Here is a 115343-nt window from a genome sequence, read left to right as displayed (position 1 = left end):
CGGTAATTCTGCCCCAGGAACTGTAATGGCGAAAACAAGCCTTAAGTCATTCCCTGTTCTGGTAAACGATACTTCTCTTTCTGAGGCAGGCTTGGTTCCCGACAAGGTGATTTTGTCTAAGTTAGTTCCGACAAAAGACCAATTCCCGTTAGTATCAAAAAGATCATTACTGTTGATCGTACTATAATTTTTATTGCTTCCGCTTGCAGCAAAAGTGATTTCAAAATCCTGATAAATATTTGTTTCAGAACGGCCGTCTCGGACTACCGAACCCCCTCCGGCTATAACCCAAGCCTGTGATGAACCACCTGTCAGGTCCTCAATGGCAAGTTCCTCAGGAGTTTTGGACGGAGTAGGATCATCTTTTTTGTCTTTGCAGGAAAAGAGGCTAACAGCTAAAAAACCTGTGATAATCAAGCTTAAAACAATCTTTTGCATAATCGTATAATTATAATTTCTGTAAAATTAATCATAACGCGCAATAATCAAAGTTTTTGTTTTGGCTTGAAGTCTTCAATTTTGATTTCGTTTGGGCAAAATCCATATTCTCTGGGGTCATTGGAACACACAAAAAGTGTTTTATCCTTCGAAAATTCTTTTACCAAATGCAAATACCAAGCTATACCCTTTTCATCCAGGTTGGAAGTAGGCTCATCCAAAAGAATTAAATTTATTTTTGAAAAAAAACATAATCCAAGCTTCAACCGCTGCTTCATGCCAGAAGAAAATTGGAAAATCGGTTTGTCCCGGTGTTCCTTCAGGTACATGATGTCCATCATTTCTTCCAAAGAGACGGACGCTATTGGAAGTTTGAATTTAAAATGGAACGCCAACAATTCGGATAAAGAAAACTCTTCTGGCAATTCCATGTAAGGGGCGCTCATGACCAAATACCTAAAAATATCCGAATCCGAAATATCTTTTTCTTCTAGCGAATAAGTAATCTGTCCTGAAGTTAGTGGTTGTAAGCCTGAGATACATTTTATCAGGGTGGATTTTCCGGAACCGTTGCTTCCGGTTATGGCCCAATGGGAATAAGGTGTGATGTCAAGGGTCAAATCTTTGAAAATCCAATCAAATTGGAACCTTTTTGAAATCTGATTCAGCTTAATTCTCATTTAGCTGATGTATCCTTTCATGACTCCTCTTTCAGAGGACCGGATGAAATTAATGATTTCATCCCGCTCTTTAGTCGCAGGAAGGTTTACCTCTATTTCTTCCAAAGCCCTGCTATTATTGAGGCTGTTTAAGAAAAGGTATCGATAGACTTCCTGAATATGGCTGATCGCTTCGCTGGAATATCCCCTCCTTCTGAGACCAAGGCTATTGACTCCTGCATAACTTAACGGTTCTCTTGCTGCCTTGGTAAAAGGAGGAACATCCTTTCTTACCAATGAACCCCCGGAAATCATGGAATGCATGCCCACTTTGACAAATTGGTGTATCGCACTGCTGCCACCTACTATGGCCCAATCATCTATGATGACATGACCTGCCACCTGAACCGAATTGGCAATAATAACATTGTTTCCGACCAAACAATCATGGGCGATATGAACATAAGCCATTAATAAACAATTGCTTCCGACCTTTGTGGTTCGTTTGTCTATTGTACCTCTGCTGATAGTGACACACTCTCTGATGGTAGTATTATCGCCGATTTCAACGGTAGAATCTTCGCCTTGGAATTTAAGATCTTGCGGAATAGCTGAAATGACAGCTCCGGGGAAAATTTTGCAGTTTTTACCTATTTTGGCACCAGGAAAAATTGTAACATTGGATCCAATCCAAGTACCATCACCGATTTCAACGTTTTCGTGAATCATGGTAAAAGGGTCAACATGGACCTCCTTTCCCAAGATGGTGTTTTTGTGTATATGTGCTAATTGACTGATCATGATTCTTTTCTGACAATGCTGGCGGTCATAATTGCTTCACAAACCAAGGTATTCCCAACAAAGGCCTCACCTTTCATTTTTGCTATCCCTCTTCTTATAGGTGCAAGCAGCTCACATTTGAAGACCAATGTGTCCCCAGGAAGAACCATTTTACGGAATTTGCAACTTTCAATTCCCAAGAAATAAGTCCAATATTTTTCAGGATCATCCACTGTGCTCAATACCAATATCCCGCCAGTCTGTGCCATTGCTTCTACCTGAAGCACACCTGGCATAACTGGATTTCCTGGGAAGTGGCCCATAAAAAAGGGTTCATTGATGGTGACATTCTTGACACCCGCCACTACAGAATCATCAAGGTAAATGATTTTATCCAATAATTGAAATGGATATCGATGCGGCAAAATATTACTGATCTGATTGATATCCATAACGGGTGGCAGCTTGGGGTCATAATGAGGAATATGAACAGGCCCAGTCTTCTCCATTGCTCTTTTGATTTTTTTTGCAAAAGCAACGTTTGCTGCATGCCCGGGTCTTGCCGCCAAAATTTGAGCTTTTAGAGGTCTGCCAACCAGTGCAAGGTCTCCGACGACATCCAGAAGTTTATGTCTTGCAGGTTCATTTTTATATCTTAACTCCACATTGTTAAGAATGCCTTCTTTTCTGACTTCGACTTTGTCCTTGTTAAACATTCTGGCAAGATGCTCCAATTCTTTGTCTTCAACTACCCTATCTACCACCACAATGGCATTGTTGAGGTCTCCTCCTCTAATGAGGTTTTGGTTGTAGAGCATTTCCAATTCATGTAGGAAACAAAAAGTTCTACAAGAAGCAATCTCAGATTTGAACTGGCTGATATTTGTAATAGAAGCATGTTGGCTTCCCAATACAGGAGAATTGTAATCGACCATTACAGTGACCCTGTAATCATCCAGAGGCAATGCTGCCATTTCGACTTCCCGGGAAGGTTCTCTGTAAGTGATGCTTTCAGGGACTTCAAAAAATCTCCTGAGGGCATTTTGCTCTTCAAGTCCAGCTTCCTCTAGAATCTGAATATATTGAATGGAGGACCCGTCCATGATTGGAGGTTCAGGACCATCTATTTGAATCAGGACATTGTCTATTTCCAGACCAACTAATGCAGCGAGTACATGTTCCACCGTAAATATTCTTGCACCACCTTGTTCCAGGGTCGTGCCCCTAGATACATCTACGACGTTGTCTACATCAGCATCAACAGTTGGATGTCCTTCCATATCAACCCGTTGAAATTTGTAGCCATGATTTGGTGGAGCAGGTAAAAATGTCATATTTGAAATAACACCGGTATGTAAGCCTACACCGGAAATTGTTACTTGCTTTTGAATAGTATGTTGTTTGACTCTCATTCGTTCAAATAATGCCCTTTAGAATTTCAGAGCGTAAATTTAGCCTTTTTTTTCTAGTTCTTTGATTCGGTCCTGTAGTTCGGGAAGTTTTTTGAAAAGTGAATAGGATTTGAGGAAGTTCTTTATATCCATTCCCAAGAATCCGAATATAGTTTGTCCGCTACTGGTAATGTTTTTTGGGACTCCTGTTTTGGCGCCAATTGTTGTTTTGTCTGCGATTTTAATATGCCCTACAATTCCTACCTGTCCGGCAATTACACAATTTTTCCCTATTTCTGTTGAACCAGAAATACCTGTTTGTGAGGCAATTACTGTATTTTCACCGATGATGACATTGTGAGCGATCTGAACCAGATTGTCAATTTTTACTCCTTTTTTGATGAGGGTGGATCCCATCGTGGCACAATCGATGGTCGTATTTGCTCCGATACTGACATGATCTTCAATGATTACATTACCAAGTTGTGGTATTGACTTGTAAGTACCATCTTCTTGTGGAGCGAATCCAAAACCATCAGAGCCAATTACTGCTCCGGACTTGATCTCGCAGTGATTACCGATTTGTGTATTTTTATAAATTTTAGAGCCTGCGTAGATGATGCAATTGTCCCCAATCTTAACATTGTCCCCTAAGTATGCATGCGGGTGAATCTGTACATTGTTGCCGATTGTGCAATTTCTACCTACATAGGAAAAAGCACCTCTATAATGGTTTTCACCAATACTACTGCTTTCATCAAAATAAGAGGGCTGTTCTACACCGGTTTTATACGATTTTAAAATCAGCGCATAAGCTTCCAATAATTGGGTAAATCCTGTATAGGCATTTTTCACCCGTATCAAATTTGTTTTGACAGATTTTTGGGCCACAAAATCTTGTGATACAATTACTGCTGTGGCACCAGTTTCATATATATAGGGCTCATATTTTTCATTGGCCAAAAAACTTATCCCTCCTTCTTTTCCTTCTTGGATTTTGTCTATTCTGTTTACCGTGATAGACCCATCGCCTTCAATTCTGCCATTCAGCATTTCGGCTATTTGATTGAGGGTAAATTCCATTTAGAGCAATTTAAGGATTACAAAGTTAAATTTTTGGCCTGACAGATATAATGTTTTTTAACTATTTTACTCATTGCTTTTATATTCGGAAGATCTGCTGCTTGGGCTACATCAATAATCTGTCCTTTTTTTGTCAAAATGAGTATCTGCTCTTTATTAAGATATGCATGATTGCTTATAGTTCCATGATTGAAGAAATAATGATGATCAATTTCGGGAATCTGAAGTTTTTTGAGACTTTTATTTTTTTCAATATTCAATTCTTTCTCTGTAAAAGCCTCATTTCTCAAATTTATCTTGAAAAGATTTCTGGTCAGAAACATGTTGGAAATATTTCTGATCACATAATCTTTTTCATTCTTCCACATTTTGATAGCTCCCCAGATATCAAGGTCATCTAAGGTCATGAATTTTTCCAATAAATCATGATCTTTTCTCAAATCCTCAAGACTGAATCTATTACCAAGGAATAAAAGCAGCTCTTCCGTACCATACAAAGTATGACCACTTCCCATCAGTTCAATCCCTCGGTTTATCAAATTTATCATCATTTTCTCAGCACTTACTGTAGTCTTGTGCAGATAAACCTGCCAATACATCAACCTTCTAGCGCTAAGAAAATTCTCTATACTATATAGCCCCTTTTCTTCGACTACCAGTTGGTCATCCTTGATGTCCATCATTTTGATGATTCTGTCCGCACCAATGGTGCCCTCAGAGACACCTGTAAAGAAACAATCCCGCTGAAGGTAATCCAAGCGGTCAATATCAAGCTGACTTGAAACGAGCTGATTAAAAAAATTCCTTTCATAAGCTCCTTTGAAGATTTTTATAGCTAAATTCAATCGACCTTGTAATTGCTCATTGAGTTTTTCAAGGACTAAGAGAGATAAATCTTCATGGGGTGTATTTTTCAACAAGCTGAATTCTAGGGCATGGGAGAAAGGACCATGTCCGATATCATGGAGCAAAATAGCAACCATTGCTGCCTCATATTCATCATTGCTGATTTCAATTCCTTTATGGCGAAGGTTGTCTAAAGTGATGCGCATCAGGTGCATAGCTCCAATAGCATGATGGAAGCGGGTATGGAGTGCCCCTGGATAAACAAAATCTGTCAAACCCAACTGTTTGATACGACGTAACCTCTGAAAGTAAGGATGGTCAATAATGGTAAAAATCAACTCACCTGGAATGGTGATAAACCCATAAACAGGGTCATTTAATATTTTGTGACTTTTCAATGTCCCTGACATTTGATAGGTTCCAAAAGTAATTATAATTTTAAAAGAAATAAACCAAATATTATGCAAAGGTTCAAAATTCTATGGGCAGATGACGAGATAGATCTTCTGAAACCACATATATTGTTTTTAGAACAGAGAGGTTATGAGATTGCTACTGTCAACAGTGGCGTGGATGCCATTGAGTCCGTAGAAAAAAATAATTTTGATGTGATTTTTTTGGATGAGATGATGCCGGGAATGACAGGCCTGGAAACTTTACAGCAGATCAAGATGATAAAACCTCAGGTACCTGTGGTGATGATCACCAAAAGTGAAGAGGAGCATATCATGGATGATGCCATTGGGGGTAAGATTGCCGATTATCTGATCAAACCGATCAACCCCAATCAGATACTGCTGTCTGTAAAAAAAATACTGCAAAACAAACAGCTGATTACTGAAAAGACCAACCTTTCCTACAGACAGGATTTTATGAACATCAGTATGGCCTGTAATGATGCTTCCACCCATCAGGAATGGACTGATATTTATAAGCGGTTGACCTACTGGGAATTGGAAATTGACAAGACAGAAAACAAGAGTATGCAGGATGTCCTTGAAACACAGAAAACAGAAGCAAATGCAAGCTTTGCCAAGTTCATCAAAAATAATTATTTGGATTGGATCAATGATCCAAAATCCTATAAGCCGATTATGTCGCATAAATTGATGAATGAAAAGGTTTTTCCCTTTATAAAGCCCGGTAAACCGCTGTTTTTTTTGGTTATTGACAACCTACGGCTTGACCAGTGGGAGGTGATCAAACCATTGATCACGGATTACTTCAATCTAGTGGAAGAATCCACTTACTTTAGTATCCTGCCCACCACCACTGCCTTTGCAAGAAATGCGCTCTTTAGTGGATTGATGCCTTCTGATATGGCAAGGTTCCATCCCGAACTATGGGAAGGTGAGGATACCGATGAGGGCAAAAATAATAATGAGGAACACTTTCTTTCTGAAAACCTTCACAGAAATCGCTTGAACATTAAATTCAGTTACCATAAAATCCTTCAGGCTTATCAAGGCAAAGCAGTATTGGAACACTTTCATCAAATGCTCAATAATGACCTGAATGTTTTGGTGTATAATTTTGTGGATATGATGTCCCATGCCAGGACAGATATGAAAATGATCAGAGAACTGGCACCCAACGAATCTGCCTATAGATCCATCACTAAGAGTTGGTTTGAGCACTCGTCACTTTTTGAACTGTTTAAAAAAATACAAGCTGCCAAGGCTGATGTTATCGTGACCACTGACCATGGGACCAAGAGGGTAAACAGACCATATAAAATTATCGGTGATAAAAATGTGACAACCAATCTGAGATATAAGCAAGGGAAGAACCTGAACTTTGAAAGTGGAAAGGTTTTTGAAATCTCTAAGCCTGAGGACGCAAAACTTCCGAGACTTAATATCTCAACGAGCTATGTTTTTACTGTAGAAGATTATTTCTTTGCTTATCCAAACAATTACAATTATTATGTAAATTACTACAAAGATACCTTTCAACATGGTGGGGTTTCCTTGGAAGAAATGATTATCCCTTTCATACAACTTGAACCAAAGAATATTTAATTAAATTTGGAAAATATTTATAGTTACAGTCTTGAAGAAATCCAAGATATCGCCAAAAAGATTGTGGGGTTTTGTCAGGAGGAAAAAATCTGGGTGTTCAAGGGTGATCTTGGAGCCGGCAAAACTACCTTGATCAAATCCATAGCAAAAGAAGTCGGTATTGAAGACAGGGTTTCAAGTCCGACTTTTTCTTTGGTCAATGAATATTGGAATGATAATGAAGAAGTCTTTTATCATTTTGATTTCTATAGAGTGGAAGACCCGTCGGAGGTGTTGGAAATAGGAGTTGAAGAATATTTCTACAGCAGCAATTATTGCTGGATTGAATGGGCCGAAAAAATACCAGGTTTTTTACCGCTTGATTTTATATTGATAGAGATTGAAATTCTGGAAAATGGCAATCGTAAAATAACCTTAAAGCAGATTTTAAATGGGAAGTCAAATGGTTGAGATTACTGAGGGGATAAGTCTTTATCCCAAAGAATCCGCTAAAAAAGTAAAAAACTCAAAGAACTCCTTGGTCATTGGATTGCCCGCGGAATCTGCCGTTCACGAGAAAAGGGTTGTGCTGACACCTGATGCCGTAGGCTTATTGGTCAATAATGGTCAGGAAGTTTTGGTAGAAACCAATGCAGGTAAAGAATCCAAATTCACTGATCAAGAATATGCTGATGCGGGGGCTAAGGTGGTTTATTCTTCCAAGGAGGCGTTTGATGCTGATGTAGTAATGAAAGTCGAACCACCTACCGAACAGGAGATTGATTATATGCGATCAGGATCTTGTCTGATATCAGCTATCCAACTAGGAAAACAAAACGCAGATTACATCCATGCATTAAATCGAAAAAGGATCACTGCTGTTTCCTATGAACATTTAGAAGATAAAGTAGGAGGGATGCCTGTGGTCAGGGCTATGAGTGAGATTGCCGGCAGTACAGTGATGCTTATAGCCGCTGAATATCTAAGTAGTGTCAACAATGGAAAAGGATTGATTATGGGTGGGGTTACCGGAGTCCCGCCAACACAAGTAGTCATCATCGGGGCAGGTACTGTAGCAGAATATGCTGCCCGAACAGCATTAGGTTTGGGAGCAAGCATCAAGGTTTTTGACAACCATATTTACAAACTCCGAAGGATTAAGCATCTGTTAGGCCAACAGATATTTACCTCAACCATTGACAATTATACCTTAAGCAATGCCTTAAAAGAGGCAGATGTAGTTATTGGCGCATTGAGAGCGGAGAAGGGCAAAAACAAAATTGTTGTCAGTGAGGAAATGGTCGCCGCAATGATGCAAGGGAGTGTCCTAATAGATGTTGGAATTGACCAAGGTGGCTGTATAGAAACTTCCGAGATGACGACTCATGAACGACCAACTTTTGTAAAGCACGGAGTAATTCACTATTGTGTGCCAAATGTTGCTTCCCGTGTGTCAAGAACTGCTTCTTTTGCTTTGAGCAATATTTTCACTCCATTACTCTTGCAGATGGCGGATCTTGGAGGCGCAGAAGAAATGGTTTTCAACTACAAATGGTTCATGAAAGGAGTGTATACCTATAGAGGTAGCCTGACCAATGCCTATTTGGCCAGGAAATTTTCAATGACCCACAAAGAATTACTTTTGCTACTTGCTGCCAGGTATTAAGAAAGGAGATTTTGTCTTAATACAAACTCTAGCTGACTATTGATGTCATGAAGGTCTGTAGTAAGTTGTCTATTCTCTAATCTGAGTTGGTATACCTCATATGCATTTTGGATGACATTGCGCATATACTCTTCTTCCCAAGGTTTGGTAAGGTAATGATATATTTGACCTTTATTGATGGCATCAATGACAGCTTGTATATCAGTGTAACCTGTTAGCAAAATTCTGATTGGGTCAGGATTGATTGGTATGATTGAAGAAAGGAAATCTACGCCGGTTTCTTCAGGCATCCTTTGGTCAGTAATAATGATATGTACGTCTTCAGACTTCAAAATTCTCCTGCCTTCATCAGCGGACATTGCCAAAAAGATCTGATAATCTCTTCTGAAAGTTGCTTTAAAGGCCTGAAGGTTGTTTTCTTCATCATCTACATACAATATTTTTATTTTTTCTTCGGGTGAATTTATCATGGGGCTTACTCGGATGAATTTTGTTCGAAATGCAAATTATTATCGGGCAATTGGATTAATCTGCCTACAAAGTATCAAAAATATTTATTCAAAAAAAAATTGAAACAAAAAATATTAAAATAATAATCCTGAGTAAGATTTTTTTTAAAAAAATTATGATAAAAAATTGGTAAAGAAAATTATCTTTACTCCTGATAATCACCCTAATTATCCTCAAATGAATACTATCTTGTATCCTGATTACATCAATCAATCGGGAATAATTTTACTGGACCCTCAAATAAAATCTGATGCTCAACTTTTGATGAGGCTGAATGATCTTCCTATGTTGGTCAGGTTGGATGAGATAGAAAGTCAGGTTTCGGAGCTGATCAAATTGAGAAATCCTTCCAAATTTTTCACAAAAGAAGAATTGTCAAATCGGGTGCAAGATTTTTTTGAAATCCATGGGAGGCATGATTATGGAAATTGGGTTTTTTATCCTTGGAAAAATACCCTAGTCCATATCCTTCCCGAAGAAGAATTTATTCAGGTAAGGACCATCCGCAACCAATATAAAATCACGCAAGCAGAACAGAAAAAACTTGCTCAAAAAATAATTGGTATTGTCGGGCTTTCTGTAGGACAGAGTATTGCTTTGGCTTTGGCACTTGAAAGAGGTTGTGGAGAACTCAGATTAGCGGATTTTGATACCCTTGAGCTGAGTAATATGAATAGGATGAGGGCAAGTATTGCAGATATAGGTCTCAAAAAATCCACCATTGCCGCTAGAGAAATTTTAGAAATAGATCCTTACCTCAAAGTAACAGTTTTTGATGAAGGTATAAATGAAGAAAATATTGAGTCATTTTTTTCTTCAGGAGGAGAATTGGATCTTGTGGTTGATGAATGTGATAGTTTGGATATCAAAATTTTGTTGAGGGAAGTTGCTAGGAAAAAACGAATACCCGTCATCATGGATACGTCAGATAGGGGGATGCTTGATATTGAAAGATTTGACTTAGAACCTGAAAGAGAGATTTTCCATGGATATATGGGGGATGTAAATTATAGAGATCTCAAAAACCTTTCCATGAAGGAAAAAGTCACTTTTGGTCTTAAAATCACTGGTATCGACACACTTTCTACAAGGATGAAGGCCTCATTGATGGAAATCAACCAAAGTATTTCTTCCTGGCCACAGCTTGCTTCTGCTGTATTTTTAGGTGGAGCTTTGGGTTCACACACTGCCAGAAATATTCTTTTGGATCAAATGACTGATTCGGGACGCTTTTTTGTAGACCTGGACGAACTGATACAAGTTGAATTGGGGAAAATTTCCACAAGTCCCACTACCAATCCGTCAAACCTTGATGAGTCGGTGGAAAGAGAGTATGGTTTGTCAAGAGAACTAATTTCGCGATATAAACTATCAGAAGAAGAACTTTTAAGTATCGTTGAAGTCGCTAACAGTGCACCTTCGGGTGGAAACATGCAGCCTTGGCAATGGGTTTTCACCAAAGGTGGAGTGCTTCATCTTTTTCATGATAAAAAAAGAAGTGAATCCTTGTTGGACTTTAAAGGAACAGGTTCCTTGATTTCTTTTGGAGCAGCGCTGGAAAATATCAGATTGACATGTCTCAAAATGGGATTAGCAGCGACGATCAAAACCCATATAACAGAATTTGAGGAGGAAAAAATTGCCAGTATCCAATTTGATGGAAAATCAGAGTCTTCCATTTCTGACAGCTATGACTATTTAATCCCCTTTATAGATAGTAGGCTGACCAACAGGCTCAATGAACCTAGAAGTCCTATTCAGGATTCAACTTTTGAGGAATTGTCAGAGATTGCTGCTGAAGCTGGATTCAAGCTCAGGATTTTTGACCAAGAAGAACAGATCAAAGGATTTGCAAAGATAAATGGACTGATGGATTGGGTCAGGATGATCAATGTAGAGGGATATAATGATTTTGTCAAAGAGATCAGATGGGATCATTCTGAAGCCGAAAAAACCAAGGATGGGATTGATCTGGAAACTTTTGATCTTGATGTTGCTGATATGGCAGCTTTAAAAATGGTCAATAATGCCAAGGCGATGAAATTTATAAGAGACCATAAACTTGGCAAAGGATTTACCCGGATATCGGATAATACCTTTAAATCAGCTTCTGCAATTTGCCTCCTGACTGCCAATGAATTTTCACCGAATACCTTTTTGAATGCAGGTAAAGCTATACAGAGAATGTGGGTTCATGCCAATATGAAGCAAATTGGTTTTCAGCCAGTCACTGCGTCACTATTTATGTACCATCATTTGTTGAAAGGAGACTGCAACACATTTACCCCTTTTGAATCAGAATTGATTACCAAAAGCTATTCAGAATTCCAAAATCTTGTCTGTAAAGATAAGGACGAAGAAGAAATTTTTCTTTTCAGGTTGAATGTCACCAAAGGAGAAGTGGTGAGGTCCTACCGAAGAGATGTATTAGTCACCCTAAAAATCAATTAATATTATGTTTATTTTCAAAGCCTTTAGGGCAATTGATGATCCTACATCTTGCCTCAGATTTATTGAAGGTCATGCCAATGTTTTAAAAGAATATGGTGTCACAAAAGTGGGCTCTTCAAACCATTTTTGGATGTATAATCCTTATGTATATGTCGTAACTGTAGAGGATATCCAAACAGGAATGATGGTCAGTGGCGTGAGGATACATATTGCCAATAGGGATTACCCGCTTCCAATTGAAGAGGCAATAGGGAAAATTGATCGGAAGATTCATGACGTGGTGGATATTTACCGTGAAAATGGAACAGGTGAAGTGGCAGGTTTATGGAATTCAAGATCCATAGCAGGGTATGGTATAGGCTCTATGTTTCTCTCAAGAACAGCTATAGCTATAGCGGCCCAACTAAAATTAGAGTCACTATTGGCTCTGTGTTCCGAATTTACAATCCAACCCACTTTAGATAAAGGATTTCAGGTGGAGGAAAGTATTGGAAAAAAAGGAAGGTTTAGATATCCTAACGTGGACTTCATATCTACTTGTGCAGTACTTCGAGATGTTGAAAAAATCCCATTGGCATTGCCTTCCGAAAAAAGGTATATATTTGATTTAAGGAAAAATTTCGATAGCATCAGGGTTGAAAACTCACTCAAGGGAGATATCGAAATCAGATATGACCTTTTGATAGAAAATCCCGATTGGCGCTTAAAATTATGTATGTAATATTATTAAGTCTCATTTTAAGCATCCATAGCTTTGAAAATGTAATTCAAGAAACCCTGCCAAGCATAGATTTGGCTTATGAATTTCTAATTGAAAATAGCAGTAGACATTTCACTGTTGAAGAAATTATTCTTTCTGAGGGTTTTATCAAAGTTGAATCTGCAACAAAAAACTTCGGGATCAATGATAGGATCGTATGGTTAAAATATGGGATTGTCAATGATTCGGATGAGGAAAAAAAGTTTTTTTCAATTAATAATGCTTCTTTAGATAAACTTGAGATTTTTTTGGTAGCCAACGGTGAGATCGTTGATCGACAAATCGGTGGGAGAGTAGTTGGGATTGATGACAGAATGATCCCATCCAAAAATATTGTTTTCGAATTGAATTTAGAAAAAAATCAACCTTACACCCTTTATATGAGGATTGAAAGCGTCAACAAAAAGGTCATTCTTGCTTCAATTTCTGATCTACAGTTTGTCAATAAACAAATCTGGAAAGAAAATTTATTTTTTGGAATTTTCACGGGAATTCTGTTTGGATTGCTGTTTTACAATCTTTTCTTGTACTTTTCAATCAAAGATAAAGTATATCTGATCTATGTGATTCACACATTTTTGGTATGGTTAACCCAATCTGCTATTTTGGGCTATACGCAGGAATTGATCTGGCCAAATGATATCTGGATCAACCTTAGAAGTGGAGTGATGTTTTCTTCCTTAGTAAGTATAGCCGGAATCTGGTTTCTAAGGGTTTTTCTACACACCAAAGTTTTTCTACCAAAACTGGATAAAGGCTTCTATTTTATTTATGCTGTTTACATTTTTATTTTCATCAATGCACTTTTCATTTCCTTGACATTAAGTTATCAGGTTCTTTTGGTGACGCAGACCATTGTCGTTGTGTATGTTTTGTTGGTGGCGATTTATGTATGGCTCAAAGGTTATAGTCCCGCAAGATATTATTTATTGGCTTGGTCAATTTTTATGATGGGCATTTTGTGGTTTGTGATGAGTGAAATGGGAATTTTACCATACACGGCTTTTTCAGCTTTTATCATGCCATTAGGATCAGCATTAGAGGTGATTTTACTTTCTTTTGCACTTGCAGATAAAATTAATATTCTGATCAAGGATAAGAATAAAGAACAGCTCGATAAACTTCAGATTATGAAGGAAAATGAACGGCTAATCATCAAGCAAAATGAAAATCTGGAGGAAAAAGTAAAGAAGAGAACTGAGGAACTTGAACTAACGCTACATAATTTACAAAACACCCAAACGCAACTGGTCAATCAGGAGAAAATGGCCTCTCTGGGTCAACTTACAGCGGGTATCGCACACGAAATCAATAATCCGATCAATTTTGTCAGCTCCAATATTGCCCCATTAAAAAGAGATATTAAAGACTTGTTAGAGGTGGTAGAGGTTTACAGGGAAAAAGGGTTTGTAGAATTTTCGGAGTCTTCCAAAATGGCGATTCAGGCCAAAGAACAAGAAATCGAATTTGATTACCTGCTCAATGAGATTGACCAATTATTGAGAGGTATGGAGGATGGTGCCAAAAGAACAGTAGAGATTGTCAAAGGTCTTCGGCTTTTTTCTCGAGTGGATGAACAGGATGTTAAAAAGGTGGATATTCATGATGGGTTGAATAGTACTTTGATTTTGCTCAGTAGTTCGATGAACGGAAAAATAAAAGTTAATAGGCAATATGGTTCTTTGCCCATGGTGGAATGTTTGGCCGGAAAAATCAATCAGGTTTTTATGAATATAATCACCAATGGTATCCATGCACTATTGGATAATCTTGATAAAAACTCCGAACCGGAACTTACTTTACGTACAAGTAGAATAGAAAATAGCATTATAGTAGAGATTGAAGATAACGGACCTGGTATGCCTGACAAGGTTAGACAAAGGATTTTTGAACCTTTTTTTACTACAAAAGCTGTAGGGAAAGGTACTGGCTTAGGCCTTTCAATTGTATATACCATCATAGAAAATCACAGGGGCACTCTCGAAGTACGATCGAGAGAAGGTAAGGGTACTAACTTCATTATAACACTTCCTATTTATCAATTGACTCAGCAAAATGACTGACAAGATCATAGTTTTATATATAGATGATGAGGACAATAACCTTAACTCTTTCAAGGCCAGTCTGAGAAGAGAATTTAGCGTCGTTACAGCATTAACCGCGGAGGAGGGCTTGACAATAGCGGCATCAGAAGAAATACACGTGGTGATTGCTGACCAAAGGATGCCAGGAATGTCAGGGGTGGAATTTTTTGAAAAATTAATGAAAATCAATCCAGACCCTATCAGGATACTATTGACGGGATATTCTGACATCGCAAGCGTAATTGACGCCATCAATAAAGGAGAAGTATACAGGTTTATTGATAAGCCATGGAATATCGATCAAGTGAAGATAGCCATTAAAAATGCTGCCGAAATCTATTTTACCAGAAAAGAACTAAAAGACAAAAATGAAAGATTGCAGAAAATAATTTCCGAAATGAACCAGTTTGTGTACTCTCTGTCACATGAACTCAGGGGCCCATTGATGAGCATCTCAAGTGTATCAAATCTTGCCAAAATGGAATCCAAAGAACCATCGGTGAGAGAGTATTTTGAGATGATTGATTCAGCGACTGATAAACTCGATGATTATATTTACAAAATAATGGACTTTTACAGAGCTACTAAAATTGAAAATAAAATTACAGAAATCAGATTTAATGAAATTATTGCAGAACAGTTAGATTTTTATAGGAAAAAGTGGGATTTGAGTGCCATAGAAGTAATTGTCGATGTAAATCAACTGGGCCCTTTCTTTACAGATGATTCCAAATTAAGGGTGATCCTGAATCACTTGTTCAGCAATGCCTGTAATTACCAAATTGAAAACAATCCAAATAAAACGATTTGGATTTCAATAACATGTGATAGTAATTCAGTGAGTCTTGTATTTAAGGATAATGGAATAGGGATTGAAAAGGAATTTCTAGGGCAGGTTTTTAATCTTTTTCAAAGGGCTACCAAAAAAAGTGTGGGTTCAGGACTTGGATTGTATATGGTCAAGGAATCCGTTACCCAATTGGGAGGTGAAATAAGTATTGATTCCGTTGTAAATGAAGGAACTACCGTGAATATTTTTTTACCATCACTTATACTGGCAGAAAGTGAAAAGGAAGCTGCTCAATAAAATTATCCATAAAAGTACTAAAGCCCTTTTTTAATTTAGTTAAATTTTCCTTCCCACAGGCGTAAAAGCCAGACGCAACACACAATTATGAATCAATTGGTACTATAGCCAAGTACTTTTTTTATTAATTCAACTTCGTATACAAGTTACCAACGAAGCTCCCAAAGGATTGAAATTGTAGTTATTTGGTTGGAAGGAGAATTGCTTTACTCGATGATTTACAATTTACAGCACTTTGTTTCCAAGGCATTTTGCCTTTAATTTGCATGGAATTAATATATCTTCATTAAAAAGTTTTTATTTATGATCAATCCATGGCATGATGTGAATATTGGTAAAGAAGCTCCTGATTTTGTAATGGGAGTTATTGAGATCCCCAAAGGAAGTAAAGGGAAATACGAGTTGGATAAAAAAACCGGTATGTTGCTTTTAGACAGGGTATTGTTTTCGGCGGTACATTATCCAGCTAATTATGGTTTTATCCCTCAGACTTTCTGCGAGGATAAAGATCCACTTGATATTTTGATCATTTCCCAGATTGATATTCCTTCCATGACTTTGGTAAAAGCAAAAGTGATTGGTGTCATGCGCATGGTAGATGGGGGTGAGGCTGACGATAAAATCATTGCTGTGGCTGCTGAGGACCAATCTGTGAATTATATCAATGATATTGATGAATTGCCTCCTCACCTGATGAAAGAAGTCCACAGATTTTTTGAGGATTATAAGAAATTGGAAAATAAAGAAGTCAAGGTAGAAGACTTTTTAGGTAAAGCGGAGGCTTTTAAGATCATTCAGGAAAGTATTGAGTTGTATGATAGTAACTTCAGAACACAGAGATAAATAAAAGCCCGGAGATTTTCGGGCTTATTGCTTCCCTACTGTTATGAAAAAACTTTCCGTTTTTCTTTTTCTTTTTTGTCACCAACTGCTGGCCCAAGAATTTATTTCCTCCAAAATCCAATTTTCCGGGTATATAGAAGCCTATTATAATTATGACTTTAACCTACCAGAGAATCATTTAAGACCTGATTTTTTGTACAATTTCACAAGGCATAATGAGGTCAGTATTAACTTGGCAGTATTGAAAGCAAGTTACGAGGATGATAACATTCGGGGGAATTTAGCCATCATGGGAGGTACTTACGCCCAATTCAATTTGGCCGAGGAACCTGCATGGGCACAGATGCTCAATGAGGTTTCAGTAGGTGTGAAATTGAACGAAAAGCTATGGTTGGATGTGGGCATCATGCCTTCTCATATTGGTTTTGAGAGTTGGTATGGGATGGATTGTTGGCACCTGAGTAGAAGCTTAATGGCAGAAAATTCTCCTTATTTTCTTACCGGGGCAAGATTTTCTTATGCGGTAAGCGAAAAAATGGATATACAGCTTTGGTTGGCAAATGGTTGGCAGAATGTACAAAAAGACTCCAGGAACCAATCCTTGGCAGTTGGTATTGGCGTCAATCATAGACCCATTGAAGGTTTGGTAGTCAACTATTCCAATTTCTTTGGCAATGAAAGTCCGCAGCCAATAAGGATGAACAGATTCTTCAATAATTTTTATGCGCAATATGAGAAAAATAAATGGGGAGTAACCATAGGAGCAGATTATGGAATTGAAGCATCATTTGTAGGGAATCCTCACCAATGGTATGGTATTACAGCGTCTTTGCGTCGCCAATTTTTAGATAAGTTTTTTGTGGCAGGTAGAGCGGAGTATTATTCTGACCCAGTGGGCATCATTCTCAATGAAGGGTTGAAAGTATCAGGCTTGTCTGCCAATTTGGATTATCACATCAATAAATCAGCCTTGATCAGACTCGAAGCACGTCAATTTATGAGCCCTGAAGCCATCTTCTCCTTGCCGGAAGCAAAATTCAGTAAAGGAAATACGGCAGTGACCGGATCTTTGGCAGTCAGGTTTTAACCTTTCTTTTTTGTGGGAACCTTCTTTTTGGGTAAAGATTTTTGAATGTATTTGACAAATTCCTCGTAATTGATATGTTCGTGATTACTGATGGAAAAAGAATTTTTGTCATCAAAAACCAGGGTCAATTGTTTGAATTCCCTTTTGTTTGTAATGATTTGCTCTTCATCCCAAACAAGAACCTGATTCAAAAGATATTTCTTGGTTTGATTTCTAAGTGGTAGTTGGGTGATGATGATTCCTTTACCCCCAGAAATAAATTTGTATGCAGCCATCATTTTGACCAAAAGCAATAAGATTACTAAAGTCAGTAATACGGTGGAAAAAAGATAGACGACTATACTTAGGGTCCTTTGAGTTGCAAAATGATTCAGCGTATAAATCAAACCACCTACCAATGTTATTACTATTAGTCCAAGGGCAAAGTAGGTGCTTGATTTTGGTTTGCAATGAATCATTGTGACTTCAATTCGGCTAGGGTTTTTTTGGAAAAGCTGACCACATCTTCAAAAAAATCACCAAAATGAACCTTCAGATATTCATGATGTTGGTCAAGAAATAAGTGAGCAGTTTCCATTTTTGAATCAAATTTGGTTCTTTTGGACATTCCGGTCAATGCCCTTCTTATGCCATCCAAGTCCCCATATCCAGTAAGCCAGTTGTAATATTTCATATAACCGAAGGTCATCAGGAATTTCTCGGGCAATATTTCTTTATGTTCTTCAATGATGGCATAAACATTATCAGCAAACTCCTCAATGGGTTTAGGGAAATAGTTTTTCCAATACCTGCCCAGAAAATAATCAAAATACATATCGGTGATGACCGTAGAATATCTACCGTATTCTGGTCGTAAAATGGATTGGGCTTCTTTTACCACAGGATGATTGTCCGTGTACTTGTCGATTTCCCAATGGAGTTTGATACCTACGACAATATCCTTTTCAAAAGCAGTATCAATGTCTCCTCTGACAAAGTCCCCTATAAAATTTCCAATCAAAACTTTGGGTTCCCCAAAGGATAAATATGCATGTGCTAGATAATTCACTTACGAGATAGTTTTACTGTCTGGGTTATGTATGTAATTTGCCTCAAATTTAACAATAGATGTCAAGAATACAGGAAGAATTAAGTTTTTCTCTCAAACTTCTGAAACAGGAATGGGAAGAGGATTTGAACCACTACAAAAAGAAATTTTTATATACCTCAATATCAGACAAAAAGGAAGAGGGTGTTTGCTGGTATCCGGTCCAACTAAAAAAAACCAAAACAGGATTTGGTGAACGGCTGATCGTTGAGTTGGAAAGATTCGATTCCAAGCAATCCCATGTTTTCCAATCCGGTAAATCAGTCTCCATCTTTTCCAATCATGATAAGCACCAATCCCAGGAAAATAGGATCAATGGTGTGATCAATCAGGTCAAAAAAGACATCATGGTGGTCACTTTACAGGTAGATGAAATCCCCGATTGGATGAATTCCGGGAAGATGGGGATTGACCTGCTTTTTGATGAGGCAAGTTACCGTGAAATGGAGTCTACTTTAAAAGCTGTTATCAAATCAGAAAAAGGAAGGTTGGGTGAACTGAAAAATATTTTACTCGGTGAAAAAGAGCCTGAATTCAAACAAACTGATATTGTTCAAAATAACCAACTGAACAGCAGCCAAAACACGGCATTAAATCTGGTCAGGAATGCCAAGGATGTAGCCATCATTCATGGGCCTCCCGGAACAGGTAAGACGACCACTTTGGTAGCGGCCATCTTACAGTCTTTGGAATCTACCAAGCAGGTATTGGTCTGTGCGCCAAGTAATGCTGCTGTAGATCTGTTGGTCGAAAAACTGATAGCTCAAAATATCAGCACACTTCGGATTGGACATCCTGCCAGGGTGGAGGATCATATTTTATCGCAGACTTTGGATGCCAAAATAGCCAATCATGACAGCTACAAAGATCTGAAGCGGCTCAAAAAATCTGCTGAGGAATATCGAAAGATGGGGCAAAAGTATAAGCGAAGTTTTGGTCCTGAGGAGCGGATGCAGCGAAAGAGAATATTTGATGAAGTCAGTAGGCTGAAATCAGATGCAGAAAGCCTGCAGGATTACATTACCTATGACATTTTCCAACAGACTCAGGTATTTGCATCCACCTTGGTGGGGGCTTCTAATTCAGCTTTGAAAGGAATGAGTTTCCCGGTTGTTTTCATTGATGAAGCCGCGCAGGGATTGGAAGCTGCCACTTGGATTCCCATCCAAAAAGCCCAAAAGGTAGTGATGGCAGGCGATCATTGTCAATTGCCACCGACCATCAAATCCTATGAAGCTTCCAAAAACGGATTAAGTGAAACCTTATTCGAAAAGGTGATCAAAAGGAAGCCTGCGGCATCACAGATGTTGAGTTTGCAATACAGAATGCCTGAGCTGATCATGGGCTTTTCCGGGAAATATTTTTACAAGGATGGATTGATAGCTGCCGACAATACCCTTGAACATAAACTTTCTGATGATGAGTCTGTCCTGGAATATATTGATACTGCAGGCAGTGGATTTGCGGAGCAACAGGAGGAAGAATCCCTGAGCACGTTTAACTTGGAGGAAGCAAGGTTTGCCTTGAGATATCTGGAAAATCTGATCAAAAGGATTGGCATTGCCAAAATTAAAACGAATGAATGGAACATCGGCCTGATAGCTCCTTATCGGGCCCAGGTCAGGAGGTTCAATGAATTGGTGTTTGATTCATATGAATTTCCGAATCTGCGTTCATTTTCGGATTTGTTGACCATTGATTCCATAGATGGATTTCAGGGGCAGGAGCGGGATATCATCGTCATCAGTTTGGTTAGGTCCAATAGTTCGGGCGAAATCGGATTCTTGGCAGATACCAGAAGGATGAACGTTGCCCTGACCCGGGCCAAAAGAAAACTGATTGTCATTGGAGATAGCGCCACCCTAAGTAACCATCCTTTCTATGCGGCATTTTTGGATTATGTGGATGGGAATGAATGTTATAAAAGTGTTTATGAGTATTTGGATGAGGACTTTTAACAAATACACCAAACTCCGCTAAATTAGACTACATGCCCAAAAAGATAAGTATATTTGTGTCAACATCTTAATAATGAAAACCAAAGAATCCATTTTAAATAACCTTAAGTCATTGGAAAGTGAACTTTCTACTTTTGGCATTAGATCCATAGGTTTATTTGGATCCTATGCAAAAAATGAATATTCCATAAACAGCGACATTGATATTTTGATTGACTTTGAACCTGAGATGGAAAACTTCGACAATTATATGGCCGTTTGCGATATCATAGAAAATTCTTTTAAGAATTGTAGAGTAGATATTGTCACTAAAAACGGACTTAGCCCTTATATAGGGCCAAAAATTTTATCTGAAGTAGAATATGTCTAAGCTTCCAAAGGAATATCTTAAGCATAGTGTTGATGAGTGTATTTACATATCTAATGTGATTACTCCATACAAAACCAAAGAAGAATTTTTTGCAGATGAAACATTGAAACGTTGTAGAACAGCGTTGGGTGGTGACTAGATGTGGTTTTCAACTGGGTGTAACATATTCACAGGAATTACAAATTCCAAGGATAGAAAAGGTGTAGATACAATCTACACCTAGCGCCTGTGCCAATTTACACCCAAATGGGGGAAGAATCCCTGAGCACGTTTAACTTGGAGGAAGCAAGGTTTGCCTTGAGATATCTGGAAAATCTGATCAAAAGGATTGGTATTGCCAAAATCAAAACGAATGAATGGAACATCGGCCTAATAGCTCCTTATCGGGCCCAGGTCAGGAGGTTCAATGAATTGGTATTTGATTCTTATGAGTTTCCTAATCTGCGTTCTTTTTCGGATTTATTGACGATAGATTCCATAGATGGATTTCAGGGGCAGGAGCGGGATATCATTGTCATCAGTTTGGTCAGGTCCAATAGTTCCGGTGAGATCGGATTCTTGGCAGATACCAGAAGGATGAACGTGGCCCTTACCCGGGCCAAAAGAAAACTGATTGTCATAGGAGACAGTGCCACCTTAAGCAACCATCCTTTCTATGCGGCATTTTTGGATTATGTGGATGGGAATGATTGTTATAAAAGTGTTTATGAGTATTTGGATGAGGGTTAATTATCCTTTGCCTTTCTCCCCAACCCCTCAAAATAAGCCCAATTAAGATAACTCAGTACATCACCAAATATTTCAGTTGCAGCTACCATATCTTTAGGGATTTCCCTTCCATGTAATTTGGCCAAAAGCAACCCGTAGATCGCATTGATGCAGATTTGGATTTCGTTGCCGGGAGAATTTTCGCCAGCTTCAAGCACCATTTGGATGATATGCGGTTTGGCTTTTTGGTAGATATTGAAATAGCTGTTGTCGGTTTTCAACAGTTGCCAATGTAATTTGGCCAGAAGGTCAACCATATGATGAACGGATTTTAAATGGCCGCTTTCCTTAATATCCTCATTTGCCATGGAATCTGCCAGTCCAGCAAACCATTGGTAAGTTCCCTCTTTTTCTTCCTCAGAAATCGGGTAATGTGAAATGACATATTGTTTTACCTTTTGCATGTTGAACTGGTAAGCTCTTAAGAGGTCTTCCATTTGGTACATATAGATGATAAACTCTCCGATGTTTTTGGCTTTTTTCTTTTCAGCAATGGCCTTCATTTCACTGATTTTTGATGATGGTGCAAAGAAAATAAGAAAGGTTTGTTTTTAACAATAAAATTGAAAAATGCGTACATTTAAGAAACTCAAATCCAATGAAAATCGAAGAAGTAGAAATTGAAAATATTTCAGGAAGCCAGTTTATTAAGATACCTGAAAATTTTAAAATAGATGATAATAAGGTTTACCTTAAAAAAATGGGTAACTCAATTTTCATTATTCCCTTTCATAATCCTTGGGAATCCTTAATTGAGGGTGTAAAACTTTTCACTGATGATTTTATGGAAGAAAGGAACCAGCCAAGCTTCGATAATTAGATCAAATAATTCTTTTAGTTATTCTGTATAATTGATTTTTTTATTAAAACAATTTAGACCTTCCTTCTCTTCATATACTGATATAACCCGCAAATTTTTCTATTTTTGCGCCCAGAATGAATATGCAAAGAATTAGGAATTTCTGTATTATCGCCCATATCGATCATGGGAAAAGTACACTCGCAGACCGTCTCCTTGAATTTACCCATACGGTAAGTGGCAGGGAGATGCAAAATCAATTATTGGACAACATGGATTTGGAACGTGAGCGTGGCATCACCATCAAGTCCCATGCAATCCAGATGAAATACATGTATAAAGGTGAGGAATATACTCTCAACCTGATAGATACTCCCGGACATGTGGATTTTTCTTATGAGGTTTCCAGGTCCATTGCTGCCTGCGAAGGGGCTTTGTTGATTGTGGATGCTTCCCAGGGCGTGGAAGCCCAGACCATATCCAACTTGTATTTGGCCATCGGCCATGATCTTGAAATCATCCCTGTTTTAAATAAAATAGACCTTCCCGGTGCTGAACCTGAAGTAGTGGCTGATGAGGTCATTGACCTTATTGGTTGTGACAGGGAGGATATTGTGTTGGCTTCCGGCAAAGAGGGTATTGGTATTGAAGATATCCTGAATGCAGTTGTGGAACGTGTTCCCGCACCAAAAGGGGATCCCAATGAACCGCTACAGGCCATGATTTTTGACTCGGTTTACAATCCATTTAGAGGAGTTGAAGTTATATTCCGGATTTTCAATGGGAGTATGAACAAGGGTGACAAGATCAAATTTGTCAATACCAATAAAGAATACTTCGCAGATGAAATTGGGATATTGGGAATGAATCAGATTCCCCAACAGACCATGTCTGCAGGAAATGTAGGATACCTCATTTCCGGGATCAAAGTGGCCAAAGAGGTCAAAGTTGGTGATACCATCACGCATGTCAAAAATCCTTGTACCATAATGGTCAAAGGTTTTGAGAATGTAAAGCCCATGGTTTTCGCTGGGATCTATCCTGTTGAAACCACGGAATTTGAAGAATTAAGGGCTTCTATGGAAAAGCTCCAACTCAATGACGCTTCTTTGGTATGGGAACCAGAGACTTCAGCTGCTTTAGGATTTGGATTCCGCTGCGGATTCTTAGGAATGCTTCATATGGAGATCATACAAGAGCGCTTGGAACGTGAATTTGACATGACGGTCATCACTACCGTACCATCAGTTCAGTTTAAGGCCCTGATGAACAACAATGAGTACAAGTTGGTCAATGCCCCTTCTGATATGCCTGACCCGACACTTTTCAAGCATATTGAGGAACCATTTGTTAAAGCCACCATCATCACTGCAGCTGAGTTTGTAGGTCCTGTAATCCAACTTTGTATGGACAAAAGAGGATTGATCAAAAATCAGGTTTACCTGACATCTGACCGTGTTGAATTGTCCTTCGATATGCCTTTGGCCGAAATAGTTTTTGATTTTTTTGACCGACTCAAAACCATTTCAAGGGGGTACGCTTCATTAGATTATGAAATGATCGGTTTCAAACAATCCCATATGGTGCGCTTGGATGTCATGCTCAATGGTGAAATAGTGGATGCATTATCTGCTATTGTACACAGGGACAAAGCATACGAATGGGGAAAAAGACTTTGCGAAAAACTGAAGGAATTGGTACCGAGACAAATGTTTGAAATTGCCATTCAAGCAGCAATTGGAGCCAAAATCATAGCGAGGGAAACCGTAAAAGCCATGCGTAAAAATGTTTTGGCCAAATGCTATGGCGGGGATATTTCGCGTAAACGCAAACTCCTCGAAAAGCAGAAAAAAGGAAAGAAACGCATGAGGCAAGTAGGCAACGTAGAGATTCCTCAGGAGGCATTTATGGCGGTGTTGAAGTTGGATTAGTAAGAGAAACGAGAGGCGAGAACCGAGAGTCTTGATCATAGAAACCAGAACCAAGATACAAGAACCAAGACTTTCTTTCAGAAATCAGTAATTTCGTGACGTGTTAAGCGGATTTATAATTCGATTTCCGATACTTAATTCTGAACAAACAATAATTAACTAAATAGCCAAACCCTATTAAATTCACGCTCATCATGCCAACACTAATAGACGGAAAAAAAACCTCAGAAGAAATCAAAATTGAAATCGCACATCGTGTGGCTGAGATCAAGGTGGAAGGAGGAAAAACGCCCCACTTGGCTGCAATCCTTGTTGGAAGTGACGGGGCAAGTCAGACCTATGTGGGGGCAAAGGTAAAGTCCTGTGAACAGGTTGGGTTTGAGTCTACCTTGGTCAGGTTGGAGGAATCGGTGTCTGAAGAGGAACTTTTGAAGGTGGTGGAAGATATCAATCAAAATCCAGAGATTGATGGGTTGATTGTCCAATTGCCACTTCCCAAGCATATTTCTGTAGAAAAAGTAACCAATAAAATCAAGCCTGAAAAGGATGTGGATGGCTTTACACCTGTCAATGTGGGAAGGATGACCTTAGGTTGGCCGGCTTATGTTGCAGCTACTCCTTATGGAATAGTCGAGTTGTTGAAAAGATATAAAATAGAAACTTCGGGCAAACACTGTGTGGTCATTGGTAGAAGCCATATCGTAGGTTCTCCCATGAGTATTTTGATGGCGAGGAATGAATATCCAGGAAACTGTACTGTAACCCTAACCCATAGCAGAACGAAGAATCTACCTGAAATAGCCAAGACTGCCGATATCTTGATTGTTGCTTTGGGTAGGCCTGAGTTTGTAACTTCGGATATGGTTAAAGAAGGGGCAGTGGTGATAGATGTTGGAATTCATAGAATTGAAGATTCAAGCAAGAAATCAGGATTCAGGTTGATCGGAGATGTGAAATTTGATGAAGTTTCTAAAAAGGCTTCAGCTATCACACCTGTTCCAGGAGGTGTGGGTCCGATGACTATTGCCTCTTTGTTATACAATACTTTGTTGGCCGCTGAAAAGAAGGTCTTTGGTTAATTTAAGCCATGACTCAAAGTCATGGCATGAGTAAACTAAATTGAGTAATTAAAATACCCTTTACCCCTTGCAGGGAAAGGTTTTCATTTCTACTTTTGCTGACCCTAAAAGCGCACGTGGTGAAACTGGTAGACACGCCACTTTGAGGGGGTGGTGCCCTTACGGGTGTGGAAGTTCGAATCTTCTCGTGCGCACAACAGGCCTCGGTTATCCGGGGCTTTTTCTTTTTTATACTTTTGAATAAAAGCAGTTTGATTCGAAAGTCGATTTGACTACTTTTCAAACTTTCCAATTAAAAAAAAATGCAAAAGAAACTGCTTCTCCTTTTCTGTTTGGTCAGCTTATTAAAAACCTTGACTATTGCACAGACAGCCCAATTTCCGATAGTTCAAGGTTTTGGAGGGATTTATGAAATTCCCGAAGCAACAGAAAGACCCGATCCAAATGGTAACTATAAAATCATCATAGATTTGGTTTCAGCAAGTGATGATCCAAAGCAGATCAACAGAATGGTGGATAACATTGCAAGGATGATCAATTTGCATGGCATTGGAGGTGTTCCAAGAGAGAATATAAAAGTGAAAGTAGCTGTTCACGGAGGGGCGATTTTCACGATCCTGAACGACAGTTACTATGAAAAACTATATGGTACAAAAAATCCTAATTTGCAGGTATATGAGGCATTGAAAGATGCCGGTGTTGAGTTCTATATCTGCGGGCAGTCTTTGATCGCAAGGGAAATGAAAACAACGGATGTTTGGGATGGTGCTGAGATTGCCTTGTCCATGTTGACCACATTGACAACTTATGTGCCCCAAGGATATATGCTAATGCGATTTTAAAGACCTAATTCCAGCTGAATGGGCAAATGTCTGAAGGACTTTCGGTGAATTGGTGTTAATCCTAATTTGATGATTCCTGCTCTATGGGTTTTGGTAGGATAGCCTACGTTTTTCTCCCAGCCATATCCGGGATAGGTTTTCGCAAATTCAGACATCAAATTGTCCCTATAAACTTTTGCCAAAATAGAGGCAGCTGCGATGCTTGCAAATTTACCATCTCCCTTGATGATGCAATCAAAAGGGATATTCAGATCCGTTTTAAATCTATTTCCATCTATAAGAAGGTGTTGGGGGATCACTTCCAGATTCTTCACTGCCCGGGACATGGCCAAAAATGAAGCATTCAGAATATTAATTTCGTCAATCTCTTCAACACTAGCTTCTGCAATGGACCAGGCCAATGCAGAAGCTTTGATCTCCTCTACTAAGTTTTCCCGATTGGATTTACTGAGTTTTTTGGAGTCATTGATAAACTCATTGGCATAACCTTCCGGTAAAATAACCGCAGCAGCTACAACCGGACCGCAAAGACAGCCTCGTCCTACTTCATCGCAGCCGGCTTCTAACTTATCGTATTCTAAATTCGGCCTCAGCATCTTCCGCTGTTCTTCTTTCTGATTTATAATATTTATGGATCATTTCGGCAACCAGACCAGTCCATCCTGTCTGATGGGAAGCACCGAGACCAGTCCCATTGTCTCCATGGAAATATTCATAAAACAAAATATGGTCTTTGAAATGGGGGTCTTCCTGCATTTTAAGATTGTTTCCATACATGGGTCTGTGGCCATTTTCGTCTTTTAGGAATATTTTGATGCACCTTAGTGATAATTCTCGGGCGATAATATCCATGGTGACGTAATTACCGGAACCAGTTGGGTATTCAATTGAAAATTCTCCACCATAATAGTAATCAAATTTCCTTAGGGATTCAATGATCAGGTGATTGATCGGAAACCAGATTGGCCCACGCCAGTTGGAGTTTCCGCCAAACATCATGGAATCGGATTCTCCCGGTGTATATTTCACACTCAAGACGTCGCCATTGATTCTCAGGGTGTAGGGTTTCTTTTTATGGAATTTGGAGAGTGACCTGATTCCGAAATCACTTAAAAACTCCTCTGAATCCAACATTTTATTGAGAATACTCTTCATCCGGTGTCCTCGCAATAAAGCAAAAAGCCTCCGTTTTTCAAACCCCGGTTGTATCCAACTAGACACCAATGCAGCTAATTTCGGTTTTTCTTTAAGGAAGAATTCCAGTCTCTCTTTGAATTCCGGAAGGCTATCAAACAATTCCACGCGAATTGATTCTACAGCAAACAATGGAATGATTCCAACGATCGATTTGAGCTTCATGACCTTAGGGTCTTTTCCGGGAAGGTGAAAGACATCAAAGAAAAAGTTTTCTTCATCATTCCAAAGGCTGATGTTTTCTCCCGAAATGTTGCTCATCGCCCCTGCTATGTATAGGAAATGCTCTAAAAATTTAGTGGCTGTAAATTGATAGGTTTTATTGAACTCACATAAATCTAGGGCAATCCGCATCATATTCAGCGAAAACATTGCCATCCAAGAGGTAGCGTCGGCCTGTTCTAATTTCCCTTTGTACCTATGGGCATGAGACCTGTCGATGACGGAGATATTGTCCAAACCTAAAAATCCTCCTTCAAAAATATTCTTTCCCTCGCTATCCTTTTGGTTGACCCACCAGGTAAAGTTGATCATGAGTTTGTGAAATGCCCTTTCGAGGAATTCCTGATCTCCTTTGCCATCATTCATTTTTTTGTCAATCTGATAGACCCGCTGCACGGCATAGGCATGGACAGGAGGGTTGACATCATTGAAATTCCATTCATAGGCAGGAATCTGCCCATTTGGATGCATATAAGATTCGTTTAAGAACAAAACAAGTTGTCCTTTGGCAAAATCAGGGTCGAGCCTGGAAATTGGAATACAATGGAAAGCGGAATCCCATACCGCATACCATGGGTACTCCCATTTGTCGGGCATGGAGATGATATCCTGATTGTAGAGATGTCTCCAATCACTATTCCTTCCTTTTTTACGTTCTTTTGGAGGTGAATATCTTCCTGGATCTCCTTCCAACCAACGATCTACATTATAGTAATAAAATTGCTTGCCCCACATCATCCCTGCATATGCTTGCCTTTGGATATCTCTCATGTCCCCATCTTTGACACGTTCCTGCAATTCACCATAAAATTCATCCGCCTCTCTCTTCCTATCAGCCATTATCTGTTCGCAGGGTTCAATTGCTGCTTCGGTTTTTTGATGTGTCATCCGAGTCTTGACCACATGCGAACCACCGGCGGGGATGGTTAATTTGTAAATTGCAGAGGCCTTTGTTCCAAAATCATTTGGATTCAGATGCCTGGAATAGCGGTTCACCACATAATCATTGATGGCATCTTTCAGATACATTTTTTCATTTGGGATACTGTAGAGTTTTTCCCTGTTTGTCTCGTTGTCACAAAACTTAAATTCAGGATCTCCATCAAAATTAAAAAAGTAATTCCCTCTCTGGGGGGAAAAAGCTTTTATAGTATTTTCGCCATTTAGGGTTAGTTTAGGCATAAATGGTTCGTGTCCTGTAAACCATGTTTTTCTAAACCAGATGGTAGGTATTACCCAGATTTCCGCATCTTCAGGCCCTCTATTGTAAATAGTCGCAAAAGCAGTGATGTCCTCAGCGTCATTTTTTGCATACTCTAGAAAAATATCAAAATATTCATCTTTGTCAAAGATGCCAGTATCAATGAGTTCAAACTCGGGGTCTGTTTTGGTTCGTTTCCTGTTTTCTTCCAGAATTTGACTGTAAGGAAATTCATTTTGAGGATACTTGTAAAGCATCTTCATATAACTGTGAGTAGGTGTAGAGTCAAGATAATAATAGAGTTCCTTTACATCTTCACCATGATTGCCCTGATGTCCAGTCAAACCAAATAATCTCTCTTTAATCAGTGAGTCTTTACCATTCCAAAATGCCCATGCAAAACATAAATTTTGTTTGTAATCAGATATCCCGCCGATTCCTTCCTCTCCCCATCTATATGCCTTACTTCGGGCCTCGTCGTGGGTAACATTGTCCCATGCAGCACCATTAGGACTATAGTCTTCCCTTACGGTTCCCCATTGCCGTTCTGTCAGATAAGGCCCCCATTTTTTCCAATGTTTTTTCCTTTCTCTATCTTCTTGAAGCCTTAATTTTTCTATATTCATTTAAACCTGATCCAAATAATCTATCCCGAATTTACCCATTTTTATAATAGTTGATCCTTTTTGGATATGACTTCTCTGAAATTTTTAAATATGTTTTTTCCGCAATCGATTTAAATGTTAGTATTTGATGTTTTTGAATTAACCGATTGATTATTTCAAAATTAAAAAATACCTAACGAAGGATAAACCTTGTAACTGGTAGAATGTTGTAAAAAACGCTGATTTGTTTAAAAAATAAGGAATTATATTTGGGTATAAAGGGAATGAAATTATAAACCAAAAGTTCCAAAACGTAAATATTAAAAAATTAATCTGTGATATGGGCTGGTGATTCCATAGTTGTTTTTCTGGTTATTTGAATTAACTGGCGAAAACTTTTTTTAAAAGAATCGGTCTGTTGACCTTTTTTAAATTTTTCGGACTTGACAAACTATTTAAAATACTGAAAAACTTTTCTTCAAAACTATCAACCCATTCTTTTGATGAAACTGGAATGAAATTTCCGGAATTGAGATAGGTTTCTACTTTATTAAAATCAAAGTTGTCGGACATGATTCCGGCACCAGCTATTTTGGCATCAATGGCATTGCAGGCTTGTTCAAATTGCCCCTTTACCGGAACCATCATGACGGGTTTTCCTAAATACATTGCCTCACAAACGGATTCAAATCCTGCTGTAGTCACCAAACCTTTACATTGTGACATTTTTTCTAAAAATAAACGGTCATTTAATTGATGGAAAGTCAGGTTTTCCAAAGGTTTGTACATGATAGGAGCTCCTATTTTATCCCAAAACGCCTCAATTTTAATGAAGGGGTATTGTTTGGCAAATAAGAGGATTTCATCGCTGTATCCCTGATTAACCATGTAGGTTAAGTAAAAATCGCTGCTGTAAGGGGTTGAATTTTTTATTTCGTTTCTAAGTAGGGGTGGTAGGACAAAAGTATTACCACTCTGAGTAGGATTAAGTGGTCTGAATGAAAGTGCCAATTCCATTTCTGATCCAAGTGCTGTGATTTTTGTATTAAGTTGAAATAGTAGTTTCTGAAAGCTATTTCCATTGGGATAAGGGAATTCAGGATGGTTGATTAGATATTGGTGCCCTATTGTCCAATGTCGGCAAGTCGGTTGGAAGAGCATTTTATAAAGACCTCCCAACAGATCATAGAAATTGAGGATGATATCAGGTTGGTGTGCTGTTACAAGTTGATGGATTTCTTTTAGGCTTTTTTTGAAATGATTGATTTTAGATAAATTATGAGTGATTGTTTTGCCCAATTTGATGCCTTTGTTTTTCTTGTCTGTCACAAAATTTGGGCTTTCGAAAAGATAAATCGGAGCCTTGATTTTGGAAGAAAAAAAATCTGGAATTTCTCTTCTTTTGCTTTTTCCCACGCATACTGCACATACTTCGTGTCCACTTTGTTCCAACATGTGGGACATAGAAATTGCCTGGGTCATGTGACCCCTTCCTTCACCTTGGACAATAAAGAAAAACTTCATTTCAGAGTAGGAAATTAGGATAATTTAGATCTTCCGCTGGTTTGGTGAACGCAACAGTCTTATAATCTTTCAGGGTTTCCAGTGAGACGGTTTTTTCAGAAGACATTTTTTTGAAATTGATTTCATTATAATAGATCAATTGCCATGTTCCATCATGGTCTTCTACCAATGCACTCATTGTTTCTACCCAATCACCGGAATTGAGGTAGGTAACTCCATTGATATCCCTGTTTTCAGCTTTGTGTATATGTCCGCAAATGATACCGTCACAACCCTTTGCTTTAGCCATTTTGGCCAATTCTTCCTCGTATTGATCGATGTACGAAACGGCTGACTTTACCTTTCCTTTTATAAATTGGCTTAATGAATAATAAGGTAAGCCCTTTTTTCTTCGATGATAATTCACCAACCTATTTAGCCAAAGCAGAAAAGTGTAACCGACATCTCCCAAATAAGCAATCCACCTAAGATTTGTCGTAATGCTGTCGAAAATATCTCCATGTGTGACAAAGAATTTTTTACCGTTACTTTCATAAATCATGTCAGTTTGGATTGAAACATTTCCAATCTGTAATGGAAGAATCTGATCCAGAAAATCATCATGGTTGCCTCTCAGATAAAACACCTTGGTGTTGTCTCTTTCGATCATTTTCAGCATTCTATTGAAAAACCGGGTATGCTTCCTTTTCCATGAACCTGATTTGCGAAGCTGCCATCCGTCGATAATGTCACCGTTGAGAATCAGGTTTTCACAAGTGTATTGCTTCAGAAAATGGGCGACTTCTTTTGCCTTTGCTCCTTTAGTACCTAGATGTACATCAGAGATGACGATAGTTTTGAAATGAGTTTTCAAGTCTGTCAGTTTTGTTTGCAATATATATATGCTCTAAAAACTAATGATGAAAAGGATATTATGAAAAGGATAAGTTTTTTAAAATTTAGTTTGGTATTGTGAATAAATAGTTAACTGACTGTTAAAATTCCTTATGACTAGTTGAAATTTGATTTGATTTTGTTGATTTGCTCCAAAAACAAAAGATTTATCACTAATTAAAGCGAATAGCTAATTGAGCATTTTCTCAATTTTTCTTTGACATCAGACCGATTATTACCAACTTCGAAACATGTTCAGCGTATTGAACATTAGTCTTTATTTTAAAAAGTATGAAAAAGTTATTTATTCCATTTTTATTTTTTGTGGTTTTATCTTCTTGCCAACAGGTTGATAAAGATCCGGAAATCAATATACTTGGCTATTGGAATTTGGTAGAAGTAACAGGCTCTATTTCCAACCTTGACTATTCTGGAAGTGAGATTGATTTTTCAGAAAAATATATTTTCAATGATGATGGTTCTTTTATCAAAATCACCAATAAAATCAAGGGTAGTGGTAAATTACTAACGGTGCCCGAACAGGCATTAGGTCTTTATGAGTTGATTCCTTCTGATAATTCAGCCCATTTATTTGAGCTAATACTTACTTTTGAAACCAATTTGGATTTGGTTGCCAATTGCGGTGAAGGCAATCAGGAGTTTTTGTATATCAATAACTCAAAAAATCTCACAAATTTCTCATGGGCTGCTTGCGATGGACTCGGGTTCATTTATTCCAAATAAAGGGCAATTATTTCTAAGCATTGAATATCAATTTGAAGGTTGTTCCTTCCCCAAGTTTTGATCTAACCTGAATATTGCCTTTGTGTCTCCGCATAATCTGCTTGGACAGACTCAATCCTATTCCTGATCCTTTCTTTTTTGTGGTAAAGAAAGGAATAAATATTTTGGGCAATGCATCTTCTTCAATTCCCCTTCCGCTGTCAGTTATTTCAAGGATTATTTTCCCGGATTCATCTATAAATGCATCAAGCGAAATTATTCTGCTTACTGTGTCCTCTACTGCCTGAATTGCATTTTGTATCAAATTGATCAAAACCTGTTCGATCAAGGTCTGATCACCAAAAAGAATCAAATTTTCAGGTTCGATATGTTTTTTGAACTGTATCTTATTGGTGTCAAACTGATGCTGCATCAAAGTTTCCAATTGGTCAAAAAGCCCCTTAAGCCTTATCGTTTGGAATTTTGGCGTGGGAATATGGGCAAGACTCCTGAAATCACTTACAAAATTGATCATGCCCTCACTTCTTTTTTCGATGGTGCTGAGGGCCATCAAATAATCTTCCAAATCATTCGGCTGGATGGGTTCATTGATATCCATCTTGGACTCCATATCGCCTTTCACGGTAGATGCCAAAGAAGAAATAGGAGCAATGCTGTTCATGATTTCATGGGTCAGGACGCGAACAAGGTTCTGCCAGGCCTCCATTTCCTTTTCCTCCAACTCACTCTGAATATTCTGAAGGGATACCAATTTGAATTTGGTGTCCCTTAAAACCAGTTCGATCACATAAACCGAAAGCTGCATGATACCATCAGGGTGGGCTATTTTGATCAGTTCACTTCCGCCTGTCCGAAGGGAATGAATGGCATGATGAAGTTCTTTATTGATTTTTTCAACCTCCGTTATATTATTGAGTTGAAGAATATTGAGCATTCTTTTGGCTGCTGTATTGACGATCTGTACTTTGCCATCCTCACCAAAGGTGATCAAACCGATACTCAGGTGTTGAAAGACCGAGCGAAAATATTGGTAATTGGCTTCTTTTTCTGCCTGATCCTCCAGAAGTTTTGCCAAAATGGCATTGAACTCAATATGTAGATCGTCAGTCTCAGTACCATCAAATTTGACAGGATAGACATTGGTGTAATTATCCTGCTTGATGTTATCTAGAAATTGCCTTACCTTTTTGAAAGAGCTTTCTGCATAACTGAGAAAAAAAACTATCTGAGCCAAAATCAAAATAATGAACAGGGATATGGCGAATACCCCTGCTCCATTTAGGATAAAATAAGCAAGTAAAAAAAGTGAAATAGCTAGGAGAATAATTCTACCTAATAAGCCAACCTTATAATCCATATTTTTCCAATCTTCTGTATAGGGAGGCTCTTGTCAATCCCAATTCTTTGGCCGCTTTGGAGATATTACCTCCATTTTTGTCAATTGCTTTTTGGATATAATTTTTTTCTACTTCGTCCAGATTGAAAGTATTTGGCACTGCAGCTTTTTCATTGGAAGGTTTTGCAGAAAGGAAAAAGAAATCCCTGCTATCCAATAATTCACCTTCAGCCATGATGATGGCCCTTTCAATGGCGTGTTGTAGTTCTCTGATATTACCGGGCCAGTTGTATTTTTGAAGCAATTGCATGGCGTTAGGAGAAAATCCTTTGAATTCCTTCCTATACTTCTGCGAATAGCTTTTCAAGAAATGATTCGCGAGTAAAGGAATATCATCCTGCCGGTCTCTTAATGGGGGAAGGAAAATTTCAACCGTATTGATCCTGTAAAGCAAATCCTGACGGAAAGTATTGTCCATCACCATATCATGAATATGCATATTCGTGGCACAGATCAATCGGATATCTACCGGTATGGATTTGTTGGTACCGATCCTGGTAACTTCTCTTTTTTGCAGAACAGTTAATAATTTTGATTGTAAGGGCATGCTAAGATTTCCTATTTCATCTAAAAATAGGGTTCCCTTGTCCGCAATTTCAAACCTTCCTGCACGGTCTTCCTTGGCATCCGTAAAAGAGCCCCTTTTGTGGCCAAATAACTCGCTTTCAAACAAAGTCTCAGTAATTGCCCCCATATCCACACCTACAAATATATCATCTCTTCTATGGGACCTGTCATGAATAGCTCTTGCAATCAATTCCTTTCCGGTTCCATTTTCTCCCAAAATCAAAATATTTGCATCAGTCTTGGCAACTTTGTCAATGATGGAAAAAATATTCTTCATTGAAGCACTTTGTCCAATGATATCCGCATAAGGTTTTTTGAGATCAGATTGTAATTGCTTCTGCTTGGTAGAAAGCTTCTCAACTTGATTGTAGCTGTCTTTCAGGCGGGAAGCAGCGTTGAGGGTGGCCAACAGTTTTTCATTTTGCCATGGTTTGAGGATAAAATCAGTTGCGCCTTCTTTCAATGCCTGAACGGCCATTTCCACATCTCCAAAGGCTGTAATTAGAATAACCACCGCCTTAGGATCAATTTCCTTTATTTGTTTAAGCCAATGAAATCCTTCCTTTCCTGATGTAGTATCATCCGTGAAATTCATATCAAGCAAGATGACATCATAGCTGTTGTTATTGATCAGAAAAGGGATCCTTCGGGGATCCTTTTCAATAGATACTTCTTTTGCATGTTTTTTTAACAACATTTTGGCAGCAAAGAGCAAGTCCTCATTGTCATCAATAATCAATATTTTTCCTAGTTGTTGGTTTTCCATTGGTTTTGGATTTTTTGCTATAATCTTCAATGACAAAATGGTGCCATAATTCAAAAGCCACTCTAAAGGAAGATTTAGCTATAAATCTAATAAAAATATGTTCATAAATGAACATGTCGTATTTAAAAACGGACATGAAGTGGCTCAATTACGGACAAGTTTTCAATCCAAAATGAAATGTATTACCTTTGATACTTTAACAAAAAATAATTTGATATGTCAGTAGCAAGTAAAGGCGATGCCGTTAAAGTACATTACACAGGGAGATTAACAGACGGAACCGTATTTGATTCATCCGAAAATAGAGATCCTCTTGGGTTTACTTTAGGCGATGGAAATATGATCAAAGGATTTGATGCCGCAGTTTTTGGTATGGGAGTGGGTGAAGAAAAAAGTATTACAATTCCATGCGTTGAGGCTTATGGAGAAAAGAGAGAGGATATGATGTTGGAAATCCCAATTGCGCAGGTTCCACCAAATATCAAACCTGAAATTGGAATGGAATTGTCACTTCAGAACCAAGCAGGACAGCCTGTTCCGGTGAAAGTTGCCCTAGTAGATGAAGAAAAAGTAACTTTAGATGCCAATCATCCTTTAGCAGGACAGGATTTGATTTTCGATATCAAATTGGTTGAAATCGCATAAATAAAATGGTTCTCCGCTACTTTGCCAGTAATCCAATATTTTACTTTAATCAGGTCGCCTGCCTGTCCGGTAGGAAGGGATGTATTTGACATTTCAGTTTCCTGTCAAGAATTATATTGAATTACCATTACTGGCATCATTGCGGACCTAAATGATTAAATATCATCGGATTAATAAAGGCCATTGGAGATATATCCTTCAATGGTCTTTTTTTGATTAAAATATGTCTTCTATAGTGGTTTTTGATTTGTCAAATATCCAAACTTGATTACTATCATAGAAATATACCTGATGTTGATTTACTAAAATACCTTTGGCTTTGATGCCTGATGGGAATTTGATTGATTCAACTTTCTCAGATTGGAAATTTAAAAAAACAATTTTTTCTTCCTCCAAATAGATCAGATACCCTTTCCAAAATCCCAATTTTTGGGTAGGCTTAGCATTCAGTTTTTTAATAAAATTACCTTGATTGTCAAGGATAAATACACCTTCATTTCTGATATTTAAAAAGAGCAGGTTTTGATATTCTTTAATATCCACTATGTCCAAAGAAGAACGGTCAATGATCAAATTCAAAGGCTGATTTTGGATGATCCTGTTACGCCTATAATCAAACTGCTTGAGAGATAAATCCGTCTCATCAAAAACCCAAATGATATTGTTGTTTCCAAGTGTGGCAGCCTTGGCAAGGTTGATCAAATCCATTGGGATGCGGTTTTCTGAAACAGGGTTCATAAATCTGTCTAAAATCCTGTATTCCTGTAAATCAGCAGAGAATGTAAAAATATTAACAGTCCAAAAAGCCTCCAATTGACTTAAACTTCCCTGTCTTGGAGGGGAGAAATTATTTAGAAATCCCCCGTCTTTACCATATTGATATAAGTTTCCCTCAAGGTCGGCAAGGAATAAAAAACCCTGATTGTCTAGCGAAATTTTATCCAATCTGGGAAAATCAATGATTTTGGGTATTCCCCAATCTTCTACCTGCCCCAATAGCTGAAGGCTTTGGCTGATGAATATCAATATGAGCAGTATGGATTTCAATTTTCAAATTTTTTGATTTCAAATTCTTCTCCATCAAATACGCCATAAGTAAATTGGTTTACCCATTCACCCAAGTTTAAATATCTTGATGAATTTCCTACAGGCAAATCCAAAGGAAGGTGTCTATGCCCAAAGATATAAAAATCAAAGTGTTGATTTTTTTCAACTTGCTTGCAATATGCCCAAATCCACTCATCCTCACCTTTAAAGTCATTTTCATTGTTTTGTAAACTGGTAATTCTGCTGCTTTTTGACCATTTTTGAGCCAAGCGAATCCCAAGATCTGGATGAAGCCATTTGAAAAACCATTGGCAAACAGGGTTTGTGAAAATCTTTTTAAGGACTTTGTATTGTCTGTCGCCGGGGCCTAAACCATCACCATGACCGATAAGAAACTTTTTATTTTCCACAAGTACTTCTATTGGATGGTCAAAGACAGGTATGCCTAGTTCCTTGGTGAAATAATCATCCATCCACAGGTCATGATTGCCATTGAAAAAGAAAATGGGTATGTCTCTTTCACGCAATTGCGCAATCTTGCCAAGGAAACGGATAAAACCTTTAGGAATTACCTTATCATATTCAAACCAAAAATCAAAGATATCTCCGACCAGAAATATCGCTGCGGCCTCATTTTGAATTGAATCCAACCATTTGATAATCTTGTCCTCTCTAATCTTACTGCTAGCATCATCAGGTGCGCCTAAATGGAAGTCAGAAGCAAAAAAAATCTTCTTTTGATGAAGTTTGATGTTCATATCTTTATGGGATTGGGCAAAGATAGCATGAAAATGAAAAAGCCTCCATTTAGGAGGCTTCTAATTTATGATACTTTTTTAATTATTCTTTGGTATCCTCTACTTTTAGTGGTTCTATTTCACCTACTTCTTCAGAACCATTTTTTGAATCTTCAATGGTAGGAGTTTCATCTTCTTTCTTTACCACCTTTTTAGTGAAAGCTTCATAAGTGGTTTCTTTGGCAAAAGGTCTTTTACCTATCAGGTTTTCCAAATCAGATTGGAACAATATCTCTTTTTCCAATAACTCTTTTGCTAATGTTTCAACTTCAGGTTTCTTACTTTTCAAAAGACTTTTGGTTCTTTCATAAGCAGAAGATATCAATTTCCTTACTTCTTCATCGATGGTTTCAGCAGTAGTCTCGGAATAAGGTTTTGTCATTTTGTATTCATTCGACTTGCTGTCATAAAAGGATACGTTACCGATTTTATCATTCATTCCATAGACAGAGACCATTGAATAAGCCATTTTAGTTACCCTTTCAAGATCACTTAATGCCCCTGTGGATATTTTCCCAAAAATGATTTCCTCAGCAGCCCTTCCACCCAATGTCATACACATCTCATCCATAAGCTGTTCTGTTTGGTAAAGAAACTGCTCTTTTGGAAGATATTGCGCATAGCCAAGAGCTGCGATACCTCTTGGGACAATACTTACTTTGACCAAAGGATCCGCATGCTCCAAGAACCAACCTGCTACTGCATGACCCGCTTCATGATAGGCTACAATTTTCTTTTCTTCAGGAGAAATGATTTTAGTTTTCTTTTCAAGACCACCAATCACCCTGTCAATTGCATCCTGAAAATCTTCCATGTCAACCGCAGTTTTGTTTCTTCTGGCAGCGATCAAAGCAGCTTCATTACACACATTGGCAATCTCAGCTCCCGCAAATCCTGGAGTTTGAGCTGCTATTTTTTTAGGGTCGATATCGTCAGCCGTTTTAATAGGTTTCAAATGAACTTTGAAAATGGCTTCTCTTCCAATGATGTCAGGTTTGTCAATACTAATCTGTCTATCAAATCTACCGGGTCTTAACAAGGCGCTATCCAATACGTCAGGACGGTTAGTGGCTGCAAGTACGATAACACCTGAATCTGTTCCAAAACCATCCATTTCTACCAGCAAAGAGTTCAATGTATTTTCTCTTTCGTCATTAGACCCAGGCATTTGCCCTTTACCTCTTGATCGTCCAATAGCATCTATTTCATCAATAAATATAATACAAGGTGCTTTTTCCTTGGCTTGCTTAAATAAGTCTCTTACCCTTGCTGCACCAACACCAACAAACATTTCCACAAAATCTGACCCTGATAATGTAAAGAAAGGTACTCCGGCTTCTCCAGCCACGGCTTTCGCCAATAAAGTTTTTCCTGTTCCTGGAGGTCCTACTAATAGAGCACCTTTCGGAATTTTACCTCCCAGTTTGGTGAACTTTGATGGGTTTTTTAGAAATTCAACAATTTCCTGAATTTCTTCTTTGGCTTCATCCAATCCGGCCACATTGTCAAAGGTTATTTTGACTTTATTTTCAGCATCAAATAGCTGTGCTTTGGATTTTCCAACATTGAATATCTGACCACCTGGACCGCTTGGACCTGCCATTCTTCTCATCATTATCCAGAAAAAGAGAAATAAAATAATCAAGAATCCAAAACTTGAAAACCAATTCGTCCATGATTCCTCATTTTTAACAGAATAGGCGATCCTTTGATTCTCAGGTACGCTACTTTCAAGGTCCTCAAAGTCTTTTTCAAATTTTTCGGCACTTGCAACTTCAATTGAGTAATGGGGTCCCAAGGGATTGAAAAACGGACTGTTGGACTCAAGTTCGTTTTTATATTTTTGATTTTCGAGTGCTGACTCCTTGAGAGTTACATCAATTCGATTTTGATTTCTAATGATGGTAACCTTAGCAACATCATTGGCCAAATACATGTCCTCAAACTTACTTTTGGTGATGTTGATTACATTGGTTCTTTGGTTGAACCAAGTGATACCTACCAAAACAATAACAGCTGTAATGATCAACCACAGTTGAAGATTAGGCTTCTGAGGGGTTTTTGGAAGGAAATTTTTACTTTTGTTTTTATTCGTATCGCTCATTATATTTTCGTCAAGCTTTTTTTAAAACGATTTAAGGTGGTTAAAGTTCAAAACAATTTTAAGATCCGATTCTGGTAACTTTCGCATCACCCCAAAGATCTTCAAGACCATAAAATTCTCTTTTATCTTTAAGAAAAACATGGGCCACTACATTGATATAGTCAATCAAGATCCATTGTTTATTGTTTTTGCCCTCGCTTCTGTAAGGTTTTTCTTTTAACCGTAGGGTGACTTCTTCAATTGAATCTGAAATAGATTCAATTTGTGTATCAGAGTTTCCGGAACAGATCACAAAAAAATCAGTAAACGAATTTTTTACATTTCTCAAGTCCATTACAACAATGTCGGAAGCCTTTTTTTCTTCCATTCCCTTTACGATTAATTTGCTCAGCTCTTCTGCTGTCATATATTTTTTAGTGTATTTTTACAATTTAAACTTTTATGTACTAAGAATCAAAATCTAATTCCTGATTGATTTGCAAATAAAGTAATTTGAAATGTATAAAATCCTTGCCAATACGCTTTTTTTGGGTAAAGATATTATTTACCTGACAGACTGTCACTCTACAAATGATGAAGCACACGATAGGCTCCGTAAAAGGGAGGTTGCAGAAGGGAGTGTGGTGATCACAGACAATCAAACTAAGGGAAAAGGCCAAAGAGGAAATCAGTGGCATTCTGAAAAAGGAAAAAACCTGACTTTTTCCCTTGTCCTTCAACCGAGATTTCTTTCTCCATCAGAACAGTTTTTTTTAAACATTGTTATTTCACTTTCAATATTAGACTTTTTTTCCGATTACATTCAGGATATACGAATCAAATGGCCCAATGACATAGTGCATATTACAGATGGGAAATTGGGTGGTATCTTAATAGAAAATTTCATTAGTCAGTCTGCCTTGGAATCATCAATTGTTGGAATTGGTTTAAACATCAATCAACGTGATTTTTCAGTGTCAAATGCATGTTCTTTGGCACAACTTGCAGGACAGGATTTTGATAAATGGGAGTTATTGAGGGGGTTGATCAAACATATTGAAAATAGATATATCCAATTTAGGAAAGTAAAAAGAGAGTTATTGAGGGAGGAGTACCTTTTAAAGTTGTTTAGATTTAATGAATGGAGTGATTTTGAAGACGAAGAAATTTTCAGGGGTAGAATCAAAGGGATTACAGAGGAAGGAAAACTGGTCATAGAAAAAGAAAACGGTCATTTCCAACATTATGCATTTAAAGAGGTTAAGTTCTTATTTGGAAATTAATTTTCTTATAAATCTAATTGGGTTAATTTTGCATTTATAAAAATGAAATTATAAAACATACGAATATATATTATGTCTGAAATCAAATCAAAAGTATACACACCTTTCAAAGTAAAGGATATTTCTTTGGCTGAGTGGGGAAGGAAGGAGATCAAATTAGCGGAAGCGGAGATGCCGGGGCTTATGGCCATAAGAGAAGAATATGGGCCTTCCCAACCATTAAAAGGAGCAAGAATCGCAGGATGTCTTCACATGACTATTCAGACAGCAGTTCTGATAGAGACATTAACGGCGTTAGGAGCTGAGGTAACTTGGTCATCTTGCAATATTTTTTCAACCCAAGACCATGCCGCGGCGGCAATTGCAGCTTCAGGTGTTTCAGTTTATGCTTGGAAAGGGATGACCGCTGAGGAGTTTGATTGGTGCATAGAGCAGACCATTTTCTTCGGTGAAGAAAAAAATCCTTTAAATATGATTCTTGATGATGGTGGAGACCTGACCAATATGGTGTTGGACAACTATCCGGAACTTGTGTCAGGTATCAAAGGTCTTTCTGAGGAAACTACCACAGGTGTACACAGGCTCTATGAAAGAATGAAAAAAGGAACGCTTCCCATGCCTGCTATCAATGTGAATGATTCTGTGACTAAGTCAAAGTTTGACAATAAATACGGATGTAAAGAATCACTTGTGGATGCTATCAGAAGGGCTACCGATATCATGATGGCCGGTAAAGTGGCTGTTGTAGCAGGCTACGGTGATGTTGGAAAAGGCTCAGCAGCATCTTTGAGAGGTGCAGGTGCAAGGGTAATTGTCACTGAAATCGATCCGATTTGCGCACTACAGGCAGCTATGGACGGATTTGCTGTTAAAAAAATGGTGGATGCAGTTAAAGAAGCTGATATTGTCGTGACCGCAACAGGCAATAAAGATATTATATCTGAAAAACACTTCCGTTCGATGAAGGATAAAGCCATTGTCTGCAACATCGGTCATTTTGACAATGAAATTGATATGTCATGGTTGAACAAGACTTATGGACAGACCAAAGATGTGATCAAACCACAAGTGGATCTGTATAACATTGATGGAAAAGAAATCATCGTGCTTGCTGAAGGAAGACTCGTAAACTTGGGCTGTGCCACAGGACACCCTTCATTCGTGATGTCCAACTCCTTCTCCAATCAGACTTTGGCTCAACTGGAACTTTGGACCAATACGGACCAATATGAACCTGGAGTCTATGTACTTCCAAAACATTTGGATGAAAAAGTAGCTGCTCTTCATTTGGCTAAGTTGGGAGTTGAGTTGGATACCCTTTCTAACGATCAGGCAGAATATATCGGTGTGACTCCTGAAGGACCTTACAAGCCTGAATATTACAGGTATTGATTAAAATATCCGATAAAAACAATAAGGCTGCTCTTTCAATTAGGGTAGCCTTTTTTTATTTAAAATAGGATCTAAGAATATCATTTGAAGTGTTTTTGGATTTTTTGAAAAAGCTCAAAAAGGTCTTTTTTTATAAAAAGGGAAGGATTTTGAGATATTTCAAAGGTAATTGTCATTGCCTAAAAACCATGACCCTGCCATCCTGAAGTGTTATAGTTGCTATATTGTTACAATCAGATTCTTGTTCATAAATTAAATTATGTGAAACTGATTGGGTTTCATTTCTGAAAATCTGCCAATTTTCTGCTCCTTGGTTTGGTGTAACAAATCCGGAATCTAAACATGAAACATTATAGCGTTTTGGGCTTGATTGAATCATTTTTATTGGTCTACCAGTAATATTTCTTCCTTCCAAACTTCCTGATGAGGTGAATTCTTTCAATATCTGATTTTCGAAGACAAGGTTGTGAACAATTTCCCCGTCTAGTCTTGTTGAAGATCCTGATTCATTGATAATCAAGATGTCCTCAAAAGTTTCTTTCCTTCGATTGGGGTTTATGAGACTTCTGATTTGTTTGAAATCTCTTGTTCCTTCGATTGAATTCCCTTTTACTTTGTAATCTTCATATTCCAACCTTGTGATACTTTCCAATACATTGGTAGTAATATATTTGATATTGATCTTTCCAGATCTCTTAAGATTATGATTGGAGGCGCATTGGCTTTGGGAACTGAATTCGAGTGTCACTATTTTTTCTCCTTCATTCACTGTTATCTCCGGACATCCTGGCAATGGTAGTGAATCGATTTTTTTAAAATCTTCAATTGTCTGAAATGCAAAAAACAAAGATTCTTCTAAGGCAAGTGAGATCCTGAAGATTTCATTGCCTTCCGCTTGAAGGTCAGTAGTGATTACCTTGTCAACATCTCCCGTACAAGAGGAAATTATGGCCATGATATAAATGGAATACAAAAATTTGTTCATTTTCATTTTTTATTGCTGTAAAGCTAATTCCAATTGAGATAATATATCCACAATGATACAAGTATAGGGCAAAATCTCCAATACCCTTGGGTGGGCCAATGGTTTGCTGCCCACTTCCTACTTCGGACTTCGGTCTTCCAGCCATTGATATAGAAAACTTCCGCAACTTGCATTTATGGTGATATTCATAACAGATAATGAAAATGATGCCAAAATCATTTAGCAGAGACTTTTTTTTACTTGGTGTATTATCTATCTTCAGCGGTAATTAAACCCAAAAATATATGTCATACAATGAAGGAATGCTCAGAGATGGAGCATTAAAAGGAAAAACCATTCTGGTTACAGGTGGAGGAACCGGCCTTGGAAAGTCCATGGGTCTCTATTTTTTGAAATTAGGGGCAAATCTTGTAATAACCAGTAGGAAGCTGGATGTATTGCAAGGGACAGCCAAGGAAATGGAATCGGAGACAGGAGGAAAAGTGCTGCCATTGGCATGTGATGTGAGGGAAATAGATCAGGTAGAAAAGATGTATGCAGATGCAGTCGCCCATTTTGGAAAAGTGGATGTAGTTTTGAACAATGCAGCAGGCAATTTTATCAGTCCTACAGAAAGGCTTTCAACCAATGCGTTTAATACCGTCTTGGATATTGTTTTGAAGGGAACAGCCAATGTCACCATGACCGCAGGGAAACATTGGATCAAGGAAAAGCAACCCGGGACATTTTTGAATATCGTTACGACTTATGCGTGGACCGGTTCAGGTTATGTCGTACCAAGTGCTGCAGCCAAGGCAGGTGTATTGGCTATGACGAGGTCATTGGCAGTAGAATGGGCCAAATATAAAATCAGGTCCAATGCCATTGCCCCAGGACCATTTCCTACCGAAGGTGCTTGGAGTAGATTACTGCCCGGAGATCTGGTCAAAAAGTTTGATCCTGCAAAGAAAGTCCCGGTTGGAAGGGTAGGGGACCATCAGGAATTGGCTAATATTGCCGCTTACTTGGTTTCTGATTTTTCATCTTATGTAAATGGAGAAGTGATTACCATTGATGGTGGAGAGTGGCTTAAAGGAGCAGGGGAATTCAATAACCTGGATTTGATACCTCAGGAAATGTGGGATATGATGGAGGCTTCCAGAGGAAAAAAGGAATGAGCCCCAAAGTGGTTTGGGGCTATTTGAAAGCAAAATGGAAAATCAGAAATTTATAATGAGGCTGTCATTATGAGTTGAACGCTGATGACGCTGTTGGAGCAGATTTTCATTGATTTTTTCCTGTGGATATCTGCAAAATCAGCCTGATCAGCGTTCCAAAAATAATTCTCCAAACGTTTGCTTTATTTGATTTTATAAAGAGGCTATAAACATTTGGTACAGCCTCATATTCAAAATCATCGATCTTCTTTGAAAATTGGTGCTTTCTTGAATGGCAACATCATGGTATTGTCCCAACTGGCAAGCACTTTCGACACGTTGCCATCATCAAGGGAAGTGGTTTCGATAATGTACCATCTGTTATTGTTTTCAGTGCCTACGGCTATGATATGGACATCAGAAGATACTTTTCCTCCGGGAACTTTTGAAACAGTGGTGACAGGAACTATGGCATGGGTCTCTTCACCGGTTTTTGTCAATTGTAAAGGTGGTTTGATCGTATACTGCTGGAGGAGCATTCCTTTTTTACTTTGGGTTTCATGAATCAGGACTAAGGATTTTTTTACATTTTCAGGACCACCTGCTTTTTCAATGACATCAGGATAGGTAAATCCTACCAAAGTTTCATAATCTTCACATAACTTGGCATTGAAATAAGCTTGGGCGGCTGCTTGAATGTCAATTTCGACAGGTGTTTGGGCCGAAATTCCAGAACTGATTACCAAGAAGATAACCAACAGTAAAAGGTTGTTTTTGTGCTTTAACATGAGATAGATAATGTTTGGGTGATGGGCGAAGATATCTAAAACTAAGAATTGTGCAAAAACTTATTTTAAATTTTTATGAATAATTAAACAAGTTTTGAGAAGTCTTTTGTTTTTAGTTTTATTTGCTTCTATATGAAATCAAAAAAGGTATTTGGATTGCTTTTGATATTGACGATCTTCATTTATGCTTTCACGTGCGAGGAAGTATATGAGGACAATTCATTCATTACTTTCCAGGGAAAAATTACAGATGAATTCAATCAGAATATTTCTGGATTGGATTTGATTTTTGGACAAGAAATTTCCGATTATTGGTATTCTAGATCAGAGCAGGATAGATTTGAATATGATAGTCTTGAAAATGCTTTGTCCAGAAGGATAAGTTTAGGTAAGACTGATGGTTCGGGTAATTTTAAATTCCTCCATCCGGAAAAAAAAATAACAAGGTTTTTTGTTTACACGGACACCAATAAACTTTTCAGATATTTGGAAAGAGGCACGTTAGTGGAAAGAAATTATATATCGTTTGAATGGGATCAAGAAACCGGACAATATGCCAAGACTATCAAAAATATTCAGATTGTAAATCCATGAAAACCCCAGCGATTATTTTTCTTTTATTGGCTTGTTTTTTTACCCAGTTTATACAAGCCCAAGGTATGCGTTATGAACATTCAGACAGGGATGAAATTTCAATTTTTTCATGGGGAGTACAGACCCAATACGCTCCTTTTCTGGGAGATAATTTCCTGTCAGGACACTACGACCACCGTCCGGGATATATTTTGGAGACAAGATTTGGCTTAAAAGATTTTGTCGGATTTGGGGCTTATTTGGGAAAAAGCAGGGCGGAGATAAAAGAACCAACAATCCTCGGCAATGACTTCTTAGCTGGCAAATTCAGGGATTCAGGCTTCTTTCTTTACTATCAATATTTTTTCATGGAAAGGTTCGGGATTGAGCCTCAATTGGGTTATGGGTTTCTATCTATCAAGCATGAAGGTCAGGGGGATAGTTTTAAATTAAACTATCAGAATGCCTTTGTGGGCCTTAATGGCAACTTTTACATTACCGCAAAAAGAGATTTGGTTCTTTTTGGTGGTGTAAGGTATGCCAGGTATTTCACCAACAGCATTTCCATCCATGAAGATGACTTGGCATTTGTCCGAACATCCCAGCGATTGATTCTCCAAGCAGGTTTTAGATGGGAGATCTTCAGGTAAAATCCTTTTTGAAAATCAGCCTTGGGCCAATATCTACAATTGGAATTTTTGCGTTATCGACTTTTCAATATAAAAAACCGAATAACCAAAGCGGAATCTTCTTGGGATTGCCGTACTCGATGTCATCTGCGGCGATATAGCTGTTTTTGACACCCTGAATCTGCTCGGTGGTTTTGTTTTTTCCGCCTACTTCAAAGATGTATTTACCATTGATCCTAAAATCTCCGTCTTTCACATACTCCACGGTATGGGCATGTGAAAGCTGATTGATAAAGAATGTCTCTCTCAAGTTACCCAAGTCAGCGTTTTTTGGAGTGAAGGCAAACTGGAAGTTGGTGTTTTCCAGGTAGATTTTTTCCGGCTTTTGCATTTGGGTAATTCCTTTAATGTCCTTGTAGAGATTTTTGGTCAAATGGGCTTCTTGCAGGAAAAAGAGGTAACTCACCAAAGTGTTCCGGTTGATGCCTATGCGCTCGCTAAGCTTGGTTACATTTGGAATAAATGGCACCGACTCGGAAATGATATGCAGCAGGTGCTTCAACTTGGGAATGTATGAAATATCCACACTCCGCAGCAGCGGCAACTCGATCTCCAAGGTCATATTCACGACTTCCTCCAAGCGCTGATGGTAAAGATCCGGCACTTCCTGAAAGAAGGGGAAGTAACCATGGTTCAGGTATGCACCAAAATGTTCCAAAGGTTTTACCTTTTGTAAGACTTCTCTTGCAATGGAAACATGGTTTTCAATCAGATTTTCCAAGCTGTGTACCTGAAATTCATTTCCCGTCCTGATCGCCAGGAACTCTCTGAAAGACAATCCCTGCATGTGGTAAATCACTGCTCTTCGGCTGAGGTCAGCGCGTGCATTCAGGATTTCCAGCATGGACGAACCTGTAAACACAATTTTTAATTCCGGGAAATCGTCGTAGATGTTTTTGATTTCGATGGACCAATTGGGGTATTTATGTACCTCGTCCAGGAATAAGTATTTTCCTCCTCTTTTGACAAAATGATCCACCATATCCACCAGACTATTCTGTGCAAACCAGATATTGTCCAAACTCACGTATAAAGTGGTATGGTCAATGGGTAAATTTTTCTTGATGTATTGGAGCAACAGGGTGGTTTTTCCAACTCCCCTTGGCCCTTTGATGCCTATCAACCTTGCCTCCCAACGGATCTTATCGATCATGCTCCGGATAAAGTCGAGAGAAGTAGTGTCAATCTTCTTTAAAAACTTTTCATCTATGGATTCCATAATATCGCTTATTTAGATAAGCAAAAATATATAATTATACTTTATATAGAAAGCTTTATTGGATTTAATTGCTTAATATGATAAGCGAAAAATAATAAAAGCTGCTTTACGTGTTAATCATTCTGGTAACCAACTGAAGTAAATTTGGATCACAACCTTTATTTTTTTAGTTTCATTTATGTTTTAATTAATCATTTAATCACTAAATCATGGATTATTTCACAATGATTTTAGCAAATTAACTGGCTTTAAAAATAGAATTTTGATATATGGGAAAGGTTAAATTATCAATATTTCTGGCTCTATTTCTAGTTTCAGGAAAATCCATAGCCCAGTTTTCATTGGGGCTTGATATGATTTCCAGAAAGGAGTTTTTTCAATACGATGATCCCGGTAATTTGATCTTACCCGATGGTTTTAGCCACCTGTCTTATGGGGTATTTGGGAAATATTTATTTGAAAATAGCATATTTATAGAATCCGGGGTTTATTGGTTTTCTTATGGAAGGAGTTTAAATTTTAGACCTGATCCTGGTCAGAACTTTTTTTTGAGACCTTGAGCAATCCTGAGAGATTCTTAACCATTCCTATTCGGGTAGGCTATAAATTTGACCCATTAAGTCCCTTTTCAGAATTTATTAATAAACTAAATATTCAGCCTTTTGTAGGTTTTGCAACATCTTTCAACAGCCATATTGGCCAGAAAGGTACTGGGCCAAACCAAAGAATTATAAATGAAAGGAGTTCCAATACCTATTTTGAAGGGGGATTGGGCTTGGGTTACAGGGTTTTTAGGAAAATAGAAGTAATGTTCCAATATAGCTTTCTGAAAGGGAACCATGATTTTGTTAGAAGGGAAGTACATTATATTGGGACTTCGGGAGATATGGTTCATTCCACTATCATTTCTGACGGTTCGGCAAGGCATTGGCTTTTGAGGTTTCAGTATAATTTTTGATTTTAAACAAACATCCCCATTATCGCATAAAACTTCGTGCCTTTCCGCCGTAGTGTTCAAAAATTCCAAGAATAATAAATTCAAACAAAAATTATATAACTTTACTGATCAGAACCTTCTTACATTTGTTTCGTAGTTATTCCCCGTGAAGTCATTCATCAAAATAGCGCTCCTTGTATTCTATGTGTTTTTCAACGCAGGGTTGAGCTATTCCATGCATTATTGTGGAGATGATTTCCAAAGAATCAATGTTTTTGAAGAATACAAAACCTGCTGTGAGTCCAATGTACCCATGCCAGGTTGTTGTGATGATGTTTCTAATTTGGAGCTTCCCAATACAGATCAGCAGATTTCGGATATTTTGGATTTTCAGCCTCAAATTTTTGAGCTGCTTACTTTTGATGCTCCATATGAATTACCTGTTTTTTTTACAGCTATAGAAGAGAAAACAGCTTTTGCCGATTCCTCCCCACCCATATTTCAAAACACGCCGATTTATATTTTTTATCAGGTATTCCTGATATGATTTTTTCTTTCTAAGGTGAAAGGATTGAATAGCCACAAAGTCTCGAACCTGCCTGTCGGCAGACAGGGCCACAAAGAAATCTGGAGTTTCTTTCGTAATTTAAAAAGTAATTTCTGATTGAAGACCTGTCTGGTTTTCAAAATTTGAGAGGTCTGGCACATCTACTCGTAGGTTTCTTTGATATTTCGCAACAAGGCTTGATATCATTGGCAATATCAATAAGTATCAAATATCCACAAATATCTGTATCCACAAGTATCATTTTAATTCAGATTAAAAGAGGTTAATTCAAGATCTTATGCTCAATAAAACCATCAAATTTTTTCTCGAAAACAAACTGGTCACAGTCATTCTCCTCGTGCTTGTTGTAGCCTGGGGGATTGTTACGGCACCTTTCAATTGGAACACAGGTTTCTTGCCCAGTGATCCAGTTCCCGTTGATGCCATTCCTGATATCGGGGAAAATCAGCAAATTGTCTTTACAGATTGGATGGGGCGTTCACCCCAGGATGTAGAGGATCAGATTACTTATCCACTGACCACTTCCCTCTTGGGTTTACCTGGTGTAAAGTCTATCAGGAGCACCTCTATGTTTGGGTTTTCTTCCATTTACATCATTTTTGAGGAGGATGTAGAGTTTTACTGGAGCCGTTCCAGAATTTTAGAAAAGCTTAATTCACTTTCTTCAGGCTTATTACCAGATGGGGTACAGCCAAAGCTGGGTCCTGACGCTACAGGATTGGGTCAGGTATATTTTTATACTTTGGAAGGCAGGGATGAAAAAGGTAATCCTGCAGGAGGTTGGGATTTACATGAACTGAGAAGTATACAGGATTATTATGTGCGCTATGGTCTGGCCGGAACAGAGGGCGTAGCCGAAGTTGCCAGCATCGGAGGGCATGTGAAGGAGTATCAAGTGGACTTGGATCCTGTAGCCATGAAAGCCCACAATGTCTCCATGATGCAGGTGATGAACGCCATCAAGCAATCCAATTTGGACATTGGTGCCAATACGATGGAGATCAATCAGGTGGAGTTTATCGTGCGAGGATTGGGCTATGTGAAGTCTTTGGAAGATATTGAGAAAGCAGTGGTGAAGGTGAGCAACAATGTTCCTTTGCGCATCCAGGATATCGCAAAAGTCAATATTGGACCGGCTAGCCGAGCCGAAAGGGCGATATTGGATAAAGGTGGTGCGGAAGCTGTAGGTGGTGTCGTGGTGGCTCGCTATGGAGATAATCCCTTGCAGGTCATTGATGCCATCAAATCTAAAATTGGAGAGATTTCACCTGGACTTCCAAGCAAAACACTTGAAGACGGGACAGTTTCCAAAGTGACAATAGTTCCATTTTATGATCGTTCGGGTCTGATTAAAGAGACTTTGAGTACCCTAAATGAAGCTATCAGCCTGCAGATTCTAATTACCATCATAGTCATCATGGTGATGGTCTATAACCTTAGGGCTTCCTTGTTGATTTCTGCACTATTGCCATTGGCGGTTTTAATGTGCTTTATCATGATGAAGTATTTTGGGGTGGATGCAAATATTGTGGCATTGTCCGGAATTGCTATTGCCATCGGAACCATGGTAGATTTGGGGATTATTCTAAATGAAAATATTCTCCGACATCTTGAAGAATCAGATGAGAAGAAAACCAAACTCCAGATAATTTATGAAGCCACAGCTGAAGTAAGTTCAGCCATTCTTACTGCAGTGATGACAACCATCGTCAGTTTCTTACCAGTATTTACACTTCAGGCTGCTGAGGGAAAGCTCTTTGGTCCATTAGCATATACCAAAACGTTCGCATTGATTGCTGCTTTGATTTTTACTTTGGTATTTATGCCTGCTTTTGCACATTGGGTTTTCGGGGCTAAAGTCAAATCCAAGAATTACAGAACAATCCTCAATTTCCTGATGGCTTTTGCAGGCTTTGTTTTGCTCTTTTATTTTTCCTGGGCAGGTTGGGTTTTGTTGGCTTTTGCAGCCAATCAATTAATTCATCATTTCTTCCCACAGCAAACAAAAAACGGCAAATTTAAAAATCAGATTTCCATGTTGATTGCTGTGGTGGCAGTTTCAGTGCTATTGGCCTTTGAATGGAGGCCGCTAGGCCTTACACAGCCCGTACTGGTGAATTTCTTTTTTATTGGTATAGTGTTGGGTTTTGTATTGGGACTTTTTTCTCTGTTCATCCGCTTCTATTCCCACATGTTGAAATGGTGCTTGGAACACGCAAGGATTTTCTTCATGATTCCTGTCCTAATCATTCTCTTCGCCGCTAATGTTTGGTTGGGCTTCAATACTGTTTTCGGTTTTATAGCCAAAGGATTTGACCAAATTGGGTGGAATATCCGAACTGCCTCACCTTGGTCAGGACTTACGCATGCCCTACCAGGAATGGGAAAGGAATTTATGCCTGCCTTGAACGAGGGTTCATTCCTATTGATGCCTACTTCCATGCCACATTCTGGGGTGGAGGCTAATATGCAGATTGTAAAGCAACTCGATATGTTGGTACAGGCTATTCCTGAGGTAGAAATGGTGGTAGGAAAAGCAGGAAGAGCAGAGAGCCCCTTGGATCCAGCGCCTATGTCCATGTACGAAAATATCATCAATTACAAAACAGAATATCTGCAAGATGATGATGCCCGCAAACTCAGATTCAAAGTGGACAGAGAGGGAAATTATCAATTGCTGGTAAATGAAAAAAACTGGTGGTACGATCGTAGTGATGGAGCTATTTGGGATGATGACAAGAATTATATGGATGAAGCCCAAAGAAGGGTTGTGACTCGTAACATATCAAAATACTTAGTTTCTGACGAAAAGAGAGGGCAGTATTTCCGACAATGGAGAGATGAAATCCGGACTCCTGATGATATCTGGGATGAAATTCAAGTCCGTACCTCCAATATTCCTGGTGTAACCTCCGCGCCAAAGTTGCAGCCCATTGAGACACGTTTGGTGATGTTGCAGACGGGTATGCGTGCGCCAATGGGTATGAAAGTGTATGGGCCTGATTTGGAAACCATCGAAAACTTCAGTCTAAAACTGGAATCCCTCCTTAAAGAAGTGCCTTCTGTCAAAGCTGAGGCAGTATTTGCTGACCGGTCATTGGGCAAGCCTTATATGGAAATCGACCTGGACAGAACTCAGTTAGGCAGGTATGGGCTAAATATTGCTGATGTGCAGGAATTTATAGAAGTAGCTATCGGAGGAATGACGTTAAGTACCACTGTTGAGGGAAGGGAGAGATATGCCATTCGTGCTAGATATGCGAGAGAGTATAGAGATGATCCTGAGGCATTGAGGAAAATTTTGGTCAGTACCCCAACAGGAGCACAGATTCCTTTGGGACAGTTGGCTGAAATCAATTATCGCCCAGGTCCAATGATGATCCGTGGTGAAAACACCTTTTTGGTGGGCTATGTGCTATTTGACAAAAGAGATGGTTTTGCAGAAGGAACTGTAGTAGATAATGCAAAAGATTTTATTATACAAAAAATTACCTCAGGAGAATTGGAAGTGCCAGCAGGTGTTTCCTATACCTTCTCCGGAAGTTATGAAAATCAAATCCGAGCAGAAAAACGCTTGGCAATTGTGATTCCGCTTTCATTAGCTGTGATTTTCCTGATACTCTATTTTCAGTTCAGGTCAACAGCCATGGTTTTGATGATTTTCTCAGCAATTGCCATGGCATTTTCAGGAGGATTCCTGATGCTTTGGCTGTATGGTCAGGGTTGGTTTTTTGATTTTAGTTTTATGGGAACCAACATGCGGGAGCTCTTCCAAATGCGGACCTTCAATCTTTCCGTAGCAGTATGGGTAGGTTTTATAGCCCTCTTTGGTATTGCCACCGATGATGGCGTGGTAATGGGAACATACTTGAAACAAAGTTTCGAAAGAATTCAGCCGGAAAATATAAAGGAAGTCCGAAAAGCAGTATTAGAAGCTGGTCTGAAAAGGGTAAGGCCCTGTCTGATGACCACAGCAACGACTTTGCTGGCTTTGCTTCCTGTATTGACAAGTTCAGGAAGAGGTTCCGACATCATGATTCCCATGGCTATACCGGCTTTTGGGGGGATGACGGTTGCACTTATTTCTCTGTTTATTGTTCCGGTACTTTATGGGAAGTATCAGGAAATAAAGTTGAAATATGCTGAAGCGAAATAAAGTAGAAATATGCTTCGCGAAATAAAGTTGAAATAGATTGAAGTACGCCTTTGACGAAATAGGTTGAAATATGCTAAAGCGAAATTTTGTAGAAATATGGAAGAGAAAAAGAAGTTTATACCTCTAAAGGATTTGGAGATATACCAATTGTCTAGAAAGCTTTCGAAGATTGCTTGGAAAATATATTGTCGACTTTCTTACCCAGAAAAGAAGGTTTGGGGAGATCAGATGTTGGATTCTGTCGATTCTGTTGGGGCCAATATTGCAGAAGGTTATGGTAGATTCCATTACTTGGAAAAGATTCATTTTTATTTTATTGCCAGAGCATCATTATCAGAAGGTAAAGAACATTGGTTGGATTTAGGGTTGGAGAGAAAAATAGTCGCTCCCGAAGAATGGGAAGAAATCTGTGTTATCCACCAACCTCTTCAAATCAAGCTGAACAATTCCATCACAAAGACCTACGAGTCCAAGAAAGGAGGGGAAAATGAACGATTGTAAAGAATTAAAAGCAATCCAAGGAATTCCAGGAACTTATATACTCTATTATTTCAATCATAGATCCATTTTATTTCAATCATATTTCAATCGGCTTAAATCCATTGAAAATCACCTAGGACGTATGTTGCTAAATATTATTTCTACATTATTTCCAAGTATATCTATCCTATTTCTACAATCTTTTAGTATTAGAAAAAATGGTCTGATGCTTAAAATTATTTCAATTTTATTTCTACTTATTTCTCCCATATTTCAAGTAAAAAGTCAAACCATAGACCAATACCTAGAAATAGCATCTGAAAACAATCCAAGCCTTCAAGCATCATTTAAAGGATATCAGGCTTCTTTAGAAAAATCAAATCAAATTACTCTTGAAAACCCTCAATTGAATATTGGTATTTTTACAAGACCTATGGAATTGCTGATGGGAAATCAGCGGGCGGAGGCTTCGGTAATGCAGATGTTCCCTTGGTTTGGGATGCTTAGAACACAAAAGGATGAAGCAACTCTAATGGCAGAAGCCAAATACGAGGAATTCAGGCAGCAAAGGAATGTACTGCTCTTTCAAGTAAAAGAAACCTATTTTCTATTACAGCAATTGCAAAACACCATTGACATTACCGAATCCAATTTGGAGATTTTACAGTCTTTGGAGGAATTGGCAATTATCCGCTATCAGGGAGGAAATACATCGGGGGCTGTGTCCTCGGTTTCCTCAGCGGTAAGGCGTCCATCTCAAGAGACGCAGCAAAATAGTTCCGGAGATGGAATGGGTATGGCAAGTACTGGCGGATCATCAGGAATGAATCAATCATCTACTGGATCCTCTATGGGTTCAGGTACTGGTTCTGGAAAGTTGACAGATGTGCTCAGACTACAAGTGCAGATCAAGGCCATGGAATCTGACTTACAGCAGATGGAAGTAGATAAGAGGCCATTATTAGTTCGCTTCAACCAACTTTTAGGAAGGGATAAAAATGAGCCGATAAACTTTGAAATCAATATTGATACCCAAAAGGAATTGGGTTGGGAAATAGCATTGTTAGAGCAGATTCTGGCCACCAACCCCATGTTGTTGATGCTGGAAAAAGAAGGCTTGGCATACCAAAAGCAAGGAGAAATGGCCAAACTGGAGGGGAAGCCTATGTTTGGTTTGGGGTTGAATTATATGATGTTTTCTTCAAGACCAGAAATGGGAGTACCTGGCGGAATGAATGGTATGGACTATATGCCCGCTGGAATGGGTAATAATATGGTGATGCCAATGGCGACTATTACTTTGCCGATTTACCGAAAAAAATACAAAGCCATGGAAACCGAATCCAAACTTTATTGGGAAGCCAATGAAATGCAAAAGGAAGATTTGCAAAGAAATCTTGAAACAGAGTTTGAAAGTATTCTTGCTTCTCTCAAAGATGCTGATAGGAAAATCAAACTATTGGAAGAGCAAATAGAATTGATGGAGAAAACGATGGAACTGTCTGTTACTTCCTACGCCACCGAAGGCAGTTCCTTCGAAGAAATCCTCAGCATTCAGCGGGAGTTACTGGAATTCAGGTTAAATGCTTTGAATACGAGGATTGAGAGAGAAATTCAATATGCTAGGATTGAGACGCTAATTGGGATATAGAAAAGATATTAATGGATACTGATTGATATTAGATATTTATTGTGCTCTAGCAGAAACGTTTGTTCATGACATAATATCCAAAAATATCCAACTAGCCTGCCGGGTGGCAGGTATCCACTAATATCAATATTAAGATACTTGTATTAAAGATTTTGAAAAAAACACAATGAAAAACAAAAGGAATATTACAATCATCATCATCGGCTGCCTAATCTTTGGAGCTGTGGCAGGTTGGATGATCCGAGGTGGGGAAGAACATCCTGCCGAGGAACACACTCATATTGACGAGGAAGGAGTGGAATATACCTGCTCCATGCATCCACAAATCAGGCAAAATGAACCGGGTCAATGTCCGCTTTGCGGGATGGCACTTACTCCTGTCAGCAATAATAAAGGTGGTGAATCCAGTCCATTTGTATTGGAAATAACCCCCGAAGCGGTTGCACTCTCCAATGTACAGACCACTAGGGTAAAATCAGGTTCGGGTTCAGGAAAACTCACTTTGACCGGAAAAATCCAAGCCGATGAACAACGGGTTAAGAGTCTGACGGCAAACTACTCCGGTAGGGTAGATCAATTGTTCGTCAATTTTACCGGTCAGGAAGTTCAAAGAGGTCAGAAGTTGGCTACACTCTATTCCCCTGAATTGGTCAATGCGCAAAAAGAACTCCTGGAAACAGCCAAAATCAAGGACAGTCAACCAGCACTTTATGAGGCAACTAAGGAAAAATTAAGGTTATGGAATATTTCTGATAAGCAAATTGCTGCTATCGAAAATTCTGGTCAAGTAGATACTCAATTTGATGTTTTAGCAGATGTTGCAGGTGTGGTGACAGCAAGAAATATTGCTATGGGTGATTTTGTGAATAGGGGTACGGTTATGTTTGAAATCGTGGACCTAAGCAATATATGGGTAATGTTGGATGCTTATGAATCTGATTTGGGCGCAATCCGAAAAGGTGATGATTTAAGTTTCCAAGTTTCTGCATACCCAGGTAGGGAATTTAATGCTAAGGTAACTTACATTGATCCCATTCTAAATCCCGATACCAGAACAGTAGGCATTCGAGCAGAAGCGGTAAACCGAAATTTCGAGTTGAAGCCGGAGATGTTTGTTTCTGCCACTATAGCGACTTCTCAAGCAGGTCAGTCGGGTTTGATGATACCCAAGACAGCCATTCTTTGGACAGGTCCACGGTCTGTTGTTTATGTTCAAATAGGCAACAGGGAGGCACCAGCATTTGAAATGCGTGAAATTGAGATTGGTGGTCGAGTAGGGGAAGATTACCTTGTATTATCTGGTTTGGAAGTTGGAGAAGAAGTGGTCAGCAATGGCGTTTTTGCCATTGATGCAGCAGCCCAATTAAGTGGTAATTACAGTATGATGACCAGACCGGAGGTGAAGACCTTGGATACACCTGAGGAATTCAAGAAGCAATTGACTGCCTTTGTTCAAAGCTATTTGCCAATCAAAGATGCCTTGGTGAAAACGGATGCCAAATCTACCCAGTCCACCATAAACCCAGCTAAAACCAGTTTGGGAAAAGTGGACATGAAGCTATTGGACAACAAAGCCCACGATATTTGGATGGAGCTTTTAAAACCTATTCAGAACAGCTTGGACAAAATCGTCCAAACCAGCGATGTGGAGGAGCAAAGGAAGCATTTTGAAACATTGTCTGATAACTTGATTGAAGCTGTAGAATACTTTGGGGTGGTAGAAGACACCATTTATAGACAGTATTGTCCCATGGCTTTCCGAGATCAAGGGGCTTATTGGCTAAGTGGAGAAAAAGAAATTCGAAACCCTTACTTTGGAGACAAGATGTTGACCTGTGGGGAGGTGAAAGAGACTTATCAGCCAGGGAAAAGAGTGACTTCGGAATCTGGAAATAGGCCAGATGTGCCCGTGGGGCATCAGCATTAATATTTAGATGAAATATATAGAAATATGCCTACGTCGAAATAAAATAGAAATAATTTTAGGTATCATTCATATAATTAGGATTTCCTGGATAAATGATTGATGGTCAAAAATATTTCGCCAAAGGCGTATTTCAATCTTATTTCACGAAGTATATTTTTACAATAAGTAAATAATCAAACTTAAAAATATGAAAACCAAAAATTATCTAATCATCCTATCTTCAATGATCATCCTTTCCTGTTCTTCAAATACACAAGAAGAAAAGGTAGATGACTCAAAAGGTCATGTTCATCATGACCATGCTGCATCATCAGAAACAGTAGCATTAAAAAGTCCCAGAACTGCCGCCATGGCTCATATTGGAACTAACCATGTCCATGTTGATTATTCCGCTCCTAGTGTAAGAGGAAGGCAGGTGTTTGGTGGATTGGTGGCATTTGACGAAGTATGGGTTACAGGTGCACATTCGGCAACCAATATTTCTTTTTCGGAAGATATAATACTAGATGGAAAAACTATTCCTAAAGGAAAGTATGCCCTTTTCACGATTCCGGGTGAAAATGAATGGGTGATTACCATCAATAAAAATTGGGAGCAGCATTTGGCTGATGATTATGATGAAAGTGAGGATGTGGTGAGGACTAAAGTAGTTCCCAAGAAGTTGGAAAATAATGTTGAACAGTTGAATTTTAAAGTAGAGGATTTGGGTGGTAAGAAGGGTCAGATTGTGTTCCAATGGAGTGGCATTGAAATTCAAATGCCATTTACATCACTTTAAATCAACCCTGCTGATTCTCTGCCAACCAATGGATTTAAATCGAAGCTGTTTGAATCGGAAATACTTTTCCTAAGTTCTTCATCCAGTTTTTTTGCTTCGGTTTTGATCATTTTCAAAAAATGGGCAGTCTCTATCGGGGGACTTTTTGGATCAATGATTTCAAGGATCCCAATGATATTTGCCAGTTTTGACCTCATCAGATGCGATTGGTTAAAAGTTACCGTTTTCAGGTACTGACTTTGTTTTTGAATAAGATTCTCTGATTTTTTTCTTTCCGAAATATCAAAAAAGCAACCCGCCATCACCAATGGTTCACCAAGTTTTCCCCATCTGATTACCTTACCATATCCCAAAACCCAAATGTCTTTTTTATGCCTGTTTTTGATCCGGAATTCGCTGTGGAAAGGATTTTTTCCTAAGCTTTCAAAATGCGCTTTCAGTTCCGCCTCTACTTTTGCCTTATCAGATGAATGGACATGTTTTTTCCATTTGACATTCTTTTGGGATTTACCATTTAGATAAGGATTGTATCCAAACATTTCACTGAGGGAAAGACTTAAATTGTCAGATTGCTTTGTGATATCCCAAATCCAGAAACCTATCAGATTATCCTCCAATAAACCTTCCATCAGGTCATTTTTTGCATGAAGGTCATTGACAGTTTCAGGGAATTCGACTATTTTCTCATTTTTAGAGGATATCTTATGCCCAACACCATAAACATGAAATTCATTGTTTTTCTCAGTGATAATAGAAAACTCCCACCTCGTCCAATAAAAATCACTGCCATCAGATTTGACTTTTCTCAGATCCAAGACAAATTTGCGTTCTCCTTCTTCTAAGGATTTTTTAAGAAGAAATTCAAAGGTTGAAAAATCCTTATAGTAAGCCAACTCTGAAAATGAGGTCCCCAAAATGCCGTTTTTCAGAAATAAACACTGCTTTTCAAGGTGTTTGTTGCTGTCCAAAACAATTCCATCACCATCCAAATGGATAAAATAGAAATAGTCTGAATTATGAAAAATATTTTTCATAGTTTAATAGGCCGTAATTATTTGGTATTGCGTGAATTTTTAAAAATAATTAGATTAACAAAGAACATAAATAATAATATAAAAAGCAAAAAATAAGGTTTAAAATAATCAAGGAATTATGGAATCAATACATCTTCTTAACAGAAATGAATTTGGAAATCAGAAAAATATTGGGAATTATATCTCTGAGAGGGAAGCAATGAGCCTTTTGAGGGATTGGGTTAAAAATGAAAAACTGCTTTTTCATATGCAGCAGGTCGGACATTTGATGAAAGCCTTTGCAAAATCTAAAGGATATGATGAAGAAACCCAGCTCATGTGGCATGTAACAGGTTTGCTGCATGATGCAGATTGGGATCAATGGCCTGATGAACACTGCCGAAAAATCATTGAAGAACTTGAATCAAGGCAGATTGATCCACGGATCATCAGGGCAATTGCCAGTCATGGACCAAGCTATTTTGGAGTGGAACCGGAATCTGAGATGGATAAAATGCTGTATGCTTTCGATGAATTGTCCGGATTTGTCCACGCCTATTCTCTGATGAGGCCCCAAGGATATGAAGGTATGGAAATCAAAGGGGTCAAAAAAAGACTGAAGGACAAAAGCTTTGCTGCTCAGGTCAGTCGGGAGGATATTGCAGATGCGTCTGAAAAAGCTGGTATTTCTATGGATGATTTGATTCGATTTGTGATTGATAATCAATTGAGGAATTAAAAAATGTGGTTATATGATTTCTTTCCAGTAACCTAAAATTCTTTCACAAAAAGGACGTTTGCCTATCCGGTAGGCAGGGGAGACCGGAGTCGGAAGACCGAAGCTGGTCAATCTTCAAACCAATCTGTGGATTCTACTGCATTTATCAACTCCCTACAATCATCATTAAATGGTTGCTGAAACTGTAAAAGATTCAATTCAGAGCCTCTCAGACTTACTTTTTTTCTGGATACTCCAGCAGCAAAGAGATGTCCCAACACCGTTTCATCAGGATTGGTAATACTGATCATATTTCCTCTGATATTGGCAGGGGGCGGATCAAAAACACTTCCGGTTAATGTCATCTGCTGATTTACTAACCTCAGATACCTGTATGTCTCCTCCGATATGGCCATTTGCTCAAAGTTAAACCTGTATCTAAATGTCAATCTGTAACCATCATCTTCTATATAACCTGCGATTTGGCTTGTTCTGAGGCCATTGAAATTGATGTCATCATCTAGATATAGCCCACGGGAAGCAGAAAAACCCGGTAAATTACAGTACTTACAGCAATCTTTTGGTTGATAAGGATTAGTAGGCAAAGATCTTGGGGGTTTGAAAAATTCCGGATAGGTCTCGAAAGTGGAAACAGCGTTTTTGATATTCCAGAAATAATAATTCCTTTCATCAGAAGGATCACTGAAGTGGGCAACCAACTCTATCCCTGACCTGGGATTAAGCCTGTCGTTGGAAGGGATGGTTATGGTATGATAAGTTAGCGAATCAAGAGAGGGAGCCTTAGTGGCTTTGGAAGGAAATGAAGTATATTCAAATCCTTCCCGAGTGGTGATTGATAAGGAATAGCTGTTGCCTGTTGTAGCACTGAAGCCGGCGGGAGTTTCATAAACGCCTTGCCTTACTTCATTTAGAAAAATCATAAGACCTGTTTCAAATTCTCTGATCGCCACATTTGCTTGAACAACAGGTCTGATAAAATCCACAAATACACTTCCATAAGTAGCTGTTCTGCTGACCTTGAGGATATGTGGCCCCGGTCCGTCGGTGATATGGCCTTCGACACTCAGCATACTTTCCATTTCGGGAGCTTCTACTGTATATGGATCGATACAAGAAGTAATCAGTATGCAAAATATTAAAATCCGGTTTTTCATGTTTACAAACTAATATCCTTCTGGGTCCAATTATTGAATCTGCAAAAGAAAACCCTTCTCATAGAACCCAAAAGTGAAACAACGTTTAAGTTTAGCCATAATTTTTTTAAAAAAAATCTAAAAGATATTTAGTCAATTTTCATCAAAAATCAATGATTTTTAAAAGAATCGTGAAATACTTCAAAAACAACAGAGGGCAACTTGACTTGCCCTCTGAAAAATTCAATACAAACGGTGTTCAGAAATTAATTTAAAGATTTATTCTTCTCCTTTATACTCTCTCAACTCTGCTGCCTCTTCCTCATGGTTAAAACTACCAGCTTCAGATAGATTGTTTGCTGCCCTGGAATCTTCCCTTCTCTCCTGTTCAGCTTTCACTTCACTCAATGGTTTAAGATTGGAAGGAGGCGGGGGTAGCAATTCTTCGTCATCTTTTTCATAAGGGAAAACTTCCACAATGGGGCTTTCGGTCACCTCAGGAACCCTGAAAGAAACCAACATATTGCTCAGGCTTTCATGGATCCGGTCATAGGCTTCCTTAACATCATGGGCAGTCACCAACATAAATTGGGTGACTTTTTTTTCTTTGCCACTGTCACCATCTGTTACAATATAGCTGATCTTGCACTTGTGCCAGATATCTATATCTTCAAAGAAAAAAACATCCACAAAATTGCTTTTGCTGATGTTGGTCACCTGAAAATCACCTCTGATGACGGAACCCAGCATATCATAAATCCTGGCCTCAGCTTCGGTAAAGGATACCGCATCTACCAGGTATTGTTCAGAAACATTTTTGAGCAATCCCTGCTCATTTTCTTTGGCGTATTTAACCTTACACAAAAACCAAATCCTCATACTTAATCAACATTTTATTAGAGCAGCGAAGGTAATGGATATTGGCAAAAGCCACAATGAAAAAACATTCATTTAGAAATCTTTTAAAAATTCCCGTATATTTTGCAAGAATCAAAAACACATGTGGCAAAAAATCATCTACAGCTTCCCGATTCAGTTATTGTTTTTGCACCTAAAGAAAAACCTGTTATTGTTATCTTTATGGTTTCTGCTGGTGTTGATTGCATTCCAAAGTTTTGGAACGGTCATCGGCCTGCCCTATCTTTTGTTGGATCCCGAATACCTTAACAGGGTGTCTTGGCAAGGGTTTTTCTTTGTAGGGGTAGCCTTGGGTATTTTTACCATGTCATTCCACATGACTACTTATATATTGGATGGTGCAAAATTCAAGTTCTTGGCAGTCATTCCTCGACCATTTATCCATTTTTGCCTCAATAATTCGATCATTCCCCTCTTTTATTATATTCTTTATCTTTTTGCTTTTATAAGTTTTCAATTGGACAATGAGCATGAAAGCAATTGGATTGTCCTTAATTATTTTCTGGGTTTTTCAGGAGGGACAGTTACAACCTATACCTTGATGTTTTTATATTTTGGACTTACCAACAAAGATTTTTTTATTCTTTTTGCGGGGAATGTTGAAAAGAGATTGAGAAAGACAAGATTGCCAAGAGCAAATATGCTCAAGAGAATTAAAGAGAGTCAAAATCAAAAAGATAAAGTAGTAGAATACTTGGATATCAATTTCAGGTTCAAGGAAATTCGTCAGGACCTTTCCAGATTTGAAGCCAATCAATTGCTGCGGGTTTTTGATCAAAATCACCTGAATATGTTTATCATTCAGACAGTACTGATCAGTCTGATATTGGTGATGGGATTGTTTCGAGAAAATCCGATACTACAAATTCCTGCCGCTGCCAGTGGCATGTTATTATTTTCGATTTTAACCATGCTGGTTGGAGCAGTTACCTTTTGGTTGCGGGAGTGGGCAACACCGGTAGTATTGGGTGCTTTTTTACTTTTCAATTATGTATCCAATACTGAATGGCTCAACAGACCCCACACTGCATTTGGTTTAGATTATAATAGAGAGCCTGCAGCTTACAATCTTGACAATTTGAAAGCTATACTACATCAAGATAGTGTAGAAAAGGATAAGAAATTTACCTTGAATATTTTAGATAACTGGCGTAAAAAATTCCCGGAAAATGAAAAGCCCAAAATAGTCTTTGTGGCAGTCAGTGGGGGAGGTCAAAGGGCGGCTTTGTGGACATTGAAAGTTCTTCAAGACGCTGAAGCTGTCTCAGGAGGTCAGCTTTTTCGTCATACACAAATGATCAGTGGGGCATCAGGAGGTGTGATTGGTGCTGCATTTTTCAGAGAACTCTATTTGAGGAATCAGGATGATTCAGAATTACAATATTTGGATGAAAAATATCTGGACCAGATTTCTTCTGATAACCTCAATCCTATCATTTTCACCATGTTGGTAAATGATATGCTTATCAGGAACCAATATTTTGAATACAATGGGAGAAAACACCTAAAGGATAGGGGCTATTCCTTTGAAAACCAATTGAATATCAATACGGGAAAAGTGATGGAAAAGCCCATTTCTGAATATCTTGAACCTGAGTTTAAAAGTCAGATACCCATGATGCCCATTACTCCTTTGATTACCAATGATGGTAGGAAATTAATTATTGCTCCGTATCCCATGTCCTACATGGGTATTTCGTTGGATAGAACTGAAGGATTTGATGAGAAAAGCCAATCCATTGATTTTCAAAGAATGTTTGTTGACCACGATGCGAAAAATCTAAGATTTATAAGCGCACTCAGGATGGGGGCTACTTTTCCTTTTATTACTCCGAATATCCAACTTCCTTCCAAACCTCAAATGCAGACTATGGATTCTGGACTTTCGGATAATTTTGGAGTTCAGGATGCCCTACGTTTTATGTACATTTTTCAGGATTGGATCAAAGAAAATACTTCAGGAGTGGTTTTGGTCACCATAAGGGATTCAGAAAAATTCACGGAAATTGAACAAAAGGCATTACCGAGATTTTTCGAGAAACTTTTCACCCCTGTCAAAAATATTTACATCAATTGGGACAATGTTCAGACACTGAACAATGAAGTGCTATTCACCAGGATGAAAGAAACAATGGATTTCGAATTGGAACGAATTGAATTTGAATACTCCACTTTGCAATATCTCAGGGACCGTGGTTTGGCCGATCAATTGGGACCCTTCAGCCCCATTGACCAGGATATCCAACGTGCCTCTCTAAATTGGAGACTGACAGCAAGAGAGAAAAAATCCATCATTGACAATATCAATAGTCCACAAAACAGACTTTCATTGGAGAAAATTAGACAGTTAGAATTTTTATCGCGAATGCCCTAATCCACCTCAATTTCTGCTTGAAAGGCCTCGATAGCTTCCATTTTTCCTACGACATATACAGTGTCCCCAAGTTTTAGCTTTTGGTCACCTGTGATTTCTGTGATGGTTTTTTCGCCTCTTTTGATGGCAACAACATTTACTCCAACCACTTCCCTAATTCGTGCGTCTTTGATGGAGACATTGATGAAATCGCCAGTATCTTTTTCGACCTTGAGGCTAACAAAATTAATTTCGGGTAAATCTATTTTAAATCTTGAAGTAACGTCTGTCGTGCCCCTGAACATTTCATAGTTATGTGACCTCACCTCAGCAGTGAATTCTTCAATATCATGCCTAGGCACAAGATACTTGTGAAGAACCCTGTTGAATATTTCAATGGAGGTTTCAAATTCCTCAGGAATGACTTCATCGGCACCGAGTTTATGGTTTTCTTCCATTTCATTGACATACCTTGTTCTCACAATGACGTAGGGATTTTGCGTTATATGTCTGATGGTCGCTATGATTCTTTTCGTAGCATCAGCATTGGAAATGGCTATAACTGCCACCCTTGCCTTATGTATGTTGATATGCTCCAGAACAGATTGATTAGAGGCATCCCCATACATAATTGGTTCACCATTCAATGCTTCAGTCCTAACTGTTTCGGGATTCATTTCGATAATAGCGTAGGGGATATTTGCTGATTTGGCCGCTTTGGAAAGGTTGTGTCCGTTCAATCCATATCCAATGATGACCAAATGGTCTTTTAGACTGTCATCTTTCAGTGAAGTTTCGGGGATGTTTTCATTTCCAAACCTTTTATTCAGTCTGCTTGGCAAGGGAAGGTTGAGTATCCAGCATGCGAGTTCCTCTCTTTTTTTCAGAACAAAAGGGGTTACGGCCATGGTGATGATAGAAATCGCAAGAAAGTACTGATAAGTTTCATCATCAAACAAGCTATATGTCATCCCAACCTTGGCCAATAAAAGCGAAAATTCACCGACTTGAAAGATAGAAAAGCCAACCATAAATGCCTCCTTAAATCCTTGGCCAATTGCTCTTACCGAAAGGGAAACAATTACAAACTTCACCACAAAAGTCAGAAGCGTCAGTCCGATGATGACAAAAATATGGGAGAATAGAAAAGTTATGTCAAACAACATACCCACCGATACAAAGAAAAAGCTGAGAAACACTTCCCTAAAAGGAAGGATTTTCCCTGTGGCATGATGACTATAGTCGGATTCACTGATAATGAGTCCAGCAAGGAAAGCACCCAAACCCAGGGAGAGTCCCAATAAGGAAGTCAAATAGGCTACTGCAAAACAGATGACGATTATACTTAGTAAAAACAACTCTTCATTTCTGGATTTTGCTATCCTGAACAAGAGATTTGGTACCAGGTATTTGGCACTCACAATGGTGATTAATATGACGACTGCCCCTTTTACGGCCATTAAAAAGAGCGATAAGGCAATGTTGTCACTTTCTCCTGCCAACATCGGGGTGAACAGCATTAACGGAACAATCACCACATCTTGGAAAATCAAAATGGCCAAAGTGGTCCTGCCGGGAATGGTATTTACCTGTCCTCCTTCCTGTAAAAGCTTCAATACAATTGCAGTACTACTTAGAGAGAAAAGGAAACCAATAAAAACGGCCACATTCCAATCAAAACCAAGGAAATAGGAAATAAAAGTGGTGACCAAAATAGTGATGGATACCTGCAAGGAGCCACCTATAAAAACTGCCTTTTTGATAGAGAGAAGACTCTTTAATGAGAATTCCATCCCAATAACAAAAAGCAGCAAGATTACTCCTATCTCGGAAAGGACTTCAACGGTGGTAGAGGCCTGAACCAACGATAATCCATAAGGCCCTGCAATAGCTCCTGTAAACAAAAACCCGATGATAGTAGGGATTTTAAGCCTCATGAACAATAAAATCACCAATGTAGCAAGTCCAAAAATCAGGACTATATCTGACAACATGGGCAATTCAACAGAGGAAATAAGGAAGCTATACATAAAGGAAAATTATTTTTAATGGATTGTAATTTGTCAAAAATACAATATCAGATTTAATAACTCTCCTTTAATTGAAATCAATAAGCCAACCCAAGTCTTTTATATATAAAATGCATCAACCAAGCGGGACCAATCAACAAGAATTGAATATCCTTAAAAAAGGAAGGTTTCTTACCTTCGATTTTGTGTCCATAAAACTGGAAGATCCAAGCCAAACTAAAAATGATCAAGCTGATAGCCCACAAAGGTACAGGAGACATTAAATCAATCATATTGGCCAATGCAAGACAAAGAGCAGAGAAGAAGAACATTCCCAATGCCAATGGTGGGGATAAGGATAAATAATAAAAAAGAATGATGATCAAAATTATAGTAGCCCAATTGGCAAAACCTTGCAAAAAGGGAAGCAGAGTTGACAATTGATCTGCAGGAATGCTATAAACCAATCCTACTATACTGAAGAATATGGCCGGAACACAAATCCAATGTATTGTTTTGTTTGTTTCATTTTGGTGGCTTTGGCCATATTCCAACAATAATTCATCAATTTTTCTCATGGCAATATTGGGTTGGTTAAAGATGAGATATTCATAAGTCCGGAATAAAGAGGTGGGCTTATTTTGGAATATCTGCATTAAATTAATAAATAGCCTCAAATATCTCTAATCAAAAAAAAATAATGTTGAGTTTTTGGGAAAAGAAGCATTTTTTAAATTTTGACCTGATTGTAATCGGTGGGGGGATTGTTGGGCTTTCTACTGCAATACGCTACAAAAAGCTGTTTCCCAATAAAAAAATATTGGTTTTGGAGCGGGGATTATTTCCGAGTGGTGCAAGTACCAAGAATGCAGGTTTTGCTTGTTTTGGGAGCTTGACAGAAATTTTGGATGATCTCAATCATCATTCAGAACAAGAAGTCACTAATCTTGTAGAAAAAAGGTTTTCAGGACTTTGTGCCATCAGGGAAGAGTTTGGAGATGAAGCTTTGGGATATCAAGCAACAGGTGGATTTGAGTTGATCACTGAAAATGAAATTGCCGATTTAAATCAACTGGATAAAATCAATGATCTTTTATATCCGCTTTTCGGGAATCCGGTTTTTGATGAAATAAAGGATATTTCAAAATTCGGGTTTTCAAAAAAGGTTCTAAAAGTAATCAGGAACAAATATGAAGGCGAGTTGGATACGGGAAGATTCATCCAATCTCTTTGGGATAGATGTCAGCAATTGAATATTAAGATTTTGACAGGTGCTGAAGTCAGGCATTTGGATATTGAAAACGGTGCAGTCATGGTCGGGGAAAGAGAAAGTGGAATTACTTTCAAATCAGAGAAAATTGCTGTTTGCACCAATGCCTTTACCAAAAGTCTAATATCAGAATTGGATATTGTGCCAGGAAGGGGATTGGTCATGGTTACCAAAAAACTTCCTAAAACAATTCTTTGGACAGGTTCTTTCCATTATGACAAAGGATATGTTTATTTCCGAAATGTTGACAATCGGGTTTTGTTGGGAGGAGGGAGAAATATAGATTTCAATGGTGAACAGAGCACTGATTTGGTTATTAATCATAAAATCCGGAATTATCTGAAAGAAATATACAGTAATATCATCATGCCCGGAAGTCCTCCTGAATTTGAAATGGAATGGGCAGGAATCATGGCCTTTGGCGATTCAAAAACCCCAATTGTAAAGATGGTAAATCATCGTGTAGGAATGGCTGTCAGGTTAGGAGGAATGGGGGTTGCAGTGGGATGGCAAACCGGGGGGGAATTGGTAGGTTTATTATCAAAAGTGTAATATTCCAAAAAATTACTAAATTCAATTTTTAAAATTTTCAAAAAAACCTTTGATGACAAAGAAACATAAGGAACCCTCTATACCCGAAGCATTATTTCCGATAGCTTTTCTCATTGTTTTACTCGTCATCAATATTTGGATATTTGGAACAGAGGGCCTTTCAGGTTCCAATCAAATGGTATTGGTGATATCGTCTGCAGTAGCTGCTTTGGTAGCAGTATTCAGGCTCAATATCAAGTGGGAAACCTTGCAAGATGGCATTGTCAAAAGCATATCCTCGGCTATGTCAAGTATTTTGATTTTACTTCTGATTGGATCTCTTGCAGGTACTTGGATGCTCAGCGGCATAGTTCCCGCGATGATTTATTATGGTTTACAGATTTTGAATCCTACAATATTTCTAATTGCAGCTTGTATTGTAAGTGCTATTGTGTCTATTGCCACGGGTAGTAGCTGGACTACAGTTGCGACAGTCGGTGTTGCACTTCTGGGAATCGGTAGGGCATTGGGATTTGAAGAAGGAATAATCGCAGGAGCGATTATTTCCGGAGCTTATTTTGGAGATAAGATGTCTCCATTATCAGATACTACCAATCTTGCCCCTGCAATGGCCGGAACAGATTTGTTTACCCATATCCGTCACATGACCAAAACCACATTTCCTACCATCACTATTACTTTGATTATTTTTGGGATTATCGGTTTTACATCCAATGCTGAGGGTTCAGTCGGACAGGTCCAAGAAATTTCAGCAGTTATTTTGGAAAATTTTAATATCAATGGCTGGCTGTTTATCGTTCCATTGGTAGTGATCGGGATGATTATCAAGAAAATCCCTGCTGTACCGGCCTTACTTACCGGAGCTCTTCTTGGGGGTGTTTTTGCCATCATTTTCCAGCCTCAAGTAATCACACTCATAGCCAATGAAGCAGATTCTAGCATGTTATACCAGTCATTTAAGGCTGTCATGATGGCACTTTATGGTGAAATAAGTGTTACCACTTCAAATGATGTGGTAAATGAATTGCTGATCACAAGAGGAATGGCAGGTATGTTGAATACGATTTGGTTGATCGTATGTGCCATGGCATTTGGGGGAATTATGGAAGAGAGCGGAATGCTAAGGGTGTTGGCCGAAGCAGTAATCAGGAAAGTCCATTCTGTGGGTTCCCTGATTGCATCAACAGCAGCTACTTGCGTTTTCTTCAACGTCACTACCTCTGACCAGTATTTGGCCATTTTGGTTCCGGGAAGAATGTACGCGGATATTTATAGAAAAAGGGGGCTGAAGCCTGAAAACCTCAGTAGAACTTTGGAAGACAGTGCTACGGTGACTTCGGTATTGATTCCTTGGAATACCTGTGGTGCAACTCAGGCTTCTGTTTTGGGTGTGGCCACTTTGACTTATGCGCCATATTGCTTTTTCAATATCATCAGTCCATTTATGACCATCTTATTCGGTTATTTGAAATTGGGTATCAATTTTTACAGTAAAGAGGAAATGTTGGAAATTAAAAAAGAGTTTGCGGTATGATTCCAAAAAAGATCTCAAAAACTGAAATCATGGATTTGCCATTGGGGCAGTTTGAGGGAGAAATAATATTAGTGGATAAGCCCATTCAGATAGTGGATGTGATCAAAGAGCTTTCCGGAGAAAATCTTATAGGTTTTGATACGGAAACAAGGCCTTCATTTACCAAAGGCAGGCAACATCAGGTTGCCCTTTTGCAGTTGGCGACAAAGGATGTGGCCTTTTTGATCAGGGTCAATCAGATCGGAATGCCCGGAGCTATCAAAGAATTGCTCGAAACCAAACAGATCGTCAAGATCGGTGCCGCTGTCAGAGATGACCTTAAAGCGCTCAGCAAGCTTAGGGAAACATTTGCGCCACAAAGCTTCTATGATCTCAATGAAGAACTAAAAAGAGTGGGTTTCGAAAACGTTGGGGTAAGAAATCTTGCAGCAATGGTTCTTAATATGAGAATTTCAAAATCTGAACAGGTTTCCAATTGGGAAGCACAGGTACTCACAGAGAAACAGATGCTCTATGCTGCAACAGATGCTTGGGCCTGTTTGGAGATTTACAATAAATTACATTTTCAAGGATACCTGGAGGGAACCTTTAATCAATAGTTATTTCCGCTCCTTCCAGATTCTCTAACTTCGAAATGATTTCATTTAACAACCCTTTTCTGACCAATAAGGTGATTTTACAATCATTGTCAAACTGTTGATTGATGATTTCCAGGTTGTAATCCTTGATGATTTTCATCACATCATTCATTGACAAATAGTCAAATTGAAGATTAACCCTGTTTTTCACAATTGCCTCCATGATAACGTTATTGGAGATGGCTTCTGCTGTGGCAGTTCTGTAAGCTGAAATCAACCCACCTACGCCCAACTTCACCCCACCAAAATACCTTACGACGACAATTAGAACATTGGTGAGTTGGTTGGACCTGATCTGACCGAGAATAGGATCTCCTGCGGAATGATTGGGTTCGCCATCATCATTTGCCCTGAATATTTCTTTGTCTTTCCCGATCACATAGGCATAACAATGATGCCGCGCATTGTAATATTTTTTTCTTAAAAATTCGAGCTTTTCCTTTACCTCATCTTCATGAGAAACCGGAAATGCGAAGGATAGAAATTTGCTCCCCTTTTCTTTATAAAGTCCCTCTGAATCGTTTAAAAGGGTAAGATAAGTGTCTTCAGTTTCCAAGATTTATTATTTGATAAGGAACTTCATTGGATTGGGTCAGATTTATGTAAACTAACACAGGAGTATTTTCCCCAATAAACAAATAAAAAAAGTATAACATAACTATTCAAGTAAAGCTGTAAATTAGATTTTGTTTACTTGCTAAACTTTAAATACCGAGAAGACATAAAAATTCATTTTTATTTATGGAAGGGAAACCTCTTGTCACCATTATACTTACCTCATTTAATCAGAAGCAGTACATTAAGGATGCTTTGGAAAGTGTGAGGACACAGGATTATCCCAATATTGAATTGATAATAGTGGACAACGGGAGTGCTGATACTACCCCTTTAATTATTCAAGATTGGATAGCAAAGCATAAATTGGATTTCCCGATTCGTACCATTTTCAGAGAAGAATCACTTTCTTATTGTAAGTCATTTAATGATGCTTTTTCTATGGCAAAGGGCAAATACCTGATTGACCTTTCCGGAGATGATATATTGACATCCGACCACATCAGGTTGGCAGTGATCAAGCTGCAGGATTTTTTGGGCTCGGCTTGTTGCTTTTCAGATGTGCTTTTGATAGATGAAAAGGGAAATGAAAAGACCTTCTACAAGCGGAGTCTTAAAGGAAAACTCAAGCAAAAAATCAGGGTAGGGGACCTTTACAGGGATTTGGTGAGGAAATATGTGGTTCCCTCAGTTTCTTTGGTCTTTGATGCAGATCTTTTTCGGAAAGAAGGAGGATATGACGAAGAACTGGCATATGAGGATTTTGATATCATGGTAAGGTTGGCGAGAAAATACACCTTTGTTTTTTCCAACCATATAGGTGTGAAGAAAAGAATCCATTCAAAATCTTTTGCTGCTTCTCAATATAGATCTAGAAATTCTGTCATGCTGCCGTCTACCCTGAAGGTTTGTCAAAAAATTAAATCCATGAACCGATCTCCTAAAGAAAATAAGGCTTTACTGCAACGGGTAATGTTTGAAACAAAGCATGCCCTATGGTCCGCCAACTTCAATGTTGCTGAGGGATTTCTGGCTTTGGCAGAAGAACTGAATGCAAGTGGAAAAACTTTTTTATGGTACAAAAAATGGTGTAAAAGTCGGTGGGATTTTTCATCACTTTATTCTGTGCTGAAAAAAATCAACCCACAATAATTTCAACCATATTCCCCTGTTTGAAATATTTTTTGCCTACAGCCATGATATCTTCCTGATTGAAGCTTAGGATATGTTCAAGCTGGGATTGAAAAAAGGAAAAGTCAAGCCCTGCCTGATGGATTGATTTGAAACGTCCAATAAGGTCAAAGCTGGAACTGAATTGGGTCAGTAATTTTCCAACCATATAATTCCTTACAGTTTCCATTTCATCAACGGGTACAGGCACTTCTTGTAAGGTTTGGATTTCGTGGTATACTTCTTCAATAACCTTGTCAGAATATTCTTTGATCACATCCGCCATGACAATCCAATAGTCGGCAGTCTTCAAACCGCCAAGGCTACTGCTGATACCATAGGTATAACCTTTGTCTTCTCTGATATTTTTGATTAACCTGCATCCAAAATATCCCCCTAAAATCGTGTTGAATATCAATAGATGATGGTAATCGGGGTGAGTCTTGGAAATCATGTGGCATCCTATCCGGATACTGCTTTGGACGGATTTTTCTTTTTCTTCCCTGATTTTATGGGAAGGAATATTGAAAGGATCGCTATTGGATTGGGGAGATAATCTGACTGGCAAATTTTCGAAAGCATTAAAAATAGCATTTAGTTCCTCTTCTCCAATATTTCCTGTCAGAAATATCTCTGGATTGGTCCACAGCTTTTGGTGATAGTATTCTTCCAAATCCTCTCTTCCAAACAAGTCAACATCCGTTTCCTCAGCAATCTGTCCGAAAGAATGATTTTCACCAAATAATGCTTTTCTAAACAAAGAGGATGCCCTATGTCCATTTTGTTCTTTATGGATGCTGATGCTGAGGGCTTTTTGTTTTTTTCTTTTGACCAGTTCTTTTTCTGGAAAGACTGCCTCGGTCAACAGTTCCCTGAAGACAGGTAGTACTGTATTGAAATGTTTTTTGGTAGTGAGGAGCGAAAGTCCCTGATGTTCAAATCCCAATAGTGGTTCCACCTCAGTGGCATAGGTATCAAAAAAATCATCAAGTTCTGCTGCATTTTTGGTCTTACTACCTTCCATGACCATTTGTAAGGTGAAGGAAGGGACTAGTTTTTTGTCAAAGTTTTCATCTGCCAAACCTGCATCTGTACTGATTTCAAGTTTGATGGCGTCTATTTCAGGGGTTGGTATAAAATAAATCGGGACTCCGTTTGAAAGAGTCCTGATTAATGGTGTTGGAAAACTTATTTCTTTAGGGATCTGAAATCCCGGTGCGGTTGACCTGTCTAAAATCATTTACTGGGAATATTGTAGGAAAGCGAAAGTCTTAAAGTTTCAGCCAATGGATGATTTTGTTGTTGAGGTACGAGGTAGGAAAAATCAAACCCAAGTTCTTTGTAGATGATTCCAACTCCCATGGTGAAATATCTTCTTCCACCTTTATTGGGGTTTTCGTAAAAATACCCTGCCCTTAAGGCAAATGTCTCACTGTACAGGTATTCCATCCCAAATGAAATCATTACCTCTTGCATTTCCTCTCTGAAACCATCAGGAGCATCAGTGAATGATCCGAATATACCTGAAAGTAACGGTCTGTCAGGATTTCTTCCTCTTTCAATTTCAAAGCCACCTTCTCCATCAGGAATCAGGGCTCCATTTTCGTCTGTTGCAAATATTGGTGGAGAAGGAACAAGCAACTTGTTGAAGTCCAGTGTAAATGTCAGTGAATTGTAATCATTCAAATTCATCAGGTAAGCGGTACCCAATCTCAAGTTGGTAGGAATAAAATCCAAGTCATCAGCACTATTGTAGGTGAGTTTAGGACCAATATTCGTAATGGTGGCTCCCCAAGACCAAATTCCGATTTTATCACCGGTAAGCACTTCGGTATTGTAATAAACACCAACGTCTGTACCGACTGAAATACCCGGTCTGCTTTCAGCACCTCCGACGGAAGATACATTGCCTGAAAGGTTGGAGTGAATAAATCTCGCTGAGATACCGAGACCTAATTTGTCTGAAAGTTTTCTTGAGTATGTCCCACCAATGGCGATTTCCCTAGGAGTAAACTCTCCAAGTTCCTGCCCCAAAAGGCCTGTCTGGATAATATCTCCCATATTGAAATACCTGAGGTCGAAACCCCAAGCAGATACATCATCGATTTTTTTATATGCAGTCAGGTAACTGAGGGACATATCATTCACCAATCTTCCCAACCAAGGAGAATAAGAAAGTGAGAATCCCATATCATCTTCTATAAAGGATAGCTTTCCGGCATTCCAATGTGCTGAAAACGCATCAGGACTGGTGGCAACCCCAGCATCACCCATGGCAGAATGCCTGCTATCAGGAGCAAAATTGAGGAATGGAACCGCAGTGGTAATCACCCTTCTATCAGGATCCTGTCCTGAAATAATTGGGCCTGTTTGTCCTTTTAAATGATCGGACAAAAGAAAAAACCATGAAAAAATGGTCAGGGCAATTAAGGTTCTTATCTGTATTTTCATTGAATAATAATTTTTCCGCTCTTAGTATCTGAGGAACCATCTTTTTCAGAAGTGAGCAATAACCTGTAAATATAAGTTCCTTTTACGGGATATTTGGTCTTTGAATGGAAAAAATTCCATTCAAAATCCTCCAGTAAAAAATCTGCTTCTAGATAACGCTTTGCCGTTTTAAATATTATCCCACCCTGCACAGAATAAACTTCAAATTCCAAAAATAGATTTTCAGATTGCCTGTTGTGGGTAATTATAAATTTACTCTTTTCAGAGGTTGGATTGGGATATGTGCTATGGCTCAAAATCCTCAATTCCAAACTTCCCTTGACATCAATGATTTCTGTTTTTATAGACCTGTTGCCAAGATTGTCCCAAGCTTCCAAAGAAATTGTATTTGGTCCTTCATTTAAACCAATCAATAGGGTTTGAATATCTCCTTTTTGAAAGCCATTTTCTTTGGCAGTGAAATCACCATTCAGGATGATGGGATTTCTATCATTGATTCTTAGCAATATATCCTGTCCGATGTTTTGGGAAGATATATTGATTCCTGAGATGTCTTCCAAAAGGATTTTTAACGGAATATTGGCCGAAGGGAATTTGGTGTTTGGTTCAGGTGTCAAATCTTGGCCATATAACATTTGGATTACAGGACCTTCTTTATCGGGACTTTGATAGTTGGAAGTGCCTGTAATAGGAATCCTTACCGCACCCATGGCTTCATCTATCCCATTGTCCAATTGGGCAAAAATCCTTACCGTGCCTACTCCTGTACTGTAATCGATGTTTCTGGGAATAAAAACATTGGAAACAAACTCCCCATTATTAATAACTCCCTGTCCTTTGAATAAAAGGTTTTGTTCTTCCTGAAAATCAGCCGGTTCGCTTTCATCTCCCAAGGATTTCAGAGTTCTGGATTTGTCTGTGATTTGAATTTCATAAATGCCGTTTGAGCCTGAAAGCACAGCACCTGTCAGTGGGTCTGTGACCTGTCCTGTAATTTGAACCTGTTGTTTGGCCTTTAAGGTGTCGGTGGACATTTCCATCCTGACATCAAAAATTGAAGTAGTTGTGGTTTCAAGTTCCGGTATGGCCAATTTCAGTGAAGGATCACCCAATAGTGAAAAATTTCTGTTAAAAGGTCCGTTTTGACTGTTGTTTTTGGTGATTCTGAATATTTCACCCAAGTCAAGGGATTCACCGTTTTGTTTTTGAAATACGGTTTCAATAAATGCCTTGTTCAAAGTAAAGTTCACACTGCTGAAAACCGGTCTTCCGGTGGTCAATAAACCAATGGCCCCCTTGCGTTGAGCAAAAAGCAACTCTTCAGCGGCTGACCTTATCAAGGGGCTGTCATGCCTGCCAAATTCACAGGTCGCTGTAACGTAGAGCGGTAGATATGGGTTTTCAGGCCAATCATTCAGGTCAGAAACCGTAAATATCCGCTCGGCGGTCAAGGTTGTTTCATTACCATGTCCGATATAATTGAGCAATAAAACACCATCCTTGATGGATTCTTTCAGTCTTTCCTTGGCTTCTGGTGAACTCTGAACCGCACCATTCCTAACCTGCTCAAACCGGTCGAGGTATAGTTTTTTTATGAGAAATTCAGGGTGATTTTCCGAAAGGAATCCAGCATGTGCTTCAGCATCCCTCAAATGGATATTATTGTCGCCATCATCAGCAAAGAAAGCAATGTTTCTTTTCCAATCTCCTGAGATAGCAGTGCCTGTTTCGTATAAAATGATCTTATTCACCATTTCCCTTGCTTCTGCCAAGTTGATGGCAGGGATTCTACCTACTCCGATTTTCAAATCCTCATCACCTGAATTGGATTCTGTCCATTCTCCCTGCCCCCATTCCAAAAAACCAAAATAATCATCTGAACTGTAAGTCGTCAGTGGGTTGAGGCTGTTTCTAGAACTGTAAGTGGGGACCAAGTTTGGTCTTCCCCCTAGTTTGTCTTTGTAATCAAAAGTTCCTTTACCAAAAAACATCACATTCTTAAGTTTTCGGTCGTTATGGAAATGGAAAGCCAAAAAATTCCTAATTGCGGTGATGTCCTTACTGCCGTAGCCAAACTGATCGTAGATATCTTCCAAAATAACCACTTTACTGGATATCCCGATCGATTCTTTGTGGGAAGAAAGCCTTGAAGCCTGTGATGCAAGGATGCTATTGGTGACAATCAACAGTTCAGTTTTAGGGTCAATATTCCTGAGAGACATCCCAATACTCTTGAGTTCTTTGATCTCTGGAATATCATTGAGTTCAAAAACAGCTATTTTTTCACCTGAAGCCAAAGAAGCAGTGCCCTGAATTTCATAAATATCAAATGGATCACTGACATTCCATAGCATACCATCAACTGAAACAACTACATCTTGTTCTTGCAATTGGTAATAGATGCCACTGCCTAAAAAAGAGGATTGAAAAGGAATAATCAGTATGGAATAGTCAAGGTATCCCGTAGCATTGATGTCATTGCTTTGAAACTGGACATTCAGTCCCAAGTTGCTGTTGGTGGAAAATGAGGTACTAAATGTTTCCTCCCGACCTTTGATACCGTAGGTAGTATTGGGAACTGCTGCAATACTGATCTGATCAAGTAATTGCCCGTTTGCATTGATGGAGAAAGTAGCTGGACTTAGCGATTGGGCCATTAATTTCAATTTGATCTCAACTGGATTGAGAGCGTTTTCGGGGATTTGGGCAGTATATTGCAAATTACCTCCTGAAAAAATCGGGGCCGAAAACCAGTTTCTTCCAGAATTGAGCAGGTTGGTCTGTTCCCATTTTTCGGTGATGACCTGATATACCCTCTCATCGGAATTCGGTTCTTCTGAATTTCCTGATTGGACAGTATGGATTGGGTTTCCGATTTCCTTTTTTCCGATTAGGTAATAAAGTGTGTCAGTATATAAATGATGGCGGTATGTAAGTCCACCATCTACAAATTCCACTTGATGTGGTCCTTCTATGTAGAAAACGAGTTGGTTGTCTAAGATCATGGAGGGAATTTCCTGTAAATTGGTATTGATACTGTCCAGTTTTTGAGGGAGCATTCCAGGATATCCAAACACTGACACCTCGTCAATATCAGAAAAACCAAGGTTGTTCAGTTGAGTTGAGGGGATTTTGTAAACACCGGATTTTGTGACGGGGAATTTAAAAAAGGCTTCATTGTCCTGTGCAGATGCCTCAAGGACAACAAAACTCAATGCCAAATGAAAACAAAGGGTTATTAAATATTTAGGATAATTTTTCGGCATTTTTTGTAATCCAAGCTTCTGCTATCGAGAGCGCAATATATGAAATTATGGCAAATGGAATGCCTGCTATCCCCAAGAGAATGAGGAAGATGAGGGAAGATCCAATGACGAAGTACCGAAAAATATTATTGGTGAAAGAATAATCTTTGAACTTAAGAGCAATCAATGGCAGTTCCGCGACCAGCAAATAAGACATCAAAAATGCCAATCCAATCAATAGATAAGGATTGCCCAAAAATTCTTCGAATAAGAGGATTCTATCTGACAGGAAAGGTAGCGTGCTGATCAACAAGGCATTTGCAGGAGTCGGTACACCGATAAATCGATCTGATTGCCTTTCATCGATATTGAATTTGGCAAGCCTTACCGCAGAGAAAACAGCAACGATCAAAACCAAAAATGGTAAATACCAAATATCCGTATTTGATTCCACCATTTTGAAAAGTACAAATGATGGTAAAACCCCGAAAGTCACTAGATCGGCCAATGAATCCAACTGTTTCCCAAGCTCACCACTGACTTTCAGTATCCTGGCAACAAATCCATCCAGGAAGTCAAACAGGGCTGCCAAAAGAATGAAATAGGCGCCGTAATTTATTTCTCCCATCAATACATAGATTATCCCTATCATCCCGCAAAGAAGATTTGCGCTTGTCAGAGCGTTTGGGATATGTCTTTTCATCAGTAACTGGAATTTTTTCCTACAAAAGGATTATGTTGTTTTTCAATGCCGATGGTCGTTTCCGGCCCATGTCCGGGATAAACTACCGTATCATCGGGTAGGGAAAATAATTCAGACTTGATCGCACGGAGCAGAGTCTGATGGTCCCCTCCGGGAAGGTCAGTTCTTCCAATACTTCCTTGAAACAAGGTGTCTCCTGCAATGCATATTTTGGAGTCTTTGTGGTAGAATACCAGATGCCCGGGTGCATGTCCGGGTACAAAAAGAATATCCAATTCTGTATTACCGAATTTGAATTTTTCTTTCTCATCAATATATCTGTCCGGTTCGGTTTCCTGATATCCGGGGAATCCATAATTGGGTGCATATACTTTAACGGATTCCAAAACAGGGATTTCTTTTTGATGGATCAAAAGGGGGACCTTGAATTTGTTTTTGACAAATGAATTTCCCAAAACATGGTCAATGTGACAATGCGTATTGATCAAATGGGTTACTTTTAGACCTTCAAGGTTGATGAAGGCAACAAGTTCTTCGTTCTCTTCTTTTTCGTAACAGCCCGGATCAAAAATCACAGCCTCCTTTGTTTCATCAAATAAAATATAAGTGTTTTCCTGAAAGGGATTGAAGGTGAATACTTTAAGTTGAAGCATAAGGAAATCTTTTGATGTCAGACTCAAAATAACGAATAAAGAAATTATTTTTGGGCATGGATGTAGATTTTTTACTCATTGGTCAGGGATTGGCAGGTACAGTGCTGTCTTTTCGTTTGTTGGAATTTGGGGCCAAAGTATTGGTTATTGACCAACCTGAGTCCAATCTCAGCAGTAGGGTAGCAGCAGGATTGTACAATCCCATTACAGGAAAAAAAATGGTGAAAACTTGGAATGCTGATTTGCTTTTCCCCGAAATCGAGCCATTGTATCAAAAAATGGAATCTTTTCTGTCCAGTAAGTTCCTTTTCCCTAAAAATATATACAGGCCGTTTTTGACTATAGAAGAACAAAATGAATGGATGGGAAAAAGTGGTGAATCCGGGTTTCAAAATTACTTTGATCAAATCCATACCAAGTCTTTGTATCCTGAAGTAAAGAATTCCTATGGAGGAATAATGCTTAAAAACTCAGGATATTTAAACATCAACATGTTATTGGATGAATATTCAAAATATTTAAAAAAGGAAGGACTATTAGTCGAGGGGAAGTTTGAAGAGGATCTTTTACAAATTAAGGAAGAAGGGGTTTTCTATCAAGGAATTACAGCCAAAGCCATCGTTTATTGCAATGGCTTGGGTGCTATGCAAAGTCGCTTTTTTAGGTATTTACCTTTTGCACCTGTTAAAGGCGAAATTTTGGATGTGAAGCAAGCTTTTTATCCAGATGAAATTGTTAATCGTGGTGTGTTCAGGATTTCATTGCCAAATGGATTGCACCGTGTCGGATCCACCTACACCAAAGATGATTTGGATTTGGGACCAACCGAAAAGTCAAAAAAAGAAATTTTGGATAAACTGGAAAAGCTACTTTCTATACCGTTGGAAGAAGTAATATACCATCGGTATGGAATCCGTCCTGCGACGAGAGACAGAAAGCCATTTATCGGAAAACATACCGAGTTTAAGAGCGTTTACATATTTAATGGCTTCGGCGCCAAAGGAGTTTCTCTTATTCCATATTACAGTAAAAAAATGGTTGAAATGCTAATTTATGATAGGGAACTTGAAAAAGATGTTAACATTCAACGATGGAAAAATGCATAGTTCAAATTTTTAAGTATATTTAAAACCCAAGTGAAGTCAGGTAAATGAAAAATAGGATCATAATCTTAGGCTTGTCAATCTTCTTTTTACAGATGCCATTTTTGACATGGGCGCAGTTTGACAGGGAAAGATTCGGTAAGAACAGAGTACAGCATAAAAATATCGAGTGGTATTTTTATAGTTCCAATAATTTTGAAGTGTATTATAACGATGGTGGGGGCAATAATGCCCGTATGGCCATTGATTATTTGGAATCTGAATTTGACAGATTGACCCAATTGATAGGCTATGTTGCCTATACCAAACCAAAGATTTTCATTTACAATTCCCAAGAGGAAATACTTCAAAGTAATCTCAATCTTAACAAGGACGAATTCACCATAGATGGTCAGACTTTTTTCAGTAGGCTGATAGGGGAAGTGGCATTTACAGGAACTTGGGAATCTTTTAAGCGAGAATTGATCTATACTACCTCAAAGGTTATCATTGAGGAGATGCTTTACGGTTCGACGATTGCTGATGCATTTCAATCAAACCTCATCAATAGTTTTCCTGAATGGTATATTGAAGGTGCAGCCATGTATCTTGCCCACGGCTGGAGTATGGAAATGGATGATTTTGTGAGACACCATTTCAATGAAAACAAAACCATCAAACTTCATAAACTCAAAAACCGGGAAGCGGGTCTTGTCGGTCAGTCGGTTTGGAATTTTATAGTTGAAAAATATGGGAGAAGGTATATCTCCAGTATATTGAATCTGAGCAGAATCAACAGAAATGAAGAAAATAGTATCGCCAATACCATAGGTCTCAACTACAAAACCTTTCAGGATCAGTGGAGGCAGTTTTACCTCAATACAAATCAACAGGTATTTACATCTTTCAAAGAAATAAACGAATCCAATGAGATAGCTTCCACTTCGACTTCTCATCTTGGAATCATTAATGATATCAAATTTAGCCCCGATGCCAAGCATCTCGCTTATGTGATCAATAATGGTGGGAGATTTAAAGTGCAGGTTAGAGAATTGGCCAACGGCAGAGAAAGAACCATTTATTCCGGTGGTGCAGTTTCTTCTGATCAACCTGTGAACCTGTCCTCACCTATCATCGCTTGGCGTGATACTTTGAATCTTGCCATTGCCACTTTCAAGAGGGGAACTACCACGTTGAGAAGCAGAGCCATTGATGGGTCGGCACAGGATAAGATTTTTCTTAGAAACATTACTCAGATTCTCAGCCTTGATTTCAATTCCACAGGCAGAAATATGGTGCTTTCAGCCATATCCAATGGCAAATCAGATATTTATTCCCTCAATGTAAGAGGAGTAGGTAAGAGGATTACCAACGATGTTTTTGATAATATCACTCCTGTTTTCCTGAATGACTCCACAATTATTTTTGCATCAAATCAAGTAGCAATAGCAGATTCTCTGCTGACAAGGACACCTGATGTGAAATTACTGCCGGATTATTTCAACCTATTTCAGGTGGACATGGAAGATTCAGCCAAAATCACCAAGTTGACCAATCTCAATAATCGAAATATCCGACCTAGGGTGTTGAATGGTAATAATGTTCTTTTCCTTAGTGATCAAAGTGGTATCATGAACATGATGCGATTGACCCTATCAAATGGAATCGCCAGTCAAATGTCTGCATTTAACAAGAGCTTAGAGGCTTTTGATTATTCATCAAGAGCCAATAGGGTTGCTTACTCCTATCGTGATGGTAACCAAAGCAAGTTGGTTTTGGAATCATATTCCAATGTTGACCAATTTACCCCAAGCACTCCCAGGATACAGCTTTCCCAAGCAAAAACCTTATCAGAAAGAATCTCCTCCAGGAGGATGGAGATGGAAGCTGAACAAAGACCTACTCAAACCGAAATCGTGAGAAGACCTGTACAGACCCAGGCAAAGAGGGATACTACATTAAACATTAGATTAGAGGATTTATTATTGAGCCCTCCTCCAAAAGTAACGGCTCCGGCTACACAACCTACAGTTCCAGATCCGGCTATCGAGACTGATAATGAAATGCAGACGGATACAATTCCTGCTCCAAAAAGTCTTACAGGAAGTATCAGTACGGATAGACTTCGCTTTGAAAGAAAGGGCGGAATAGATACCGACAATTATACCTTTGATACCATTCCAAGGATTGCGGCTCCTGAAAGCAGGCCTGTTCAGGCAAGTGGGAGAAGCAATATCCTTGAAAATTTTAGAAGACAAAGTCTACAAAAGAGGGTAACAGGTCCAAGAAGGATGATGCCACAATTTATCACCAATAGTTTGAGTACGGATTGGATAGTGGATCCATTGAGAGGTTTTGGCCTTGCGCTTTCGGGTAATATGACAGACATATTGGATAACCATAACTTTAAAGGAGGGCTAATGACCCCATTGGACTTTAGGTCCGGCAGTGACATATTTTTTGAATATGAATACCTCAAACAAAGAATTGACTTCAGGTTGAGATATGATAGAAGGGCATTCCAGATATCCCAAGGTGACTTTACATTCCAAAGGTATGTCTTGAACAAGACTGAATTTGGTTTTTCTTATCCCTTCAATGTTCACTCTAGGGTGACCATCTCACCATTGATAGCCAAGACCCAATATTTCAATCTCAACCCTGACTCCATCGTGAGGAGTCAAATGCCGGAACGAAACAGATTGGATGTGAATTATGCAGGTGGTAGGTTTGAATTTGTCTATGACAATACGCAGCAAGTAGGGCTCTACATGCAGAAAGGCCTAAAAGCCAAAACAGGAGTCGTTCATTATCAGGGACTGAACTTGGCAGAAAGATCATTTACAAACTTCTACCTGGACTTCAGAAACTATCAAAGTATCCATAAAAATATTATTCTTGCTTCCCGTTTGTATGTAGGCTCGTTCTTTGGTAACAATCCTCAAAATTATTTGGTAGGAGGAATGAACAATTGGCTTTTCAATCAATTCTACAACCCACCAAGCAACAGACCGGAAGAGTCTCCTGTGAGAAATCCTGAGGGTGTTGAAAACTCAAATATACTCTTTGCAGAATTTGTTGATATGAGAGGTTATCTTTTTGATGAAATCAGGGGGAGAAATGTTATGACATTCACTACGGAACTGCGAATACCTGTTTTCTCTTATTTATCAAGGGGGAATATAACTTCCAATTTTGTTAAAAATTTCCAATTGGTGGCCTTCTATGATGTAGGTTCTGCATGGAACTCAGCAGCGCCTTGGGAAAGGGTCAACGACCAGAATACAGAGGTCATCAGTACACCGGGATCTCCTTTTGTCATCACGCTTAATAATTTCAATAACCCATGGCTCCAAAGTTATGGAGGTGGTCTGAGGACGGTGTTGTTGAATTATTATTTTAAATTTGATGTGGCAAGACCAGTCCGGAATTACAGGGGTGATGATCTGAAATTTTACGTTACCTTGGGCTACAATTTCTAATTTTGTTATAATGAACCATTTAATATGATCAAATCAATGACAGGCTATGGCTTGGCCAGCTTGGAAGACAATAATTTCATTATCAGCGTCGAAGTCAAAACATTAAATTCTAAATTTTTGGATCTTTCGATCAGGTCGCCCAAACAGTTTTCGGATAAAGAATTGGAAATCAGAAACATGGTCAGTGGGGCCTTGGAGAGAGGTAAAGTCAACCTTACCATTGATTTTACCAACAAGACGGCTGAAGACCTTCCTGTCGGTATCAATGAGGAGCTTTTTCTGAATTATTACAATAAGTATCAGGCATTGATGGAAAAGTCCGGAGGCCAAAGCGAGGATCTGTTCAAGCTTGCTCTGCAGTCGCCAAATGTTATCACCAATGTGGTAGAAAAAGACTCAGAAGGGCAGGAATGGGAAAGAGTTAAATCCGCTATTTTCAAAGCGCTCAAAGAATGCGATTCTTTTAGAAGCGATGAAGGAAAAGTATTGGAAGGAAAATTTATGGAGAATCTTTCAGTCATCAGAAAAGGACTTACTGAAGTTAAAAAAGCAGATCCGGTCCGCAAAGAAAGAATCAAAGAAAGGATCAGAAATAATTTCAAGGATTGGTTAGAGGAAAACAGTTTTGACAAGAACCGATTTGAGCAGGAATTGATTTATTATTTTGAAAAAATTGATATTACAGAGGAATTGGTCAGGTTGGAAACCCACCTTGATTATTTTGAAAAGAACTTGAAAGAGGATAATAATCAGGGTAAAAAACTGGGCTTTATCAGTCAGGAAATCGGCCGTGAGATCAATACCATAGGTTCCAAGGCCAATGATGCACAGATACAAAAACATGTGGTCATCATGAAGGACGAGCTGGAAAAAATCAAAGAGCAGTCTTTGAATATTTTGTAAAATGTATTGAGTTTAGATTGGGTTTTTTTAATCCGTAAAGCTATCAGGATTAGGAATAAGAAAACAATATCATGGTCATCCGCTATTTTGCCAGTAACCTAATATTGAACTTCAAACAGGGTGGCTCCCGGCAGGGATGCACCTGACATTTCAGTTTCCTAGCGAGGATTATATTGAATTACCGTTTTAATAGCAACATCGCGTACCTTCATAATGTAATAGAAACAACGCTATTATTAAGCTAGCTGCAAAAGAAAACTTCGCTTTAATTAAATCGGGGCTTTTTTGACTAACTTGTGTATATTTTTATTTTAAAACCAATTATCGATGCCGAACAATGGAATGGGCACCTTACTTAAAACTCCTACAGGTATAAGCGGGCTGGATGAAATCACCAACGGAGGATTTCCCAAAGGCCGTCCAGTGCTTATTTGTGGTAGTGCCGGATGCGGCAAAACTTTATTTGCTGCGCAGTTTTTGGTAAAAGGAATTACGGCATATGATGAGCCTGGCGTTTTCATGAGTTTTGAAGAATCCCCAAGCGACCTTACACAAAATTTTGAGTCCTTGGGTTTTGATTTTGAAAAATTAAAAGCAGAAAAAAAACTGCGTATTGACCATGTCCGCATAGAACGTTCAGAGATAGAAGAAACCGGCGAATATGATTTAGAAGGAATATTTATTCGTCTAAATTATGCCATTGATTCCATTGGTGCAAAAAGGGTAGTGCTTGATACGATTGAATCGATATTTTCGGGAATGGAAAATATGACATTACTCCGTTCTGAAATCCGTAGATTATTTACATGGCTCAAAGAAAAAGGCGTAACAGCAATAATCACCGGCGAAAGAGGTGAAAGTTCATTAACGAGACAAGGTTTGGAAGAATATGTCTCCGATTGCGTCATACTCCTTGATTTTCGGGTGATAGAACAAATAGCAACACGGAGGTTGCGCATTGTAAAATATCGTGGCAGCACGCATGGGACAAATGAATACCCCTTTCTCATTGACGAAAGTGGTATTTCTGTTCTCCCGGTCACCTCATTGAAGTTGGATTACAAATCATCAACAGAAATTATTTCTACAGGATTACCTGCATTGGACAAATCATTTTCGACAGGGGGGGTTTATCGTGCAAGCAGCATACTTATAACCGGCAATGCGGGCACTTCAAAAACAATCCTGGCAGCACACTTTGCGATGAGCAGTTGCAAACGCAAAGAATCTACGCTCTTTTTTTCCTTTGAAGAATCACCTGACCAATTGGTAAGAAATATGGCAACCATCGGAATTGATTTTGAGCAAGCTATTCAAGAAAAAATGCTTCTCATTCAAGCTTCGAGGCCTTCCCTGCAAGGTTTGGAATTGCATCTGATGGTTTTGAATAAATTATTAGAGGAGTTAAAACCACGTACCGTAATCATTGACCCCATCAGCAGCTTAATCACAATTGGTAATACCAATGAAGTACGTGCCATGTTGGTAAGATTAATGGATACACTCAAAAAAAAGCAGGTCAACGCGTTGTTCACATCCCTCACCTATGATGGCCAATCGGAATATAACAATTCTACCGTAGATGCAGTTTCATCTCTTGCAGACACATGGATAGATTTAAAGAACGAGGAACGTAACTATGAAAGGGTACGCAGTTTGCTCATTGTGAAATCGAGGGGCATGGCTCACTCAAACAATCGACATGATTTTATTATTACAGGAAAAGGAATTCAATTCACTACTTCAAACAAAAAATAGGAAGCTATGTCAAATGAAGGAAAATGGGAATTACGTTTATACATAGCCGGGCAAACGCCCAATTCAGTACTTGCCTTAAGGAATATCACAAAGTATTGTGAACAACATTTAGAAGGCAAGTATATTATTGAAGTGATTGACCTTTTAAAAAATCCACAGTTAGCTGAGGGGGATCAGATATTTGCCATACCCACCTTGGTGCGAAAAGTCCCTGTACCATTAAGGAAGATAATCGGAGACCTTTCCAATGAGGAAAAAGTATTAGTTGGTTTAAATATCCGTCCGATAAATAGTTAATTATCTTAACATGAAAGAAAATACAACGGACGTAGTAATTATTGAAGACAAGTTAGAACTAACCCTTTATATCTCAGGGATGTCCCAAAAATCAATGGAAGCCATTCGGAATATTAAATGGCTGTGCGACAAACATTTAAAAGATGCTTTTGAATTGGAAATAATAGATATTTATAAGAATCCCAAGCTTGCCTTGGAACAACATATCGTTTTCAGCCCTTCACTGCTAAAAAAATTACCTTTGCCAAAAAGGACCTTGGTGGGAACATTATCCGACACAGAAAAAGTATTGAAATCATTGGGCATTACAACTGAAAAATAGTTTTTTGAAAATGAAATTATCTGCTGAACAATCCGCATTGAAAATCGAAGAGTTGCAAGGCCGATTGGATGAATACGAGCAGTTAATTGAAGCCATTAAGGGCGGTGAAGTAGATGCCTTTGCATTGAAGACGAATAACCAATCCGAAATTTTCACGCTTCGAACCGTAGATTATGCTTATCGATTGTTGGTAGAGAATTTTGGAGAAGGCGCACTTAACCTATCCGAAGAAGGATTAATTGTTTATACGAATAATTATTTTCCTGAGCTTTTAAATCTTTCCTATGAAAGTGTTATCGGAAATTCTTTTTATCAATATATACATCCTGAATCAAAAGAAACTTTCAAAGAGCTTTTTAAGAATGCTTTAATTGAGCAAACAAAAGGCGAAATAAATTTATTGATTGCTGATAAAATAATTCCTGTTTATATTTCTCTTACATCCTTATTCCCTACCATTCCATCCATCGGTATGATTATAACCGACTTAACTGAAAAAAAGAAACAAGAAGAAATATTACAAATTAAAAATGCTGAATTGGAGAAAATGAATAGTGAACTTCAAGCATTCGCCTATATTACCAGCCACGATTTACAGGGGCCACTGCGCAAAATTCAAGTATTCATATCCCGTATCGTAGAAGATGAGAAAGATAATTTTTCGGATATTGGGATAGATTATTTAAGGCGGGTGCAGAATTCTGCCAATTCCATGCAATTATTGGTTCAGGATTTACTCGACTACTCACGCACCAATACAACAGAACGGAAATTTGAATACACTGATCTCAATCAACTCATTGATGAAGTGAAGGATGATTTAAAAGAGGAATTGAACGATAAACACGCAACACTTGAGGTAGCAGCACTAAATAAGGTCAACATCATACCTTTCCAATTCCGTCAACTCATGCATAACCTGATAGAAAACGCTTTAAAATTTTCTAGTTCTTCAAGATTGCCTCGAATAATTATCAAAAGTGAAATAGTCGACGGTCTAGGATTTAATAAAGTCAAACTTTCCCCACATAAAAAGTACTGCCATATATCTGTTACTGACAATGGCATTGGCTTTGAACCAATGTACAATGAAAAAATATTTGAAATATTCTATCGCCTTCATGAGAAAACTGAATTCAGGGGAACAGGAATTGGACTTGCGATCGTTAAAAAAGTCGTGGATAACCATGGTGGAATTATTATTGCCAATAGCCAATTGAATACAGGAACAACATTCGACATTTATATTCCTGTTTCAAATTAGTGTAACCAATTCGTTACATATCTGTACTTTTTCCCACCACACTTGGGTACAGTTAAAATCTAAATTTTTAAAATTTAACCTGATGGATATCAAAATATCACACAAATATTTGATCAACTTGAGGTGCAGAGCAGGTTATAACTAAACAGCATTTTTTATGGCATCATTTTTTACGCTATCTATTGGAATCAATGAATATTCTTCCCTTGGAAAGATTCAAAATAGTATAGATATGAAAAATCAAATTTTAAAAATATTAGCTTTATTCCTATTTATGATCACATTTACTGGTTGCAGTGTGATTGGTGATATTTTCGAAGCCGGCTTATGGGTAGGGGTAATAATCGTCGTTTTGATTATAGTTTTTGTTTTTTGGATTATAAAAAAATTGCTGTAAACAGAATTATTCAGCCTGATGATGTCTCTCGGAGCGTGTCCAATATGAATATGCTTTGATTGAATTTTTGAAAAGGAAAAAAAATCGCTATTTTGAGTTTTAGTCCAATTGTTACCAGATGATTTAGTCTTCCTGATTTCATCTAAAAATGCATAATTCCAGTTCTATAAATAAACATCAATAGTTTCCCGGTTGCTGAATTTCGAGTACATCACAAATCTCCGAAAGGTTATGAATATGTATAGAATGTCAATGACAAAAAGATGGCAAATTAATTACGTGATATTTTTGACAATGATTTTGTTTTTCTTCGTCAATCCTCTTAATGCCCAAAGTGAAAATAAATCTAACTTTTTTGGACTCAATCCAAGTGTAACTGTCGAACCATTTTATGACAAAGGAGAGTTGGATATCAATATTTTACCAATTGTTTACCAAACATCCTTGACAAAGAGACTTGATGTAAGAATAACTTCAATATTTAATCTTGGGATCAGGAATGAAGGAAATGAAATAAGCCATTTTGGACTTGAGACCGCTCTGCCCATATTTTTTAAAGCAAAACTGGACAAGAAGGAAAGGTCAAAAGGGTTTTTTGTTGCACCAATAGTTAGTCTTACGAGAAATAAGATAGAAGAACACAATAATGTCGGACTTTGGATTGAGCCGGGCTATCACTTATTGTTTGACAATAACTTTGCCCTGAGTTTCGGGCTGCAATTAGGTGGAACCTATTTTTCTTATGACAATGGACTTACCAAATGGGGAAATCACTTTGGAGTGAAAGTTATTTTTGGTAAGTGGATATAAGGGAAGTAGGAATGAGGTTCACGTCCCGCATTATCAGAGGTATAAAATTTCCCAAAATCATTGAAGCTTGAATCTAATTGGTAACCTCATTCTGACTCTAACAGGTCTTGAACTTTGTTTACCCGGTTTCCAAGCAGGCGCATTGGTGATCACCCTCATGGCTTCTTCATCACATCCTGCACCGATACCTCTCATTAATTCCACATCACTGATGCTTCCATCGGAATTTACAATGAACGATATATAGACAGTACCTTCAACCCCCATTCTTTTGGCTGGGGTGGGATATTTTAGGTTTTGGTTTAAGTAATTGTTCCATGCTGCCATACCACCGATAGGTTCAGGCATTACCTCAGTAAAGTCCAACACTTCGTCAGCAATTTCTATAACAGGAGGAATCAATATAAAGGGAACAGGAGAAATCATAGACTCATCAACATTGATATCGATCTGATGGTTTTCTTTTTCTATGATTTCATTATTATCGATTTCTATTAGGATAGGTGATGAAATGGGAGGCGGGGGCAATTCATGGATAGTTATGGGTATATCAGGGGTGTCATCCCATATTTGCATTTGTATGGCAGAAAATGTTGTCTTAAGGTCTTTTGGGGACTTCCATTCAAAAGCAAACAAGACGATCGATACACTGATGAGTAAAGCAAAATTTTGCAACATTGGCCTTATGCTCGTCAATTCTAAATGGGGGTGTTTTTTGGGTTCCATGGTGAAGGATTTTTTGTTTACCATGAATTTAGTTAATAAATAACTAATCGAAAAGAAAATAGAATAAAAAATTAGTTAATTAATGTAAAAATAAAGGGGCAGAAGCCCCTTTAATATTTTTATCCAAGTTTGAATCTTATTGGAAGTCTCATTCTTACCCTTACAGGGCGACCTCTCTGCTTACCTGGAGTCCACTTCGGAGCTCCACTGACCACTCTAAGTGCTTCTTCATCACAGCCTCCTCCGATACCTCTGAGGATTTCAACATCTTGCACTGAGCCATCCGTATTCACTACAAACACCACATATACAGTTCCTTCAACACCCATACGTCTTGCTTGAGTTGGGTATTTTAGGTTTTTACTAAGGTATGTATTCCATGCTTGCATTCCTCCGGGAAATTCAGGAGAGTTTTCAACAACATCAAAAATTTCATCTGCTTTTTCTACAACTGGTGCATCAGCAATGACGACTTCTTTAATGACTGTTTCTTCTTTTACATCCACATCGAAGTTTACTTCGATTTTTTCTTCGATTTCCACTTCATCAGGAATTTCCTGAATGACTGGCTGTTCTATTGGTGGTGGCGGTGGTGGTGGCTGTTCCGTAATCGGAATGTCCAACAGTTCCTCAAAATCATCGGCTACCTGCCCAAGATCTTTCAAATTTCTCTCGTCAAAAGACTTGTATTCGAAAGCAAATAGGACCAATCCGACGCTAATGAGCAAACCAAGATTCATGAACATGCCTGTTCTCTTGGTCAAATCCGCTTTTGGCGTCTTTTTAGCTTCCATGGTTGTTAATTATAAGGTTAATAAATTTGTTTACTAAATAAGGAATAACAATTCTAGCCATTAATTTTAAATTATACAAGCCTACTGTTTGCCTTATATAAAATAAAAAAGACAATAAAGCCGATTGCGCCTCCAACTAAATTTGCAACGATATCCAGGTAATCAAAAGTTCGATTTGGAACCAATAATTGCAAATACTCTGCTAATATAGGAAAAATAAACGAGAATACTAATAAATTAGTAATTAAAGTTCTGCTATTTATTTCCCTTTCTTCGTTTAAAGTTCCTACCCGAAACCATAAGAATGAGAGTACAGCAAACAGTATTAAATGTCCAAATTTGTCTCCAAATGAGAATTCAGGTAATTTAGGGAGGGATCTTCCTGGAGTGAACATTGCCAACGAAACTATCAACAGCCATAGTACCGCTGGTATTAGTCTTCGGATTTTCAAAACTGAATCAGTTCCCTACTAACTCTGCATAATCCTCAGGAGAAAGGAGTTCTCCCTCTGGAACCTCTCCGGTTATTTTTACTTTTATCATCCATCCCTCCTCATAAGGAGATTCATTTACAAGCTCGGGGGATGATTCGAGTTCTTCATTGAATTCAATAATTTCTCCTTCAAGGGGCATAAAAAGGTCAGAAACAGTTTTTACAGCTTCAACAGTGCCGAAAACCTCTCCCGAGGCAATTGTCTCACCTACAGTTTCTACTTCAACATAAACAATATCACCAAGCTCTCTTTGGGCAAATTCAGTTATTCCAATGACAGCTATACCGTCTTCAATTTTAACCCACTCATGGTCTTTAGTGTATTTTAATTCTTTAGGGAAATTCATATATTTTTATTTAAGGATTCCAAAAATACAAGGTTTCGCCAAATGTTAAAACCTATTGTGCTAAATTAAATCTTAATTGTCCACCAAAGGCAGTGGAACTTCTTCTGAAAGCTGTAGTTACTCTTGGGTCATTGATAGTTCTATCAAAATACAAGGTGATATTGAGGCTTTTATTGACTACATATCCAATTGTTGGTCTTATTTGAAGGTTAAGGTTCCCATTAGTGACCGTGCTGCCTTCGTCTATTTTTCTTTGTACCTGTCTTGTGTCAACGACCCGGGTATTTATCCTGATCTGTAAATCGTTTTGAAGGACTTCCTGTCTACCTTGAATTTTGAATGGGATTTTGACGCCCGCTTTCGTATAGCCCAAATCAAACCCAAAGTCCCGGCTGTTTTGTTCAGTAACCTGTGCATTGGAGAAATTCAAACCAATGTTTCTTTCAGAGTTGTATTCCATTTTGATACTAAGTCTATCTTTTGTCAATAAATCAACACCTAGTAGCGGGGAAAATCTTTCAGAAAGAACAACCTGATTTAAAATGAAAATCGGTATATATTCTCCGAATTCATTGGTTAGACTAGCTCCTGGAATGTTTTGAATTCTGTTATACAATTCCAACCCGTTTTGGTACAACAATGAATTTGAAAAGTTGCTAACCTCATAGGATGATGCGTATCCATGGGTCAGGTTGATACTGGAGAAATATTCCCTTAGAGCAGGGATTTGGCTAAGTCCTTTGTAGTCCACTCTCCAATTGGGGATGGGTATTTTTGGGAATGGATTTAGGTCTATGACGGAGGCGTCCCTACCTGAGTATGCAGATAGAAATGCCAGGGTCAGGACATCTTGCCCATTAATTGCGTATTCTCCTCCTGGATTTTGGGCATTGAGCCTTGATTGGATAATTCCTCTGTTCGCTTCAAAATTTGAGAAAATAGGGGAATTGTTATTTTGGTCGTCTCTGGCCAGAGTAGTCCTGATAATGGAGTATGTAATGCTATAACCACTCATCCTGTTGGGACTCAGGGATTGGAAATTCCCGAGATTTTCGGGATTGTTTCTGAAAATTTCACTGTATTCCCCGGTTTCTCTTTTTCTGGCCTCAAGATTAATCCTGAAATCGCGTATGGGTTCGGCTATTCCGGATATTTGGAGATTTCTGGTTTGATTTTGTCTGAAAAGTTGGGTGAGCTCAGTACTTGGGGCAATCAATCCTTGGTTGGCGAGCCCAAATCTGACATCAGGGTTTTGTCCCCCGAAAATAAAGCCAAGTCCTGGGTTCATAAAGCTCCTGTCTAGCCCCATCAGGCCCGTCTCAGCCATATATCCGGGTAGGAATGTTCCTTCAACTACTGAATACCTGAAGTTGATGTCTTTGACCATGGTGAGGAATTTGATCAAGCCCCTCGTAAATGGGGTACCTATGGTATCCTCGGCACTCGCTGCGGTTCGCCCCGGTATGGTTGGTCTTTTTGGGGCATTCAAAGCCCTGAATTTGGCATTTTTATTATACAACTTTACAAAATCCAATTTACCAGTCACAGTTTGGTCCCGGGTATTTTGGATCACATTTCCAAGTGTATCTCTTTGCCCTATTGCTCCTGTCAGCCAAGTGAAATTCGCAGAATACCTATAATCTGCACCGATCCAGTCCAGCATTCCGATTTTATCCAATGGGAGTTTGTAATTACCGGTTACCTGATGGTTGTAATTGGTTGTCCTTCCCAGATTTCGAATGTTGGTCCTAACAGAATCTCTTTTCGCCTCGGTGTCGATATCTCCTTCCGGTTCGTCAACGACAGCCATTATCCGGCTCATAAAGTCTACCCGTAGATTTTTGGTCAGATCCCAATTGAGGTTGTAGTTTCGGTTGATAAAGAAGCTTTTTTGGAAAAAAGGATCCACACCGTCTATTGTCAATTGGTCATTTCTGTACTGAGTCCTGATAAATCTCCTGTCCACATCTACTCTTGCCGCAAAAGATGTGGGTACAAAATTAAAATTGATATCCCTGATGAGGCTGAAATTACTTCCGCCCAACCATTCTGCATTTTTGAATGGTTCCAAAACCAACGGCTTGGGTTGGTAGACATAAGCAACATTGCCTACATAGGTCTCAAAATCATAACTTTGGGTATTGATATTGCTCTGCCTAACTGATCCGTAGGCATAAGAAAAAGAGAAGTTGCTGAGGTCATAAATTTTGCTTACCTCCCTTTCAGGGTTTTTATTTTTACGGACATTAGTAAACCCGATGTTCCTTCTCCGCATTTGGTCAAGTACCTGGTTTCTATAAAAATCCTTTTCTTCTTGCGTTTGGAATTTCTCTAAGGCCTGATCAAATAGCACATCCGGATTTAAGGGGTCAAATTGAGGTCTGCTGGTCGCATTTTCAAGACTGACATACATAGGGATGGTGACATTGAGTGCTTCAGGCAAAAGTTTATCCACACTTACATTTGCTGAAATATCATATTGCGTTGCTGCAAACATTGCCCTTTGGGAAAGTCTTGTCTCCAATCCACCAAATCCGAAAGTACTGTGTCTGATTGAGCTTGAAATTGTGGCAACATCAGCAATCTGGGCATTCAAAATAGCATTAGCTGCCCAACCTGTTGATTCTTTAGACCCCGTAACCCGCAATTCATTAGCCCAAATACAGATGGATTTGGAAGCGCCACCGGCTGTTCCGGGATTCCTGATTCCAATCATCATTCCCTGAATGAGACTGAGCTCCGGACGGCCTACCACTGTGACCTTATATTGTCGGATATCTTGGGAAAAGGCCAGGTTCAATGGAACCCGCTGATTGTCCCTATCTACTTTTACACCCACGATTTCACTGATGGCGATATCTATTTCATTTCCCGAAGGCCATATTTGCAGGGGGTCTCTCGTTCCTTTTGGTGTGATGAGAAGTGGAACCTCGATTTCATAATAGTTGTCTGTATAATCAGTTCCCAACCTTAAGAAAGCAGTCAATTCTCCATCCTGAGCATCTTCACTGTCAGCATGGAAAAACATTTTCATCCTCTCAAATTGTACAAGGTCCAGAGAACTTGCGTTTTTGAAAACGCCCCTTGCATCTTTGGCCTGAAGGTCTTCTACACATAGTCTGATGGACTGCTCATTGAGAACCCTTTCTACAGAAGCAAGGTTGTCTCTATCCCGCACAATGCCTGGAGGGAGAACATATGGACTTTGGGTAGCACTTCCCTGTCCATTTTCTTCGATATTGACAACATCCACATTAAAATTAGAATTGTCAGGCTCTGGTACTTCAAAAAATCCCCTTTCAAAAAGAGATTCCTGAAAAACACGCCATTGACTTGCCACCAATCTGAAATTGGCCATTCTAAGGACCACAGGCTGTTCGAAGTCGGTCAGATAGGCACGCATAAAACGAATGGATTTAAATCCGGAGATATCACCCTGAACCCTATCAGGAGTTCTGACAGGAATTCTTATCAGATACCAATCTACCTGATCCCCACTTTGGGTTGTCGTCACTTTATCGATGATGTAATTCCTCCCCACTTCCATTTGACCTGGTCTAAGGTCTATTTCATATTCGTAGTAAGCTTCAAGTTCATTGATGGTATTATCATTATTCAGATCTTCATTGTCAGGTAGATTTGACCCTGATGGGGTGTAGGGGAGGTTCAAATTGGCGGTAATCGGCGTATTCCCGTCCATCCCATTGAATTTCTTGTGACGCTCCAAGATTTTGACATCGTTTCTGTCAAATTCCTCATCTAAATAATATTGGAAATCATCAGCTGAGGGATCCTGAGTGATTCTCTGTAAGGCATTTGGGCTAACATTAAGTCTATTCAGATACCGGTCTCTGAAAAACGCTTCTTCATCTTCACTTCTCAAGCCATCTAGACCAACATCTTGATTGACTCTTGATTCAGGTGAATTGTCAAATGCTGGAATTAAAAACTGTTCCCTGGTGATTCTACCCCATTCTGTAGTAGAGACTGCGCTGGGGTCACCATCTCCTGGAAGACCGTTTTCAAAACCGTGTCTGCTGTCTTTGATGACATCTTCAGAGATTTCCCCAAGATTGAACCTTAATTTTCCACCTGTAGTGTTGTTTTCATTAAATATACCGTCAAGTACCCTACCATTTTGTCCTTGAATGAATGGATCTAAAAGCCAAAATTCCAAGTATTCAATGTTGGTCCTGTCAAAATCCACTTCTGTGGTAATGGGTCTGGTTACACCTCCGTAGTTCAGTCTTGGATCCGGGAGCAATCCTTCAGAAGTAAGGTTAGTGTTATAATTGTACATTCCCCTCTCATGAGGGAAGTAGGCAATTTCAAACAGTGGTTCCGGAACCACAATAACATCCCTATCCCGTCTTTGGAAAATTTCCTGAGGCAGGACTCTTCTGACATAATGGTTGATTCGGTCTTCTCTTGAAATATTGGTGGGTACTCCCGGACCACCTTCTCGGTAAAAAACGTTGTCAATATTATACCAAGCTACTCTAGCCCTTCTATATGCATTTCCCAACCTATCTTCTGTCAGTGAACTGAGGTCAAAAGTATTATTATCTGTTTTGGGGGTTGCGGCCAAATGCCAGGTCTGTGCCGCAGCCCCTCCAAGGTTGTATGGGGTAATAGCTGTTTCAAAATCATCTATATAGGAGGCTTGTTCCCCATTTACCCTGTTTGAAGTTCCAGGAAGAAGTTGTGCAAATTCTCCGCTGATTTGAACCATAGATTTTTCTTTGGTATTGGTAAAAGGCAAAGCATCCGCCAACTTGGTCAACCACCTTGATTCGTCATTGAAGTTGGCATCCAATCCCCACATACTATTTCTCAATGTTTCACTTCCTGTCGCAATTCTGGTAATATTAGGCCTTTCATTGAGATAAAGGAAGGTACCACCAATATTGAATTTATCATTGAGGATATAATCCAACCTAGTTCCCAACAGGCTCCTGGTCTGAAATGATACAAGATCTGCTTTTTCAAAACTTACAGAAATCCGTTTTCCGGATTGAAGAATTCCTTCATTGATGATAGTGACCCTTCCAAAATTATAATCCACTGTATAATCAACCCCCTCTGTTAAGGGGATATTGCCAGCCATTAGAATGACTGAACCTGGTGAAATATTAAGTCCAGGAAGTAAAATTTCTGAAGAAGATCCCGCAGTTAACCTGCCTTTGATAAAATATTTATCATAACGTGTCACCAGTTCAGCATCTGCTTGGGTGGTACTATACAAAGTGTCGAACACAAATTTTTCAGCCAAATTGGCCTCATTGGGCAAGAAGAGGTTTCTCAGCGTTCTTCCAAATGGTTCTAGGACAGGGAAAATCAACAAACCTCTTTCGGGTATGATGGTTATCCCCGGGATAAAATCAAAATTCCCATCTGGGGCAGGATCATTCTGTGGGTTCAGGTTATCCAGTCCTGTTAATCTGATTAGGGGTACATTTTTGAGATTTTGTCCTTCAAGAAGTGTAGGGTTATCAAGTCCTGTACGGTCATCTCTGTAAATCACCTGTAGCTGAAAGCCATCCTGTTGGATCTGATTGGCATTGAGGTTATAAACATTTTTCATCATCAGGTCCCATGTCGGAATCCTGATATTGATCCTTGCAGGTCTTAGCATTTTCAGGAAAATCAAGTCGCTGATGGGTCTGTTTTGATAGTCTTCAGAAAGTTCACCCACTTTATAAACCTGACCATTGAAAGTATATTCATAGGATACTGCCAATACCTCATCATTTTGTAGCCTCCTTGAAAGTGACACGTAACCTAACTCTCTATTGAAAATATATTCGGTAGGAGCGAGCTTTCTTGCCCCGTTTACCTGCTCAAAATCTGAACCTCTTACCAAATCCAAGGTTGATTCAATCGCTCCGGACCCAGTGTCAAATGGTCTAAAAGCCGGATTTGAGTTCAAATTGTTAAATAGAAGGTTTGCACCATTTGAAGCAGGTGCACCAGGATTACCCGGCCCTATATTAGGATTTTCTGGCTTGAACAACCTACTGCCCTCGCCAAGGTCCATGAAGGCAGTGAAATTTCTTAGTGTTTCAGTATTCTGGGCCCTATTCATGATATACACTTCTACCCTGGTAATATTGACCCCGGATAGAATCTGAGGAAGACCTCGAAGCCAGCGTTCATAATTTTCACGGAAGAAATGTCCCAGAAAAAAATGTCTGTTTTCATCATAGGCAGAACCCTGTATTTCGAACTGCCTTCCCTGTCCACCACCTTCAATCACCAATTCGTCCCTTCTTCCCCGTTGAGTAGAAGCAACACCGGTTACAAATAGTTTTCCAAACTGCATTTGGGTTTTGACACCAAAAAGATTTTGGGCACCTTGAATCAGACTGTTCTGTACAGGCATGCTGACATTTCCAATTTCGATGGACTTGATTATATCTTCTTGGAAACCAGTGTATTCCACCTTTAGTTGATTTTGAAAGTCAAAGGAATTGTTGGAATCAAAATTGGCTCCAACTTTCATTTTTTGTCCAAGTGTACCATTGACGGCCATTTGAATCTGTTGGTTGAAGTTGAAGTTGCCATTCTGTTGTTGGCGTATAGGAATGGAAGGATTGTCAATCCTTCTAAAAATAGCTCCAAGATCAAGGTTGACAAATCCGGTTGGTACAATATTGATTTCATTGCCACCGAAAATCCTATCAAAACTGGGACTGGTAGTTAAGGGAGGAATAAGATTTCTGCCACCAACAGGGCTATCACCATCCAAGCCCCTAGATCTGCTTCTCCAATATTCCTGTCTTACTCTGTATTCTTGTATTTTCGAAAATTCATCAAAATCATAAATTTGACCTGAATCCATATTGGTGGAATCATACTGTTCATTTACCCGGTATTGTAGGACAGAATCGATTTCTACCTGAATTCTTGGCTGCGTGATATCGAATTGGTAGAATGGGGAATATCTTGGTAGGAATTGATTCTGCTGTGGAAACAGTGGATTGGTATTAAGATTTGGCCACAATAGGAAAGAAGGTTGTAACCTTCTTTTGTTCAATGAATCCAATTTGACTTCGAGACTATCCGATTGCACATCCTCCTGTGCGTAAGCATTTGGCAAATACATAAAAATGCATGCCATCAAAAATATTCCTATTGATGGGAAATTAAAATTTGCGACTTTTTGTGAAAAAAATTGCGGATACAAAGACTGTCAGTTTTGTAATGATTAAGGGTTTTTTAAAGATGCTTTAATTAATTCTTCCAAAGAAATTTCCGGACCGGATTTTTTTAATACAGCAGTAATATTTTTTTCAGCAGCTGCTTTTGGAAACCCTAATGTCATCAAGGCTTGTAACGCTTCCTCTTTTATTTTATTGTTGGTTTTTACAAATGTGGAAGGAAGTATCATGGAATCTCCCAAAGCCTCTCTCTTTATTTTATCTTTTAGTTCAAGAATGATTCTTTGGGCAGTCTTAATTCCGACACCCTTTACATTTTGAATGGTTTTAACCTCCTCATGGATAATAGCATATTCCAATTCATCTGCATTTAGGGATGAAAGTATCATGAGGGCAGTATTTGGTCCTACACCCGAAATAGAAATCAGATTCAGAAAAAGTTTTTTTTCGGATTCTTCTTTAAAACCATAAAGTGTGTGACCGTCTTCTTTGATATGTAAATAAGTGAGGAGCATTACTTGCTCCTCATCTTTGATTTGGGAATAGGTTTGAAGGGAAATTTTCACCTGATAACCTATCCCCATGATATCGATAATTACAAAAGTCGGGTCCTTATAGGCCAACTTTCCTTTTAAATATGCAATCATTTTTATTCTTGCGTTTGAGCGTCTACTACAGCGATAGCTACCATATTGATAATTTCTCTGATGGAGCTACCGAGTTGTAATATATGAACAGGTTTGTTCATTCCCAATAGTACAGGGCCGATTGCTTCAGCATTTCCAAGTTCAGACAATAATTTATAGGCTATGTTTCCGGAACTCAGGTCAGGGAAAATAAGTGTATTTGCTTTTTTTCCAATCAAGTCACTGAATGGATAATTTTCAATCTGAATTTCTTCATTCAATGCTACATTCGCCTGCATCTCGCCTTCAATTACCAAATCGGGATATTTTGATTTTGCAAGAATTGTAGCTTTGGATGTTTTTTCAGCAATTTCACCTTTGGCAGATCCAAAATTGGAATATGAAAGCACCGCAATCCTGGGCTCGATGTCAAAGAATTTGACGCCATTCGCAGTTAGACCGATAATTTCAACCAGTTGTTGAGCTGTTGGATTGACATTGACGGTGGTATCTGAGAAGAAGAATGGTCCTTTGGCAGTGTTCATGATGTACATGCCCGCTACCCTGTCAATATCTTTTTTTACACCAATGACATGTAGAGCAGGTAGGATGGTTTTGGGATAATCCTTGGTCAGGCCTGAAATCAATGCGTCTGCCTCACCAAGTTCGACCATCATGGCCCCGAAATAATTCCGGTCTTTCATTAGCCTGATACATTCTTGGGGAGTCAACCCTTTTCTTTTTCTTTTTTCGTAGAGCACCTTTCCAAAATGCTTTAATTTATCTTCATTCTGATAAGGATCGACGATCTGTACTCCTGTCATATCGAGATTTTGTTCCTTAATTAAGAACTCGATTTTTTCCTTATTTCCTAGAAGGATAGGAATGGCAACTCTTTCATCTTTTAATATCTGAACTGCTTTCAGTATTTTGACATTATCAGCCTCCGCAAAGACAACTCTTTTTGGATTTTTTTTAGCTCTTGTCACCACCCTTAGCATCAATCTCTGATCAATACCAATTCTTTCCTGAAGTTCTAATTCATACGCTTCCCAATCTGTAATAAGGGTTTTGGCTACACCTGAGTCCATTGCCGCTTTAGCAACCGCAGGAGCTATAATGGTGATCAATCTTGGGTCAAGCGGTTTGGGTATGAGATAAAATCGGCCAAATGTGATTTTGTTGTCTCCATAGGCCTTGTTCACAATTTCAGGAACGGGAACTTTCGCCAATGCCGCAATTGCTTTGGCAGCGGCAAATTTCATTTCTTCATTGATGGAAGTTGCTCTGACATCTAAGGCACCACGAAAAATATATGGAAATCCAAGGACATTGTTGACTTGATTGGGAAAATCAGATCTTCCTGTAGCCATAATCAGATCATCTCTTGTGGCCATGGCCAATTCATAAGCTATTTCTGGATCTGGGTTGGCCAAAGCAAAAACAATTGGATTGGGTGCCATTAAGTTTAACTGATCGGGAGTTAAAATATTTCCTTTGGACAGTCCCAAGAATACATCGGCGTCTTTCATTGCCTCAGTAAGGGTGTGTACATCTCTTTGGGTTGTGAATTCTTTTTTGATATCATCCAAATCCTCACGGTCATTCCTGATAGCGCCTTTGCTATCGCACATCACTATATTTTCTCTCCTTACACCTAAACTCATGTAAAATCTGGTACATGAGACAGCTGATGCTCCGGCTCCGTTTACTACAAGTTTGATTTCTTCTATTTTTTTACCTGTGACCTCCAAGGCGTTCAGCAACGCGGCGCCGGAAATGATTGCAGTCCCGTGCTGATCGTCGTGCATCACAGGAATATTCATTTCTTTTTTAAGGGTTTGCTCTATCTCGAAACATTCCGGAGATTTGATATCCTCTAAATTTACTCCTCCAAAGGTCGGTTCCAAGGATTTGATAATTTGAATCAGTTTCTTAGGATCGGTTTCATCTATTTCAATATCAAATACATCTATGCCAGCAAATTTTTTAAATAAAACGCCTTTTCCTTCCATTACGGGCTTTGAGGCTTCCGGCCCTATATTACCCAACCCCAATACGGCTGTTCCATTTGAAATTACTGCCACTAGATTGCCTTTAGCCGTGTATTTATACACTTTTTCCTTTTCAGCAGCAATTTCCAAACAAGGTTCTGCGACACCTGGAGAATAGGCCAATGCAAGATCCAATTGACTGGATAAGGGTTTTGTAGGAATAACTTCGATTTTACCGGGTTTTCCTTGAGAATGATAGTTTAATGCGTCTTGTTTTCTGATTTTAATTGCCATATAAAGGGTTATTGTTAATATGATTAGCCTATCCGGTTTTCATCATTGAGAAGTTCGGTAGCCAAAAGGACAGTTTCAATTTCTCTGATCGCTTCACGATGGGTTTCATTGGGATAGTAAAGAAATCCCTCCATATAATAAAGTTTTCCTTTTTCAGCATCCACGATGACATATGCTAAGAAAGAACCTCCCATACTCAGGTTATTGGTCTTCCAACCTCCCCTGATTTCGACGCCAAAATTATCATTTATTTTGAAGTTACTAAATACCGGACTCGGATCTACACGCTCAATAATCAAATAAGAATTTCTATTATTTGGATCTCCGTAAATATGCATCTTGGTGATTTTGTCCCTAAGCGCAATAATGGATTCCGGAAACACCTGCTCCTCAGAATTATAATCAGTTTCATAAAAAAACATACTGATGTCTGCTCTGTCTGTCCTCGGAGTGGGTTGTCTTAGCCATAAAAAATCATTTTCAGCTTTGACTATCTGATATGATGCAGGAACATTGATGCTAAGTCCAAGTTCTTCCCCTGCAACCTTGGCGGCGGAATTTTTTCGGCTCAGCAATATTTTTTCCATTCTGGTTCTTTCTCTTACCTGAAAGAGGTTTTGGAGTTTGGATTTGTTTTTTTCAATATTTTCTACCAATTCCTGTTCGTTGTTGCCAAAAAGGTAGACCACTTCCTGGCCCTGAGCAAATTCATCCTCACTTCTGAGAAAATAAAGGCTTGGATCAGCGGCAGCCTTTTCCTTGGCCTCTTTGCTGAAAAGTGCATTGATATTTTGACTGGCTGATTTTCTGTCATCAAATGTCGTTACATACACGATATTGGTGGCCATTCTCAAAATCCTCGTCAATCCCCTTGGATCCACTTTCCGTATGTCAAACATGCTTTCACCTCTTATCAATCCTGGTACTTCCTCTTCGAAGACCCCTCTCAAAGCTTCTCCAACAGGACCTTCCCACTTGGTGGAATCTATAGCAAGTATGATTTCACCTATGGCACCCCTCGCTTTGGGTTTGGTGGAAGATGAATTGGAGTCACCGTATTCGCAACTCAAAAGAATACTGGCACCAATGATCGCAATCATCGGAAAGAAAATATTTTTAAGATTTTTCATAATTGGTTTTTATAGCTGACACAATTTATTAATATTCTGTGGCAGAAAAAAATATTTACTAATAAAATAGTTTACCCTATTATCAGTTTTTGCCCCGGCTTAATCTGATTGGTATTCAGATTATTCAATTTCTTGATCTGTTCAATGCTGATACCGTTATGTTTTTTGGAAATCAACCACAATGAATCTCCCGGTTGAACAGTGTAAGTTTTTGGATTTTCCGCAATAGTAGTAGAGGCATTATTATTTTGGGCTAAAGCTTTATCAAATGAACTGGATTTTGTGTAAATATCCAATTTCTGGCCTATTCTGATGGTATTGCTGCTAATGTTGTTCCAAGCCTTGATATTATTAACGGTAGTACCGTGCCTTTGGGCAATGGAGCCCAACACATCGCCGGATTTGACTACATAGATGATCTTGTTTTGGTTGGCAGGTATTGTAGCAGCAGGGCTGTTGGTGCTATTTACTGGAGTTGACCTAAGCGCAATAGACCTTTCTGTAGTCAATTTGACAGCTTCAGAAAATTGCTCATAGTTTTGGGTGATGTATTCTGATTTTGATTTTGGAACCCTGACAGCCATATGTTTATTGGTTGAAGGAATCAATCTGTTTTGGACAGAGGGATTCAAATCTTCCAAGTCTTCGATACATATTCCAGTAATATTTGCCAATTCCTCTAAATCCAATTCTTGGTTAAAATTTATTTTTTCGTAAGCTATTGGGTAGGTTGGATTTTCAAGAACAAAATTGTGATCTTCAGTATGTCTTAATACATACATCATTGCCTGAAATTGTGGGACATAGCTTCTTGTTTCTCTTGGGAGGTATTTGTAAACCTCCCAGAAGGTTTTCTTTCCTCCGGAGCGTCTGATGGCTTTTCGAACATTGCCAGGGCCACAATTGTAGGCTGCCAATGCAAGTTCCCAATTGCCAAACATTCTGTATAGTGATTTCAGGTATTTTGCTGCTGCTTCTGTGGACATTTCAGGATCCATTCGGTCGTCAATATCCCTATTGATATTTAGACTATACATCTTGCCTGTCGCAGGCATAAATTGCCATAGTCCCATAGCACCCACTCTTGATTTGGCGGTAGGATTTAATCCGGATTCAATAATTGCCAGAAATTTGATGTCATCAGGCATATTGTGATCAGCCAAAGTTTGTTCAAACAATGGAAAAAAAATATCCTGACGCTGTAAGACCATTTTTGTGTAATCCCTGTTCCTGACGGTAAAGTAATTGATAAAGGCAAAAATCCTTTCGTTCAATTCAAACGGCATATCCGTTTCCATTGCCTTTATTTTGTTGGCAACTTCATTGTAACTGAAGTCAGGGATGTATTCAAATTGATAAACAGGTAAAATGGTTTCCTCCTCAATCGGAGAATTATTGATACCAAATAGTTCTTGACCATGAAGGTTGTTTTGAAAAAACAAAACCAACACTAAAATTGGTAAAAGGTTTTGAATGTGATTTTTCATGGTCAGGAATTTAGTTTAGTTGTTGTGTAATTCCATTAGGTAGTTGCCAAATGCGTAAAGTTCAGCTTCCTTAAAGGAATTGGCCATAATCTGTATGCCTATCGGTAAACCATTTTTGTCGGTACCGTTTGGAAGCGATAAAGCGGGGACTCCAGAAACTGATGCCTGTACCGTAAACAGGTCTTCAAGGTACATGGCCACAGGGTCATTGCTATGCTCTCCAAACTTAAACGCAGTAGAAGGCGTAGTAGGCATAATAATATAGTCAAATTTATTCAATAATTCTTCTGTGAAGTCTTTGATCAACCTACGCACCTTTTGGGCTTTGGTAAAATAAGCGTCATAATAGCTTGCACTTAATACAAAAGTCCCCAACATAATCCGTCTTTTCACTTCTTCCCCAAAGCCTTCTGTACGGGTGAGTTTGTACATGCTTTCGAGATTGTGGGCGTTTGGGCTACGGTATCCGTACTTCACACCATCGAATCTAGACAAATTTGAACTCGCTTCGGCAGTCGTGAGAATATAATAAGTGGGAAGGGTATATTTCAATAAAGGAAAATGAACTTCCTCAATTTGATGGCCTTCTTGCTTAAGTTTTTCTAGAACAGCCAGGGTGTTAGCTTTAATTTCAGGCTGAAGCGCTTCTGATTCAATCGTTTCTGTAAAAAAAGCAATTTTTGCCCTTTTATCAAAATGTAATAACTCAGAATAATTCGGAACAGGCTTTTTAGAAGCCGTAGAATCAAAATTATCAGCGCCTGCCATGATTTCCATCACAAGGGCATTGTCTCGGACATTCCTTGAAAAGACCCCTATGGTATCAAATGAAGAGGCATAGGCGATGAGGCCCCATCGGGAAACCCTAGAGTAGGTTGGTTTGATACCTACCAAACCCGTAAATGCAGCAGGCTGTCTTACTGACCCACCTGTATCTGTTCCCAAAGAAACGGTACATAGATTTGCTTGTACGGCAACTGCAGATCCTCCCGATGAACCACCCGGTACTCTACTTTCATCTGCGGCATTCAGTACTTTGCCATGCGCAGAGTTTTCATTGGAACTTCCCATTCCAAATTCGTCACAATTGAGACGGCCAATGATAATGGCGTCCTCGTCAATCAATCTTTGAATGGCCGTAGCTGTGAATTGTGATCTAAATCCTTTCAGAATTTTACTGGAGGCATTGGCTTCATGGTCTTTATAAACCAAGACGTCCTTGATGCCAATGACAAGTCCTGCAAGTTTACCGGCTTTACCGGAGATTAATTTTTCATCCACTTTGGCAGCTTGTTCCAAAGCGGAATCCCTATAAACTTCAACGAAGGCGTTGAGATGCGCCTTCGTTTGAATGTTTTGGAGATAATAATCGACTATCGCTTTACAATCGGTTTCCCTATTTTCGAGCGACTTTTGAATGTCGTCAAATGAATGGAATTTTTCCAAGGTATAAATCTTTGAATCTAATTAGTCTCTTTTCTTTTTTTCTTTCAGACCTTCTTCAAGGTCATCCTGAATTTCTTTAGTGGCATCCTTAAATTCTCTGATTCCTCTTCCGAGCCCTCTTGCCAATTCTGGGATTCTTTTAGCTCCAAAAAGGAGTAAAATCACCAGAACGATTAGGATGATAGATCCACCACCCATGTTTTGTAAGAAACCCAATGTTGTCATGATTTTATTATTTAGGTTATTTTATTTGTACAAAGATATAACTGTGTAATTCTAACACAAAGGAAAGAAGCCCCGTTATTCTTCTTTTTTTATAAATATACGAATTATTTGTTTTATCGACCAGCAAGCCAAATGGACGGGTCCATGGGTTGAAGACCTTTCCAAGCTTCAAAGTGCACTTCTGCCACACCTTCCTTATTAGTATAAACTTGACCAAGGACCTGTTTGGCTTTGACTTTATCCCCAGACCTCACAGAAATCACTTTAAGTTTGCTATACATGGTGTAATATTCACCGTGTTTGACCACAATAGTACCGCCGTATCCCGGCACTGTAAATATTTTGGTAACCTCTCCATCAAAAACTGAACGAACGTTAGAATTTGGACGGGTCTGAATATCAATTCCATCATTGTCCTCACTGATTCCTTTGAGGGTAGGGTGGGGATGTGTCCCAAATCTTTTGGAAATAAATCCGCTTTCTACCGGCCAAGGAAGTTTGCCCCTGTTACCGGCAAAAGAACTCGATAGTGCTGCAGCCTCAGGAGTAAGTGGAATATTACTTCCTGAAGATTTATTGGCGGTAGAGTTTTTCTTCCGAGCTTCTGCTTCTGCAAGCCTGATTTCCTCCTCAATGATCCTTTTGATCATGCTGTTGAGGTTTTCTTGCTGTTTTTTGGCAGCTGCAATTTTTTTTCTCAAATCCTGTTCCTGTTTGGAAAGGTCGTTGACAATGCCCTGTTGTTGTCTTTTAGCCAGGTCAAGTTGCTGTTTTTGTTGTTGTTCCTGATTCAAGACCAATTGCTTTTCAGACTTTTTTTCTTCCAGGGTTAATCTCTGTGCTGCAAGTTCATCGGTCTTTTGGTTGATCAATTCAACTTGTTTTTTTCTTGCATCCGAATATTGCTTCAGGTATTTTAACCTCATGTAGAACTGTTTGAATGTCGTAGAACTGAAGATAAACATGGTCATTGTCAGTCCGGAATTCAGTTTTGAGGAAGTATATATCATTCCTGAATACTCCTCTTTGAGGTTTTTGAGATCTTTTTCCAAAGAACTGATTGAATTCTCTGTTTCCTTGATTTCAGTATTGAGCAGAGAAACCTCCCTGCTTAAAGTATTGATAAATGTAATTCTAGTCTGAAGTTGTTTGTTGACAGCATTTAACTGCCCGATAGAAGATTTTTTTGTGTCTGCTGTCCTTTTAAGTATCTGATCAAATTCGGCCAATCTTTTCTGAATATCTGATTTTTCCTTTTCAAGCTGGGCCCTAGTTTTTTTTGTCTGCGCATGTAGGCTAATTTGGGGCATCCCAAAAAAAAGTAAAATCAGAAATAGAAATAACCTTATAGATCTCATTGTTAAAACTGAAATGGAAATGATAAGGGCTCATCCTGATATTCAATCCTGTTCAAGTCAAGATGGATAATGATATTCTGAACACCTTCCTCTGCGTTGAACGTAATTTTCAATAACATCTTGTTTGGAAAAGGTTGATTATTTACATTTTCAAAGGTAGGGTAGGATGCCAATAAAGCACCGTTGTTATCAAGCGTGTTACTTGACAGTTCTGATACTTTTCCATGACTTGTATTGACCCTGGAATGAAACCTAAATCCCTCTCTTGCCTGAGTAAGCTCAAAGTATTTCCCAACCCTGATCAGTCTATCACGATAGCTGAATTCTTCAGGGACGTTTGCATAAAGAATGTTCTGAACAAGCTGTAGTGAAATTTGAAGTCCAAACCGATCTTTCATTTCATCAAAACTCAGGTTGATGTCATCTCCATTCAGCCTGTCCTTGATGCGGATTTTATCTGTTGTGATTAAGCCTCTCATAGCTTCGAGGCCTAAACCAGGCGTCATACTGAACCAAATGACACTATCTTTTTGTGCCCTTAGATTAATGGTTCCTTTCGTGATTTTTCCATTGGCCTCTTCCAGAACAATTCTGCCCCGTGTACTGAGATAGTTGAAATCAAAGTAACTAGGGTTGAATTCCTGCATGATTTCATTGGAAGTATACAAGTTTGGTTTTTTGGAACAGCCAACTAATAGTATAATAAAAAATAACAGAATTCCCGGATTTGACTTAGTCATAATATTTTCTGTCCTTTATTTTTTTGATCAAAACCTCGGATGTTTCCTCCCCACCTTCAGCTTTTTTCCAATAGCTGATGGCATCATTTCTATTGCCCAAATGATATAGAATGTCCCCATAATGTTCCCACATTACACCACTTGGGGATTCCTCGTTTTCAATAGCGAGTTCCATGTATTTCTTTGCACCTTCATAATCTTTCAACTGAAAAAGTACCCAAGCATGTGTATCAAGATAAGTAGCGTTTTTGGGAAATTTTTTCACAAGTTGTGAGGACATAGACTTGGCTTTTTCCAAGTTCTTTTTTTCCAAAGACAGATAATAGGCATAATTGTTTAATACATGTTCATCATCGGGTTTCTCATTTAATAATGCCTCATAGGCTTCAAAAGCATCTTCTTTTTCACCCATTAAATGATAGGCATCGCCCAATTGACCTTTGACTAAAAGATCTAGTTGTTTGTTTTTTCCTCCATTTACTTCCGTTGATTTTAGTAAAGAAGCCAATGCCTCTTCACCTTTTTTCAGTGCAAGCTTTGCAGTTCCGTCAAAAAACCAGAATTCGGCTCTTTCTGGAAATTCATCTACCGCAAGGATGGTATATTTTTCAATTTGACTGAAATCATCACCTTTTTCAAACATAGAAGTAATAATTCCTTGTAAGACAGGAGCATTGGCAGGATTGATTTCTATAGATTTTTTATAGAGTTCTATCGCTTTTTCCCTGTCATTGTCAAAAAACTTCCTATCTCCGATCACGGTCAGCACGTAAGGATCATTGGGAAAATTCACCAACATTTTGGCCTCCAATTCATCTAAAAGATTATCTCTTCTTGTGGTTTTGGGATCCTGAAGAATATCCGCAAATGACTGGGCAACTATCTCTCCGTCAAGGTCAGGATTGGAAAAAGCTTCTCTGATCAATGTCTCAGCAGTATCGATATCACCTTTTTCTTTATACAGTGCATAGGCGGCTAATTGGAGTTCAGGTTGCTGAGGGTAGGTGTCAAGGGATTTTTCTATCAGGGCCAAAGCCTGATCTGTTCTACCGTTGTTGAATAGTATTTCGACAAGACTCAACACATATTGAGAATTGCCAGGCTGAGATTCAATTAGTTTTTCACCTTCTTCAATGGCGCTTTTCAGGTCATTTTTTCTTAAATAAATCCGTTGCTTTTGTACTGTAAGTTGCTCAGCCATACCGTAATACTCTTCAGCTCGGTCAAGCGCATCGAGTCCTTTATCAAACTCTCCTGCTTGAAGGTATAAGGAAGCTAAATCCAAAATATAATTCTGATTTTCATCAGTATTGGCCATCAGGTTTTCGAGAATTGCCGCAGCTTTGAGCGGTTCATTTTGTTTGGTAAAAGCTTCTGCCATTACAAGATTGTAATACTTGTTTTCAGGATTGGATTCCACTGCTTTCATGCCATATTCCATGGCCTGATCCACCCTGTTTGCTCTCAACAATATTTCTGCGATCTTGAAATTTATAGCAGCTTCATCCGGAGTGATTTCTCTGGCCTTCTGGAAATAGAAATACGCCCTATCAAAATCCTCCTGCATCAAGAATCTTTGCCCCTCAATAAAAAGTCTTGAGGCTTTTGCTTCTTCAAGCTGCCTCTTTCTTTCCTTTTTCGGTAATTTAGATTGGGAAAATGCTGAAAGGGTGATCAGCATCATCAATGAAATACTTAATAATCTTTTGAGGTATATTTTCACTTAATCTATTTTATTGCTTTCAACTTCAGATATTTAATTATGGCAATACGGATTATTGGCCATTTTGTTAGATGGTTCAGGGCGAAATTTTTATCACTTTTTACCGATAACGCAAACTTGATGCCTTTTTGTTCTTTTTGACATTTTGTCTCTCTCCCAAAAGTAGCACAACTATACAAAAATAATCGTAAATTAAGATTTCCCTGTGCTGCCATAACCACCAGCCCCTCTTTCTGTATCTGAAAGCTCCTGAACGGGCTGCCATGTGATTTGTTCGTGTTTAGCAACGACCATTTGGGCAATTCGCTCACCATCTTCTAATGTAAATGATTCGTTGGAAAGGTTGACCAACAAAACTTTAACTTCTCCCCTGTAATCTGCATCAATCGTTCCAGGAGTGTTCAGCACAGAAAGCCCATATTTATAAGCCAGCCCACTTCTAGGTCTGATTTGGGCTTCAAACCCTGCAGGTAGTTCTATAAATAGCCCTGTACCTATGAGCTTTCTTTCCAAAGGCATTAAAATAATTGGTTCGTTTATATTGGCCCTGAGATCCAATCCTGCAGAAAGTGGGGTTTGGTATTCAGGTAGGGGATGCTTGGATTGGTTGATTACTTTGATGATCATATTTTATTTTTGTTAAAACGTGACAGTAATTGTTTCACTTCGTTTTTTTCAATTCCCAAAACTACTAGAACAAAAATAATCACAAGGCTATTTCTGCCAATAAATTGAAAGATAGGATTTCCCCAATCCCAAAAGAAACCCAAATAGCTTAAAGCAAAAGCAAAAAGAAGATAGAACACAGCTTTACCTGTCTGATAAGGTATGGGAAAATACTTCTGTCCTACATAGTAGCAAATAATTGTCATGACTGTATAACAGCATAATGTACTCAAAGCACCACCCATTAACCCAAATTTAGGCACTAATGTAAATAGTACCACAATGGTTACGATTGCACCGATTACTGTTATGTAAAAACTGTATTTGGTCTGATCTGTTAATTTGAACCAGATACTTAGGTTAAAGTAAATACCTAGCATTAGATAACCAAGCAAAAGGACAGGCACAATGTAATTGCCCATGACATAGCCATCGCCTCGAAGAAAAAGTGCTCCTAGAATATCAAGATTTACGGATACAGCTATCATCAAAGCTGAGCAAAAAATTACAAAAACATGCATCACTTTTGCAAATAGTTCAGGACTGTTTTTATCAGCAGCCTGATTGAAGAAAAATGGCTCTGCAGCATATTTGAAAGCTTGAATGATCAAATTCATTAAAATTGCCAATTTGAAGTTTGCACCGAAAATCCCGGTAACTTCCCTAGTTGTCAACCCTTCATAGAATCCTTCGGGTAAGATATATTCGAAAGTGGTTCTGGAAAAAGTCTCATTGATGACCCCCGCAAGTCCCATAAATAAAAGTGGGAACGCATAATGCCACATAGGTTTGAGAAATTCTCTATTGAAACCAAATCGGAATTTTTTGGTAAGCCAAAATAATACAGGAATCATGGCTGCATTGGCCACTAAATTTGAAAGAAAAATATATTCTACTCCCCATTCCGGGTTATAAATTTTTCCTATAAAGGGAGATAAGTTTGCCAGCCAATCGCCTCTCCAAATATGGTAGCAGACAACTATGAAAAAGATGTTTAATCCTACATTGATAAAGATATTGCCAAGCTTGGTTATGGCAAATTGAAATGCCCTATTTTCTTTTCTCAATTTTGCATAAGGGATTACCAATATCGCGTCAATGGCTAAAACCCAAGCAATCCATTTGAAAAGATGTTCTTGACCCTCATAGTTGAGCCATGATGCCAAGGTGGGGGCTGAGAGGTAGATAATGGCTCCAAGAGAGAGAGAGGTGGTAATCAGTAGAGACTGGATTTGAGCAAATACTTTTTGGGGATCCAATCCTTTTCCTGTGGCATACCGGAAATAGGTGGTTTCCATCCCATAAGTAAAAATGATATTAAAGAGGGCCATGTAGCCATAGAGTGCGGTGTAGGCACCCACATCATCCTTGGTGAGATATCCTGTATAAATCGGGATTAATAAAAAATTTACAGTTCTGCCAAGGATGCTGCTTATCCCGTAAACGGCCGTTTGACCTGCTAATTTTTTGAGTTGGCTCATTTTTAAAAAAGAAAAGGGGACTTACTCCCCTTTGAAAACCGGTTTTCTTTTTTCAAGGAATGCTGAAGTCCCTTCTTTATAATCTCCTGATTTGACGCATCTGGCGAAACTATTGGCTTCTGTCTGATACCCGTTTTCGTCAGGGATAAATACCGCGTTCACACAATCGACTACCATGCCAATGGCCAAAGGAGCCTTGCTGATAATTTTTTTTATGATTTCTTCTGCTTTTGCCAATGCTTCGTTTTTTGTTGGAAAAACATGATTGACCAATCCCAAAGATTTTGCTTCATCAGCTCCGATCATATCCCCTGTCATCATGAGTTCATTGGCTTTGCCACGACCTATCAGATAGGTCAATCTTTGCGTGCCTCCATAGCCGGGGATGATTCCAAGGTTCACTTCAGGTTGTCCAAATTTCGCATTGGCAACAGCAATCCGCATGTGGCAGGCCATCGCCAGTTCACAGCCGCCTCCCAAAGCAAATCCATTGACAAGCGCAATGACAGGCTTGTGGCAATTTTCGATCAAACTGAAAATTTCTTGCCCGTTCTCTGCAAATTTTCGGGCATTCAGTTCATTGAGTTCTGCAATCTCACTGATATCGGCACCTGCAATAAATGCCTTCTCTCCTGAGCCTGTGATGATAACCGCCTTGATGTTTTTGTTGTCTGAAACCTCATTAAAAATATTTCTGATTTCTTCTAAAGTAGCAAAATTGAGCGCATTTAATTTTGATTCTCTGTTGATGGTCAAATAAAGAATGCCTTCTTTTTCTTCTGAAAGAATATTATTGCTATCAGCCATATGAATTGGTGCATGTTTGATATCAAATATACAAGGCCCTGTTCCATTCACAAAGCATTTCTTGTAAAAACACGATCCTTTGTCAATTCTTTGGTGATTCACGTATTGCTCAGCCAGTGCAGTATTATGCTAATTTGTAATAGGTTTAGGAAGGCTTCCCTGAAATTTTCCTATTTTTGTGTTAAACTCAATATTAAGATAACCCATTTTATATATGTCTTCAAAAAGAAAAATTACTGTTGCCTACGGAGATGGCATCGGTCCGGAAATCATGAAAGCAACCCTTGGAATTCTGGAAGCAGCTGGGGCCCAACTTGAATATGAAGTTATTGAAATCGGTGAAAAGGTGTATTTGAAAGGGATAAGTTCGGGGATGGAGCCAGGTGCTTTTGATTCATTAAGGGAAACCAAAATATTTTTAAAATCTCCCATTACTACCCCTCAGGGTGGAGGATTCAAAAGTCTGAATGTAACCACAAGAAAATCATTTGGATTGTTTGCTAATGTAAGACCCTGCAAGGCATATTCTCCATTTGTAAAAACCCATTTTCCCAAAACGGATTTGGTCATCATCAGAGAAAATGAGGAAGACCTCTATGCCGGTATCGAGCATAGGCAAACACAGGAGGTTTACCAATGTCTTAAACTGATTTCCAAGCCCGGGTCTGAGAAAATCATTAGATATGCGTTTGAATATGCTAAAAAATATGGTCGTAAGAATGTCACCTGTATGACCAAAGATAACATCATGAAGCTGGCAGATGGACTTTTTCATAAAACATTCCTAGAGGTGGCCAAAGAATATCCCAACATCCAAACGGACCACAAAATCATAGATATCGGCACGGCTTTGATTGCTGAGAGACCTGAGATCTTTGATGTGATTGTGACCCTCAATCTATATGGGGATATCATTTCAGATGTGGCAGCACAAGTGACGGGTTCAGTTGGTCTTGGAGGTTCTGCCAATGTGGGAGAAGAAGTAGCGATGTTTGAAGCTATCCATGGTTCCGCACCGGATATTGCAGGAATGGATATGGCAAACCCTTCAGGCCTATTGAATGGCGCAATCATGATGCTGGTACATATTGGTCAGCCAGAAATAGCTGAAAAAATTGCCAATGCTTGGGCAAAAACGCTTGAAGACGGTATTCATACAGGAGATATTTACCAAGAAGGCCTTTCTTCCAAAAAAGTGGGTACACAGGAATTCTCTAGAGCTGTGATAGAAAGACTGGGTCAAAAACCAGTAAATCTTGCCGTCACTACCTTTGACGAATCTGCTACAGAACCCATGCAAATCAAGTTAAGTCCAGTCAAAAAATCTCAAAAAGATTTGATAGGTGTGGATGTGTTTGTTGATTGGGACAGTGATGAAAGAGATCCAAATGTGATAGGAGAGAAACTCAGAAAAGCCAATGCAGATGGATTGGAACTTCAATTGATTACCAATAGAGGCATTAAAGTATTTCCTGGTGGAATGAGAGAGACTTTCTGTACCGATCATTGGAGGTGCAGGTTTCAGAATGCCGGACAATCTGTCATCAGCCATGCCCAAATATTGGATTTGCTCAAGCAGGTTCAAGACCTTGGTTTTGATTTTATTAAGACCGAAAACCTTTATGCCTTTGATGGGGTGAGGGCGTATAGCTTGGCGCAGGGAGAGTGATTGGAGAAGCGAGATTTTAGAGGCGAGAAGCGAGAATTTAGAGTTTAGAATCAAGAGACAAGAGACAAGAAATAAGAGCCAAAGCTTGTCCCGAAGAATTTCGGGGAGCCAAGAAACAAGACAAGCGGTCGTGTACTGAAATAGGTTGACACAATTTAATTTAAAATTGTAAACCTATATA

98 protein-coding genes and 1 tRNA gene (1 of these 99 running past the window's edge) are annotated in these 115343 nt (G+C 38.8%); 48 read left to right on the top strand and 51 right to left on the bottom strand.

Going from position 1 to position 115343, the window contains the following annotated elements; genetic code table 11:
• The 6 genes in view from HMJ38_RS14035 to HMJ38_RS14010 are tightly spaced (at most 47 nt apart) and all read right to left on the bottom strand, a layout consistent with a single transcriptional unit that may run on beyond the window.
• On the bottom strand, window positions 1-438 hold the 5' portion of the coding sequence (locus HMJ38_RS14035; RefSeq protein ID WP_194975040.1) for a hypothetical protein. Its footprint begins 48 nt before the window's first position; only the first 438 of its 486 coding nucleotides appear in the window; it begins with the start codon at window positions 436-438; the stop codon falls past the left edge of the window.
• Window positions 439-485: 47 nt separating this feature from the next.
• Window positions 486-1118, bottom strand: a complete 633-nt coding sequence (locus HMJ38_RS14030) for an ABC transporter ATP-binding protein (protein WP_194975039.1) — start codon at window positions 1116-1118, stop codon at window positions 486-488.
• The gene (gene lpxA / locus HMJ38_RS14025; RefSeq protein ID WP_194975038.1) at window positions 1119-1898 is read right to left on the bottom strand and encodes an acyl-ACP--UDP-N-acetylglucosamine O-acyltransferase; all 780 of its coding nucleotides are present in this window, start codon (window positions 1896-1898) and stop codon (window positions 1119-1121) included.
• Entirely contained in the window at window positions 1895-3289 is a 1395-nt protein-coding gene (locus HMJ38_RS14020) for a bifunctional UDP-3-O-[3-hydroxymyristoyl] N-acetylglucosamine deacetylase/3-hydroxyacyl-ACP dehydratase (RefSeq protein ID WP_194975037.1), read from the bottom strand. The genes lpxA and HMJ38_RS14020 overlap by 4 nt, the downstream gene beginning before the upstream one ends.
• A 39-nt stretch (window positions 3290-3328) precedes the next feature.
• Window positions 3329-4351 (bottom strand): UDP-3-O-(3-hydroxymyristoyl)glucosamine N-acyltransferase, encoded by a 1023-nt coding sequence (gene lpxD, locus HMJ38_RS14015; RefSeq protein WP_194975036.1) that lies wholly within the window; start codon window positions 4349-4351, stop codon window positions 3329-3331.
• A 17-nt stretch (window positions 4352-4368) separates the two neighbouring features.
• On the bottom strand, window positions 4369-5595 hold the full coding sequence (locus tag HMJ38_RS14010) for an HD domain-containing protein (RefSeq protein ID WP_228780054.1): 1227 nt from the start codon (window positions 5593-5595) through the stop codon (window positions 4369-4371).
• 63 nt (window positions 5596-5658) lie between these two features.
• Here HMJ38_RS14010 and porX point away from each other — a divergent pair, with 63 nt between their 5' ends.
• The 3 genes from porX to HMJ38_RS13995 are packed head-to-tail and all read left to right on the top strand — an operon-like array spanning window position 5659 to window position 8863.
• Complete coding sequence (porX, locus tag HMJ38_RS14005) at window positions 5659-7218, top strand: T9SS response regulator signal transducer PorX (protein ID WP_194975034.1); 1560 nt, start codon at window positions 5659-5661, stop codon at window positions 7216-7218.
• A gap of 6 nt (window positions 7219-7224) precedes the next feature.
• Window positions 7225-7668, top strand: a complete 444-nt coding sequence (gene tsaE / locus HMJ38_RS14000) for a tRNA (adenosine(37)-N6)-threonylcarbamoyltransferase complex ATPase subunit type 1 TsaE (RefSeq protein WP_194975033.1) — start codon at window positions 7225-7227, stop codon at window positions 7666-7668.
• Window positions 7661-8863, top strand: a complete 1203-nt coding sequence (locus HMJ38_RS13995; RefSeq protein ID WP_194975066.1) for an alanine dehydrogenase — start codon at window positions 7661-7663, stop codon at window positions 8861-8863. The genes tsaE and HMJ38_RS13995 overlap by 8 nt, the downstream gene beginning before the upstream one ends.
• On the opposite strand, the gene HMJ38_RS13990 is transcribed toward HMJ38_RS13995, so the two are convergent.
• On the bottom strand, window positions 8860-9333 hold the full coding sequence (locus tag HMJ38_RS13990; RefSeq protein ID WP_194975032.1) for a response regulator: 474 nt from the start codon (window positions 9331-9333) through the stop codon (window positions 8860-8862). The two genes, HMJ38_RS13995 and HMJ38_RS13990, sit on opposite strands and share 4 nt — an antisense overlap.
• Before the next feature lie 217 nt (window positions 9334-9550).
• On the opposite strand from HMJ38_RS13990, the gene HMJ38_RS13985 reads away from it, so the two are divergent.
• From HMJ38_RS13985 to HMJ38_RS13960, 6 genes are all read left to right on the top strand, one after another.
• The gene (locus tag HMJ38_RS13985; protein WP_194975031.1) at window positions 9551-11824 is read left to right on the top strand and encodes an Rv1355c family protein; all 2274 of its coding nucleotides are present in this window, start codon (window positions 9551-9553) and stop codon (window positions 11822-11824) included.
• Window positions 11825-11828: 4 nt separating this feature from the next.
• A complete protein-coding gene (locus HMJ38_RS13980; RefSeq protein ID WP_194975030.1) occupies window positions 11829-12545 on the top strand; it encodes a hypothetical protein in 717 nt (238 codons plus the stop codon).
• Entirely contained in the window at window positions 12536-14647 is a 2112-nt protein-coding gene (locus tag HMJ38_RS13975; protein WP_194975029.1) for a sensor histidine kinase, read from the top strand. Before HMJ38_RS13980 ends, HMJ38_RS13975 begins: the two co-directional genes overlap by 10 nt.
• Window positions 14640-15755, top strand: coding sequence for a hybrid sensor histidine kinase/response regulator (locus HMJ38_RS13970; protein ID WP_194975028.1), 1116 nt, complete (start codon window positions 14640-14642; stop codon window positions 15753-15755). The genes HMJ38_RS13975 and HMJ38_RS13970 overlap by 8 nt, the downstream gene beginning before the upstream one ends.
• Before the next feature lie 303 nt (window positions 15756-16058).
• Entirely contained in the window at window positions 16059-16598 is a 540-nt protein-coding gene (locus HMJ38_RS13965) for an inorganic diphosphatase (protein ID WP_194975027.1), read from the top strand.
• Between the two features lie 43 nt (window positions 16599-16641).
• Window positions 16642-17685 (top strand): porin, encoded by a 1044-nt coding sequence (locus HMJ38_RS13960; protein WP_194975026.1) that lies wholly within the window; start codon window positions 16642-16644, stop codon window positions 17683-17685.
• On the opposite strand, the gene HMJ38_RS13955 is transcribed toward HMJ38_RS13960, so the two are convergent.
• On the bottom strand, window positions 17682-18143 hold the full coding sequence (locus HMJ38_RS13955; protein WP_194975025.1) for a hypothetical protein: 462 nt from the start codon (window positions 18141-18143) through the stop codon (window positions 17682-17684). The two genes, HMJ38_RS13960 and HMJ38_RS13955, sit on opposite strands and share 4 nt — an antisense overlap.
• The gene (locus HMJ38_RS13950) at window positions 18140-18733 is read right to left on the bottom strand and encodes an acyl carrier protein phosphodiesterase (protein ID WP_194975024.1); all 594 of its coding nucleotides are present in this window, start codon (window positions 18731-18733) and stop codon (window positions 18140-18142) included. Before HMJ38_RS13950 ends, HMJ38_RS13955 begins: the two co-directional genes overlap by 4 nt.
• Window positions 18734-18792: 59 nt before the next feature.
• Between HMJ38_RS13950 and HMJ38_RS13945 the strand changes: the two genes are divergently transcribed.
• The 3 genes from HMJ38_RS13945 (at window position 18793) to HMJ38_RS13935 (ending at window position 21829) form a co-directional block, all read left to right on the top strand.
• On the top strand, window positions 18793-20730 hold the full coding sequence (locus HMJ38_RS13945; protein ID WP_194975023.1) for an AAA domain-containing protein: 1938 nt from the start codon (window positions 18793-18795) through the stop codon (window positions 20728-20730).
• A gap of 73 nt (window positions 20731-20803) precedes the next feature.
• On the top strand, window positions 20804-21100 hold the full coding sequence (locus HMJ38_RS13940; protein ID WP_194975022.1) for a nucleotidyltransferase family protein: 297 nt from the start codon (window positions 20804-20806) through the stop codon (window positions 21098-21100).
• A gap of 246 nt (window positions 21101-21346) precedes the next feature.
• The gene (locus HMJ38_RS13935; RefSeq protein ID WP_317174525.1) at window positions 21347-21829 is read left to right on the top strand and encodes a C-terminal helicase domain-containing protein; all 483 of its coding nucleotides are present in this window, start codon (window positions 21347-21349) and stop codon (window positions 21827-21829) included.
• Here HMJ38_RS13935 and HMJ38_RS13930 read toward each other — a convergent pair.
• Window positions 21826-22371: a DUF4924 family protein gene (locus tag HMJ38_RS13930; RefSeq protein ID WP_194975021.1), complete on the bottom strand. Its 546-nt coding sequence runs from the start codon at window positions 22369-22371 to the stop codon at window positions 21826-21828. The two genes, HMJ38_RS13935 and HMJ38_RS13930, sit on opposite strands and share 4 nt — an antisense overlap.
• Window positions 22372-22466: 95 nt before the next feature.
• Between HMJ38_RS13930 and HMJ38_RS13925 the strand changes: the two genes are divergently transcribed.
• The 5 genes from HMJ38_RS13925 to HMJ38_RS13905 all read left to right on the top strand — a co-directional run bounded on the left by HMJ38_RS13925 (window position 22467) and on the right by HMJ38_RS13905 (window position 26519).
• Complete coding sequence (locus HMJ38_RS13925) at window positions 22467-22688, top strand: antitoxin (RefSeq protein ID WP_194975020.1); 222 nt, start codon at window positions 22467-22469, stop codon at window positions 22686-22688.
• Between the two features lie 116 nt (window positions 22689-22804).
• A complete protein-coding gene (lepA, locus tag HMJ38_RS13920) occupies window positions 22805-24598 on the top strand; it encodes a translation elongation factor 4 (protein ID WP_194975019.1) in 1794 nt (597 codons plus the stop codon).
• Window positions 24599-24792: 194 nt separating this feature from the next.
• Window positions 24793-25677 carry a bifunctional 5,10-methylenetetrahydrofolate dehydrogenase/5,10-methenyltetrahydrofolate cyclohydrolase gene (locus tag HMJ38_RS13915; protein ID WP_194975018.1) on the top strand — a complete coding sequence of 295 codons (885 nt, stop codon included), beginning with the start codon at window positions 24793-24795 and terminating at the stop codon, window positions 25675-25677.
• 110 nt (window positions 25678-25787) lie between these two features.
• Window positions 25788-25871: transfer RNA gene (locus tag HMJ38_RS13910), tRNA-Leu, on the top strand.
• A 108-nt stretch (window positions 25872-25979) separates the two neighbouring features.
• Entirely contained in the window at window positions 25980-26519 is a 540-nt protein-coding gene (locus tag HMJ38_RS13905) for a DsrE family protein (RefSeq protein WP_194975017.1), read from the top strand.
• Here the strand turns inward: HMJ38_RS13905 and HMJ38_RS13900 are convergent.
• From HMJ38_RS13900 to HMJ38_RS13885, 4 genes are all read right to left on the bottom strand, one after another.
• Window positions 26516-27115, bottom strand: coding sequence for a ribonuclease HII (locus tag HMJ38_RS13900; protein WP_194975016.1), 600 nt, complete (start codon window positions 27113-27115; stop codon window positions 26516-26518). The two genes, HMJ38_RS13905 and HMJ38_RS13900, sit on opposite strands and share 4 nt — an antisense overlap.
• Entirely contained in the window at window positions 27087-29762 is a 2676-nt protein-coding gene (locus HMJ38_RS13895) for an MGH1-like glycoside hydrolase domain-containing protein (protein WP_194975015.1), read from the bottom strand. The genes HMJ38_RS13900 and HMJ38_RS13895 overlap by 29 nt, the downstream gene beginning before the upstream one ends.
• A 360-nt stretch (window positions 29763-30122) precedes the next feature.
• On the bottom strand, window positions 30123-31265 hold the full coding sequence (locus HMJ38_RS13890) for a glycosyltransferase family protein (RefSeq protein WP_194975014.1): 1143 nt from the start codon (window positions 31263-31265) through the stop codon (window positions 30123-30125).
• 1 nt (window position 31266) lies between these two features.
• Window positions 31267-32118 carry a UDP-2,3-diacylglucosamine diphosphatase gene (locus HMJ38_RS13885; protein ID WP_194975013.1) on the bottom strand — a complete coding sequence of 284 codons (852 nt, stop codon included), beginning with the start codon at window positions 32116-32118 and terminating at the stop codon, window positions 31267-31269.
• 311 nt (window positions 32119-32429) lie between these two features.
• Between HMJ38_RS13885 and HMJ38_RS13880 the strand changes: the two genes are divergently transcribed.
• The gene (locus HMJ38_RS13880; RefSeq protein WP_194975012.1) at window positions 32430-32882 is read left to right on the top strand and encodes a hypothetical protein; all 453 of its coding nucleotides are present in this window, start codon (window positions 32430-32432) and stop codon (window positions 32880-32882) included.
• A 13-nt stretch (window positions 32883-32895) separates the two neighbouring features.
• Here HMJ38_RS13880 and HMJ38_RS13875 read toward each other — a convergent pair whose 3' ends face one another.
• Complete coding sequence (locus tag HMJ38_RS13875) at window positions 32896-34239, bottom strand: sensor histidine kinase (protein WP_194975011.1); 1344 nt, start codon at window positions 34237-34239, stop codon at window positions 32896-32898.
• Window positions 34229-35611, bottom strand: coding sequence for a sigma-54-dependent transcriptional regulator (locus HMJ38_RS13870; RefSeq protein WP_194975010.1), 1383 nt, complete (start codon window positions 35609-35611; stop codon window positions 34229-34231). The genes HMJ38_RS13875 and HMJ38_RS13870 overlap by 11 nt, the downstream gene beginning before the upstream one ends.
• 216 nt (window positions 35612-35827) lie before the next feature.
• Here HMJ38_RS13870 and HMJ38_RS13865 point away from each other — a divergent pair, with 216 nt between their 5' ends.
• The gene (locus HMJ38_RS13865) at window positions 35828-36256 is read left to right on the top strand and encodes an FKBP-type peptidyl-prolyl cis-trans isomerase (protein WP_194975009.1); all 429 of its coding nucleotides are present in this window, start codon (window positions 35828-35830) and stop codon (window positions 36254-36256) included.
• 216 nt (window positions 36257-36472) lie between these two features.
• Here HMJ38_RS13865 and HMJ38_RS13860 read toward each other — a convergent pair whose 3' ends face one another.
• From HMJ38_RS13860 to rsfS, 4 genes are all read right to left on the bottom strand, one after another.
• Window positions 36473-37303, bottom strand: coding sequence for a hypothetical protein (locus tag HMJ38_RS13860; RefSeq protein ID WP_194975008.1), 831 nt, complete (start codon window positions 37301-37303; stop codon window positions 36473-36475).
• On the bottom strand, window positions 37300-38061 hold the full coding sequence (locus tag HMJ38_RS13855) for a UDP-2,3-diacylglucosamine diphosphatase (protein WP_194975007.1): 762 nt from the start codon (window positions 38059-38061) through the stop codon (window positions 37300-37302). The genes HMJ38_RS13860 and HMJ38_RS13855 overlap by 4 nt, the downstream gene beginning before the upstream one ends.
• Before the next feature lie 82 nt (window positions 38062-38143).
• Window positions 38144-40204, bottom strand: coding sequence for an ATP-dependent zinc metalloprotease FtsH (gene ftsH / locus HMJ38_RS13850; protein ID WP_194975006.1), 2061 nt, complete (start codon window positions 40202-40204; stop codon window positions 38144-38146).
• A gap of 58 nt (window positions 40205-40262) precedes the next feature.
• Entirely contained in the window at window positions 40263-40610 is a 348-nt protein-coding gene (rsfS, locus tag HMJ38_RS13845; RefSeq protein ID WP_194975005.1) for a ribosome silencing factor, read from the bottom strand.
• 91 nt (window positions 40611-40701) lie between these two features.
• Between rsfS and HMJ38_RS13840 the strand changes: the two genes are divergently transcribed.
• Both HMJ38_RS13840 and ahcY read left to right on the top strand, forming a co-directional pair.
• Window positions 40702-41466, top strand: a complete 765-nt coding sequence (locus HMJ38_RS13840; RefSeq protein WP_194975004.1) for a biotin--[acetyl-CoA-carboxylase] ligase — start codon at window positions 40702-40704, stop codon at window positions 41464-41466.
• Window positions 41467-41538: 72 nt separating this feature from the next.
• Window positions 41539-42858 carry an adenosylhomocysteinase gene (gene ahcY / locus HMJ38_RS13835; RefSeq protein ID WP_194975003.1) on the top strand — a complete coding sequence of 440 codons (1320 nt, stop codon included), beginning with the start codon at window positions 41539-41541 and terminating at the stop codon, window positions 42856-42858.
• Window positions 42859-43030: 172 nt separating this feature from the next.
• On the opposite strand, the gene HMJ38_RS13830 is transcribed toward ahcY, so the two are convergent.
• Window positions 43031-43849 (bottom strand): hypothetical protein, encoded by an 819-nt coding sequence (locus HMJ38_RS13830; protein ID WP_194975002.1) that lies wholly within the window; start codon window positions 43847-43849, stop codon window positions 43031-43033.
• 278 nt (window positions 43850-44127) lie between these two features.
• Here HMJ38_RS13830 and HMJ38_RS13825 point away from each other — a divergent pair, with 278 nt between their 5' ends.
• Window positions 44128-45000 carry an SDR family oxidoreductase gene (locus tag HMJ38_RS13825; protein WP_194975001.1) on the top strand — a complete coding sequence of 291 codons (873 nt, stop codon included), beginning with the start codon at window positions 44128-44130 and terminating at the stop codon, window positions 44998-45000.
• Between the two features lie 236 nt (window positions 45001-45236).
• Here the strand turns inward: HMJ38_RS13825 and HMJ38_RS13820 are convergent, their stop codons facing one another.
• A complete protein-coding gene (locus HMJ38_RS13820) occupies window positions 45237-45767 on the bottom strand; it encodes a hypothetical protein (RefSeq protein ID WP_194975000.1) in 531 nt (176 codons plus the stop codon).
• 132 nt (window positions 45768-45899) lie between these two features.
• Here HMJ38_RS13820 and HMJ38_RS13815 point away from each other — a divergent pair, with 132 nt between their 5' ends.
• On the top strand, window positions 45900-46361 hold the full coding sequence (locus tag HMJ38_RS13815) for a hypothetical protein (protein WP_194974999.1): 462 nt from the start codon (window positions 45900-45902) through the stop codon (window positions 46359-46361).
• Window positions 46358-46990 (top strand): hypothetical protein, encoded by a 633-nt coding sequence (locus HMJ38_RS13810; RefSeq protein ID WP_194974998.1) that lies wholly within the window; start codon window positions 46358-46360, stop codon window positions 46988-46990. The genes HMJ38_RS13815 and HMJ38_RS13810 overlap by 4 nt, the downstream gene beginning before the upstream one ends.
• A gap of 64 nt (window positions 46991-47054) precedes the next feature.
• On the opposite strand, the gene HMJ38_RS13805 is transcribed toward HMJ38_RS13810, so the two are convergent.
• The gene (locus tag HMJ38_RS13805; protein WP_194974997.1) at window positions 47055-48248 is read right to left on the bottom strand and encodes an ATP-binding protein; all 1194 of its coding nucleotides are present in this window, start codon (window positions 48246-48248) and stop codon (window positions 47055-47057) included.
• A 269-nt stretch (window positions 48249-48517) separates the two neighbouring features.
• Here HMJ38_RS13805 and HMJ38_RS13800 point away from each other — a divergent pair, with 269 nt between their 5' ends.
• The 8 genes from HMJ38_RS13800 (at window position 48518) to HMJ38_RS13765 (ending at window position 58745) form a co-directional block, all read left to right on the top strand.
• On the top strand, window positions 48518-48808 hold the full coding sequence (locus HMJ38_RS13800; protein ID WP_194974996.1) for a hypothetical protein: 291 nt from the start codon (window positions 48518-48520) through the stop codon (window positions 48806-48808).
• Entirely contained in the window at window positions 48805-49206 is a 402-nt protein-coding gene (locus HMJ38_RS13795) for a hypothetical protein (RefSeq protein WP_194974995.1), read from the top strand. Before HMJ38_RS13800 ends, HMJ38_RS13795 begins: the two co-directional genes overlap by 4 nt.
• 145 nt (window positions 49207-49351) lie before the next feature.
• The gene (locus tag HMJ38_RS13790; protein WP_194974994.1) at window positions 49352-49732 is read left to right on the top strand and encodes an HYC_CC_PP family protein; all 381 of its coding nucleotides are present in this window, start codon (window positions 49352-49354) and stop codon (window positions 49730-49732) included.
• 298 nt (window positions 49733-50030) lie between these two features.
• Window positions 50031-53909: an efflux RND transporter permease subunit gene (locus HMJ38_RS13785; RefSeq protein WP_194974993.1), complete on the top strand. Its 3879-nt coding sequence runs from the start codon at window positions 50031-50033 to the stop codon at window positions 53907-53909.
• Window positions 53910-54005: 96 nt separating this feature from the next.
• Window positions 54006-54410 carry a four helix bundle protein gene (locus tag HMJ38_RS13780; protein ID WP_194974992.1) on the top strand — a complete coding sequence of 135 codons (405 nt, stop codon included), beginning with the start codon at window positions 54006-54008 and terminating at the stop codon, window positions 54408-54410.
• 205 nt (window positions 54411-54615) lie between these two features.
• Window positions 54616-56040, top strand: coding sequence for a TolC family protein (locus tag HMJ38_RS13775; RefSeq protein WP_228780053.1), 1425 nt, complete (start codon window positions 54616-54618; stop codon window positions 56038-56040).
• A 166-nt stretch (window positions 56041-56206) separates the two neighbouring features.
• Complete coding sequence (locus tag HMJ38_RS13770) at window positions 56207-57967, top strand: efflux RND transporter periplasmic adaptor subunit (RefSeq protein ID WP_194974991.1); 1761 nt, start codon at window positions 56207-56209, stop codon at window positions 57965-57967.
• A 187-nt stretch (window positions 57968-58154) separates the two neighbouring features.
• The gene (locus tag HMJ38_RS13765; protein WP_194974990.1) at window positions 58155-58745 is read left to right on the top strand and encodes a DUF2911 domain-containing protein; all 591 of its coding nucleotides are present in this window, start codon (window positions 58155-58157) and stop codon (window positions 58743-58745) included.
• Here the strand turns inward: HMJ38_RS13765 and HMJ38_RS13760 are convergent.
• Window positions 58742-59779 (bottom strand): PAS domain-containing protein, encoded by a 1038-nt coding sequence (locus HMJ38_RS13760; protein ID WP_194974989.1) that lies wholly within the window; start codon window positions 59777-59779, stop codon window positions 58742-58744. The genes HMJ38_RS13765 and HMJ38_RS13760 overlap by 4 nt on opposite strands.
• A gap of 118 nt (window positions 59780-59897) precedes the next feature.
• Between HMJ38_RS13760 and HMJ38_RS13755 the strand changes: the two genes are divergently transcribed.
• A complete protein-coding gene (locus HMJ38_RS13755) occupies window positions 59898-60497 on the top strand; it encodes a hydrolase (protein ID WP_194974988.1) in 600 nt (199 codons plus the stop codon).
• 107 nt (window positions 60498-60604) lie between these two features.
• Here the strand turns inward: HMJ38_RS13755 and HMJ38_RS13750 are convergent, their stop codons facing one another.
• Both HMJ38_RS13750 and HMJ38_RS13745 read right to left on the bottom strand, forming a co-directional pair.
• Complete coding sequence (locus HMJ38_RS13750; RefSeq protein WP_194974987.1) at window positions 60605-61651, bottom strand: DUF4249 domain-containing protein; 1047 nt, start codon at window positions 61649-61651, stop codon at window positions 60605-60607.
• Window positions 61652-61909: 258 nt separating this feature from the next.
• Complete coding sequence (locus HMJ38_RS13745; protein ID WP_194974986.1) at window positions 61910-62509, bottom strand: DUF4494 domain-containing protein; 600 nt, start codon at window positions 62507-62509, stop codon at window positions 61910-61912.
• Between the two features lie 121 nt (window positions 62510-62630).
• On the opposite strand from HMJ38_RS13745, the gene HMJ38_RS13740 reads away from it, so the two are divergent.
• Complete coding sequence (locus tag HMJ38_RS13740; RefSeq protein ID WP_194974985.1) at window positions 62631-64922, top strand: patatin-like phospholipase family protein; 2292 nt, start codon at window positions 62631-62633, stop codon at window positions 64920-64922.
• Here HMJ38_RS13740 and HMJ38_RS13735 read toward each other — a convergent pair.
• Window positions 64919-66931, bottom strand: a complete 2013-nt coding sequence (locus tag HMJ38_RS13735; RefSeq protein WP_194974984.1) for a cation:proton antiporter domain-containing protein — start codon at window positions 66929-66931, stop codon at window positions 64919-64921. The genes HMJ38_RS13740 and HMJ38_RS13735 overlap by 4 nt on opposite strands.
• Window positions 66932-67008: 77 nt before the next feature.
• A complete protein-coding gene (locus HMJ38_RS13730; RefSeq protein WP_194974983.1) occupies window positions 67009-67488 on the bottom strand; it encodes an Mpo1 family 2-hydroxy fatty acid dioxygenase in 480 nt (159 codons plus the stop codon).
• A gap of 122 nt (window positions 67489-67610) precedes the next feature.
• On the opposite strand from HMJ38_RS13730, the gene HMJ38_RS13725 reads away from it, so the two are divergent.
• Genes HMJ38_RS13725 through HMJ38_RS13715 form a run of 3 tightly spaced genes read left to right on the top strand, consistent with a single transcriptional unit; the run spans window position 67611 to window position 70865 of the window.
• On the top strand, window positions 67611-68732 hold the full coding sequence (locus HMJ38_RS13725) for an NAD(P)/FAD-dependent oxidoreductase (protein WP_194974982.1): 1122 nt from the start codon (window positions 67611-67613) through the stop codon (window positions 68730-68732).
• A gap of 52 nt (window positions 68733-68784) precedes the next feature.
• Window positions 68785-70266, top strand: a complete 1482-nt coding sequence (gene nhaC / locus HMJ38_RS13720) for a Na+/H+ antiporter NhaC (protein WP_194974981.1) — start codon at window positions 68785-68787, stop codon at window positions 70264-70266.
• Window positions 70263-70865: a 3'-5' exonuclease gene (locus HMJ38_RS13715; RefSeq protein ID WP_194974980.1), complete on the top strand. Its 603-nt coding sequence runs from the start codon at window positions 70263-70265 to the stop codon at window positions 70863-70865. The genes nhaC and HMJ38_RS13715 overlap by 4 nt, the downstream gene beginning before the upstream one ends.
• Here the strand turns inward: HMJ38_RS13715 and HMJ38_RS13710 are convergent.
• Window positions 70855-71460 (bottom strand): IMPACT family protein, encoded by a 606-nt coding sequence (locus tag HMJ38_RS13710; RefSeq protein WP_194974979.1) that lies wholly within the window; start codon window positions 71458-71460, stop codon window positions 70855-70857. The genes HMJ38_RS13715 and HMJ38_RS13710 overlap by 11 nt on opposite strands.
• A gap of 185 nt (window positions 71461-71645) precedes the next feature.
• Between HMJ38_RS13710 and HMJ38_RS13705 the strand changes: the two genes are divergently transcribed.
• Complete coding sequence (locus HMJ38_RS13705; RefSeq protein ID WP_194974978.1) at window positions 71646-72611, top strand: glycosyltransferase; 966 nt, start codon at window positions 71646-71648, stop codon at window positions 72609-72611.
• Here the strand turns inward: HMJ38_RS13705 and HMJ38_RS13700 are convergent.
• Genes HMJ38_RS13700 through HMJ38_RS13680 form a run of 5 tightly spaced genes read right to left on the bottom strand, consistent with a single transcriptional unit; the run spans window position 72598 to window position 79681 of the window.
• Window positions 72598-73869, bottom strand: coding sequence for a M16 family metallopeptidase (locus tag HMJ38_RS13700; RefSeq protein ID WP_194974977.1), 1272 nt, complete (start codon window positions 73867-73869; stop codon window positions 72598-72600). The genes HMJ38_RS13705 and HMJ38_RS13700 overlap by 14 nt on opposite strands.
• Window positions 73866-75080, bottom strand: coding sequence for a type IX secretion system outer membrane channel protein PorV (porV, locus tag HMJ38_RS13695; RefSeq protein WP_194974976.1), 1215 nt, complete (start codon window positions 75078-75080; stop codon window positions 73866-73868). Before porV ends, HMJ38_RS13700 begins: the two co-directional genes overlap by 4 nt.
• Complete coding sequence (porU, locus tag HMJ38_RS13690; RefSeq protein WP_194974975.1) at window positions 75077-78346, bottom strand: type IX secretion system sortase PorU; 3270 nt, start codon at window positions 78344-78346, stop codon at window positions 75077-75079. Before porU ends, porV begins: the two co-directional genes overlap by 4 nt.
• Window positions 78327-79028: a CDP-diacylglycerol--serine O-phosphatidyltransferase gene (gene pssA, locus HMJ38_RS13685; protein WP_194974974.1), complete on the bottom strand. Its 702-nt coding sequence runs from the start codon at window positions 79026-79028 to the stop codon at window positions 78327-78329. The genes porU and pssA overlap by 20 nt, the downstream gene beginning before the upstream one ends.
• The gene (locus HMJ38_RS13680; RefSeq protein WP_194974973.1) at window positions 79028-79681 is read right to left on the bottom strand and encodes an MBL fold metallo-hydrolase; all 654 of its coding nucleotides are present in this window, start codon (window positions 79679-79681) and stop codon (window positions 79028-79030) included. Before HMJ38_RS13680 ends, pssA begins: the two co-directional genes overlap by 1 nt.
• A 56-nt stretch (window positions 79682-79737) precedes the next feature.
• Between HMJ38_RS13680 and HMJ38_RS13675 the strand changes: the two genes are divergently transcribed.
• The 9 genes from HMJ38_RS13675 to HMJ38_RS13635 all read left to right on the top strand — a co-directional run bounded on the left by HMJ38_RS13675 (window position 79738) and on the right by HMJ38_RS13635 (window position 89996).
• Window positions 79738-80787 (top strand): NAD(P)/FAD-dependent oxidoreductase, encoded by a 1050-nt coding sequence (locus tag HMJ38_RS13675; protein ID WP_194974972.1) that lies wholly within the window; start codon window positions 79738-79740, stop codon window positions 80785-80787.
• A gap of 44 nt (window positions 80788-80831) precedes the next feature.
• On the top strand, window positions 80832-84245 hold the full coding sequence (locus HMJ38_RS13670; RefSeq protein ID WP_194974971.1) for a biopolymer transporter Tol: 3414 nt from the start codon (window positions 80832-80834) through the stop codon (window positions 84243-84245).
• Between the two features lie 24 nt (window positions 84246-84269).
• Window positions 84270-85148, top strand: a complete 879-nt coding sequence (locus tag HMJ38_RS13665) for a YicC/YloC family endoribonuclease (RefSeq protein WP_194974970.1) — start codon at window positions 84270-84272, stop codon at window positions 85146-85148.
• A gap of 327 nt (window positions 85149-85475) precedes the next feature.
• A complete protein-coding gene (gene kaiC / locus HMJ38_RS13660; protein WP_194974969.1) occupies window positions 85476-86906 on the top strand; it encodes a circadian clock protein KaiC in 1431 nt (476 codons plus the stop codon).
• A gap of 6 nt (window positions 86907-86912) precedes the next feature.
• Window positions 86913-87203, top strand: coding sequence for a circadian clock KaiB family protein (locus HMJ38_RS13655; RefSeq protein WP_194974968.1), 291 nt, complete (start codon window positions 86913-86915; stop codon window positions 87201-87203).
• A 10-nt stretch (window positions 87204-87213) separates the two neighbouring features.
• Window positions 87214-87525, top strand: a complete 312-nt coding sequence (locus HMJ38_RS13650) for a circadian clock KaiB family protein (RefSeq protein WP_194974967.1) — start codon at window positions 87214-87216, stop codon at window positions 87523-87525.
• A gap of 10 nt (window positions 87526-87535) precedes the next feature.
• Window positions 87536-88789: a sensor histidine kinase gene (locus HMJ38_RS13645; RefSeq protein WP_194974966.1), complete on the top strand. Its 1254-nt coding sequence runs from the start codon at window positions 87536-87538 to the stop codon at window positions 88787-88789.
• A 157-nt stretch (window positions 88790-88946) separates the two neighbouring features.
• A complete protein-coding gene (locus HMJ38_RS13640) occupies window positions 88947-89186 on the top strand; it encodes a hypothetical protein (RefSeq protein WP_194975068.1) in 240 nt (79 codons plus the stop codon).
• 246 nt (window positions 89187-89432) lie between these two features.
• Entirely contained in the window at window positions 89433-89996 is a 564-nt protein-coding gene (locus HMJ38_RS13635; RefSeq protein ID WP_194974965.1) for a hypothetical protein, read from the top strand.
• 57 nt (window positions 89997-90053) lie between these two features.
• Here HMJ38_RS13635 and HMJ38_RS13630 read toward each other — a convergent pair whose 3' ends face one another.
• The 17 genes from HMJ38_RS13630 to HMJ38_RS13550 all read right to left on the bottom strand — a co-directional run bounded on the left by HMJ38_RS13630 (window position 90054) and on the right by HMJ38_RS13550 (window position 113493).
• Window positions 90054-90722 (bottom strand): energy transducer TonB, encoded by a 669-nt coding sequence (locus tag HMJ38_RS13630; protein ID WP_194974964.1) that lies wholly within the window; start codon window positions 90720-90722, stop codon window positions 90054-90056.
• Between the two features lie 119 nt (window positions 90723-90841).
• Window positions 90842-91516 (bottom strand): energy transducer TonB, encoded by a 675-nt coding sequence (locus HMJ38_RS13625; protein WP_194974963.1) that lies wholly within the window; start codon window positions 91514-91516, stop codon window positions 90842-90844.
• 71 nt (window positions 91517-91587) lie between these two features.
• Window positions 91588-91911 carry a VanZ family protein gene (locus tag HMJ38_RS13620; RefSeq protein WP_194974962.1) on the bottom strand — a complete coding sequence of 108 codons (324 nt, stop codon included), beginning with the start codon at window positions 91909-91911 and terminating at the stop codon, window positions 91588-91590.
• 64 nt (window positions 91912-91975) lie between these two features.
• Window positions 91976-92356, bottom strand: coding sequence for a glycine cleavage system protein GcvH (gene gcvH, locus HMJ38_RS13615; RefSeq protein ID WP_194974961.1), 381 nt, complete (start codon window positions 92354-92356; stop codon window positions 91976-91978).
• A gap of 52 nt (window positions 92357-92408) precedes the next feature.
• Entirely contained in the window at window positions 92409-99476 is a 7068-nt protein-coding gene (gene sov / locus HMJ38_RS13610; protein WP_194974960.1) for a T9SS outer membrane translocon Sov/SprA, read from the bottom strand.
• 87 nt (window positions 99477-99563) lie between these two features.
• Entirely contained in the window at window positions 99564-100163 is a 600-nt protein-coding gene (ruvA, locus tag HMJ38_RS13605) for a Holliday junction branch migration protein RuvA (RefSeq protein WP_194974959.1), read from the bottom strand.
• A gap of 2 nt (window positions 100164-100165) precedes the next feature.
• Window positions 100166-102430, bottom strand: a complete 2265-nt coding sequence (locus HMJ38_RS13600; RefSeq protein ID WP_194974958.1) for an NADP-dependent malic enzyme — start codon at window positions 102428-102430, stop codon at window positions 100166-100168.
• Between the two features lie 23 nt (window positions 102431-102453).
• On the bottom strand, window positions 102454-103560 hold the full coding sequence (locus HMJ38_RS13595) for a DUF4837 family protein (protein ID WP_194974957.1): 1107 nt from the start codon (window positions 103558-103560) through the stop codon (window positions 102454-102456).
• Between the two features lie 71 nt (window positions 103561-103631).
• Window positions 103632-105047: a lytic transglycosylase domain-containing protein gene (locus HMJ38_RS13590; RefSeq protein WP_194974956.1), complete on the bottom strand. Its 1416-nt coding sequence runs from the start codon at window positions 105045-105047 to the stop codon at window positions 103632-103634.
• A gap of 15 nt (window positions 105048-105062) precedes the next feature.
• Window positions 105063-106493 carry an Asp-tRNA(Asn)/Glu-tRNA(Gln) amidotransferase subunit GatA gene (gene gatA, locus HMJ38_RS13585; RefSeq protein WP_194974955.1) on the bottom strand — a complete coding sequence of 477 codons (1431 nt, stop codon included), beginning with the start codon at window positions 106491-106493 and terminating at the stop codon, window positions 105063-105065.
• Window positions 106494-106514: 21 nt separating this feature from the next.
• Window positions 106515-106718, bottom strand: coding sequence for a Sec-independent protein translocase subunit TatA/TatB (locus tag HMJ38_RS13580; protein ID WP_194974954.1), 204 nt, complete (start codon window positions 106716-106718; stop codon window positions 106515-106517).
• Between the two features lie 113 nt (window positions 106719-106831).
• Window positions 106832-108028 (bottom strand): murein hydrolase activator EnvC family protein, encoded by a 1197-nt coding sequence (locus HMJ38_RS13575; RefSeq protein ID WP_228780052.1) that lies wholly within the window; start codon window positions 108026-108028, stop codon window positions 106832-106834.
• A 50-nt stretch (window positions 108029-108078) separates the two neighbouring features.
• A complete protein-coding gene (locus HMJ38_RS13570) occupies window positions 108079-108816 on the bottom strand; it encodes a DUF4292 domain-containing protein (RefSeq protein WP_194974952.1) in 738 nt (245 codons plus the stop codon).
• Complete coding sequence (locus tag HMJ38_RS13565; protein ID WP_194975064.1) at window positions 108809-110500, bottom strand: tetratricopeptide repeat protein; 1692 nt, start codon at window positions 110498-110500, stop codon at window positions 108809-108811. Before HMJ38_RS13565 ends, HMJ38_RS13570 begins: the two co-directional genes overlap by 8 nt.
• Window positions 110501-110731: 231 nt before the next feature.
• Window positions 110732-111166 (bottom strand): dUTP diphosphatase, encoded by a 435-nt coding sequence (dut, locus tag HMJ38_RS13560; protein ID WP_194974951.1) that lies wholly within the window; start codon window positions 111164-111166, stop codon window positions 110732-110734.
• Window positions 111163-112686, bottom strand: a complete 1524-nt coding sequence (locus tag HMJ38_RS13555; RefSeq protein WP_194974950.1) for a lipopolysaccharide biosynthesis protein — start codon at window positions 112684-112686, stop codon at window positions 111163-111165. The genes dut and HMJ38_RS13555 overlap by 4 nt, the downstream gene beginning before the upstream one ends.
• Before the next feature lie 21 nt (window positions 112687-112707).
• Window positions 112708-113493: an enoyl-CoA hydratase/isomerase family protein gene (locus HMJ38_RS13550; protein ID WP_194974949.1), complete on the bottom strand. Its 786-nt coding sequence runs from the start codon at window positions 113491-113493 to the stop codon at window positions 112708-112710.
• Between the two features lie 214 nt (window positions 113494-113707).
• Between HMJ38_RS13550 and HMJ38_RS13545 the strand changes: the two genes are divergently transcribed.
• Window positions 113708-115162, top strand: coding sequence for an NADP-dependent isocitrate dehydrogenase (locus HMJ38_RS13545; RefSeq protein WP_194974948.1), 1455 nt, complete (start codon window positions 113708-113710; stop codon window positions 115160-115162).
• Window positions 115163-115343 lie beyond the last annotated feature (181 nt).

It is taken from the genome of Aquiflexum lacus (genome assembly GCF_015476655.1).
GTDB classification, from domain to species: Bacteria; Bacteroidota; Bacteroidia; order Cytophagales; family Cyclobacteriaceae; genus Aquiflexum; species Aquiflexum lacus.
This window is presented reverse-complemented; position numbering and strand designations above follow the sequence as displayed.

Bases quoted from the DNA above. Each gene is read 5' to 3' on its own strand.
- HMJ38_RS14030 (WP_194975039.1), bottom strand. From the start codon at position 1,118: ATGAGAATTAAGCTGAATCAGATTTCAAAAAGGTTCCAATTTGATTGG.
- lpxA (WP_194975038.1), bottom strand. From the start codon at position 1,898: ATGATCAGTCAATTAGCACATATACACAAAAACACCATCTTGGGAAAG.
- HMJ38_RS14020 (WP_194975037.1), bottom strand. From the start codon at position 3,289: ATGAGAGTCAAACAACATACTATTCAAAAGCAAGTAACAATTTCCGGT.
- lpxD (WP_194975036.1), bottom strand. From the start codon at position 4,351: ATGGAATTTACCCTCAATCAAATAGCCGAAATGCTGAATGGCAGAATT.
- porX (WP_194975034.1), top strand. From the start codon at position 5,659: ATGCAAAGGTTCAAAATTCTATGGGCAGATGACGAGATAGATCTTCTG.
- HMJ38_RS13995 (WP_194975066.1), top strand. From the start codon at position 7,661: ATGGTTGAGATTACTGAGGGGATAAGTCTTTATCCCAAAGAATCCGCT.
- HMJ38_RS13990 (WP_194975032.1), bottom strand. From the start codon at position 9,333: ATGATAAATTCACCCGAAGAAAAAATAAAAATATTGTATGTAGATGAT.
- HMJ38_RS13985 (WP_194975031.1), top strand. From the start codon at position 9,551: ATGAATACTATCTTGTATCCTGATTACATCAATCAATCGGGAATAATT.
- HMJ38_RS13980 (WP_194975030.1), top strand. From the start codon at position 11,829: ATGTTTATTTTCAAAGCCTTTAGGGCAATTGATGATCCTACATCTTGC.
- HMJ38_RS13975 (WP_194975029.1), top strand. From the start codon at position 12,536: ATGTATGTAATATTATTAAGTCTCATTTTAAGCATCCATAGCTTTGAA.
- HMJ38_RS13970 (WP_194975028.1), top strand. From the start codon at position 14,640: ATGACTGACAAGATCATAGTTTTATATATAGATGATGAGGACAATAAC.
- HMJ38_RS13965 (WP_194975027.1), top strand. From the start codon at position 16,059: ATGATCAATCCATGGCATGATGTGAATATTGGTAAAGAAGCTCCTGAT.
- HMJ38_RS13960 (WP_194975026.1), top strand. From the start codon at position 16,642: ATGAAAAAACTTTCCGTTTTTCTTTTTCTTTTTTGTCACCAACTGCTG.
- HMJ38_RS13955 (WP_194975025.1), bottom strand. From the start codon at position 18,143: ATGATTCATTGCAAACCAAAATCAAGCACCTACTTTGCCCTTGGACTA.
- HMJ38_RS13945 (WP_194975023.1), top strand. From the start codon at position 18,793: ATGTCAAGAATACAGGAAGAATTAAGTTTTTCTCTCAAACTTCTGAAA.
- HMJ38_RS13940 (WP_194975022.1), top strand. From the start codon at position 20,804: ATGAAAACCAAAGAATCCATTTTAAATAACCTTAAGTCATTGGAAAGT.
- HMJ38_RS13935 (WP_317174525.1), top strand. From the start codon at position 21,347: ATGGGGGAAGAATCCCTGAGCACGTTTAACTTGGAGGAAGCAAGGTTT.
- HMJ38_RS13930 (WP_194975021.1), bottom strand. From the start codon at position 22,371: ATGAAGGCCATTGCTGAAAAGAAAAAAGCCAAAAACATCGGAGAGTTT.
- HMJ38_RS13925 (WP_194975020.1), top strand. From the start codon at position 22,467: ATGAAAATCGAAGAAGTAGAAATTGAAAATATTTCAGGAAGCCAGTTT.
- lepA (WP_194975019.1), top strand. From the start codon at position 22,805: ATGAATATGCAAAGAATTAGGAATTTCTGTATTATCGCCCATATCGAT.
- HMJ38_RS13915 (WP_194975018.1), top strand. From the start codon at position 24,793: ATGCCAACACTAATAGACGGAAAAAAAACCTCAGAAGAAATCAAAATT.
- HMJ38_RS13905 (WP_194975017.1), top strand. From the start codon at position 25,980: ATGCAAAAGAAACTGCTTCTCCTTTTCTGTTTGGTCAGCTTATTAAAA.
- HMJ38_RS13900 (WP_194975016.1), bottom strand. From the start codon at position 27,115: ATGCTGAGGCCGAATTTAGAATACGATAAGTTAGAAGCCGGCTGCGAT.
- HMJ38_RS13895 (WP_194975015.1), bottom strand. From the start codon at position 29,762: ATGAATATAGAAAAATTAAGGCTTCAAGAAGATAGAGAAAGGAAAAAA.
- HMJ38_RS13890 (WP_194975014.1), bottom strand. From the start codon at position 31,265: ATGAAGTTTTTCTTTATTGTCCAAGGTGAAGGAAGGGGTCACATGACC.
- HMJ38_RS13880 (WP_194975012.1), top strand. From the start codon at position 32,430: ATGAAAAAGTTATTTATTCCATTTTTATTTTTTGTGGTTTTATCTTCT.
- HMJ38_RS13875 (WP_194975011.1), bottom strand. From the start codon at position 34,239: ATGGATTATAAGGTTGGCTTATTAGGTAGAATTATTCTCCTAGCTATT.
- HMJ38_RS13870 (WP_194975010.1), bottom strand. From the start codon at position 35,611: ATGGAAAACCAACAACTAGGAAAAATATTGATTATTGATGACAATGAG.
- HMJ38_RS13865 (WP_194975009.1), top strand. From the start codon at position 35,828: ATGTCAGTAGCAAGTAAAGGCGATGCCGTTAAAGTACATTACACAGGG.
- HMJ38_RS13855 (WP_194975007.1), bottom strand. From the start codon at position 38,061: ATGAACATCAAACTTCATCAAAAGAAGATTTTTTTTGCTTCTGACTTC.
- ftsH (WP_194975006.1), bottom strand. From the start codon at position 40,204: ATGAGCGATACGAATAAAAACAAAAGTAAAAATTTCCTTCCAAAAACC.
- rsfS (WP_194975005.1), bottom strand. From the start codon at position 40,610: ATGACAGCAGAAGAGCTGAGCAAATTAATCGTAAAGGGAATGGAAGAA.
- HMJ38_RS13840 (WP_194975004.1), top strand. From the start codon at position 40,702: ATGTATAAAATCCTTGCCAATACGCTTTTTTTGGGTAAAGATATTATT.
- ahcY (WP_194975003.1), top strand. From the start codon at position 41,539: ATGTCTGAAATCAAATCAAAAGTATACACACCTTTCAAAGTAAAGGAT.
- HMJ38_RS13830 (WP_194975002.1), bottom strand. From the start codon at position 43,849: ATGAAAATGAACAAATTTTTGTATTCCATTTATATCATGGCCATAATT.
- HMJ38_RS13825 (WP_194975001.1), top strand. From the start codon at position 44,128: ATGTCATACAATGAAGGAATGCTCAGAGATGGAGCATTAAAAGGAAAA.
- HMJ38_RS13820 (WP_194975000.1), bottom strand. From the start codon at position 45,767: ATGTTAAAGCACAAAAACAACCTTTTACTGTTGGTTATCTTCTTGGTA.
- HMJ38_RS13815 (WP_194974999.1), top strand. From the start codon at position 45,900: ATGAAATCAAAAAAGGTATTTGGATTGCTTTTGATATTGACGATCTTC.
- HMJ38_RS13810 (WP_194974998.1), top strand. From the start codon at position 46,358: ATGAAAACCCCAGCGATTATTTTTCTTTTATTGGCTTGTTTTTTTACC.
- HMJ38_RS13805 (WP_194974997.1), bottom strand. From the start codon at position 48,248: ATGGAATCCATAGATGAAAAGTTTTTAAAGAAGATTGACACTACTTCT.
- HMJ38_RS13800 (WP_194974996.1), top strand. From the start codon at position 48,518: ATGGGAAAGGTTAAATTATCAATATTTCTGGCTCTATTTCTAGTTTCA.
- HMJ38_RS13785 (WP_194974993.1), top strand. From the start codon at position 50,031: ATGCTCAATAAAACCATCAAATTTTTTCTCGAAAACAAACTGGTCACA.
- HMJ38_RS13780 (WP_194974992.1), top strand. From the start codon at position 54,006: ATGGAAGAGAAAAAGAAGTTTATACCTCTAAAGGATTTGGAGATATAC.
- HMJ38_RS13775 (WP_228780053.1), top strand. From the start codon at position 54,616: ATGCTTAAAATTATTTCAATTTTATTTCTACTTATTTCTCCCATATTT.
- HMJ38_RS13770 (WP_194974991.1), top strand. From the start codon at position 56,207: ATGAAAAACAAAAGGAATATTACAATCATCATCATCGGCTGCCTAATC.
- HMJ38_RS13765 (WP_194974990.1), top strand. From the start codon at position 58,155: ATGAAAACCAAAAATTATCTAATCATCCTATCTTCAATGATCATCCTT.
- HMJ38_RS13760 (WP_194974989.1), bottom strand. From the start codon at position 59,779: ATGAAAAATATTTTTCATAATTCAGACTATTTCTATTTTATCCATTTG.
- HMJ38_RS13755 (WP_194974988.1), top strand. From the start codon at position 59,898: ATGGAATCAATACATCTTCTTAACAGAAATGAATTTGGAAATCAGAAA.
- HMJ38_RS13750 (WP_194974987.1), bottom strand. From the start codon at position 61,651: ATGAAAAACCGGATTTTAATATTTTGCATACTGATTACTTCTTGTATC.
- HMJ38_RS13745 (WP_194974986.1), bottom strand. From the start codon at position 62,509: ATGAGGATTTGGTTTTTGTGTAAGGTTAAATACGCCAAAGAAAATGAG.
- HMJ38_RS13740 (WP_194974985.1), top strand. From the start codon at position 62,631: ATGTGGCAAAAAATCATCTACAGCTTCCCGATTCAGTTATTGTTTTTG.
- HMJ38_RS13735 (WP_194974984.1), bottom strand. From the start codon at position 66,931: ATGTATAGCTTCCTTATTTCCTCTGTTGAATTGCCCATGTTGTCAGAT.
- HMJ38_RS13730 (WP_194974983.1), bottom strand. From the start codon at position 67,488: ATGAGAAAAATTGATGAATTATTGTTGGAATATGGCCAAAGCCACCAA.
- HMJ38_RS13725 (WP_194974982.1), top strand. From the start codon at position 67,611: ATGTTGAGTTTTTGGGAAAAGAAGCATTTTTTAAATTTTGACCTGATT.
- nhaC (WP_194974981.1), top strand. From the start codon at position 68,785: ATGACAAAGAAACATAAGGAACCCTCTATACCCGAAGCATTATTTCCG.
- HMJ38_RS13715 (WP_194974980.1), top strand. From the start codon at position 70,263: ATGATTCCAAAAAAGATCTCAAAAACTGAAATCATGGATTTGCCATTG.
- HMJ38_RS13705 (WP_194974978.1), top strand. From the start codon at position 71,646: ATGGAAGGGAAACCTCTTGTCACCATTATACTTACCTCATTTAATCAG.
- HMJ38_RS13700 (WP_194974977.1), bottom strand. From the start codon at position 73,869: ATGATTTTAGACAGGTCAACCGCACCGGGATTTCAGATCCCTAAAGAA.
- porV (WP_194974976.1), bottom strand. From the start codon at position 75,080: ATGAAAATACAGATAAGAACCTTAATTGCCCTGACCATTTTTTCATGG.
- porU (WP_194974975.1), bottom strand. From the start codon at position 78,346: ATGCCGAAAAATTATCCTAAATATTTAATAACCCTTTGTTTTCATTTG.
- pssA (WP_194974974.1), bottom strand. From the start codon at position 79,028: ATGAAAAGACATATCCCAAACGCTCTGACAAGCGCAAATCTTCTTTGC.
- HMJ38_RS13680 (WP_194974973.1), bottom strand. From the start codon at position 79,681: ATGCTTCAACTTAAAGTATTCACCTTCAATCCCTTTCAGGAAAACACT.
- HMJ38_RS13675 (WP_194974972.1), top strand. From the start codon at position 79,738: ATGGATGTAGATTTTTTACTCATTGGTCAGGGATTGGCAGGTACAGTG.
- HMJ38_RS13670 (WP_194974971.1), top strand. From the start codon at position 80,832: ATGAAAAATAGGATCATAATCTTAGGCTTGTCAATCTTCTTTTTACAG.
- HMJ38_RS13665 (WP_194974970.1), top strand. From the start codon at position 84,270: ATGATCAAATCAATGACAGGCTATGGCTTGGCCAGCTTGGAAGACAAT.
- kaiC (WP_194974969.1), top strand. From the start codon at position 85,476: ATGCCGAACAATGGAATGGGCACCTTACTTAAAACTCCTACAGGTATA.
- HMJ38_RS13655 (WP_194974968.1), top strand. From the start codon at position 86,913: ATGTCAAATGAAGGAAAATGGGAATTACGTTTATACATAGCCGGGCAA.
- HMJ38_RS13650 (WP_194974967.1), top strand. From the start codon at position 87,214: ATGAAAGAAAATACAACGGACGTAGTAATTATTGAAGACAAGTTAGAA.
- HMJ38_RS13645 (WP_194974966.1), top strand. From the start codon at position 87,536: ATGAAATTATCTGCTGAACAATCCGCATTGAAAATCGAAGAGTTGCAA.
- HMJ38_RS13640 (WP_194975068.1), top strand. From the start codon at position 88,947: ATGGCATCATTTTTTACGCTATCTATTGGAATCAATGAATATTCTTCC.
- HMJ38_RS13635 (WP_194974965.1), top strand. From the start codon at position 89,433: ATGTCAATGACAAAAAGATGGCAAATTAATTACGTGATATTTTTGACA.
- HMJ38_RS13630 (WP_194974964.1), bottom strand. From the start codon at position 90,722: ATGGAACCCAAAAAACACCCCCATTTAGAATTGACGAGCATAAGGCCA.
- HMJ38_RS13625 (WP_194974963.1), bottom strand. From the start codon at position 91,516: ATGGAAGCTAAAAAGACGCCAAAAGCGGATTTGACCAAGAGAACAGGC.
- HMJ38_RS13620 (WP_194974962.1), bottom strand. From the start codon at position 91,911: ATGTTCACTCCAGGAAGATCCCTCCCTAAATTACCTGAATTCTCATTT.
- gcvH (WP_194974961.1), bottom strand. From the start codon at position 92,356: ATGAATTTCCCTAAAGAATTAAAATACACTAAAGACCATGAGTGGGTT.
- sov (WP_194974960.1), bottom strand. From the start codon at position 99,476: ATGGCATGCATTTTTATGTATTTGCCAAATGCTTACGCACAGGAGGAT.
- ruvA (WP_194974959.1), bottom strand. From the start codon at position 100,163: ATGATTGCATATTTAAAAGGAAAGTTGGCCTATAAGGACCCGACTTTT.
- HMJ38_RS13600 (WP_194974958.1), bottom strand. From the start codon at position 102,430: ATGGCAATTAAAATCAGAAAACAAGACGCATTAAACTATCATTCTCAA.
- HMJ38_RS13595 (WP_194974957.1), bottom strand. From the start codon at position 103,560: ATGAAAAATCTTAAAAATATTTTCTTTCCGATGATTGCGATCATTGGT.
- HMJ38_RS13590 (WP_194974956.1), bottom strand. From the start codon at position 105,047: ATGAAAAATCACATTCAAAACCTTTTACCAATTTTAGTGTTGGTTTTG.
- HMJ38_RS13580 (WP_194974954.1), bottom strand. From the start codon at position 106,718: ATGACAACATTGGGTTTCTTACAAAACATGGGTGGTGGATCTATCATC.
- HMJ38_RS13575 (WP_228780052.1), bottom strand. From the start codon at position 108,028: ATGCCCCAAATTAGCCTACATGCGCAGACAAAAAAAACTAGGGCCCAG.
- HMJ38_RS13570 (WP_194974952.1), bottom strand. From the start codon at position 108,816: ATGACTAAGTCAAATCCGGGAATTCTGTTATTTTTTATTATACTATTA.
- HMJ38_RS13565 (WP_194975064.1), bottom strand. From the start codon at position 110,500: ATGATGCTGATCACCCTTTCAGCATTTTCCCAATCTAAATTACCGAAA.
- dut (WP_194974951.1), bottom strand. From the start codon at position 111,166: ATGATCATCAAAGTAATCAACCAATCCAAGCATCCCCTACCTGAATAC.
- HMJ38_RS13555 (WP_194974950.1), bottom strand. From the start codon at position 112,686: ATGAGCCAACTCAAAAAATTAGCAGGTCAAACGGCCGTTTACGGGATA.
- HMJ38_RS13550 (WP_194974949.1), bottom strand. From the start codon at position 113,493: ATGGCTGATAGCAATAATATTCTTTCAGAAGAAAAAGAAGGCATTCTT.
- HMJ38_RS13545 (WP_194974948.1), top strand. From the start codon at position 113,708: ATGTCTTCAAAAAGAAAAATTACTGTTGCCTACGGAGATGGCATCGGT.